Genomic DNA, 81823 nt, shown 5'->3' with positions numbered 1-81823 from the left:
TAGGTCGCCGCCAGTTTTTTTTAATCCGCCTCGGCGGGACACAGTCCTCAATCATTTAGTTGATTGGGGATTTTTTTTATGCAAAAGTGAGAGAACCGTAGAATGCTTTACCCTAAAATAATTAAAAATTAACAGTATAAATTGCAAATAAGTTTGCAATCTTTAGCCAAAAAAAGACTTTTGAGCAGTCCTGGCAAAAGTCATTTTTTGTGTTTAATAAGGAATCCAAAAGTTTATCGTCTCGGTGGAGGCGGGGATGTGTCAGTTTTCTTTTCGGAAGGTTTGATTTCGCTTTCAATTTTTTGCGCAAGTTCTGTTCCCCATTCCTGGCCAACCAACATGCTTTCCTGCAAGATCACGGGCATCTTTGTAGTCATTTCTTTTCCGGTGCTGCTCTTGTAAAATGTAGTTAGGTCATCAATTTCCTTCTCGGTAAAATTTTTGGAATATATAGGTACAATTCTTTTGATTAAATCCTTATAGTCGACCAGCGATGTGGCTTTGTCCCAATACGCCGCAGGAATGTCAGGGTATTGTTTCCTGTAATTAGAAATGAATAATTCATAGGAGATTTTCATGTTTTGTGTCGTGCCCATGGTTTCAAGCAACTCAATGACTTTTTGATCTTTGCTGGTTTGTGCATTTACCAAACCTCCAAATGCAAATAAGCTGGCGACAATGATTATTTTCTTCATCTTTTAATTTACTTCAAATTTTCTTTCGTTAATGAGTTCGGCTATAGCCAACATATCGTCACCAATCAATCGGTCATCTTCCAGTTTTGGTACTTTTGAACGGATCAGGCCAAATGCATCCTCTACAAAGCGTGAACACTTTGCCGGCCTCCTAAACTCCAGCCCTTGAGCTGCGAACATAAGCTCGACTGACAAAATATTTACTAAATTGCCTAATACCTGATTGAATTTTCTTCCGGAAATACTTCCCATCGACACATGATCTTCCTGTCCCAAACTAGTGGGTATAGAATCCGCAGAAGCCGGAAAACATAGTGTCTTGTTCTCAGTAACCAGAGCCGCCGATGTATATTGCGGAATCATAAAACCGGAGTTAAGCCCCGTGCTTGCTGTAAGTAACCTCGGGAGGCCAAATTTACCCTCCAAGAGAAGGTAGCTTCGTCTATCTGAGATGTTTCCGAGTTCCGCGCCGGCCAAGGTGCAGTAATCGAGCGGTAAGGCCAGTAATTGCCCGTGAAAGTTTCCACCGGAAATCGATTCTTCTGCGCTCAACACGATCGGGTTATCTGTTACTGAATTCAGTTCTGTAATTGCGAGTGCTTTTAAATGTTCGTATGCATTCCGGCTGGCGCCATGAACTTGGGGTACACAGCGCATCGAGTACGGATCCTGCACCCGGTTACAGTTCAAGTGCGCCTCCAAATTTTCCGAATTCCCCAAAAACATTCGCATTCTTGCCGCTACTTTTTTGCTGCCGTCAAAAGGCCGGATGTCATGCAACTCCTCTCTGAAAGGACTGGCCGAGCCCTGATATGCTTCCAGACTCATTGCAGCAGCTAAATCTGCCAAATCGAGTAAATATTCGAACTTGTCAAGGCCTAAAATGGCATGCGCCAGTATAAATTGAGTCCCATTGATCAGTCCAAGGCCTTCTTTAGGACCCAATTTCAGCTTTTCGAGTCCATTTTCTGCTAAGACCTCACCGGTTTCTAAAATTTGGTTTTTCCACCAAACCTTACCAAGACCGAGCAGCGGCAGCACAAGATGAGCTAACGGAGCTAGATCGCCCGACGCGCCTACGGAACCTTGTTCAGGTACAACAGGTATAATATCTTTTTCAAGCATCAGGATAAGACGCTCGATTACCTCAAGAGAAACACCGGAAAAACCTTTTGAAAGTGCATGGACTTTTGCTATCATCATGATCGCCGAGAGTTCTTTCGCGATTGGCTTCCCTACGCCTACGGCGTGAGAGATAATCAGGTTGTGCTGAAGCTGCGCGGTTTCCTCTTCCGAAATTTTCACATCACATAGTGGCCCAAACCCTGTATTGATACCATACACGGTGCGGTTTGATTCTACGATCTGCCGAACATTGTTTTGTGACTGTAAAATTTGTGATCTTGCTATATCGTCCAGCTTCGCGCTTGACGGATCTCTAAGAATATCGAAAATATCAGAAATAGTAAACTGGTCTCTGCCGTAAATTTTCATTTAAATACAATTTAGGCTAAAAGTACAGATTTTAATCAGCCTAAAAAAATCGAATTAAAAGCAGATTCGAGCATTATACTCAAGTGTTTTTTTCCTTATTACTGCCAGATCACCGGTATATTTTCGAAAACTACAGGTACGGGATTTGAGAAATTATCGCGCGGATAGATGTAAAGAGCAAGCGAGCGGATTGTCGGTAGATAACTGTTTTGTTTTTTGAAAAGTACGCCACCGCGGTAGGCGGTTTTTGGCAATACTTCATTGGCGACAATTCTTCCGTTCGGAGCAATATACATTTGCGTTGTTAGGTGTTGATTTCCTTTGGGATCTACCATCAGGGCGCGTTCACACTGCAGTGACCTGAGGGTAGGACCAACATTTGTATATAAGAAATTGACTTCCACGGTGCCGTCTTTTTTTGAGCCGATGACTTGGGTAACGTCAAACCGGATATTTTCAAAAGTGACACTTCGGATGGCCTGGTTAACGTTCAGCGCATTTTTATAATACTGAACCTGACGGCTAAGTTCCTTGATTTCGAGTTCATGCTGCCGCAGCTGGTTTGTAGGATCGGCGGACTGTGCACAGAATATTTGTACACACAAAAATGCAGGCAACATCAATTTAGTTCTCATGGTTATAGCTTTTTTAATTTTTAAAGACAAAAATGCAGTCTGTCTATAAAAATCGCTCAAAAATAACGATATCCACGACGCAAAAAACTTGCGAAAACACCCTAACAGATGTCAGAGAATTTGTGATTTTTTGATGATATCCACGTAGCCTAAAACAATTAGTAAGGTTTGCAGTTCTACTGTTTTGCCTATTTTTGTATAATGAATCCGAACCTCGAACTTCAGCTGAAAACTTTGCCCTCAGAACCCGGCGTTTATCGGTATTTTGATAAAAATGATCAGCTGCTTTATGTCGGTAAAGCTAAAAATCTGAAGAAGCGGGTGCTGTCTTACTTTAATAAAAATCTGCCCGGTTACCGAACCAGGATTATGGTTTCAAAGATTTTTCGTCTGGAAACTACGATCGTTCCGAGTGAATATGATGCATTGCTACTTGAAAACAATCTGATCAAGGAACATCAGCCTTTCTATAATGTAATGCTGAAGGATGATAAATCTTATCCCTGGATTTGCATTAAAAATGAGGATTTCCCCCGAATATTCCTTACTAGGACGATGATCAAGGACGGATCAGAATATTTCGGACCCTATGCGCGTGTGCGTCCTGCGAAAGTTTTACTGGATACTATTAAACATATCTATAAACTCAGGACCTGTACGCTGAACCTTGCCCCGGAAAAAATAGCAGAGGGAAAATATAAAGTCTGTCTCGAATTTCACATCAAAAATTGCCAGGGACCGTGCGAAATGCAGGAGTCCAAGGAAGATTACGACCAAAAAATAGATGCGATCAGAGGAATCATCAAAGGTGATTTCCGTAAAGCCAAGGAATATTTGGTGGCTCAGATGATCAATTATGCACAGAATCTTCAGTTTGAAGATGCGCATATCGTGAAGGAAAGGCTTGATTTGCTCGAAAACTACCAGCACAAGCATACGGTTGTGAATCCTTCGATAAATGACGTTGATGTGTTCGGGATGACAAGTGATGAGACAGCTGCGTACGTGAACTATTTTAAGATTCAGAACGGTAATATAATTCAAAGTTTTACGACTGAGATCAAGAAAGTGCTTGAAGAAAGCGATGAAGACATTCTGGAAGAAGCGATGATTGAGATCCGCCAAAAATTCAGTTCAGATTCCAAAGAAATCCTGTTGCCATTTCATCTTGGTCTTGAAATTCCGAATGTGAAACTGATCGTCCCTAAAGTCGGCGACAAAAAACGTATCGTTGAACTTTCGGAAAAAAATGCCAAAGAGTACCGCATAGAAAAACTAAAAGCTGTACAGATCGTAGATCCGGAGCGACACACAAACCGCATCATGGCCGAAATGCAGAAACTCCTGCGAATGCCCGTGGAGCCGCGTCATATTGAAGGTTTTGACAACTCAAATATTCAAGGTACGAATCCCGTTTCAGCTTGTGTAGTGTTTAAAAACGGCAAGCCAAGCAAAGCAGATTACAGGATTTTTCATCCGAAAACTGTGGAAGGCGCCAATGATTTTGCGACGATGGAAGAAGTGATTCACCGCCGCTACCGCCGACTTTTGGACGAAGGTGCGCCATTGCCACAACTTATCTTGATTGATGGTGGAAAAGGCCAGCTTTCATCTGCCGTGAAAAGTTTAAAACTACTCGGACTGTACGGCAAGATCACCATAATCGGTATTGCAAAAAGGCTTGAAGAAATCTATTTTCCGGAAGATCCCATTCCCCTCTACCTCGATAAAAAATCGGAAACGTTAAAGATTTTGCAGCGTGTGAGGGATGAATCTCACCGGTTTGGGGTCAAGCATCACCGAACGCGCAGAAAAAACTCAACAATCAAAACCGAACTGGAAGAAATACCGGGCATTGGTGAAAAAGCGGTTGACTTACTTTTAAGCAAACTCAAATCTGTAAAACGCGTCAAAGAATCCTCACGCGAAACGCTGGAAGAAATACTGGGGAAAAATCGTGGTGGATTGGTTTGGGAATATTTTAATTCAAATCTTTAGAAGGAATCTGTCTGAAAACTTCCCGGCTAAACGAACCGTCAGCAGTTGCTTTTTCAATCACAATATTGCTTTCTTCCGTATATCCCAACGTTTTGCTCCCATCCTGAAGTTGTACACGGAACACTCCTTTTCTAGTCGATTCCCGGAATATCGCATACGGAACAGAGTTTTTCGGATTCGCGAGGATGAACTCAGTTTCGGAAATGATAATCCTGTTTAGTGTTGAACTGCCATTGCTGTAGGTTTGGGCGGAATTTTTTAGTGCGGGAGCACTTTCTTCACTCTTTGCGGTAGTCTTGCCGGAATTTACCTCCTGCACCACACCCACGGGTGCAGCGCTTGTGCCGGAATTTCTTGCAACTGGGTTGTATGCGGGGAAAATATTTGTTGCAGCTGAAAGCGCATCTTGGTAGCCGGCTTCATATTCTTTTATATTTGAACGGCCTTCGAAAGTTCCGACTGATTTTCCCTTACAGTCATTGAAGCTTACCATTAATTTATTTTTAAGTAGGCTGCTGATGTTTTCTACATCTGCCTGAAGTACGCTACAAGGATCCGAAGCAGCGTCCGCAGGCCAGGATTGCCGATGCGTACCTAAAACCGTATAACCTTTTGCCTGAAGTTTTGCACTCAGCAATGAATTCAAGCCAAATTTGTCATTTGCAAAATCTTTTGTGTCTGTAAGTGTGATATAGCGGAAGTCTGAGATTTGTTGCCCGAAAACTACAGCCGAAAGTAAGATCAGTACGGGAAATAATATGCGTTTCATTGTGCGTGTTTTAGAATTTTTTAGTTCCTGAAGTCGCCCATATCCAGTTTCAGGGAGAAGAAATTCGAATAGAAATTAGATCCGCCAATTCCCGAATTGGTGATGGCATAATCCAGCGTCAAACCCTGATATTTGATGCCAATACCGGCGCTGGGCTGAAAAGAAACCTTACGCTTTAGATCTTCAATATCCGTGATGGTCTGAAACCTGTTCACGCCCAAACGCACAAAAATCATATCCTGAAAACGGAGCTCCGCACCTGCGTACGGCGTGATGCTCGCAAAATCGGTTGAAATCATCGCGGCGGTCTTTGCAAAATCAACATTTAGACCCGCTTCAGGTGTGAGTTCGAGGTCGCGGTTGATTTCATAATTGCGGCTGATTCCGAGATTGAGCTTGGGCATAGTGATCTCGAGTTTGTCAGCGGGCGCGGGATTAAACTCTTCACCATTTACTACGGTGGAAAGTTCACCCTGATTTACCGTCCAAAAATTTACAGTAGTGGTTGCATCGCGCAGCATAGCACCATAGTTCCAGCCGTTATCCGCATTATAAAGCACACCGACATCAAAGCCAAAACCGTAGCCACTCGCGAATTTCCCTACATTGCGGTAAACCAGTTTTGCGTTAACACCCACCGCTAAACGGTGGTCGCCGCCCGGCCTGAATGCATAGGAAAGCAATGCTGCGTAATCAGACTGTGAAAAACTGGTGATTTTATCGTAATCTATATTGCCTTCGGAATCGATAAGCTGCGTGGTATTCAGAATATTGTCTACACCAAGCCTTACAATGGAAATGGCAAACACGCCGGCATTGTTATCCAATGGTTTTGCAAAGGCAAGATAATCGTATTTGGCAATCGATTCAAAATATTCCGCATGCATCGCGGCGCCCTGCCAGTCGCGGTCTATATCGATCAGTCCTGCCGGATTCCACATTGGTGAATATACGTCACCCTGATTTGAAATCACTGCGCCACCCATTGCCAGACCGCGTGCTCCGGCTCCGATACTCAGAAATTCGTTCGAATATTTACGAACAATTTGTGACTGCGATAAGCCAGCGCAAAATAGGAGTGAAAGGAGAAGTATTTTTTTCATCAAATGTCGAGCTTTTTAGTACCTGCGGTTCTGCGTGCTTTCCACACACCGTTGGCGATTATGACACCTATCATAATAACCGAAGCAATGTAGAAAACCGGATTCATCTGCTCAGATTCTCCAAAGATAAAGAATGCGAGGATAATTCCGTAAACAGGCTCCAGATTGATGGTGAGAACCAGCGTAAACGGCGAAATATATTTCATCAGGCTCACCGATTCCAGCATCGGGTAGGCTGTAAAAACCCCTGCCAGCAATATAAGTAACGCCAAATCACGGTAACTTATTTCACCCACCTGTGAAATTTGACCTGTAAATATGTAGAATATGCTAAGAATCAAAAAACCGGCAAAAATCTCGTAAAAAATAATGTTTCCGGAACTGGTTTTACCATAAATCTTCCCGTTGAATACCTGAAAGATGGTTCCGAATAACGCCGTGAGAACTCCGAAAAATATTCCCTCCTTATAATGTAATTCTGTCTTGAAAATCAGTGTCATACAGATCACGATCACGATGCCGATTATCACCTCCGAAATGTCTATTTTCCGTTTAAAGATCACAGGTTCCAGAATAGACGTGAACAAAGTGGACAGCGAAAGACAGCTGAGCGCTATGGACACATTAGAAACTTTGATGGAATGGAAGAAAAACAGCCAGTGAAAACCCATGAAACCCCCAATCATGATGAGCTGCAGGAGCAACCGGCGGGGCACGCGTAAACTTTGGCCTTTAAAAACACGGAAAAAAAGGAACAGGAAAAGCGAGGCGAAAAACATTCGGTAGAAAACCAAAACCTGAGCATTGGTCTCAATAAGTTTTCCTAAAATGGCTGTAAAACCCCATAAAAAAACGATCAGATGCAACCTGAACAGTGCAGAATTTTTGTAAGCAGCCTCCATAGAAATTTCAAAGTTGCGCAAATTTACAAATCGCTTTCGTATTTACGGTTTTATTTGATGGGCTGTTACCAAAACAAAAAAACCCCAAAAATCTGTGAGGACTTTTGGGGCTTTCAAATAATAAACTATTAAAAAAATAAACTAGGAACGGAACTTTAAAATAAAATTCATGAAACTATCTAGGATTTCTGTTAATGTAACGCAGGTTCGCTGCAAATATTTTGCCTTAAAAATTATTTTATGTTAAATATTTCATAATAATTTTCTGATACCCAGTGTACTTACAGCGCTCCTTATTTCACGCTTCAAATTTTTACCAAAATATCTATCTTTAGGGCAAATTAAAGAAATGGATTTGGAATTTAATAAGAACGAAGATCAGAATAAACTCAAACTATCGGACCTGAACCGCCTGCTTGCCGACGTGAAGAAAGGTGGCGGCGAAAAACGCCTGCAGAAGCAACGCGATGAAGGAAAACTGACCGCGCGTGAACGGATAGATTATCTGCTCGACAAAAATTCTGAATCCATTGAAATCGGCGCGCTGGCCGGCTATGAAATGTACGAAGAGCACGGCGGCTGCCCCGGAGGTGGAGTGGTTGTCGTGATGGGTTATGTTTCCGGTCGTCAGTGCCTGGTTGTGGCCAATGATGCTTCGGTAAAAGCAGGTGCATGGTTCCCGAGTACTGCCAAGAAAAATCTTCGGGCGCAGGAGATTTCAATAGAAAACCGACTTCCGATTATCTATTTGGTTGATTCTGCCGGCGTTTACCTCCCGATGCAGGACGAAATTTTTCCCGATAAAGAACATTTTGGACGAATTTTCCGTAACAATGCCAAAATGAGTGCGATGGGAATAATCCAGATCTCTGCGGTGATGGGAAGTTGCGTCGCAGGTGGCGCCTATCTTCCGATTATGAGTGATGAAGCAATGATCGTGGACAAGACGGGTTCCATCTTCCTGGCCGGTAGTTATCTTGTAAAAGCCGCGATCGGCGAAAATATCGACAATGAAACCTTGGGTGGTGCGACAACACACTGCGAAATCTCCGGCGTTACGGATTATAAGGCTAAAAATGACAAAGATGCGCTCGACCGCATTAAAACGATAATGAAATCTGTAGGGACTTACGATAAAGCGGGTTTTGACCGTATTGAAAGTTTCCCACCTAAACAAAATATTGCTGATATTTTCGGGCATATGCCGGCTTCCAGAGCGGACCAATATGACACTTATAACATTATTAAATGCCTTGTCGATAATTCTGAATTTGATGAGTATAAGCCCGATTACGGCAAGACAATTATCTGCGCCACGGCTAGAATTGACGGTTGGAGCGTAGGAATTGTGGCGAACCAGCGTAAACTTGTGAAAAGCGGCAAAGGCGAGATGCAGTTTGGCGGCGTGATTTATTCAGATTCCGCAGACAAAGCCACACGCTTTATCGCGAATTGCAACCAGCGCAAGATTCCGCTGTTATTCCTGCAGGATGTAACCGGTTTTATGGTCGGATCCAAATCCGAGCATGGCGGCATCATCAAAGACGGTGCAAAAATGGTTAACGCCGTGGCCAACTCTGTGGTGCCTAAATTTACGGTGGTGACCGGGAATTCTTACGGTGCCGGAAACTATGCAATGTGCGGCAAAGCCTATGATCCGCGGCTGATCGTGGCTTGGCCGTGGAGTGAAATTGCGGTGATGGGCGGCAACCAGGCTGCGAAAGTTTTAGCCCAAATCCAGGAATCTACTTTAAAGAAGCAAGGCAAAGAAATTACGGAAGAAGAGCATCAGGAAATCCTCGATACCATTTCAAAACGTTATAAAAAACAGACGGAACCTACGTATGCAGCTGCCAGACTTTGGACGGACGCTATCATCAATCCGGTGGATACACGTACATGGATCTCTATGGGAATAGAGGCCGCGGATCATGCACCGATAACAGAAAAGTTCAATCTGGGTGTCATCCAGGTTTGATTTAGAGACCTTTTTAAAAATAAAATCCACCGAAAATCAGATTTCCGGTGGATTTTTCATTAAAATAATAAACTATGAGGTCTTTTATGCTTTCACAAACTGAAGTTCACCTGCAATCTTCACTTCATCAGAAACCATCACGCCGCCAGTTTCAAGCGCTGCGTTCCAGTTTAGTCCGAAATCTTTACGGTTAATTTTTCCTTCGAAAGAGAATCCTGCTTTCGTTTGCCCCCACGGATCCACATTAGTTCCGCCAAAATCTACATCCAAAGTGATTGGTTTAGAGACACCATTGATGGTAAGCGTTCCGGATCCGTTATTTGTAAGGGAATCGCTTTCAAAAGTGATCTGCGGGAATTCTTCGGTGTTGAAAAATTCTGCGCTCTTGAGGTGATTGTCACGGTCTGTATTATTTGTGTTGATTGATGCTGTATCAACGGTAGCTTTCACTTTTACGTTTTTGAAAGTGTCGTCTTCCGCATCAAGTTCCACGTTGAAATCTTTGAATTCACCTTTCACGTTAGAGATCATCATGTGTCTTACTTTGAAGGTGATTTCACTGTGTGCCGGGTCTAAGTTCCATTTTGTTGTCATAATATTTTATTTGTTTGGTTAGTATTAAACTTTATGATGCAAATTTAGAAGTATCTTACATCGTACGCATTGATCTACGATAATAAATGCAAATTGTGCTGTTAGAAGAGCTGTATTTTAATATTTAAAGTTATTAAGTCGACCCCGCTCAATTTCAGACCGGTACGGCCACGCGAATTTGTAAAAGTCGTTTGCTTTTTTGAAATTCCGTAAACATATCTTAAATTTACTGCACAGCCCCGCTGTAACAAGTTTGAAAAAGAACCGACTTAACAATAAATTAAAAAATTTGATATGAAGAAAATTACGATAAGCGCTCTTGCTTTTTCGGGAATTGTATTGCTTAATTCTTGCGGCACTGCCAAAACAGCAGATGCTTCGGCTACTGAAAACCAAACGGTAGCTACAGAAACCAAAACCGAAGTTCCGGAAGAAGGTCTGAACCTTGATTATATGGACAAATCGGTTCGTCCACAGGACGATTTTTTCAGCTATGTGAACGGAAACTGGGTGAAAACGGCGGAAATTCCTTCGGACAAAGCCTCTTGGGGAAGTTTTAATGCGCTTCGCGAAGATGTAGATGTAGCTTCGCTTGAAATTCTGAATAAAATTTTGTCTGACCAGTTTGCAGCAGGCTCTGAGGGTCAGAAAATCCAGGCTTTGTACGGAACTTTCATGAACTGGGACAAGCGCAATGCAGACGGAATCAATCCAATCAAAGCTGATCTTGAGAAAATCGACAGGATAAAAACTGTTGCTGACCTTCAAAAATACATGATCGACGCCACAAAAACCGGTGATAATCCGCTTTATGCGTGGAGAGTGGGGCCCGATTTGAAAAACTCCAAGATGAACGCGGTTTATTTCGGTGGACCAAGTTTAGGTCTCGGCCGCGACTATTACCAGAAAGAAAGTGCATCGAACAGTGCCACGCTTGCTGAGTACAAAAACTATCTGGCCCAACTCTACACCGTTTTAGGTTATAAAAACGCTGATCAAACGGCACAGCGCGTCGTAGCTTTTGAAAAGCAACTCGCGCAGAACCTCCTTACGAATGAGCAGAACCGTGACGCGAACCTAAGATACAATCCTAAAAACGTTTCCGAACTGCCGTCATTGGTTAAAAGCATCAACCTTCCAAATTATCTGAAATCGGTAGGCGTTGATACAGACAAAGTGATTGTTAGCGAGATTAAATATCTGCAGAACATGGACAGTTGGATGAATGCACGTACGCTGCCGTTGATCAAAGAATATTTGAAAGCAAGAATGGTTTCAAGCAACGCTACCAACCTGAGCAAGGAACTTGATGATATCAACTTCAACTTTTATTCAAAATACCTTCAGGGCCAGAAAGAGCAACGTTCTATGGATAAGCGTGGACTCGGTGTAGTGAACGGTACTTTGGGTGAAGCATTTGGTAAATTATACGTTGAAAAATATTTCCCGGCCGGGGCAAAAGAGCAGATGGAAACTTATATCAGCTACCTCAAGAAAGGTTTTGAGCATCACATCGCTAACCTCGACTGGATGTCGCCTGAGACCAAAGTGAAAGCACAGGAAAAACTCTCGAAATTCAGCGTGAAGATCGCGTATCCTGACACCTGGAAAGACTATTCGAAACTTCAGCTTACCGCACCTGCGGACGGAGGTACGTATTATACCAACCTTCAGAAAGTGACCGAATGGCAATACGCCAAAAACCTCGATAAAGTAGGCAAACCGGTTGATAAGACAGAGTGGGGAATGTCTCCGCAGACCGTAAACGCATACTACAGCGGTTCCAATAACGAAATCGTGTTCCCTGCAGCCATCCTGCAGCCACCGTTCTTCAATTTCAAAGCAGATCCTGCGGTGAATTTTGGCGGAATAGGTGCAGTAATCGGTCACGAGATCTCTCACGGTTTTGATGATTCAGGTTCGCGTTTTGACGGCGATGGAAACCTCAACAACTGGTGGACGGATGCAGACAGAAAGAATTTCGATGCCAAAGTAGGTCAGCTTGCAGATCAGTACAGCAAGTATGAGCCGGTGAAAGGCAGCTTCATCAATGGTAAATTCACGAGTGGTGAAAACATCGGTGATTTAGGTGGTGTTGCGGTGGCTTACACAGCATTGCAGATGTACCTGAAAGATCACGGAGATCCGGGTCTGATCAGTGGATTCACGCAGGATCAGCGATTTTTCATGAGCTGGGCAACCGTTTGGAGAACCAAATCTACAGAGCAGTATATGGTGAATCAGGTGAAGACAGATCCGCACTCGCCGGGCTACTTCCGCGCGTTCGGGCCGCTGGTAAATCAGGATTCGTTCTACAAAGCGTTCGATGTGAAGCCGGGCGATAAGCTTTACAAAGCACCGGAAGAAAGAATCAAAATCTGGTAAAACAACAAAGTCACTCAAATTTAATTTGGGTGATTTTTTTTGGGGCGTGTCCCGCACATCCGCTTTCGCGGCTGCGCGGGCCGCGCTTTCCGCTGTATCCCCGGCACGCTGGCGCGCGCCGGGAGATGCCGCTGCAATCGCTCACGCGGTGCTGTATCCGTAACAAAGTATTACAACCGAAACCTCGTGGAGCAAAAGCTTGTCAAGGTTATTTTAAGCAAAGAAATAAATGTAAAATCAAAAACGGTAACCTAAATTCAGACCCGCATCCGCAAGAACCGGCAGTAAAGAATCGGGATGCAGAAAATCGGCACCCACATCACCGTAAACGTCAACAGTGAATCTTTCTTTAATCACAAACTTGTACCCAATTCCTGCCAGCAAACCCGCTTCATCGTACATTCCCACGCGGTGCGTCACGCTTGGGTCCGAAGACGGAAAATGTTCGTCACGGTTGTACATGAAAGAAAGTTGCAGAAAGAACTTGCTGAAATCCTGATTTTTCTGCACGTACCAGCGCCCGAAAGTCTTCAGGAAAATCCTGTTTTGCGTGTCGTCCGACAGTTTATACAAACCTGTGCCGGCATGTACTCCCGCAGAAAAATGGTGTGTCAGCCTCCGCTCGTAGCTTATTTCGGGAATTTTAAGAAGATTGGTTTTAAGTTCATTCTTTTGCGCGATAATTGCAGAGGGGAAAAGGAAAATTAAAGACAAAAGGAATTTCATAATTTTTTATTCTGCTTAAATTTAAACCGATTTTAAATGCAAACCGTAAAAACTCCACCAAATATCGAGCGAAACCTCATCATCGAAAATCCGGAAACCCGAAACTTCCTGGCGGATGCTTACTTCACGGAATCAGCTGAAAAAATGCCGCTCGTCATTTTCGCACATGGCTACAAAGGCTACAAAGACTGGGGCGCGTGGGATCTGATGGCCAAAAGATTCGCTGAGGCCGGTTTTTTCTTTGTGAAATTCAATTTTTCGCACAACGGCACTACTTTAGAAAATCCAACAGCGTTTGATGATCTTGAAGCTTTCGGCAACAACAATTTCAGCAAAGAAATGCTCGATTATGATGCCGTTTTAAACCATTTCAGTAAACGTGCAGAGATCAATCCGGAAAGAATCGCGGTTATCGGTCACAGCCGCGGGGGCGGCATTACGCTCATCAAAGCCTGTGAAGATGAACGCATCAAAGCGGTGATTTCACTTGCAGGCGTGAGCCATTTCGGTTACCGTTTTCCCTCGGGCGACCGCATGGAAGAGTGGAAGAATTCGGGCGTGATGTATTCGGAGAATGCCCGCACCAAACAGCAGATGCCGCACTACTATCAGTTTTACGAAGATTACCGCACGAACGAGCAGCGTTTTTCGGTTCAGTATGCTGCGCAACATTTAGATAAGCCTTTGCTGATCGTGCAGGGCAGCAATGATGATGCGGTGAAAGACAAAGAAGCTTTCCTGCTTAGCGAGTGGTGCAAAAATTCGCAGCTTGAAATTTTAGAAGGTGCCAATCATACGTTCGGTGCTTCAGAACCATGGAAAGACAAAGAACTTCCGTCACATCTAAGCCGCGCAACCTCTTTGATGACTGAATTTTTTAAACAAAATCTATGATCCCTGCCGTGGATATGCCCGGATTTAATTTTGATTAAAGTATTTTTGAACTCATTTAAAAAAAACAGACAAAAATGGATTTATTTGCCGCTTTAGAACTGCCCAATTTTGCCGAGCCGCAGATCTGGATCAGTTTACTCACCCTCACATTTCTGGAGATAGTTTTGGGGGTGGATAATATCATCTTCATTTCGATCATCTCAGACAAGCTTCCGAAAGAGAAACAGCGTTTCGCGCGAAATCTGGGCCTCGCATTTGCGATGATTTTCCGTGTAATTCTTTTGCTGATGATCAACTGGATCATTTCGCTCAAAGATCCGGTGCTGACACTCGGTTGGTTCAATGAGCCGGGCACAGATTTGCCGCTCGCGCTGAGCTGGAAAGACATTATTCTCCTGTTAGGAGGAATTTTCCTGATCGGTAAAAGTACTTTCGAAATTCACGACAAAATGCAGCTTCACAGCGACGTTCCAAAATCGAAAAGTACTGCGTCTTCACTGCTGACCCTCGTAATCGTGCAAATCATACTCATCGATATGGTATTCTCACTTGATTCTATTCTCACCGCAGTGGGACTGGTTGACAATGTAATGCTGATGATCATCGCGGTAGTGATTTCGATCGGTATCATGATGGCTTTTGCTGGCCCGATTTCAAAGGTTATCAATAAATATCCGAGTTTGCAGATGCTCGCGCTGTCATTCCTTGTAGTAATCGGGGTGATGCTTGTAGCTGAAGGTATCCACCAGCACGTGAGCAAAAACATCATCTACTCGTGTCTTGCGTTTAGCCTGATCGTAGAATTGCTGAACATCCGCGTGAGGAACAATCAGCAGAAGAAATACCTAAAGCTGAATCCGGATCTTAACAAAGATCTGAGTCTGAAGCAGGATGAAGAGTAAAAAATAAGGAGCGAAATTTATCGCTCCTTATTTTATCGCTTTTTGTTCGATATCCTTTAAGATCTTATTAAGGTTTCTTACCGCGAGAGATCGGGCGGAGTAATTAAAATGCGGACCTTTTTCTTTGTTTCTGTCTGCATTTACCGTGTTGTTTTCACCATAATAGCCTGTGTTGTAGGATTTGCCGTCTATCGAAACTTCCGAACTTGCCTTCTGTGAATATATTTTGTTTAAAGTCTTCAAGTCATAAATCTCCAGCAATGCAAACGCTTCGTTTTTACTGTATTCGAGCGGCTGCGACAGTTCCACAGCAGAAATTTGATCACTTACTTTCACCGTTCGGATGTTGACTAGATAATCGAAATCTGAATTGATTTTTAAATTTTGCAACTGTTCCAAATCCGGAATAAAAGAGATTTTTGAAGGTAAAAGATTGTCTGACTTTGCTTGATCGACGAAGACCGCGTTACCTTTACTTAGTGTTTCAAATGTTCTTAAAACCTTTTTATTCAGTTTTTCCCTTTCCGAAGAATCCAAATCCAAATATAGATTATTGATCAGAAATTTTTTGTTCTGCGTAAAGACAAGCGCACTGCTTAAACCCTGATAATCTCTTTTAACGGGCACGTAGCAACTCTGCAATAAGTTTAGGGTCATCAAGAATAACAGTATTCTTTTCATCGAGCTATTTATTTAAAACCTTCCAGGCTTCATAAATATCATTTCTTATAAGCAATTCCCGCGCTTCCGAATGAACGTTTTCGTCTGCAGTAAAGTTTCCTTCCGGAAGTTTTTCTACGTTCGCCAGCATCCCCAGGTCGTTGCCTGTGAAAACTTTTGAATTGCGGATGTTTTCCGGCAGTTGATCAAAGCCAATTCCTTTGGTCACCAGGGGTTTCGGAACTTCAAAAAGGTTTTCCACATTGTTTCTCGAGTACCAGTTTCCGCCCAACCTTGCGACCAAATCAAGCTTTTTCTGGTCCAGATTTCCATCATCATTCAGATATTCTTCCCGAAGATGAATTTTTATGACCTCGCAAATCACCAGATTTCCGGCGCCGCCTTCGCTTCCAAGTGGTTTTACTTCCAGGACCTTACATTCCAGATTTACCGGACATTCTTCGATAAGTTTGGGCTGAACAAGATCTGCATCTTTCATCGTCAGTCCTGATTTTACAAACTCGTTTACATCCTTCTCATATTCCGTAGATGCCAGCGAAATCTGCTGTACGATGTTGTAATTTACGATTCCAATGACCACTTCCGGAACCTGCAAAACATTTTCTAAAGTGTGTTTGGTCGTATTGTCACGAACTCTTCGCGCCGGAGAGAATATCACAACCGGCGGATTGGAACTGAATAAATTAAAAAAACTGAATGGACTTAAATTTACATTTCCTTTCGGATCGACCGTTGAAGCCAATGCAATGGGCCGTGGCGCAATGGCCGTTTGCAGCAGCGTTTGTAGCTGAAGGTTATTTAAGTCACTGGGAGATATTGTTTTCATATACTTTTATATTCGACCACTAAGTCACGTGGTTTTTCTGCAGTGGATATTAACACATAAGTCACATTAGGACTTTTTAATTACGGATCGGCTTACTATTTAAGCGTATGTACATGCACATGAACTAAATTACGCACTCTAAGTAAAAACTAATGTGGTAAAAAGTAACTTTAAGGACTACTTCGCCGGTAAAATAGTTCCCGTCACTTCGCCAAATCCCACACGAATCCCGTCTTTTTCCGCATAACCACGCATGATAACAGTGTCGTGGTCTTCAATGAATTTTCTTTCCTGACCGTCATTCAGCTTTAATGGATTCTGTCCGCGCCAGGTTAATTCGAGCATGGAGCCGAAAGATTTCGGGTCCTCACCCGAGATTGTTCCCGATGCATACATGTCACCAACTTCCACGTTGCAGCCGTTTACGGTGTGATGGGCGAGTTGCTGGGCCATATTCCAGTACATATATTTGTAATTGCTTTCAGAAATCAGACATTCTGTACCTTTTTCAGGTTGAAGATAAACCTGTAAGTTAATGTCAAAATTTTTGTTGCCGCTGAACTTTAAATAATCTAAAACAGCCGGCTCCTGCACGGGAGATTCGGTTCTGAAAGGTTCCAAGGCTTCCAGCGTTACGACCCACGGCGATACCGAACTGCCAAAATTTTTCCCGAGGAATGGTCCGAGTGGTACATATTCCCAACTTTGGATGTCGCGCGCTGACCAATCGTTGAACAGAACCATCCCGAATATCGTATCTTCAGCTTCTTCGGTGGAAATGCTGTCGCCCATTTCAGTGTTTTTGTTGACGATGAAAGCCATTTCAAGCTCGAAATCGAGTTGCTTTGAAGGTCCGAAAGTTGGCAAGTCCATATCCGGCGCCTTTGTCTGACCTTTTGGACGGATGATTTCTGTGCCCGAAACAACGATAGATGAGGCGCGGCCGTGATAGCCTACCGGAAGGTGTTTCCAGTTGGGTAACAGTGCAGTTGCGGGATCGCGAAACATTTTCCCCACGTTGGTGGCATGTTCGATGCTGCTGTAGAAATCGGTGTAGTTCGGCACATGCACAGGCATCATCATTTTCACTTTATCCAGATCGAAGAAACAGTCTTCCTTGGTTTTTTCGTCATTCGCGAGTTTTGAATCGTCGCTCAGCAGCTCCTGGAGTTTCACGCGTACCGCATTGGTCACGGGTTTGCCGAGCTCGATAAACTCGTTCAGCGTGTAAGCTTCAAAAACATTCTCGTTAATACCTTCTACTTCGTCGAAGTAGCCATAATCGTAAAGCGTAGCCAGATCAACTACGATATCACCAATCCTGGTGCAGCAGGCGATATATTCCTGATCGAAAACCGCAACGCCAAAAGGGATATTATGAATTGAAAAATCGGAGTCGGGAGCGTAATTTACAAATGATTTCATGTGATTTATTTTAAAGAAAAGGCCCAAAGTTTAAATTGATTTTTAGACTTTGAACCTTCATAATTAATATGTTAGAGCTTATTTTTTATTAAGTGCACTTTCTTCGATCCATCTCTCTTTGGTATTGACATCGATGAGATACAGCACTTTTTTCTGTTTTGTAAGCATCAGCGTTTTGGTCACAGGCAAGCCAATTTTCTGTCCTTCGAGTTTATCAGCGCGAAGTGAAATTATGTTGTCTCGGGACCGCACAATATCGCCGGTGAAAACGTTTGAAGAACTTTTGCCGGTCTGTTTATCATCAAAAACTTCCACATACGTTGCTAAATTTCCATTAATGCTGATGAAACTTCTTTCCGTGTGATCGTCAAAATCCTTTATCAACACAAATTTTGAATTGTCAAGATTTACGTTTTTCAGGTTTTTATTGATGCCGCGGCGCTCCTCCAGCTGATCCAGTACCGCGCTGATGGTGCCATACTGCGCTTTCAGTCCTAAACCTGAAAGTACAAATAGCAATATTAAAAGTGTCTTCCTCATTTGTATTGTTTTTAGCGTTTTTATTTAATGCTAAAGGTTTCCTCTGCGTTCCTGTTCTTTCTCCAGTGCTTCAAATAAAGCCTTGAAATTGCCGGCTCCGAAGCTTTGTGCGCCATGTCTTTCGATGATTTCGAAGAAAAGGGTGGGGCGGTCTTCCACGGGTTTTGTGAAAATCTGCAGCAGATATCCTTCCTCATCACAATCAATTAAGATCCCTAAATCGGATAGTTTTTTGAGATCTTCATCGATTGTTCCTACACGTTCGGGAACCATTTCATAATAAGAGTTTGGTGGCGCAGGTAAAAATTCAATGCCTCTTGCCTTCAGTTCAGTTACGGTTTTTATGATGTCCTTTGTAGCTACGGCGATATGCTGCACGCCTTCACCTTCGTAAAAATCAAGATATTCTTCCACCTGAGACTTTCTTTTTCCTTCTGCAGGCTCATTGATCGGGAATTTTGCGAAACCGTTTCCGTTGCTCATTACTTTGCTCATCAAAGCCGAATATTCGGTGTTGATCTGTTTGTCATCAAAACTAAGGATGTTCACGAAGCCCATCACCTTCTCGTACCATTCTACGGTCGGTATCATGCGGTTCCAGTCGACGTTTCCTACGCAGTGGTCCACATAAAGAAGTCCGACATCCGTTGGATTGTATTCGCTCACCCATTTTTGGTAGCCGGGCATGAATTCTCCGCGGTAATTTTTCCTTTCGATGAACATATGCACCGTCTCGCCGTAGGTATAAATACCTGACATGCGAACTTCGCCGTGCTCATCGGTTAAAGTTAAAGGTTCAAGATATGGTTTTCCGCCACGCTTGGTAGTTTCTTCAAAGGCAGAATATGCATCATCTACCCAAAGCGCCAAAACTTTTACGCCATCACCGTGCTTCTTCTGGTGCTCGCAGATTGGAGAAGAAGAATTTAGCCCAGACGTGAAAACTAACCTTATTTTCCCCTGCTGTACCACATAAGAAGCTCTGTCGCGCACGCCCGTTTCAGGACCGGCATATGCTACGGATTGAAAACCGAACGCAGTCTTGTAAAAATGTGCAGCCTGCTTGGCATTGCCTACATAAAACTCGATATAATCTGTTCCGTTGATGGGTAGAAAGTTCTCAGCCTTTGCTATTTTTTCGGCGAATGTAAGTGTTGACATTTTTTCTTTAATTATTAAATATTGATACTGCTAATCTACAATTTTTTTAAAAAATAATTGCTGCGCCCTTTTCGCAGATGGCTTTCGCAGTTTAGCCTGAATGAAAGAGTGTATAATGAAAAAAATCCCGACGTTGAAGTCGGGATTTTGTTGTTTTTAAAGGCATTTAAACCTTTCGAAAGTTGCTTTTTCAAGCATTTCACGGTCATCGGGATGTGAGATTTCGATGAGTGCGTTGGCTCTCTGTCTCAAGCTTTTTCCGTACAGATACGCCGTTCCGAATTCGGTTACAACATAATGGATATGGCCTCTGGTCGTCACTACGCCGGCGCCGGGTTTTAGATAAGGAACGATCCGTGGGACGCCTTTTTTGGTTCTTGAGGAAATCGCGATGATTGGTTTCCCTCCTTCAGCCAAAGCCGCACCCCGCATAAAATCCATCTGTCCGCCGATCCCGCTGAACTGGAATGTCCCGATAGAATCTGCACAAACCTGGCCTGTAAGGTCAATTTCAATGGCAGAATTTATAGCTACCATATTCTTGTTCTTCATGATGTTGATCGGGTAATTCACATGTTCCACATCCATGAAGGCGAAAGAAGGATTATCGTCGATATAATCGTATAATTTTCTGGTGCCGAAGGCAAAACTCGTGATCGTACGGTTGCTGTGCGTACCTTTATATTTATTGGTGATGATGTCATTGGCAACCAGGTCTACGATGCCGTCGCTGATCATTTCGGTATGGATGCCAAGATCTTTGTGGTTGTGAAGACATTTCAACACGGCATCTGGAATTGTGCCGATTCCCATCTGAAGCGTAGCGCGGTCATCAATCAGTTGTGCAACATTGTTGCCGATCAGAAGTTCTTCCTGGCCCACTTTCGCGCCATAATCTACCGTGAGGAGTTCTTCTTCGTGCCACACCATTTTGTGGATCTTGCTGTGGTGAATCATGCCGTCGCCATGTGTTCGGGGCATTCTTGGGTTCACCTGCGCGATGATGATCTTTGCGGTATCTACAGCGCTCCGGGCAACGTCAACGGAAGTTCCGAGTGTGCAGTAGCCGTGCTGGTCTGGTGGTGAAACGGTGATCATCGCGACATCGATCGGTAAGATGCCTTTCTTAAAAAGCAGCGGAATCTCACTTAAAAAAACAGGGACGAAATCTCCCTGTTCTGAGTTCACAGCCGATCTCACCGGAGTAGAGACGAAAAGTGAATTGATATAGAAACTGTCTTTATATTGTGGCTTGGCGATTTCTACCGTTCCCTGCTGGGTGATCGAGACGAATTCTACACCGCTCAGACGGCTGGCCTGGCGGCCGAGTTCGTCAATCAAATGGTTTGGGGTGCAGGCACTGCCGTGGGAAAAAATCCTGTCGCCGCTTTTGATGAGAGATACCGCCTCTTCGGCGCTTACATATTGAACCATAACTAGTATTTACTTTGATTATACTCCAAAAATACTCAATTCCCTTTACACCCCTGATGAGGAATGTCATTTTTGAATAAAATCATTAAAAAAATAAATTTCGCGTTTCAAAAATCTCTTACTTTGCTCTAAATGAAGCTTTAAATCTTTAAAATTCAAAATGATGAACACAACCATTAGAAATTCTACGCTTTACGGTATTCCGGCGATGTTGCTGGTCTTACCTTTAGTGGCGATGCAGTTTACAAAAGAAGTGAACTGGACGGTTTCCGATTTTGTAATCGGCGGAATACTGCTTTTCGGCACTGCCGGAATCATTGATTTTGTGCTTAGAAAGGTGAAGAGCCGCCGAAACCGCATCATACTCAGTGTGAGTGTGCTGCTGGTTCTTATGCTGATCTGGGCAGAACTGGCCGTCGGGCTTTTTGGGACGCCATTCGCCGGCAGTTAGATTTTAATCAAAAGAAAGCTGCTCCGAAGTTTCGGGGCGGCTTGTTTATGTTTAAAATGTTCGCAAACCTATTCCTGTGAACGGTCTTCCAGATGATTGTCCATTGTGTCCAGCCACGAAGTTTTGTACGTAGGATCTTCCACTTTCAGTGCTTCCTCAGTTAATTTCAAAGGTCTGAAAGGATCCACCATCACCGCATATTCTTCCGTAAATTTTTTCCCGATACTGCGTTCCATTGCGCCGGGATGAGGTCCGTGAACAATTCCGCCCGGATGCAGCGTAAAGTCCATTAAATCTATATGGTTTCGGCTCATGAAATCACCTTCGGTGTAAAAAAGCACTTCGTCTGAATCGATATTGGAGTGGTTGTAAGGTGCCGGAATGGCCAGCGGATGGTAATCGTACATTCTCGCCACAAAGGAGCAAACCACGAAATTGTGCGCCTCGAAAGTCTGGTGAATCGGCGGCGGCAGGTGAACGCGTCCCGTGATTGGTTCAAAATTTTTAATATTAAATTTAAACGGGTAAAAATAGCCGTCCCAGCCCACAACGTCGAATGGATGCGTGGCGTAGATGAAATCCCAGATTTGGTTCTCCTTTTTTACTTTGATTAAGAAATCGCCCTTTTGGTCGATAGGTTCCACGAAAGTCGGTGTCTCAATATCGCGCTCACAAAATGGTGAATGTTCCAGTAATTGCCCAAATTCATTCCTGTAACGCTTCGGCGTGTAGATTGGCGAATGACTTTCAACGATCATGAAGACGTTGTTCTCGCTGAAAAGTTCGAGCTGATAAATGGTGCCGCGCGGAATGATGAGGTAATCTCCGACAGAAAACTCGAGGTTTCCGACAAAAGTTTTTAAGATTCCGGTGCCTTCGTGCACGAAAAGCATTTCATCACATTCGGCATTTTTGTAGAAATATTCTGTTGATATGCGTGGTTTTGCGAGACCCATTTTCAGGTCGTTATTGAGCATGAGGATTTTGCGGCTATCCAGAAAATCGTCTTCGGGCGTCACATTCATGCCTTTGAACATTCTTGGCGTTACGTTTTTCGCAACCGCAATCTTTGGTGTTACATCTTTCGGTTCACTGATCGATTTTATCTGTGTCGGCCGATGGATATGATACAGCAAAGATGAGATTCCGTGAAAACCTTCGGTGCCGAAAAGCTGTTCGTAGTAGAATTTGTCGTCTTCAGATTTAAAAACGGTATGTCTTTTCTGCGGAATTTTCCCGGAATGATGGTATCTCATGTTCTGAACTTTTCTTGATAGTAAAATTAATATTTTTTTTCAGCTTTAAAGATTTATGTAAAAGACCGGTGAAACCTTTAGCCAAAAGAAAATTACGCTTTACCGATTCGCCCCAAATGGGTATTGTGGAAACTGTCTGGAAATTTCAATCCGTAACCGAGGATCCTGTCAAAAGCCGAATGCGTAAACAAAATGATTCCTGCAACTTCCAAATTGTGAATATTTAAATATTTGCCCAAAACAAAACATAGAACTCCGGACGCAAAGTGATGGAAGATATTGTAGGAAACAGCGCCAACGCGATTTCCCGCCGCGTAGCCCAGCATTGAAATATCCGGCATGAAAAAAAAGGCAAGAAACCACCACCAGGAAATTCCGGTTTGGTGAAATGCAAAGATGCCGATGAGGAAAAGTGCGGTATATTCGGCTTTCAGAAGTGTTTTCATAGATCGTTTTTGGCGATGTGTCGGGGAAATTGAGTGTATGTTACCTAAATCCCGCGCTGCGGCAGACGCTCCGGCCCTTACCATCTTGGTTAAGGTGATTTTCTGTATCTTTGCCCTCGAAATTTAAAAAGATTAAATATTTAACCGCACTCAATACGGAGTGCCAAAGACGAACAGATTTTATGAATGCTCCACAAGCAATTATTGAAACAATTCAATTAAAGGATGGTAGAGAGATTACCATCGAGACAGGAAAACTGGCCAAGCAGGCCAACGGATCTGTAGTAGTAAGAATGGGCGGAACGATGCTTCTGGCAACCGTTGTAGCCAACAAAGACGCAAGCCCGGGCGTGGATTTCCTTCCACTGACGGTAGATTACAGAGAGAAATTCTATTCAGGAGGTAAAATCCCCGGAAACTTTTTCCGTAGAGAAGCCAGACCATCTGACGAGGAAATTTTAACGATGAGACTGGTAGACCGCGTTTTGCGTCCGCTTTTCCCGGATGATTTCCACGCGGAAGTTCAGGTGATGATTTCCCTGATTTCTTACGATAAAGAGTGTATGCCTGAAGCACTGGCTGGTTTAGCTGCTTCTGCTGCCATCGCAATTACCGACATCCCTTTCAACGGGCCAATGTCTGAGGTTACTGTTGCGAGAATCGACGGGCAACTTGTTGTTAACCCAAGCAGAGAAAATTTAGAAAAAGCTGATCTGAACATTCTTGTAGGTGCTACCAAAGATTCTATCGTAATGGTAGAAGGTGTGATGGACGAGATAACCGAGGAGGAAATGATCGAGGCCATCAAGTTTGCACATGAAGAGATTAAGGTGCAGGTTGAAGCTCAGGAAAGACTTGCTGAAAGAGTAGGCAAATCTTTACCAAAAAGAGAATACAGCCACGAAAACCACGACGAAGAAATTCGTGAGAAGGTGTGGAAAGAGACTTTCGATAAAGTTTATGAGGTGGCCAAAACCCCGTCTGCAAAAGAAGAAAGACATGAAAACTTCAAGGCAGTTCTTGAGGAGTTCTTAGCTCAATATTCAGAGGAAGAACTGGAAACAGTGAAGCCATTCGCAAAAATCTATTTCCACGATGTGGAAAAAGAAGCGATGCGTCAGATGATCCTTAACGAAAAAATCCGTCTGGATGGCCGTACACCGGAAACCATCCGTCCGATCTGGTCAGAGATCGATTATCTGCCGGGTGCTCACGGTTCTGCCGTGTTTACAAGAGGTGAAACTCAGTCTTTAACAGCAGTAACTTTAGGTTCAGTTAAAGATGCCAACATGGTAGATTCAGTTGCGATTAATTACGACGAGAAATTCTTCCTTCACTATAACTTCCCGCCGTTCTCAACGGGTGAGGCAAGACCTTTAAGAGGAACATCAAGAAGAGAAGTTGGTCACGGTAACCTGGCACAGCGCGCACTTTCCAAAATAATTCCTGCAGAAAACCCTTACACGATCCGTATCGTTTCTGATATTCTAGAATCTAACGGTTCATCTTCAATGGCAACGGTTTGCGCCGGTACATTGGCCTTAATGGATGCAGGTGTACAGATAACAAAACCGGTTTCCGGAATTGCGATGGGATTGGTAACTGATCCTGAATCAGGTAAATTTACCGTACTTTCAGATATCCTGGGAGACGAAGATCACCTGGGAGATATGGACTTTAAAGTAACCGGAACGGCAGATGGAATCACGGCTTGCCAGATGGATATCAAGATCCAGGGACTTTCTATGGACATCATGGAAACCGCTTTGAAGCAAGCGAGAGAAGGCCGTCTTCATATCCTTGGCGAAATGCTGAAAACCATTGATGCACCGAGAACTGATGTGAAACCACACGCTCCGAAAATGGAAGTACTTGAGATTCCTAAGGAATTTATCGGTGCGGTTATCGGGCCTGGCGGAAAGATTATCCAGCAGATGCAGAAAGATTTCGATACGGTTATCGCGATTGAGGAAATCGGTGAGATCGGAAGAATTGAAATTTCCGGCGTTAGCAGAGAGAATATCAACGCGACCATTGCAGCCATCAACGAAATCACTTTCGTACCGACTGTAGGCGAAGTTTACAACGGTAGAGTAGTGAAAGTAATGGATTTCGGTGCTTTCGTAGCAATTGCTAAGGGTACTGAAGGTCTTCTTCACATCTCAGAAATCGAATGGGCAAGACTTGACAAAGTTCCTTACAACGAAGGCGACATGGTGGAAGTGAAATTCATGGGTTATGATGACCGTAAGAAAATGAAACTTTCACGCAAAGTACTTCTTGAAAGACCTCCAAGACCGGAACGTAAGGAAGGCGAGGGCGATAACCGCGAAAACCGCGGCCCAAGAAACGACCGCAGAGACGGTGGTGACAGAAGACCGGGTGGGAACAACAGAGGCGGTAACGACAGACCACAGCACAGTGGGCGCCAAACCGAGAAACCAGCGGGCGAAGACACCTTCAAGCCATTGAATGAAAGTGAACATACAGATGATGTGAAGCCGGAAGGATTTTAATTCTGAATGTATATAAGTACGGAACCACCTCGATTTGAGGTGGTTTTTTTGTACCCCGAATTGCATTCGGGGTGACGCATATTCGACTCCTTCGGAGTCGCGGGATGTGTGCAAGCCGTATGCTGTGATGCGCTTACGCTGCGTTACAGGTAGTCCGTACTCCCCCTTTCTCCGCGAACGGGATTCGGGGTGATGCACGTTCGACTCCTTCGGAGTCGCGCGATGTCCTCCCACGCCCACCACGCCGAACTCCGGAGGAGTTCACTTTCCTTAACCCCACACAAGCGAAGCGCCGTGCGGGGATTACGAGCCTCGGGGCCACGCTCCCACGTCACACCACCCACACCGAACTCCGTAGGAGTTCAATTATCAACCCAAAACCATTTGATGTCGTCCTCGATTTCTGCGTCTTTCCATAAACGGTGAATCTCTTCCTGGAAACTTTCGTTTCTGTGATGGGACTGTTGATTTTTGATATAGTTGATCAGCATATCTTTCACCCTGATGGAGTAGGTGAACGCACAATATTTAATGCCCCACCCGCGAAAATCCGGGAAAAGCCCGGATTGTTTCATCCATTTCGAGGAAGCCACTTTAATATCCTTCACAAGATCAGCCAGGGCGACAGACGGATGCAGGTCAAAAAGGATGTGCACGTGTTCTTCCATCCCGTTAATGCGGTAGAGAACACAGTTTTTGTTTTTAAGAATAGCCCAGATGTAGCGGTACAGTTCCGGGGCCTGGCTTAACGGAATTGTTTTACCGCTTGCTTTAGTACGGAAAACGAGGTGATACAGAATTCGGGTGTAAGCCATAGCGAAAATTTCTGCTTATTGTGATGGAACCACCTTGAGGGACGCTATCGATACAGAACAACCTTGACAAGGTTAAAAGCCGTGATCAGCTGGCTGAGTTTCGGAAGGTTCGCCACATTGCGCGCGTACTTTTGATTGTGATGCCATCTTGTTGTGTTTTAGGTTGTTGAGAAGTTAATGTAGAAATTATTTCGGAATGGGTGAGGTTTTTTTGTTGGTTGGGGAAAAAAAGTCCGAAGTGGGGGACTTCGGAGGTTGTGATTTATTAAAGGTTGTTTTCTTTGTAGTGGGCGCAAAGGGGGAGACTTTGGGCAGCGGGGCTCCGAAGACTTTTGCGCACCGGGGTATAGCTTATAAAGTAGCTTATAATTCCAGTTTAGTCTGTTTACCATTATGTCTTATATTATTAATTGAAGTAATAATGTAAGATTTGTTTTCGTAAGCCTTTGCAATTTGATTAAATTCCTGGGTTATTTCTAAATCAACAAGCATCACGTCCCCAAAACCAAAGTAGATGTCATTTCTTTTTACACGTTCAAAAAAATGGTGGTCCTTAATTATCGCAGATATTTTATGACCTAATTTTGTTAGAAATTGCCACTTGTTTTTTTCATCAAAGACAATCTTGAAAATACTTAAAGGCTCATTTTTCTTTATAATGACTCTTTTGCCATCAGCAATTAGTTGCATGATTTCTTCATTCGAATCCAGTCGATTGTCTGACATTTTTCTAAACATGCTATTTGGTATCTCGATTTGTTTTTCATTTAGTTCACTAACAAATTTTAACCCAGTTACATCTTTATCACCGTCTAACGCGTTAAAAGTATTGTTTATAGTTAAATTCACGACGGGATTATTAAATATAATGTCACCCGATTTACTATTAATTACTTTAATTTCACCACTATTATTTTTAATGATGGTTTGATTATCTTTAGTATTTTCGATTTCTGCAGGCTTTTCTCCACGCAAGAATTTTTTGATAGAGAGTAGGTCAGAAATAGCAGAAATAACTGTGCCCGCAAATTCAATGTTGTTTTTTTGTAGTATTGTAAATACGGTATCTCTAACTGTTTGCTCAGCAAAGATTGCAAAAAGAATTTCAAAACTTCCTTCATCGAAAGTTTTTACTTTTAATTGCAATGGCTGTTCAGGTTGAAGTTCCTTATTGATTTCATTAACAATGATGTTGAAATTGCTTATTGTTTCTGCTAAAATTCTAGCATCAATTTCATGGTTTTTACCTTGAAATACTACTTCAAATTCGTTTTTTTTAATTTCAATCATTTTTCGGAAATGTGTTTGTGATTTTGCAGTTGGCACTTGGGAGCGTGAATAGTTGCCAAGGAAAATTTCTAAAGGTCGAAAAAGGCGGTGTTCTAAAAGCCGCGATTTTCTTATAGACAGCGTTTTTAATTTAAAGTATAAATGACTTTTAAGGAGAGGGACGGTATATACGTATCCGTAAAGAAATTATTATCATCAATTGGTAAATTGGTTATATTAGAACCATTAACAATTACACTTTTGCCTTCGAATTGTTTTAAATATTCTCGCGGTTGTCTGAATGAAAGCATTTCGTAAGTTACTGCCATTTGTACGTTTTCACCAAAAGTGTATCCTATGCCAAGACCGCCATCTAACTTCTGGTTAAATAAGCCTGAGCCTCCCAAAGCCGAATTAAAAGTAACTAGATTTATAGTTGCTACTATATTGAGTCCACGTGGAACAAAATACGGATTACCAGTAGGTGTGCCATCAGCGCCTAATTTTCTGTAATAGCTTCCCCCAAACCAACCATTTAAAATTGGAAAGGAAACTGATGTTGACAATAGAAACGAAATGTTTGCGCTTCTCTCTAAAACCAGAGTAGTATCAATAGGTGAAATTCTTGCCTCATAAAGCGTTTTGTGGGCTCTGTTAAAACCCATTGAAATTCCAAATTTGATTCCCTTAGTTTTTATATTCCCCATTTGGTCAGCTTCACTCTTTGTGATTTCCTTTGTACCTTCAATTTGGCTATTGCAATAACTATACATTAATGTCATTGCAGCAAGAAATAATAATTTTTTCATCGTGTTGATTGTTAAATGTTTATACCAACAAATCTAATATTATTTTTGATGTATTTAACAATTTTTTAAATTGCAGTTAATCTGTAAAAAGCTTCATAGAATTTTAGCGTACAGCTGAACTGTACGCTCAAAGAATATAATTTGAATTTTTTAATGCTCTTATACCAGCTTAAAACTTCCCCACAAACCATCGCTTTTAAAGACGTCATCGCCTACATCGACCAACATTACCATTTCACACCCACAAAATTCAGCAACGGAAATACGGTGAATGAAGCGGGTGAAAATAACGGTTCGTGCAAGGTTTTCTCTTTTGCAAAGCTGAAAGGGCTTAACGAAGAGGAAGCGCTGGCGCTGTTCGGGGAGTTCTACCGGACGGATGTGCTGAAAAATCCTGAGGGTAAAGACCACCAGAACATCCGTAACTTTATGCAATCGGGCTGGGGCGGGATCGCTTTTGAAGGTGAGGTGCTGGCAGAGAAGGGCTAAAGTGCCAAGGGTGTTTGGCTTAATTCTTGAAACCTTACCGGAAAATAAATTATTATGAATCCTACACTCTTAAGAAAGGTCCTGATGTGGGTAGCGCCCATCGCTATCGGTTATGTGATGAAAAAATACGAAGCGAAAAGAGCTAAGAAAACTCAGGAAAAAGCACTGGCGCAAAACGCACATGCATAAAGAAATTCCGTCTCACTTAATGGGACGGAATTTCTTTTTAAATATCGAAGCTTGTGGCTTCGCGGTATTCTTTCAGCAGATTCTCAAAGACTTTTTCTACCGGCAGTATTTCGTCAATTAAAGCCGAAACCTGCCCAATCTCGAGTTCGCCTTCCTCCAGATCACCTTCGAACATTCCGCGTTTTGCGCGCGCACGGCCGAGCGTTTGTTTTAGAGCGTCGGCATCACGGCCTGTTTCGTAAAGCTTTTCAAGGTCGTGGAAGAACTTGTTCTTTACCAGTCTTACGGGCGCGAGTTCTTTAAGCGTGAGCTGCGTGTCGCCTTCGTTGAGGGTGATGACTTTGTTTTTCCAGTCGGTATGTGAACTTGCTTCTTCGGTGGCTGCGAAACGCGAACCGATCTGAACGCCGTCGGCACCCAGAATCATCGCGGCTTTCATCTGCGAACCGAGTGCAATTCCACCCGCGGCAATCAGTGGTTTCGAGATATGTTTTTTAACGTTTGGGATCAGGCAGAAAGTCGTGGTTTCGTCGCGGCCGTTGTGCCCGCCGGCTTCAAAACCTTCGGCAACAATTGCGTCAACACCCGCGTCTTCGCATTTCATTGCAAACTTAGTGGAAGAAACCACGTGCGCTACTTTGAGGCCTTCTTTCTGAAGAGTTTCTGTGTAGGTTTTTGGGTTTCCGGCGGAGGTGAAAACAATCTTCACGCCTTCTTCCAGGATTATTTTAATGACTTCATCCAGGTTAGGATAGAGCATCGGAATGTTCACGCCAAATGGTTTATCAGTCGCGGCTTTACACTTGCGGATGTTTTCGCGCAAAATATCGGGATACATGCTGCCGGCACCGATGAGTCCGAGACCGCCATTGTTGGAAACCGCGGAGGCGAGACGCCAGCCTGAATGCCAGATCATGCCGCCCTGAATGATGGGATATTTGATTTCGAAGAGTTGAGTGATGGTATTGGTCATGGGGGTAAAATTAAAGAAAAAAGAGGCAGGATAAAAGGATGAAGTGTAAAGGATGAAGATGATGGATGGAGGATGGAGGATGGAGGAGAGTGTGACAAAAGGTTTGGGTTTGCTTCTCCGCCGCGGCGGATCGCAAGGACGCTTGTTAAAGGGGGATCGCAAGGATGCAAAAAAAATCTCCGCGGGAAGCGGAGATTGTGTTTTAGTTTGAGGCGGTAGTCTTGCGCCAGTCTGTTTTGAAGGTGCAGGTTTTGTACCGGTCGTTGATCGAGATGAAGACGTTTGGCAGTCTTTCTTTCACCCATTGCTCTACCATTTCATTCTTCTTCTTGTTGAGCGCCATCTGCTTGATGCGGTCGTAGTCGGTGTTGATGTCGAGCTGGTGTGCCGCGATGACGTCATCAACCTTGATGATTGAAACCACTTTACGGTCACGTTCTGTATCCTGGAAAACATCGGTGATGTCGCCTTTGTTTAGACCCGCGATCTGATAAGACAGGGTAGGCGGAAGGTTCAGCTTCTCGATACGGTCTGAGCCGTCCTGCGAAGTGACGATGCCCGCGTTGAACTTGGTCTGTTTGTCGTCTGAAAAACGGTAAGCAGCTTCCTTGAAGGTAAGCTTTCCTTCCATTATCAAAGTACGGATGCTGTCGAGTTCTTTGCGTGCAGTGGCGATTTCGTCAGCATTTGGTTCTGCTTTTAGCAGGATATGGCGTGCATCGTACATCCGGCCGCTCTTCTTCACGAGCTGGATGAGGTGATAGCCAAATTCTGATTCTACAGGCTCTGAAAGCTCGCCTTCCTGAAGATTGAGCGCTGCGGCCTCGAACGGTTTTACCATCTTGCCACGTGCGATATTGGTGTAAAGTCCACCGTTGGATGCTGAGCCGGGATCATCAGAATAAATTCTGGCCTGGCTTTCGAAAGATTCGCCACCTTCGATGTCTTTTTTGATTTTATTCAGACGCGCAATGATCTCGTTTTTGTGATCGTCTGTCAGTTTTGGGTACATCGTGATCTGCGAAAGGCTTACTTCATCTTTTACTTCCGGCAGCTGAAATTTGTACATATTGAAGAAATCGGTAACCTCGTTCGGCGTTACATCCGCCTTATCGGTGATGCGCTGAAACTTCATCTGGCCGTAGTAATTATCGGTATCGATTTTCTCAATGGCATTTTTCATTTCATAAGACGTGCGGAACTTGTACGTGGTGAGCATCGTTTTTTCGTCTGGAAACTGGCCAAGGATTTGCGTATACTTTTGGTTTGCCTGCTCCTTGATCGCCTGAGAACGGTTTTCGATAAGCGTATCACGTTTCGCTTCGTAAATAAGGAGTTTGTTGCTGATAATGCTTTCCACGAACTCGCATTTGTCTGCTACCTGTGCGCCCTGCTGTTTTGCGAAGTTTGCCTGGTCTTCAATGTCTGATTCCAGAATAATTTCGTCTCCCACTACCACCGCGATGCCGTCTACCAGGTCGCCGGTTTTCAGCTGTGCACTGATGTTGATGCTGAAAAAGCTGAGGATGAATGTGGTGAGAAGAACGAATTTTATGTGTCTGTTCATTATCTGTTTATTTTTACGATTTGCAAAATTATCAATCTGGCCGACATAACCTGCATGTTTTGTTATAATTATTTCTTAAAGTTCTTTTCAAGGTCGGCTCTGAAAGCGGGTTCTATTACGATTTTGGTTTTTGCCTTTTGCGTGGCGATGATCTCTCGAAGTTTTTCTTCGGTCACGGCATCTTTCAGCATTTCGGCAGATTCTGCTTCCGTCATCTGCATCGGCGGCAAAATATTGTCGATTGCAATCACCAGATCGCGCTCAGCCATTTTAGTCTGATGGATTCCGGTTTTGAAAGGGACTTTGTACTTGGTGAAGACATCAGCATCTTCAGACATTTCGCCTTTCTCAAAATGTACCAAGATCTGCTTTTTGTCATTCAGCTTGCCGTAATATTTCCCGTTCAGCGCGTCCCAGTTCTTTGGCGTTTTAATCTCTTTCGCAATTTCTTTTGTCAGCTTAGGGTCTGCAATGATCGCCACGCGGCCTTCGGCACGGTTGCCCCACATGTAGCGGGATTTGTTTCGGTTGTAGTTCTCGGTAAGCCACTGCGGGTTTTTTGCAATTTCTTCGCTGATGTATTTTGAGAAAATATAATCCGAGTAGAGACCGCGTTTGTAGTCGTCAAGTTCTGCCTTGATGTTTTTCTGCGTGGCGAAATTTTCGCTGTAGTAGCCCAGAAGATGTCCGTGCTGTACACTTTCGAGCGCTTCACCCCAAATGGCAGGAGACATTTTCTCAGCTTCGGATTTTTGGTCGCCAATCAGTGTCTTGATGTCCCCAACGGTGGTCTTTCGGCTCCCGGTAGCGTATAAAACGGTATTGTCTTTGGCCGCAGCAAAGGCCTGGTAGGATTTTTTTGCCTGCTGATATTCTGGGAACTCTTTGTACGAAGGGTCTGCCTTCAGGTAAGCGATCATCGCATCCTGAAGTTTTTCGCCGTAAAGTGTAGCGTTCATGTCTTTGATGAAAAAGTCGCGGTTTTTTTCAGTCAGCGTGTAGGGCTCAACATTATAAATATTAAAAACAAAATATTTGTCGCCAAAAAGTACAGGTTCAGGCGTATAATAGCCAGATTTCTGCCCTTTGAACAAGTTGTAAATCTCCGCAGGAAGCGTAGGTGAACCCATCACCACGCCGCCGCTTTCCTTCTCGTGTTCAGAAGCGCCGTAAAGTTTCGCGACTTCGCGAAAAGATTTACCGGCATTAAGGTCCGTGTAAATCTTGTTTTTTGTGGTTTCGTAATTTTCGTCTTTCGGGATAGAAAGTGTGCCGAAAATCATGTAGCCCAAGCTTGGCCGTGAACTTAAAACTTTAGCGAAAGCCACATAGCCGGGCGTGTCAATCAACTTAGTATAGCTGTTGTTCGGCAGGTTTTTAAGTTCGTCGTAAAGGTTAATGTCAACACTTCCGGGTTTGACAAAGATAGCCGCCGGATTTCCTTTGGTGTACTTCTTCACCGCCTCATCCATCGCTATTTTACCCGATTTTACATCGCTGTAGATATGCTGATAATTGTTTTTATCGCCTTCCGTTTTTTGGATGATGAAAATCTGCACCTCCTTTTCAGTAAGGTTGTCTTTCATATAACCATTCAGCACAGGATCAATCACTTGCTTTGGATAGAAAAACTTTTCACGCAGTTCACCTTCTTTCTCCACCATCTTTTCACGAAAAGCCATCGTGGTGTCGGCCTTCTTTTCCGCGGCGAACTGCTGAAGAAGAATAAAGTCTTCAGTAGAAGCCAGCGTCTTTTCTACGCCGGTGTTTTGCAGACCGTACTGGTATTCTTTCTTGAAGTTGGCCAGCGAAATACTGTCTTTCCCGATAATCATGTACTGGGCCTGCAATGCAAGTCCCACCATTAAAGTAAAACCAAATGAAAATATTTTTTTCATACTATGTTGCGATATTGTGCTTATGATTTGTTTAAAGATTTCAAATGAAACCGGCAGTTAGACTTCCACTTCAAACGAAGTCAATTCTTTGAACTCCTGAATTCTGCCATTCATTTCTTCTTCCGTCACTTCCTGAAGTTTTTCGGTTCCGAATTTTTCTACGGTGAACGACGCCATCGCAGAACCCACGATCAGCGCAGACTTCATCGTTTCGAAACTGAAATCGCCTTTTTTCGCGAGGTAAGACGCAAAACCGCCAGCAAAAGTGTCTCCCGCACCGGTAGGATCGAAAACCTCTTCAAGCAAAAGTGCCGGAATTGCGAAAACTTTACCCGCATGGAAAAGTAGTGCGCCATGTTCACCTTTTTTGATGATCACATATTCCGGACCCATCGCGTGGATTTTTTTAGCTGCTTTGATCAATGAATATTCACCTGAAAGTTGGCGCGCTTCTTCGTCGTTGATGGTGATGACATCGGTTTTTGCGATCATCTGCATCAAAACGTCCCAGGCTGTATCCATCCAGAAATTCATCGTGTCGAGAATCACCAGTTTTGGCTTTTGGTTCATTTTTTCTAAAACTGAAAGCTGAACACCCGGATGAAGGTTTCCAAGCATAAGAATTTCCGCATCCTGCATGGAATCCGGAATCTTAGGGTCAAAATTTTCAAGTACATTCACTTCAGTCGCAAGGGTGTCGCGGGAGTTCAGATCGTTGTGGTATTTGCCGCTCCAGAAGAAGGTTTTACCGTCTTTCACGATTTCTATTCCTTCGATATTTACGCCACGGTTTGTCAGCATATCGAGATCAGATTGCGGAAAATCTCCTCCAACTACCGACACAATACCCGATTTTACATTCAGAATAGAAGCTGCGATGCCTATATAAGTTGCGGCGCCGCCTAAAATTTTGTCAGTTTTCCCGAATGGTGTTTCAATGGCGTCAAAAGCGACGGATCCTACGACTAAAAGTTTCATATATATTTATTATTATTTCGAATTATGGGAACTTATCGGTTACCTCCACTCAAAAGTATCGATAAGGTGTTGAAGGTCTTTTTTGATATAATCTACGGCTGGCGCCAGTGAATCTGGCTTTGGCCTGGAATTGAAATATAAGTTGGCGGTAACATAATGTCGCGTAGAATCGGTCACGAAAAACTGCACGTTGGACGCAGTAGGACCTTTCAGTTCATAAAAATTACCGAAGACCTTTCGTTCCGGATAGCTGAAAGATTTGGTGTCGATCGCGCTTGCTTTTATGGTGTGCTCGTAAACCATTTTCTCGGACTCCTTGATGTGCAGTGCGAAATCATTTTTCACCGGGAAATAGGTGATAAAGACTTTGGCCTTCATTTCCGGGTAAGAAATGTAATACCAACATTCATTTTTGGCATTTTCAATTTTGGCAAAAGCCGAATGCTCAAATGAAAACCCACACGGCGAGCTGTACCGAGTATATTTGGCTGCAGGATATTCTAACCGAAGTTCACCGCTGGGTTTCGGTTTCGCATCCTCTGCGCACGAAATGGTGAAAAGTCCCAGTAAAGTGATAATTAGGTTTTTAAACATCGCGCAAAAGTACGAATTTGGTTTGAGATTTCGGCGGGGAGTTGTGTGGTGTAAAGTCTGAAGCAAAGCAGTTTTAAAAAGCAGAATTTAGGAACCCTCTTTAGGTGTTTATCAATCATTTAATTCCGAGAATCCCTAAATTCTATTTTTAAAAAATCAGTTTGAGGAACAACTGCTTTAGACATTAGACTGCGATTTAATCTTTGGGTTAAATGGTTGTCAGATAATTTTCAAGTGGTTTCGGGAATGATTTTCCGTGTGATCCTTCTAGTGAAATTGCCGTAAAACCGCCTTCCGAAGCAAACTCCAGAAACAGTTTTTCGTCGTCTGGCGAGACCTTATAGATATGAATCGTTAATTTTTTATGCGTAAGCTGATGTGTAACGGTTTTTTGATGGGAAATATTATCCTTAAAGTCGTCTCTTATTTCGTTTGGGAATTCGTACAGTTTCTTCCAGATAAAATCATCGCCGCGCTGGCGAATCAAAAAGTTGCCGGCAAACTCTACAAAATAGTAAGTAAGTTCCAGGTCGCTTACTTTCGTCCGCTTACTTTTTACTGGAAACTTCGTAGTCAGGCCCAAATTATAGGCCAGGCAATCTGTTTGCAACGGACATTCATCACATTTCGGATTTCTTGGCCGGCAAACTTCGGAGCCTAAGTCCATCATCGCTTCGTTAAAGTGTCCCGGTTCGTTCTTCGGCATCATCATCAGCGCCAGTTCGGAAAAGTAATTGAAGGCTTTTGAGGACGAACTATCAAAATCATCAGCAAAAATTCGCGACAATACGCGGTAAAAATTTCCGTCCACCGCTGGTAATACCGCACCAAAACAGATGCTCAAAATGGCTGCCGCCGTGTATTTCCCAATACCGCGCAACTTGAGAATATCTTCATATGCTGACGGAAAGTTGCCGCCGTAGTCATTCATGATCTGCTGCGCAGCTTTGTGTATGTTGATGGCGCGCGAATAGTAGCCGAGACCTTTCCAGTACAGGATGACTTCATCACTTTCAGCGTCAGCCAGTGTCTGCACATCCGGAAAGCGTGTGATGAAATTGTTATAATGATTCAAACCCTGCGAAATGCGTGTTTGCTGGAAGATGATTTCGCAGATCCAGATCTTGTAAGGATCACGCGTATTGCGAAACGGTAAATCTCTGCCGTGCGTTCTGTACCATGCCAAGAGTTTCTCACCAACGTGAAGAAAATCAGCATTTTGTTTTTTACTTGTCAAAAAATGTTGTTATATTTGCACACCAAAAATATAAATAAATAAAGGAAATGACAAAGGCAGAATTGGTGAGCACCATCTCAAATAAATTGGGTACTGAAAAGAATGAAACTCAGAAAGTTGTGGAGGCGTTCATGCAGGAAATCAGAACTTCAATGTACAATGGGGATAATGTTTATTTAAGAGGTTTCGGTTCATTCGTAATTAAGACCAGAGCAGCAAAAACGGGAAGAAATATTTCAAAAAATACGGCAATCGAGATCCCGGCTCACAATATTCCGGCTTTTAAACCTTCAAAAACTTTCGTAGAGAAAGTAAAAACTAAAGTAGCAGTAAAATAATAAACGATAAAATATAAGTTACAAACTAAAAATTTTTAAATTATGCCAAGCGGAAAGAAAAGAAAGAGACACAAGGTTGCTACTCACAAAAGAAAGAAAAGAAGAAGAGCGAACAGACACAAGAAAAAGTAATCAATTCGCGATCTACCATATAACAATATAGTTGGTGTTTTTATTTTTATAAAATTTCACCGACTATATTTTTGTTTAAGCCAAAATTTTCCGCCGTGGAAAAACTGACATGAAAAAGAGCAAAATGCTCTGTTTTTTGTTTTTTAAATACTTTGTAATCCACGGCTATATCAGGCTTTAGCTATAATAAAAATCGTACGGTTTTGAAGTAAATTGGTCCGCCGAAATCCTGGCCGGCACTTTGGAATCTTATTTATTCCTCGGTAATACAATGAAGAAAGAATTAATCATATCGCATGAAGATGAAAAATCAAAAATAGCACTGCTCGAAGACGGGCGGCTGTTTGAACTGCATGAGCAGGAAGATAAAAGCGACTTTGTGGTGGGCGATCTGTTCATCGGCAGAGTGAAAAAACTTGCGCCAAACCTGAATGCGGCTTTCGTAAGCATTGGCTACGAAAAAGACGCGTTCCTACACTATCAGGACCTCGGACCGCAGTTCCTGACGTATAAAAAATTTCTGAAGGACACTGTTTCTAAAAAACAGTCGACTTCATCCCTAAAGAATTTCGATATCCAGCCTGAAATTCACAAAAATGGCCTTATCGATAAAGTTGTCGCCAAAGATGACAGCGTAATTCTCCAGATCACTAAAGAACCGATTTCTACCAAAGGTCCGCGAATTTCTACACAGATTTCGCTTACCGGACGTTTTCTGGTTTTGATTCCGTTCGACAAAAGTGTCTCGATCTCAAAGAAAATAGCGAGCGCGGAAGAACGTGAGCGTCTCAGAACCTTGATTGAAAGCATTAAGCCTGAAGGTTTTGGTGTAATCATCCGCACAGTTGCTGAAGGTAAAAAGGTGGCGGAGTTGCACAATGACATGAACCAGCTGGTTCAGAAATGGGAAACCGCTTTCCGTAATCTTCAGAAAAACAAAGTTCCAAGCCGCGTGTTGAGCGAGGAAGATAAAGCCTCCGCGATCCTTCGTGATAATTTCAATGCAGATTTCGTATCGATCATTTGTGATGATGAGCAGATGGTTCAGGACATGCGTTCATACCTTGAAGTGATCGCGCCGGAACGCAAAAATATCGTGCAGTTCTACGATAAACCCATTCCTTTGATGGAATATTACAACGTAGAAAAGCAGCTTAAACAAAGCTTCGGAAAACACGTAAATATCCCCAGTTCTAAAGGCGCGTACCTCGTTATCGAGCATACAGAAGCACTTCACGTGGTAGATGTAAACTCCGGTAACAATATTTCATCCGGCAACTCTGCGAGCAGAGAACATGCGCTGAATGTCAACAAAATGGCCGCGACAGAAATTGCACGTCAGCTTCGCCTGCGCGATATGGGCGGAATCATCGTCATAGATTTCATCGACATGATCAATGCAGACCACCGCCGCGATCTCTACGAACACCTGAAAAGCGAGATGAGCCGCGACAAGGCACGGCACAAGATCTTGCCGCCAAGCAAATTTGGCCTCATTCAGCTTACGAGACAGCGCACGCGTCCTGAAAACATCATTGAAACCAAAGAGGAGAACCCGAACGCTGCGGGCGAAATCTTAGCGCCAATCGTGGTAGTGGAAAGGATGGAAGAAATGATCCGCAATATCATTCAGAAAGAGAAAGGAAAGATTTTCCTTCATGTGCATCCGTTTGTGGAAGCCTATCTTACCAAAGGGATCATGAGCATCCAGGCAAAATGGTACGTGAAATACAAAAAATGGGTGACCATCATTCCGCGTGACTCATTTAAATATTTGGAATATAAAATCATCAATGCACAAAAGCAGGAGCTGGTGAGCTATTCCAATTAAAGAAATTCTAAAGAAAGAACCCTGAGAAGTGGTTCTTTTTTTTGTTTTAAATTGTTACAAATGGTTGATTGAAACGACACATCAGCGGTTAGAAAAAATTTAATACTTCCATTTATGATGAAAACATTTTACCTTTTTTTCATTGCACTGCTCGTGCCTTTCAGTTTAAATGCGCAGCAAAATTCTCCGAAGCCTACGCCTGCAAATGAATTCTTTACCACCACTGCGGACGGTACGAAATTATTCACAAAAGTTTCCGGAAACGGAGATTATTGCATCTATGTGCACGGTGGTCCGGGCATGTGGAGCCGTTCTTTTGAGGATTTGAAAGGCAAAACGCTCGAAAGCAAGCTAAAGATGGTGTATTACGACCAGCGCGGCAGCGGCAGGTCTGGCGCAGCGTCAAACGGTGATTATTCCGTGGCGAAAATGGTGGATGATATTGAGACCATTCGAAGCAAACTAGGTGCTGAAAAAGTATATTTAATGGCACATTCATTCGGCGGAATCATTGCGGCGAGCTACGCCAAACGTTATCCCGAGCATCTTAAAGGTCTGATTTTGGTCAATTCGACGCTCTATCTTAACAATTCTGTAGAAAGTCAGGTTGCGTATGCAAACTCGCTCACAGGCAGCAAAATTCAAATTCAAGATGGTCAGCATATGCCGGCCCTTGGTGAGGCGATGGGAAAACTTAGCGAAAAAAACCTTCTGTATAAATTACTTACAGACAGTGAAGAAAGTTTCGCGGCATTAAATAAAATCGACGCCGAACGCCCCGAGGAAAACGGTTTCCGGAATAATGTGTGGTCTATTAATGAATATTACGGCGATTTCACGAAGCTTACACCCGATATCAAAATTCCGGTCCTGGTTATTTCGGGCAAAAAAGATTGGGCAGTGGGGCCTGAACATTATAAATTATTTAAATTCCCGAATCAGACGGTTTCAGAAATTGATGGCGGCCATCTGATTTATTTTGAAAAGAATGATGAATTCCGCAAGCAGGTTTTCAAATTTATCAACTCAAAATGAGTCGTGAGTGTGACTCATCATGAAGTTTTAACTTTCCTTTAAAACTTTTTCGGGGCGTCTTTGCCTATATTTGAGGTATGGAAACGTTCGGAAGAGATTTGGTGAAAAGAATTCAAGCTGCCGAGTTGCCGGGCGAAAATGCGCACGCAATTTATTCGCCGCCTTACCGTCCGCTTTATTCTTACGGTGAGATTCTTACTAAAAACCCCAAGTTTGCCGCTGTAAACATACTGCTGTACCTTAAAGATTCGCAATGGTATTTTCCGCTGATTGTGCGTACAGAGAACGAGCGCGACCGGCACAGCGGCCAAATCTCGCTGCCGGGAGGTAAAAAAGAGTCTGACGATGAAGATTTCGCCCATACTGCAAAACGCGAAACCTGCGAAGAAGTGGGCGTTGAGCAGCATTATATCCGGGTCATCCGCGAGATGTCGCCAATCTATATTCCGCCCAGCAATTTTTATGTGAAACCCTACGTGTCTTACACCAAACGGAATCCCGAGTTTTTTCTGCAGCAAAGCGAGGCGACTGAACTCATTGAATTTCCGGTAGATTCGCTGCTGAACATAGCCGGAAAGCCTCAGATGAGGATTCTTCCCGGTTCGCGGGGTGTCGCGGTCCCGGTGATAGAGTTCAACGGGTATCTTATCTGGGGCGCAACCTCAATGATTCTGAGCGAATTCAGCAATCTGATGAAAAATTTGTAAATTCGCACACTGTTTTAAACTGATAATGGCGAAGAAAAATATTTTCACGGACGCGTTTGGAACCTTCTATTTTCTCAAAAGACTGATCATTTTCATCCTGGGACTGGTTTCTTACCGGCGCTTCAACGGCTTCAACAAGCTGAAGATTTCCGGTGCGGAAAATCTGGTGGATCTTCCCGATGCCAACGTGCTTTTCGTGTCTAATCACCAAACCTATTTCGCCGATGTGGCGGCAATGTATCATGCTTTTTGCGCGGTGAATAACGGTTATCTTAATACCATTAAAAATCCGGTTTACCTTTTAAACCCAAAAGTAGATTTTTACTATGTAGCCGCCGAAGAGACCATGAATAAAGGTCTGATGACCAAAATCTTCAAACTCGCCGGTGCGGTCACCGTAAAACGTACCTGGCGTGCAGAAGGTGCGAACGTAAACCGAATGGTGGACCTCACGGAGGTTGAAAACATTATGAAAGCGCTGGATAACGGCTGGGTAATCACTTTTCCGCAGGGAACCACATCCGCATTCGCGCAGGGAAGGAAAGGAACAGCCAAACTCGTAAAGAACCAAAGGCCAATTGTCATCCCAATTAAAATTAACGGTTTCCGCCGTGCATTTGACAAAAAAGGCCTGCGTGTAAAAGTTACAGGCGTAAAGCCTACGATGGAGTTTAAAAAACCGCTTGACATAGATTACGACAATGATGACGCGCAAACCATCCTGAATAAGATAATGGTTGCCATAGAACAAACCGAGGATTTCAACCTTCTTCATGGCTACGATCAGGAGCTAAAAGCCCAAAAATCTGAAGAGACTTTACCTAACTAAAATCAGCTTATGAAAAAATTCATCGCAGTCTTTGTGCTTGTGCTGCTTGCGGCGTGTACTACGCAGAAGAAATATGTAGATTTCGATTACAGCTATTCGCGCAGTGGCGGTCTGCTTCCGGTTTATGAAAATCTTTGGGTTAAGGGAACTTCCGCACATTATATCTACGAACGCCAGGGTAAAAAGGTTAAAAAAGACTTTAAACTCACCCAAAACGACCTGCAGAATATCGAAACTGCGCTTTCCGACAACCGTTTCCGCATGATTGAGGAAGATTACAACAAAGTATATGACCGTGTGGCAACGGCCATCATCGTAAAGAAAGGCGCTAATTCGGGCAGTAAATCTGATGCCTCACTTATCCGCGAGAAAGATCAGGACCGCTGGAATAAGGTGGTGGCAGTATTCGAAAACATCATTAAAACCAATGTAGCGGGCGAATCCCGATAAGATATGAGGGATTCTTCAGGTACAGATAATGCAGATTTTCGGACACGGGCCGTGATTTTATGTTCTGATCCTTCAATTTCAATTCTTGCGCAGCAGATTTTCAGGACTAATGACATCAATGCCGCCTGGGTCTCGAATGACACCAGAAACGGGAGCGACTTTCTCATACTTTCGACCGGCGATATCAACACAGCCGCCGCTTTCAAACCGACAATTGCGATGATAGGTTCCGGTTTTACGGACCAAAATTGGCAATCTCTTCCAGAAAATATCACGCCTGGCGGAATTCTAATTTATCCGCAGGTTTTAGAGAACGGAATTCCCGAGACATCGGTCTTTTTCCGGAAACTGCCTTTTGAAATAGCAGATTATCAGATGAAAAGCAATGAAATAACCATAAACACAGACTTTGGCGAGCTATCACTCGGAAATCTAAAGGAGGATGTTGCGCGTGATCTTCGCGGTTTGCAGCTTTTCTGTTCGCAGTTTGGCATCATGGAAGAAGATTTCTTTGCTACTCTGGCAGAACTTTACTAAAGCTTAAAAAATTTAAATAAAAAAAAGCAATCCGTTTCGGGATTGCTTTATCTTTTTAGTGCGAAAGATTACTTTCTCAAGCCTAATTCAGCGATAATCGCACGGTATCTGTTGATGTCTTTTTTCTTCAGATAATCCAGCAATGCTTTTCTTTTACCTACCAACGCTACAAGAGAACGCTCCGTTGCGTAGTCTTTGTGGTTCGCTTTCAGGTGCTGGGATAGATGGTTGATTCTGTACGTGAAAAGAGCCACTTGCCCTTCCGCGCTTCCGGTGTCGGCATCAGACTTACCGTGTTTTGCGAAGATTTCTTTCTTCTTGTCAGTTGTTAAGTACATTCCAATATTATTTAATGATTATTATGTAACGGGTGCAAAAGTACAACTATTCAGATAAACTCGCAATTGTTATTTAAATAATTATTGCTGAATGTTTTATAAACGTTAAAAAAATCTTAAAAATTTAATTAAAATTAAAGGTATTGGCTGTATTTTTGCAACGCAACAAATGATGAAACATTTCTACCTTTTTTCGTTGTCTTTTGGCGTTCTTGCCCTTTTTACCGCCTGCCAGGTGCAGGCGCAGGATGTCACCCGCGAAAAGTCTGCGAAATTAAAAACCGTACTATATTTTAACCCCACAGTTTATCCGGAAATCGAAGAGGTGAAAGAGCCCACATATGCTGCTTTTTTTGAGGCAGTAGGTGAGCGGGTAACCCGAAACCGGAATTATAAGATGATGCGTGTAGAAACCGCATTTGATTTTGATTCTGTTCAAATCCCCGATCTTGTACAGTATTGCGAGATGAATACGGCGGCGTTTGCGGTAGTTCCTAAAGTGAAGTTCTTCAAGGTCGGCTTTGGTAAATACGTTTTCTCAAATCAGGTAATCGTAAGCTTGAAACTTTATGATTCCACGGGTAAGCTCGTCGCTGAAAGCGATTATGATACGTACAAGAAGAAAGCGCGAATGCTTGGTTCCGCCGAAAACAGCATCAAAATCGGTACAGAAGGCGCATTGAAACTAATCGGGCAGCATCTTCGGAAGCGTAAAAACACTTCAATTTCTTTCTCTGATCATTAATCTCAAGTTCATCCTTGACTGCCATTCTTTATACCTAAGAATTTTGGCTATTTTTGCATGGTCAGAAACCAGAAACTTTGGATACACAAGAACTTATTTTCAACCCTGCCGATATCGCTGAGACCCTCAGTGAACTTCCCGTGAAAGAGCGGGTATTGGCGTTTCTGAAAGTTCCGAAGCAGTACAAAGCTGACGTTTTCTCACACCTTGAGCCTGATTTTCAGGAAGAAACCATCCGTAATATCGGTAGCAAAGATGTTTCCGAAATCCTGAACGCCATGACACCCGATGACCGGACGGCCTTGTTTGAGGATTTTCCGGATGAACTCATTAAATATTCAATCAACCACCTCAATCCCCAGGAAAGAAGGATCGCGCTGAAACTGCTTGGCTATGATGCAGACTCCATTGCGAGGCTGATGACGCCTTATTACATTCAGATCAGGAAAGAATGGACGGTGAAGCGTTGTCTGCAGCAGATAAAGAAAGTAGGGAAGAGGATGGAAACCATGAACCACCTTTATGTAGTGGACGAGAGAAACCAGCTGATAGACGATATCGCAATTGGTTCCCTGCTTCTGGCGGAAGAAGATACCCTGATTTCTGAACTTACCGATAATCATTTTGTGGCGATTACCACCACGACCTCAAAGGAGGACGCAGTGCAGTATTTTGAAAAATATGACCGTACGGCTCTCCCGATTGTTACCGAAGCCGGCGTTTTAGTCGGAATAGTGACAATTGATGATATCTTAGACCAGATCGAGCAGCAAAACACCGAAGACATCCAGAAATTTGGTGGTATGGAGGCTTTGGATGAGCCCTACCGCCAAACTCACTGGTTTGAGATGATCCGAAAGCGTGGGTTTTGGCTGATTTTGCTTTTTTTCTTCCAGCTTCTTACGGCTTCGGCGATGAGCTTTTTTGAGGACGAAATCCAAAAAGCCGTGGTCCTGACGCTTTTTGTTCCCTTAATTATTTCAAGTGGCGGAAATACCGGCTCACAGGCAGCAACACTGATTATCCGTGCGATGGCACTGCAGGAAATCACGGTGAAAGATTGGTGGATTGTCATTAAAAAAGAACTTGTGACCGGACTTTTTCTGGGCGGAGTATTAGGTATCCTTGGATTCCTGCGCATTATGCTTTGGCAATTCATGGGTTGGTTCGATTATGGCGAATATTGGTCGTTCATCGGAGTCAGCGTTGGACTTTCACTGATGATGATCGTGATTTGGGGTACGCTTTCGGGATCCATGGTACCGTTTGTACTTAAAAAATTCAATCTCGACCCGGCCACTTCGTCGGCACCCTTTGTGGCTACACTGGTAGATGTTACCGGACTCGTCATTTACTTCTCTCTGGCCGGTTTGTTACTGAGCGGCAGATTGTTGTAAATTGCTTTCATGAAAATCATCTCGCTTGTTCCGAGCATTACTGAAGCACTCCTTGATCTTGGTTTAAAGAGTCCTGACCTTGTCGGTCGTACAAAATTCTGCATTCATCCGGAAGATAAGGTTTGTGGCGTACCGATTATCGGAGGCACCAAAAATCTGAATATCGGGAAAATAAAGTCGTTGAAACCTGATCTCATCATTGCAAATAAAGAAGAAAATGAGAAGGACCAGATTGAGGAATTAGAAAAGGACTTTAAAGTTTTGATGACGAATATTTCTACGCTCGAAGACAATTATTATTTGCTTAAAACCCTTGGAAATATTCTGAATGAAAGTGAACGTGCGCAACATTTCAATACAAAAATCAACGAAATTTTTGACGGAATCAGTCCGGTTTCCGAAAGAACCTGCGCTTATTTAATTTGGCAAAATCCTTATATGACGGTAGGTAGCGACACTTTTATCCACGAGATTCTGCAGCGGCTTGGATTTAAAAATCTTTTTGCAAACCGAAAACGTTACCCAATTGTGGATGTCGAAGAACTCCAGGAAACCGATTGTATTTTTCTGTCTTCGGAACCGTATCCATTTAAACAAAAACATGCGGATGAACTACAAAAACAGCTTCCGCAATCGCGGATCATTCTGGTTGATGGTGAAGCATTCTCGTGGTATGGGACGCATCTGGCCAAATGTGAAAGTTATTTTCAGGAACTGCTTCAAGAATGTAATTAAAAAAGGCTTCAAAAGAAGCCTTTGATCTTATCCGATTTTTGCCATTTCAGATTTTATTTTGTCCTGTAAACTGTCTGAAGCTTTCACCAGCGGTAATCTTAAATGATTTTTAATGATGCCTTTTTCCGCCAAAACGGTCTTTATACCGGCCGGATTGCCTTCTGCAAAAATCAGTCGGGTGATTTCTACTAATTTATTGTGAATCTCGTACGCTTCTTTTACCTTAACGTCAAAAGCTAGCTGAACCATCGTAGAAAACTCTTTCGGATAGCCTTGCCCAATCACCGAGATCACACCGTTCCCTCCCGCTAAAGTGACCGGTAAAGTGAATTCGTCATCACCGGAAACCAATTCGAAATTCTGTGGTTTTTGTCTTAAAATATCGAAATATTGCAGGATGTTGGGCGCTGCTTCTTTGATCATGATCAGGTTCGGGAATTCTTCTGCCAGCCTTAGTGTAGTTGACGCCTCAATGTTTTGTCCGGTTCTGCCCGGTACATTGTAAATGATGATTTTCTTTCCTGTGCCTGCCAAAACTTTATAATGCTGGTAAAGCCCTTCCTGGCTGGGTTTGTTGTAATATGGCGACACAGAGAGTACAGCCTCAAATGCCGAAAGATCAGCTTCTTCGATCTGTTTTTTTACTTCCATTGTGTTGTTACCTCCGATTCCCAAAACAAGCGGCACACGACCGCTATTTGCTTTGATGATATGAGAGATGACCTGCTCTTTTTCCTCGCCAGAAAGTGTGGCTGCTTCGGCAGTTGTTCCCAAAACTACCAGATAGTTGGTTCCATTTTCAATATTGTAATCTACCAATTTCGTCAGCGAATCGAAATCAACAGTCAAATCTTCGTTAAATGGCGTAACCAGTGCTACACCCACTCCTTTTAATATGCTCATTGTTTTGTAATTAGTTCTTCAAAAATACAAAATTAAACGCGAGAATTTTGAGATATGAGGTAACGTTTGTATTCATATCTTTATATTTGCAAAAACAGATTTGCATCTAATGAAACATAGAATTCTGCTTCTTATTTCTGCTTTTACGCTTCTTGCTGCGTGCCGTGCGCCGCTGAATGTAAGCCAGGTAGAAACCCGAAAAAATATTGCGCTGACCGCAGACCTGCCTGAAAACGAAATTTTCAAGAAGGTGATTGAACCTTACAAGATGGAGGTGGAAGGCAAGATGAATACAAAAATTTCCCACACTTCGGTGGACCTTAATAAACAGGGCGACAACAGTAATCTTGGCAATCTGCTCGCAGATTATACGCTGCAGGGCGCGGATGCCTGGGCGAAAAGTAATGGCATTGCCGGTGGTGTAGACGCGGCCGTCATCAATATCGGGGGTATACGTTCGACAATTGGAGCCGGCGATATCCTTACCCGACACGTCTACGAGGTGATGCCTTTTGAAAATGAAGTGGTGATCGTGAAACTGAAAGGTTCGGACCTGGAAGGACTGTTTGAATATTATTTAAAAACACAAAAAAACAACCCGGTGGCGCAAATCTATATCGAGACTGATAATGGCGCTGTCACCAAAAAACTTATCAACGGCAAAGAAATAGTGGCGTCAAAAGATTATTACATCGCCACATCCGATTATTTGGCGCTCGGCGGTGACAATATGAATTTTTTCGGTAAAGGAGAGATGATTTCCACCGGTATCCGCCTGCGTGAGCTGTTTCTGGAAAAGTTTCAGGCCAACCCGGAAATCGTACCGCCAACTGATATCCGCTTAAATTTTAAAAACAAAAAAGATAGAACTGATGGATAGAAAGAAATTTCTTAAAACAATCGGTGGAGGTTCATTGGCGCTTGCGATGACGCCAAATTTGCTTTTTGGGCAAGGCCTTGATTTGCTTGCAGAAAAATCAGAATATAAATTAACGATTCTTCATACCAATGATCAGCACAGCCGAATTGAACCGTTCGACTCGAGCTACAGTAAAAACCCGAACCAAGGTGGTTTTGCGCGAAGAGCTTCACTTATCCAGAAGATCCGTCAGGAAGAACCGAACGTTCTTCTGCTGGATTCGGGCGATATTTTTCAGGGAACACCCTATTTTAATTTTTTCGGCGGTGAACTTGAATTTAAACTGATGTCCATGATGGGCTATGATGCCGCTACGATGGGTAACCACGACTTTGACAACGGTCTGGAAGGTTTTAAAAATGTGCGTCCTCACGCTAAATTTCCGTTCATCTGTTCAAACTATGATTTTTCGGATACTATTCTTGAGGGCCAGACGGAACCATACCGGATTTTCAATAAAGACGGCATCAGAGTAGGGATTTTCGGATTGGGAATTGAGCTTGCAGGCCTAGTTGGCAAGAAAAGCTATGGCGAAACAGAATATTTGGATCCAATCGAAATGGCGCAGGAATATTCAGAATTGCTTCGGAAGGACAAAAAATGTGATTTGGTAATCTGCCTGTCGCATCTGGGGTTTGATTATGGCGAAAATTCCAAAAAAGTTTCGGATAAGGTTTTAGCCGTAAACACTTCGGATATTGACCTGATTTTAGGCGGTCATACCCACACGTTTTTACCGGAACCACAACGTTTCAGAAACAGTTCGGGTAAAGAAGTGATTGTGAATCAGGTGGGTTGGGCCGGTTTGCTTTTAGGAAGAATTGACTTCCACTTCGATAAAAATAAAGCAATTAAAAATATTTCCTGGCGAAACCAAGTTATAGATGATAAGATTATGGCTTAATTGAGCATTTAAAACTCACTTCAGCTTTTATAAATACCGCAAAACCACTGATGAAAAAAATACTACCGTTTCTGCTGCTGATTGTTTCAATTCAAATTTCGGCGCAGGTCATCTCTTCAAGTCGTTGGACAGACCTCTTTTCATACGGAAATGTCCTCACAGTGCGAGAAGACAACGGAAAACTTATTGCTGCGACAGAAAACGGAATCTTTTTTTACACGCCTTCAAGCGGTGAGATCACGAAGCTTTCTAAAGCTAATGGCTTGCATGAAGTGAAAATTTCAGCGTTCGACTACAACCCGGAGACTAAAATCGGTCTTGTAGGTTACCGCAACGGTTCTTTGGATGTCATCTCTCCGGACGGTATCACCTATGTGGTAGATATTCCGCTGGCGACCGGGTATAATGGCGATAAAAAAATCAATCACATATCCATCACCGGTAATCTTGCGGTGGTTTCTGTGGGTTACGGCGTATCTGTCTTCAGGCTTGACCGCAAAGAATTTGGTGATTCAGCCTTTTTTACAAACAGCAGCGGTGTTTACGAAGCGTCCCGCGAAGCAGTCATCAAAGACAATACGGTGTATGCCGCGACTGCTACTGGCCTGAAATCACACGAGATCAATACCACTTTTGCCATTTATTCGACCTGGACTAATGTTGCAGCCGGAAATATGACACAACTCGCAAATGGCGGTGTGATTGCATTTTCGGATGCCAACAGCGTGAGATATGGTTCAGGAACTTCATTCAGTGCTATTCCGCAAAGTTTTGCAGCGATTCGTGATGTAACCGTAACCGCGGAAAACATCATCGTGACAGACAATGCGGCAATATCAGTTTTTGGGAATAATGGAACCTTCATTAAAACTTATCAGGCCGGCGAGACCCTCAATACAGGCTTTTTCTCACAGGGAAATATTTATGCAGGTACGCAAAGTTCAGGAATTAAAACTGAAAGCGGCGATCTGATAAAACCGGATGGTCCCTACAACAATACTGCATATAAAATCAACCTGCAGAAGGACAAGATTTGGTTATCAACAGGTAACCGTACCAACCGATTCAATGATGCTGCACCGCATCCTCTTAATCTTGGTTTTTATCACTACACCGGCTCGGAATGGGTTTATCCGTCATATTTCAAGACAAGCGGAATGCTTTTCAACGTGATGGATGTGGCCGCAAACCCCGCAGATACCGACGAAGTTTTTTTCACGAACTTCATTCCGTCTGGTAGCCAGGGAGTTTATAAGATGAAATATAATGCTTCTGCTAAAGATTATGAATTTGTAAATGTTTACAAAACAGGTCAGGATGTTTATTTTAACAGGCCTATGGGACTTGTTTTTGATGACAAAAACAATCTATACGGGTCGATTGCTTTCCTAACACTTGAAAATCCGGCTGGATCCGCAGGTTTGATGTCGTATGACCGTGCTGCTGATGCATTCAGATATAAAAGTCTTAAAATAAGCGCGGCCGTGCAAAAACCGATCATATCCGAAGGTTTGATCTGGATTCCGTTACCACGTGTAAATGGCATTACTGCAACAGATTACAAAGGCACCACGTCGGTAAATGACGATGAGGTTTTCGTGGTAGGAGTAAATAATGGTTTACCTTCCAATTCTGAAGGCGTCTTATCCGTAGCGATTGACAAAACGGGTGATGCATGGATTGGTACTGATAATGGCTTGCGCGTACTTTCATCGGCAGCTTCAAACATCAGAAACAGCCCGGCGGTGGAACCTGTGATCATCGAAGAAAACGGCTTGGGTGAAGAATTATTCCGTGACAGTGGCGTGCTGCAAATTGAGGTAGATTCCGGTAATCAAAAATGGGTTTCAATCAATGGTGGTGGGGTTTTTTACCTAAGTTCTACTGGCGAACAGACCATCAAACATTTCACCAAAGAAAATTCTCCATTACCGAATAACAGCGTTACCGATATTAAAGTTGACAATAAAACCGGGAAGGTATATTTCGTAACCCTTGACGGTGTGATGGTTTACCAGGGCGATGTACTGGATGTTACCGAAAATTTTGGCGACGTATTGGTATATCCAAATCCCGTAGTTTATTCGAAATACAAAGGCAACGTTCGCATCCGCGGCTTGGCTGAAAAAACCAACATCAGGATAACCGATGCAGCCGGAAATCTTGTTCACCAGGCGGTTTCTCGCGGAGGTTATTATGAATGGAATCTGAACAACCACCGTGGTGTACGTGTGGCTTCCGGCATCTACTTCGTGTTGATGACCAATGCGGACGGAACTGATACTGCCACAGCGAAAATTGCTGTCGTGAACTGATGCAGAATGTCAACTGCTTTCTCCTCTCTTATGTGAAATTTGGCGATAACGATGCGATCCTGCACTGTTTTTCAGAGGAGTCGGGATACCAGAGTTTTTTCGCGAAAGGATTGTATAGCTCCCGGAACAAAAAGAAAGCATATCTCTTTCCGTTAAACCGACTCAGTATCACCATTCTGGCAAAGAAAACCGGCGGTGGCATGCCGAATGTCAGCAAAATAGAAATGCTCGAACGGGATTACGATTTCAGCGATGTAAAGACAAACACGGTTTTGCTGTTTGTATCAGATTTTCTCAATCAGGTTTTGCGCGACGAAACTCACCGAAATTCAGCATTCTTTGAGATTCAAACGTTTTTAAGGGAGCTCTACAAGGGAAATGCCGGATCTTATCCTGCATTTATATTCAAAATCCTCGCCCAGCAAGGCCTTTCTCCACTTCCCAGTAATGGGCACTTTCTCGATCCGGAAGCCGGTAATTTCAGCATTGAACAATCCCATTCATTCTTTGATGAAGAAATATCGGCGGTTTGGAAGCATTTCACAGAAGCGGAAGATATCTACAGCGTAACTCTCAAAAGATCACTCCGCCGGCAGTTTCTGGATTCTGTGATGCTGTATTATAAGCTGCACTTCGCGGGTTTTACTGTCCCGAACTCATTAGACATCATTCAGCAGATCTACGAATAAAAAAAAGTTCCCGCAGGAACTTTTTTATGTAATATGATATCGAAGTATTATCTTTCTTCAGCAACCGGCGTTGTTTTGTACACCTGGAAGTTGAACACGAAACTTCTGTTACGGTAAGAAAATCCGGTATAGTTATAATGTGGGTCACGTGCGAATGCAGCCCTTGAGGGTACGATAATCACACCCTGCAGGTTATAGCTGCTCTCGTCCGGAATGTTAAACGCCTGGAATTTTTTTAATGCTTCCTGGAATCCTTCGATTTCATAAAAGCTGCGTTGCTTAGCTATCTCGCTAGTAGCATTCTGCAAAACCGATTTTTTCACGTAATAGTATGCTGGATCTACCTCTGGAAGGCCTGATCCCGCAATTGTATTTTTAAATCCGGATGGGGAACTGAAAGCTATCTTGTTGTCCGTATTTGTAGCGACATAAGTGGTAGTATTGCTCATCAACCGGATGATATCATATTGCCCGATCGGTGTTCCGTCTGTGGGTTGAACGCCGGGTCTCATCACATAAATCACGCCTGAAGGCAGTTTTACAGGGTTCAGGTCAGCAAGTTTTACATTCACCGTATCTGTGGCAACGTAAGGCTTTATATTTCCTTTGGCATCCAGGTAGTGTGTATCAAGAAAAGCGGTAGCCGCCTGGTCATCATAAGAGTTTTGGGTCTCGATGCTGACCTCTTCCACCGTTTCCACGCCTTCATCTTTCCGGCAGGAGTTCAGGGCAAGAGTTGCTATGGCGATACCGAGGAATATTTTTTTCATTTTTAAAGAATATCGTTAAATTGCTAAAATTTTAATCCAGCAAAAGTATAAATAAATTATGAGAATCGATAAATTTTTATGGTGTGTAAGGTTCTACAAAACACGCAGTATAGCTGCAGACGAAATAAAAAAGAACCGCGTATCCATTGCAGGTACTACCGTAAAATCTTCCCGCGAAGTGGTACCCGGAAACATCATTAAAGTAAGGAAAAACCAGATCGATTACCAGATTGCAGTACTGAGTATCCCGAAAAGCAGGGTAGGGCCAAAGCTTGTTCCGCTCTACATCGCCGATAAAACCGAAAAGGAACAATATGAAATCCTGAAACTCCGAAACCTGAACCAGGACTATTACCGCAACCGTGGCGAAGGCCGCCCAACCAAGAAAGACCGCCGCAGCATGGATGATTTCATTGAAAACGACACGGAAACGACCGGCGAAGATTCAGATTGGGATATGTTTTTCACCGGAATTGATGACGGGGACGATTAAACCAGCGCCCAAATCTCGTCTGCAACCTGCTCCGGGTCTTTCCCGTCTGTCGTAATGGTGAATTTAGCCTTAGAATAGTACACATTCCGCTCAAAAAGATGTTTTGCGATAAACTCGGGCAGGTCTTCAGGATTGAGGTGCGCAATTAGCGGCCTTTTATCCATTTGCGGGGAAAGGCGCGTAACCAGTGTCCCGACGGACGCGCGCAGGAAGAAACTTTCGGTCAACTGGTTGATGGTTTCCATATTATCATAAAAGCATGGTGTACCTCCTCCCAGACTCAAAATCCCTGCTGAATGTTTGTTCAGAAGCTGATGCAGCGTTTCTCTTTCTTGCTTCCGGAAGTAGATTTCGCCTTTTTTGGCAAAGATTTCAGGGATCGTCATTTTGTTTTTCAAAGAAATTTCTCTGTCGAGGTCAATTATTTTTAATTGTAGTTTTTGGCTCAAAACTTTGGCAACGTGAGATTTACCACTTCCCATGTATCCGACGAGTGTAATTATCATCTTTGAATTTTATACAAATTACTAAAAAAATTTTGAGATTTTAAAAAAACACCTATCTTTGCACCACTTTAAAACACAGCATTCCTGCCGATTATTCGAGCATAATGACTGTATTAGTAAAGTGGCCGACTCGGTAGCTCAGCTGGTAGAGCAATACACTTTTAATGTATGGGTCCTGGGTTCGAATCCCAGCCGGGTCACAACTAAAATTCCGTCTCGCATATCAAAGACGAGACGGAATTTTTTTGCCTGCGTGGTGAAATTGGTAGACACGCCATCTTGAGGGGGTGGTTTCCTACGGATGTGCTGGTTCGAGTCCAGTCGCAGGCACCATTAAAATTTTAAATATTGAATTTTAAATTTTAAATTAATAATTTTTGTTTTTCATGTTTCGGCATGTATAATCTAAATTTTATAGTTTAAAATCCATGATTTCAATGACTCGGTAGCTCAGCTGGTAGAGCAATACACTTTTAATGTATGGGTCCTGGGTTCGAATCCCAGCCGGGTCACTACTTACTCCTCGGAGTAGTTTTTTTCATATTAATATTTTGTGATTTGGTGATCAGAAGTCTTCTCTATCGGGGAGACTTTTGGCGTTTTTAGGGGTCTCAGTCGAGGTGTAAATTGTCAATCAGACGTACATCACCTACGAAAACTACCAAGAATGCCCTGTAGCTTCGGTCTTTGTAGAAAAAATCGGTTTGCTGCAATGTTTCTTCGTCAGCGATCTCAAAATATTCGAGCTGCATGTCTTTTTCCGCATCGAAAATTGCCTTCACGCGTCTGTTGATTTCCGGAACCGTAATAATCCGAAACCAATCATTTACTTTGTTTAAAGTCTCAAATATAAGTTTCGCCGCCGCACGCTGATCGGCTGTTAACCGTTGGTTGCGAGAACTCATCGCCAGACCGTTTTCTTCGCGGTGAATACCTACACCATGAATCGAAATTTGTGGATTGACCTGCGCCGCGAGTTTTTTCACGATCGCGAGCTGCTGATAATCTTTATCTCCAAAATAGGCGTTATCCGGTTTTACTTGCCTGAAAAGTTCTTCCACCACCGTCCCGACGCCATTAAAATGACCCGGACGGAATTTGCCTTCCATCTCATTTTCAAGTCCTCCAAAATCGTAGTTTTTCGTTGCCAATCCCTCCGGATACAGATCAGCGATCTCCGGCAGATAGACCGCATCCACAAAACCTGACTCTCGGAGGAGCTGCAAATCACTTTCCACATCGCGCGGATATTTTTCCAGGTCCTCGGGATTATTAAATTGTGTTGGATTTACAAAAATGGACGAAATCACAAGGTCATTTTCTTTTCTTGCCGCAGCGTAAAGCGAGATATGTCCAGCGTGCAACGCACCCATTGTAGGCGCGAAACCAATCTTCAGACCCATTTCTTTGTTTCGCTCCACGAAAGCTTCAATATCTTTTTTACGTTTGATAATTCGCATGGCCTTATAATTTTTGTAAAAGTAACCATTTCCACAAAAAATGCTTTATTGATAACGGAATTTTTACTCTTCAAAACCTGCATTGCCACAACATTTATTAAAATTTGTTAATTAAAAATTATTCGTTTAAAATTTCGTAATTTTGCGCAACAGAATTTTCTGCCTATATCTTAGAACAACGATTGAATTTATGTCGAATCAAAAAATATTGTACGTTACCACAGAAATGTTTCCGTATCAGGAAGATAGCAACATCGGGACTACGGTAAACAAAATGTCGCTGAAAATGCACCAACAAGGCCACGATGTACGTGTTTTCATGCCTAGATTTGGGCAAATAAGCGAACGTAAATTTCAGTTGCACGAGGTGATCCGCCTTTCCGGCATGAATATCATTATCAATGACCTTGATCAGCCACTCATCATCAAAGTAGCCTCTTTGCCGGGTGAGCGTCTTCAGGTTTATTTCATTGATAATGATGAGTATTTCAAGAGAAAACAGTTTTATCTTGACGACAACAGCGAGCCTTTTTCAGATAACGATGAACGCGCAATCTTCTTTGCACGTGGAGTGATAGAGACCATCAAAAAACTCAACTGGGTGCCGGATGTGATTCATCTGAATGGCTGGATGGCGTCTTTCGTGCCGCTTTATCTGAAGACTTTCTATAAGAACGATGCCTATTTTAAAGATACCAAGATCATTCTATCGGTTTACAACGAAGATGATGCGCCACTGGACGCGTCTGTGGAGCAAAAACTGAAATTTGACAATATTAAGTCACTAAATGCGTTTAGCAATCCTAGTTTCAGACAGTTTGTTATAGAGAGCATGAATCATGTAGACGTAGTAGTGAAAGGCGATGAGTTTCTTCAGGATGGTCTGGAAGAGGCTTTCAACAGCAGTACTGCGCAGAAATTCGACTATTTGGAGGCGGATTCTATCGAGAAATTATACTAAAAAAAATCAACTTTACTTTAATGATAAAAAAATTCACAAAGTTGCTGAATATTGTAGCGTCACTGCTAATAGGAAGCTTAATTTTATGGAATTGCGAACCCGATGCTGATCAGCTCGGGTCTCAGTTTTTTCAGAATGGTGCCACCGGAAACGAAGATTATTTTGACGTGATCGCGTACAATGTATTCAACGGTACACCCGGCGTGCTGAACAGCGATTCTATCCGTACGGATGCTACGAGGCTCCAGAGCGCAACATTAGGCGCGTTCCGTGAGCCCCAGTTTGGGCTTCAAAAATCCAGTTACGTGTCTCAGGTAAGACTTTCGGCGTATAGCCCTGATTTCGGGACAAACCCGGTACTGGATTCCGCAGTGCTTGTAATTAAACCGCTTTATGCTTCAGATTCTGTGCGTACTACTACACAGGAAGATTATATCTATCCAGACGGCGCACTGCCAGCCAAAAAAGTGGTAAACACATATCCGATATTAAAATATGGCCAGACCAAACTAAACGGTAAAACGATCTTTAATATTAAAGTTCAGGAAGTAACGCAGTTTCTATTCGCTAATACAGACGCCGCCTACTCAAATAAAGAGGTGTCTACCGGTTCTGTCATCGGAGGCCGTGCTTTCAATGGTGACATCAGCTCGGTTAAAATTACGCGTGATTCGGATAATTCTGAACTTTTCAACCGGGACGCTAATCTCCGCATCCCATTGGATTCTACATTTTTTCAGAATAAGATCATTAAAGCCAGCGCCGCAGATTTGGCAGATGCTGCTTCTTTTATCCGTTATTTCCGCGGCGTAAAGCTTTCGGTAGATGAGAATGACGGTTATCTTTTCAATTTCGACCCGAACTCTGTTACCATAAACCTGTATTACAAAAAAAATAAGACGGCAACAACTACAGGTGAACGCGAAGCCGCGACATTCGCACTGGATTTAGGTGCTGCAAACGCACATTTCAACCAAATTACTTTTGATCGTACCAATACGCCTTCTGCAGCAATCGTTCAACCACAGAATATGATAGATGGCGAGCCAACTGTCTTCGCACAGGGCATGGGTGGGCCGGGAGTTGGTCTAAAAATCCGCGCCAGTGATATTGCAGTACTTCGTGATATGTTCAACAACGAGAAAATCGGGATTGTATCTGCGAAGCTTCGTTTGTATACAGATGTGAGTGCATGGAATAATAATTTTAAGAAACCGAATTATTTCGTGGTGAAACAGCAGGGATTAGATACCTTCCTGGAGGATATGACGACGCTTGCGTACGCACCGAATTTCAGTCTTGTAAAAGGTTTTGATTTAGACAAAAATCCTGCTCACTATGATATTGCGATAACGCAAACTTTAAAGAATATCATCGAGAAAAATGTAGAGCCGAAAGATCTTATAATTAATGTCGGCACTTATACTACTGATGCGTCAGGAGGATTGGCGGGTCTTGTTCAGCCTGCATTCGCTCAAACTTACAATACCAGAGCTTATACACCGAACCGTGTAGTTTTGGTAGGTACACGTCCGGGAGATGATCGCGGAGCTAAACTTGTCGTTACCTACGGCAAAAAATAAATTTTTCATTCATTCAAAAAAAATTAAGTAATATGTGTGGTATTGTAGGATATACAGGTTTTCAGGACGCCTATGAAGTGGTGATAAACGGTTTGCGCCGATTGGAATACCGTGGCTATGACAGTGCTGGTATTGTGCTCGACGGTAAGGAGGATCATCTTTTTCAGGTTGCAAAAACCAAAGGTAAAGTAGATGATTTGGTAGCTATTTCAGGAAATCTTGTTGGGAAAGCTAACGTAGGTATGGGCCACACCCGCTGGGCCACGCACGGGGTGCCGAGTGACAGAAATTCTCACCCACATCTTTCAAATAACGGAAAGATTGCATTGGTACATAACGGGATCATCGAGAACTATGATACCATCAAAATAATGCTGACGGAAAAAGGTTTTACATTCCAGTCCGAAACTGATACTGAAATCCTGGTAAACCTGATTCAGTATTTCATGGACACCAATCCTGAAACAGATTTTCCTGAGGCTGTGCGTTTTGCTTTGAATGAAGTATATGGCGCATATGCGATCACCGTGATGCATGATGATTATCCGGGACTATTGGTGGTTGCCAGACTTGGTTCACCGCTTGCGATCGGTCTTGGAAACAAGGAATTTTTCATCGCTTCGGATGCGAGTCCATTTGTGGAATTCACCAAGGAGGCTGTGTATCTTGAAGAAGGCCACATGGCTACCATTTCGCTTGAAAATGGTGTTGACATCAGAAATATTCAGGATAACCTGAAGATAGTTCCGGCAGTTCAAGAACTTAAAATGAGCCTTGAGCAGATTGAAAAGGGTGGTTATGAGCATTTTATGCTTAAAGAAATATTTGAGCAGCCGAAATCTATCCACGATACACTGCGCGGACGTCTTTTGGTAGACGAAGGCATTATCAAGATGGCCGGAATCTGGGATCACCTTGAAAGAATCAATCAGGCGCAGAAAATTACAATTATCGCATGTGGGACTTCATGGCATGCGGGACTTATCGGTGAATACCTGATCGAAGAATTTGCAAGGATACCGGTAGAAGTAGAATATGCTTCGGAATTCCGCTACAGAAATCCGATTATTACCGAAAAAGATGTGGTGATCGCCATTTCTCAGTCAGGTGAAACAGCCGATACCATGGCGGCTATAAAAATGGCTAAAGAAAAAGGTGCATTTATATATGGTATCTGTAATGTGGTAGACTCATCCATCGCGAGGGTTACTGACGCGGGATCTTATACCCACGCAGGACCGGAAATTGGTGTGGCTTCTACAAAAGCATTTACGGCACAACTTACCATCCTTTCTCTTATCGCACTGAAGCTTGGTAAACACAACGGACATCTGAGCAGCCAGGAATTCATGAAACTGATTACTGAACTGGATGCACTGCCTAAAAAGATCGAAGAAGTTCTGGAACAAACCCACGAAATCACGAAGGAAATCGCGAAGCAGTTTGTGGATGCGCAAAACTTCCTTTATTTAGGTCGTGGATACAACTTCCCGGCGGCACTTGAAGGTGCTTTGAAGCTTAAAGAAATTTCCTACATCCACGCTGAAGGTTATCCGGCAGCAGAGATGAAGCACGGCCCGATCGCATTGATCGACGAAAACATGCCGATTGTGATCATTGCGCCAAAACAGGGGCATTACGATAAGATCGTAAGTAACGTTCAGGAAATCAAAGCCAGAAAAGGAAAAGTGATCGCGGTGGTGAACCAGGGCGATACGCAGGTTGCGCAAATGGCAGACTATGTGATTGAATTCCCGGAAACGTCGGAATGTTTCTCACCGATCGTGGCGTCCGTACCTTTACAGCTTTTAGCATATTACATCGCGGTATATCGCGGAGCGAATGTTGACCAGCCGCGAAACCTTGCAAAATCAGTAACTGTAGAATAAAAAAATGCTGGCTGTAAAATAATAATTTCAATTTTACGTTCTGCAAAAAAATCTTCGAACTCATTCCGAAAAATTATATATTTACCGCTTAATTTTTAAAAGTAGCATGAAAAGAGTATTTCTCATATTATTATCGGCATCTGTAATCATTTCCTGTTCCAAACGTGGCAATTCCACGGCTGGGAAGCCCGGCCAGAAGGGTGAACTGGTACCAAAAGGAAAGTCTAAGTCCTTTGTGGCGGAGCGTCCTTACGGCATGGTTTCTATCCCGGCGGGTTCTTACGTGATGGGTCTTGCAGATCAGGACTTCACCAATACGCCGGAGAAAGCTACACTAAAGACGGTAACCGTTTCTTCGTTCTTTATGGATGAAACCGAAATTACCAATGCAGAGTATCGCGTATTCATCAATTATGTGAGAGATTCTATCGCACGTACATTGCTGGCTGAAGCTGCCGGAGACGGTGGTTCTGATGGCGATGGAACTTCAATAGGTGATTTTGCTTATCTGTCTAAAAAAGCGGGCGAAGAGAAAACCGCTTATCAGGAGTTTATGGAATCTCAGGGCGGACGAGATGGCTATGATGAATCTAAAAAACTGGACTGGAGCGTGCCACTCAGATGGCAAACTTCTGACTATCCGGATGCACAGTATGCGGAGGTGTTAGAGTCTATGTACATCCCACCCGCAGAGAGAATCAATAACGAAAGAATCATTGACAGTAGAAAACTTATGTATGCCTACAATTGGGAAGACATAGAATCTGCAGTGAAAGATAAATCCAGAGGTGCAAAATATCTGAAGAGAGAAAGTATCGCAGTTTATCCGGATACTACGGTTTGGATCAGAGACTTCAATTATGCTTATAACGAGCCTCTTTATGATGGCTATTTCTGGCACAGCGCTTACAAAAACTATCCTGTAGTGGGCGTTACCTGGGATCAGGCCAGAGCTTACTGTAACTTTAAATCTAAATTAAAGTCAGATTACAACGAATCTCTAAAAAAGAAAAAGCAAAAACCGATGGCCTTCCGTCTTCCTACCGAAGCAGAATGGGAATATGCCGCGAGAGGTGGACGTGAAAACGCTACTTACCCTTGGGGCGGGCCTTATCTTCAGGATGACCGTGGTTGCTACCTGGCCAACTTCAAACCAAAGCGTGGTAATTATATTGAAGACGAGAAAAAGGGTACTTACACTTACACAGCGCCTGTAAAATCGTTTACAAAGAATGGTTTCGGTCTTTATGACATGGCAGGTAACGTAGCAGAATGGACGGAATCTCCATACAATAACGCAACTTACCAGTTTGCATCTACCCTGAACCCACATTTATCAAACCAGGCTTATCGTGAAGTTCGTAAATCTGTACGGGGTGGTTCATGGAAAGATGTAGGTTATTTGCTGATGAATGGTGCGAGGGATTATGAGAGGAAAGATTCTGCACGAAGCTACATCGGTTTCCGAACGGTACAGGACATTCCGGAAGGAACTGCAAAATTTAAGAAAAGAACAAATTAAAAAACAAAAACTATAACGAAATCATTAACTATTAAACTTCCCTCACCATGTTTAAATCTAAAGAAGCTATATACAATTTTATCTATTCATTCGGTGCTGCAATTGTAATCATCGGCGCACTCTTCAAACTTACACACTGGAGCATTGGTCCACTCACAGGTAACGTAACCTTGGCCATCGGACTTATCACAGAGGCGATTATTTTCATCATATTCGCATTCGATGCCCCTAAAACGGAAGAATCTTACGCGTGGGAAAACGTTTATCCTGAGCTACTTGATCGTGAGGCGTCGCCAAACCCAAGACATTCTACTGCAGGTATTCAGTTAGCTGAAGTAAAGGAACTTGAAGTGTCTCTGTCAGATAAGCTGGATAAGATGCTTGAAGATGCAAAACTTGATGTGACACTTTTCGAAAGACTAAGAACAGGTATCGACAAATTTTCGAATTCAGTTGACCAAATCAACCAAACAGTTGATGTTACGGGCTCAACTCAGCGTTACAATGATCAGCTGGTTTTGGCGGCAAGTCACCTTGAGAGCATGAATGCGCTTTATGCATTACAACTAGAGCATGGTCAGTCGCAAGCTGAATACAGCAAAAAATATGTTGAGGATATGCAGAAATCTGCGGCACACTCTGAAAGATTTAACGAAGAGTTGGCTGGCCTTACTTCTAACCTGAACAGTTTGAACCGTGTCTATGGCGGTATGCTTAGCGCAATGAAGTCTTAATTTTCCACCATTTTTTATATTTAAAATTTTAAATTATTTAACAAAATTTACTGAAAATGGCACAAGGAAAACAGACGCCTCGTCAGAAGATGATCAACCTGATGTATCTGGTTTTCATCGCGATGCTTGCGATGACGATCGATCAGGAAATCATCAGATCCTACAATGATACCAATCAGACGCTTACCGATACAAGAATTCTTGTAGAGAAGAAAAACGATGATATTTTCGAGAAAACCCTCGAAGCAAAAGCAGCAAATACGCCGGATACTTATACTAAACCGTTACAGGATTATAAAGGTCTGAAAGAAAGAGCGAATGACCTGGTTGCGTTTATCGAAGGTCTCAAAACCACATTGAAGCAGGAAGCAGAATATGTGGACGGAATTGATGTAGGCGATAACTTCGCCGCCTTGAACAATACAGAGCCTTCCTCTAAAATGTTCTTTAACGGCGCAGATGAAAACAATCCATCAAAATCTTCCGCTGATTTGAAAGCCAAAATGGCATCATTACAATCTTACATTTCTCAGACATTCGGTAGCAATAGCGACATGGCTCACGTAGTCAATCGTGCTAAAACTACTTTAGCAACAGAATTCCCAAAAGGTCAGACTATCAAAAACAAAAACTGGATTCAGTATAAGTTTTACGGTCAACCGCTTATTGCCGCACTTTCAAATCTTGAAGTCATTCAGTCCGAAGCAAGAAATCTTCAGTCTGATGCCTTGATGACGATGCTTCAGGAAAAAGTGGACGCAGATATCAAATTCGATGCTTATCAGGCTATCGTATCTGCACCTACATCAGTTGTACTTGGTGAAAACGTTCAGGCAAAAGTGGCAATCGGAAACTACTCAAGCAACGTTCCGGGCTTGTCAATGCCGGGTCTTACGATGAGCAATGGTCAGGGAGTTGCGAACCTTTCAACAGGTGCACTTGGTCAAAAACAGTTTAGCGGTAATATTTCATTCACCGATGTTAACGGAAAAGTAATTACGCTTCCGTACAGCCACACTTACAACGTAGTTGCAGGTTCCAAGGAAGTTGCATTTGAAAGCGGAGCTTTGCTTTCTGCGGATAAGATGCAGGTATTGTATCGGGGCTTACCAAACCCTATTTCCGGTTCAATCTTAGGAGCAGATAATTCACAAACCAGTTTATCAGCTTCCGGAGCTTCAGTTTCAAAAACAGGAGGTGGAACCTGGGTTGTAACACCTGGAGGTGGAGCTACAAGTACGCTGACGATTTCCGGTAGAGGCCCGAAAGGCGAATCTATCTCTAAAGCATTTACTTTCAGAATTAAAAATGTACCGCCACCGGTAGGTCTTATCCAGGGTAAATCCGTAGTGTCAATGCCGGCAAGTTCTATCCCGAACCAAAAAGTGAGCGCGGATATGCCAGACTTTGATTTCCCTGTAAGCTTCACGGTGAACAGTTTCATGTTCAAAGTACCTGGAAGGGCGGCAATGCAGGTTTCTGGTAATTCGATGAGTTCCGTAGCTGCTTTAACGAAGAATCTACGTTCAGGAGACATCGCATACGTATTTAATATCAACGCAACTGCGACAGGACTTGGAGGCCAGACATTGAAGCAAATTCCGCCTGTTGTAATAAACGTACAGTAGTTTGCGTTGTAGTAATATCTAGTTTTTTATTAAAAGATTAAAATGAAAAAGGTCATTTTCTTATTTCTTTCAGTCGGTTTTCTGCAGGTGCAGGCACAGGTCAAAAGAAATTCTGCCAATACGAACACGCAATCAACTCAGGCTGCACAGGAACCTGCCGCTCCGGTAGTGGATACTTCGTCTGATGAGCAGGAAGCAGGCAGCGCACCAGCGGATGCGCCGGTACGTTCCATGTCTATTCTAAATGCGAAGTCCCCGGAAGCTTTTCGTGAGTATCGCGAATCCGGTATGATCCAGCAGGGAGATTCTATGGTGTCTGTTCGTAACACACCGTTGAAATATGGCTTTATCGAAGATAAAGACATCCTGAAAAGCATGGTGGTATGGGAAATCATTGATATGAATGATAAGATCAACCAACCTTTCTATCATAATGAAGATGGACTGGTTTCTCAAAATAAATCACTCTATCAGCTGTTGTTTGATGCGATCAATGATGGCCGCATCACTGAGGTTTATGATGACGAAATGTTCCAGACACGTCTGAGCCCTGATGCTATTGCTGCGAGAATTAAAAATGAGGTGATGAGTGATGCGGGTATCGACAGACTGAATGAATCCGGAACACTTACAGAAGAGGAAAAGCGTGAATTTACCAATGTGTACGAGACCAAAACGGAAAATGTAAAGGTTTTAAAGATCAAAGGTATGTGGTATATCGACAGAAGAGACAGCCAGATGAAATATCGTCTCCTGGGTATTGCTGCGATGGGTCAGGATCCGTCGACAATGGGTCAGTTCGGTCCGGACGGGCAGCCAATTGCGTCAAAAGATGAGCTAATTGATCTTTTCTGGGTGTATTATCCGGACGCACGTGAAGTTTTGGCCAATTCGGTAGTATTCAACAACAAAAACCTTTCTTCGGATATTACTTTTGATGACATCCTGAATGCGAGACGTTTCTCAACGGTTATTTATAAATCCGATAATGGATTGGGTAACGGTGTGATCAAAGATTATATCCCGCGTGATGCCGATGCTCAGCTTGAAGAAAGCGAGCGAATCAAAGCGCAGATCCTGCAGATGGAAAACGATATGTGGAATTACTAATCCACAACATAATTTGATTAAACCTGAGTATCTTTGCTCAGGTTTTTTTTATTTAATTATGTCACAGGTAGATTATATTATAGTAGGGGGCGGCTATGCCGGATATTTTTTCGCACATCAACTTATTTCCGCGGGTAAGTCCTTTTTGTTGTTTTCAGACGAGAAGCCGGGCGCTTCTGAAGTCTCGGCTGGAATCATCAATCCTGTAGTCCTGAAGAGGTTTACCACTTTCTGGCTTGCTCCGGAGCAAATCTCTTTTCTGGAGAAAACTTTAGTTGAAATCGAAAAGTACACCGGCAGGAACTATTTAATAAAAGAAAACATCCGACGTATTTTTCATGACGAAGCTGAAAGAGTCCTGTGGCTGAAGAAAGCGGAAACACCGGAACTTCAACCATTTTTAGATAAAGAAATAAGTACGGTTGACAATATAGAAAATCCATTTGGCGCAGGTTCCGTAAGAAACTCCGCGCGACTGGATGTAAAGGCTTTTTTTGAAGATTTTAAAATATATTTGGCTGGAAATAAACATTTGCGTCAGGAAATATTTAAACATGAAGAACTTGAGACTAACACCTATCATGATATCAGCTTTAAGAATATCGTCTTCTGCGAAGGAATGGGCGTTCAGCAGAATCCCTATTTCAAAGATATTCCCGTACTTCCAAACAAAGGACATCATCTCAAAGTAAGACTTTCCGATCCTTTAGATCATCAATTTACAATCAAGAAAAAGCACTTCCTGTTTCCACTTTTAGGTGATTTGTATTATTATGGCGGAACTTATGACCGATTTGAAACCGGAAATGGAATAAATGATTCCGCTGTTTCGCAACTTAAAAACGGACTCGCTGAATTCTATACAAATGATTTTGAAGTTGCCGCGGTGAATTACGGCTGGCGACCCACCGTGAAAGACCGGCGACCAATCCTCGGCCGTCATCGGGAAAAGCCAAACTTTTTTGTTTTCAACGGACTTGGCGCGCGCGGAATTCTTAATGGCTGCTATTTCAGCAAAGAACTGTTTGAATTTATTGAAAACGGCAAGCCGCTGATGCCCGAGGTCGATTTGAAAAGATTCCAATAAAAAAATCCTGAAAAAAACTTTCAGGACTTTAGCAGAGAGGAAGGGATTCGAACCCTCGATACAGTTACCCATATACTACCTTTCCAGGGTAGCTCCTTCAACCACTCGGACACCTCTCTAAATTGAAGACTGCAAAAATAGATTTTTTTGCGCACATTGCAAAGTCTTTAAGACTAAATAATGCGTCGCTAATGATGCTCCAGTGACACTTCACCGCACAGACTTTTGTTAAAGTTTTCTGCAAAACTGCCTTCGTAAGAAGGATTTTCGAGCAGATGCATCGCTTTTGTAATCGCGCATTCGGCTGTCATGTCATGGCCGCTGATCGCGCCGACCTTTGTAAAGACATTGGAGTTGGTATATTTTCCGAACGATACCCCACCGGAAACACATTGCGATACCACCACGATTTCTGTTCCACGCTCGCGCAGCAACTGTAATATCTGTTCAGTTTTTGTTGTGTTGAAAATCGTACCCGACCCGAATACCTGCAGGATCAGAACCTTCATACTTGGGATCTCGGCAAAATGTTCGAGATGCATTCCCGGAAAGATCCGCCAGAAAAGCACATCCTGTGAAAGGTGAGTGTCCACGTTAAAATCTGCATCACGAGAGGGCCTAAGTAAAAAATCTTTCTCAATGTTCAGATGCACGCCAGACTGTCCTAAAATAGGGTAGTTCGGACTTTGATATGCGTCAAAGTATTCGGCAGAATATTTCAAAGTTCGGTTTCCGCGCAGCAGTTTATACTCAAAGTAGATCGTAACTTCCTGTATTACCGCTTCGTCATTTTCATACAGACTGGCATAATAGAGACTTGTCAGCAGGTTTTCTTTGGCATCGGTGCGCAGGTCGCCAATCGGAAGTTGGGATCCGGTCAAAATCACGGGTTTGCGCAGGTTTTTAAGCATGAAACTCAGTGCAGAGGCGGTGTAAGACATGGTGTCAGTGCCGTGCAGGATCAGGAAGCCGTCAAAGTTCTCGTAATTCTTTCCGATATAGGTCGCGATTTTTTTCCATTCTTTCGGGCCCATGTCCGATGAATCCAGCGGTTTGCGGAACGGATGTACGGTGATCTCGCATTCAATGAGGTTCATTTCCGGCATCCGGTCAAAAACATGGCTGAAATTGAACGCGCGCAGGCTTCCGGTTTCGTAATCTTTTTCCATACCGATGGTGCCGCCGGTGTAGATCAGAAGAACTTTTCTTTTCATAGATCCAAAAATACGCTATTTACTTAGATTTCCGATGTTCCTTTGGGCGCCTTTATCCGTCTTCCACTCCCGCTTTTTTGCTGCGCTGCGCTGCGCAAAAAGAGCTCCGTTCAAGCCGGGGCGCGGGATATCTTCTAATAAGGAGTGCGGTTTTGTGGATGTAAGTAATTATGCTGTTTAGCACTCTTTTCGGCGCTCGCTTCGCTCGCGCCACCACAAAATTTCATTATTTTTGGTGCATGAATCACGAACACGCCTTCCATTACATCAAACAGTTCCTTACCGACGAGCGGCTTGCCAAAATCGAGCATTACGCGCCCGAAAGTTCAGATTTCGTCTTGCCCGTGATGGAAGATATTTTTCAGTTCCGCAATGCGGCGGCTATTGTACGGTCGGTGGAAGCGTGTGGTTTTCATAAGATCGTGGCAATGGAAAGCGAGAACCAATTCAACCCGAACCTTCGTGTTACGAAAGGCGCGGAAACATGGGTGGAAGTAGAGAAGCTGCCACACAATCTGGAAAGTTTAAAACAAATTAAAAACCGGGGCTATAAAATTCTGGCGGTTTCGCCGGAAAACAATGCGACAATGCTGCCGGATTACGAAATCAAAGAACCTGTAGCTTTGGTTTTCGGGACCGAAAAAGAAGGTGTGACGGAAGAAATACTGGAATTTGCTGATGAAACTTTGGCAATTCCGATGTATGGATTTACACGGAGTTTCAACGTTTCGGTGGCTGCCGCGATTTGTTTTTATGAGTTGAAACAAAAGCTCATAAAATCCGGGCTTGATTATAAATTATCTGAAGAAAAACTTTGGCAGATGAAACTGCGATGGGCAGTAAATTCTATCGCGAGTGGCCCGCAGATTTTAGAGAAATATCAGCGCGAACAGATTACATCATCTTAAAATAGTTCCACGCAGCGACAAAAACGCCGGCCGTTTCGGTTCTGAGTCTTTGATTTCCGAGAGAGACCGCTCTGATTCCGCATTCTGCTAAAAGCTGGATTTCTTTATCTGAAAAATCGCCTTCCGGACCAATTAAAAATGTGATGTTTTTTCCCGGATTTATTTCGTGCAAATCAATTCTTTCCAGATTTTCGTTGCAGTGCGCCACAAATGTCGTTTTGGGATCGAGCGTTTTTATGAAATCTGAGAACCTTACCAAATCATTCACCACCGGAAAATGAAACCTCAGACTTTGTTTTGACGCAGCGATACTTTGCTTTCTGAGTTTATCGATGTTCAGATTTTTTCTTTCTGTTTTTTCAGTTTGAATCAGACTGACTTCTGAAACCGCCATTTCTGTGGCCTTTTCGAGGAAAAACTCAATTCTGTCGATGTTTTTTGTCGGTGCGATCGCAATATGAAGGTAGGTTGAAAATTTCGGCAGGTTTTCCCTGATATCACTCGTGTCTAATGAAATTTTCTTGCCTTCAAAAGCCAAATTTCCTTTTGCAAGATTCCCTTTTCCGTCGGTGACGAAGATTTCCTCGCCATCACGCATACGCAGCACTTTTGAGATGTGGGTTTGCTCCTCATCATTAATCTTTACTTCCGGAAATATTTCGCCATAAAACAGTTTCATATCTGCTAATCTTTTGTTTTGAAACTTTCTTCAATATCGTACCGTGCTGTTGCAGATACCGAAAGGTCAGCGAATTCACCTTTATCGAATTTCAGTTTGGCAACCATCGCAATCATTGCTGCATTATCGGTTGTATATTCGAATTTCGGGATGTAGATGTTCCAACCAAGCTTCTCTGCATTCTGCTGCATAGCTTCCCGAAGGCCTGAATTGGCGGAAACACCGCCAGCGATGGCTACTTCATTGATGTTTAAATCCTTCGCAGCCTTTTCTACTTTAAGCATCAAAATCTCAATAATAGATTTCTGCACGGAAGCACATAGATCAGCCAGATTTTCCGTTATAAACTCCGGGTTTTTCTTCACCTCTTTTTGGATAAAGTACAATACAGATGTTTTTATTCCGCTGAAGGAATAGTTGTAGTTTTCAAGCCGCGGTTTATTGAATTTGAAAGCATCGGCGTTACCGGTTTTTGCAAGTTGGTCAACGATTGGTCCGGCCGGGTAATCGAGTCCGAATATCTTCCCGATCTTATCAAATGCTTCACCTGCCGCGTCGTCGATCGTTTTGCCGATGATTTCCATGTCGAAATAGTCGCGCACCAGCACTATCATCGTATGTCCGCCCGAAACCGTTAAACATAGAAAAGGAAACTCCGGCGATTTCTCATTGGCATCATCGATGAAATGTGCTAAAATATGGGCCTGCAAATGATTGACTTCAATCAACGGCACACCAAGACTCATCGAAAGCGATTTTGCGAAGGAAGTTCCCACAAGCAGCGAACCTAAGAGCCCGGGACCACGTGTGAAACCAACAGCCGAAATATCTTTTTGTTGTATATTTGCTTTGTTCACGGCTTTGTGAACAACGGGGATAATGTTTTGCTGATGCGCGCGCGAGGCCAGCTCCGGAACTACGCCGCCATATTCATTATGGATTGCCTGGCTGGCTGCGATGTTCGACAGAATTTTATTTCCTTTAATGATGGCCGCCGAGGTATCGTCACAAGATGATTCGATGCCTAAAATTATTGATTCGCTCATAAGAATGGCAAATTTAGATAATAATAACGATAACAAAGAGAAGAAATCGGTAGCCGAAAACATCGGCGACTCCGTGCAGAAGGGCGTAGACAACCTGCAGAATACCGTAAAGGATGCTACCCAACTGGCCTCCGATGCGATAAAGCATCCGATAGATACAGCCGGCGAATTCGTAGGGCAGGCCGCAAAGGATGTTACCAGCTACAAGTGGTGGGCAAAACTTCTGCTCGTTATTTTTTGGGTCGCACTTTTCATCATTACTTCCGTTCTTGTACTTATCAGTTTGCCTTCCACTAAAAACTGGGCGGCACAGAAGGTGATCGCCAAACTGAATAAAGACCTTAATTCCCAAATGTCTTTTGAAAGCGTAGATGTCAACTATTTCGGCGACATCCACATTCATAAAGTCGGGATCAAAGACCATAAAAATTTTCAGTTTCTGAAAGCGGAGGAGCTTTATGCAGATTCAGATTGGTTTTCGATTATCAGCAACTCGCGGAATATGCAGTTCCAGTCTTTGTCACTGAAGAAAATGGATCTGAAAGTGATTACATACAAAGGAGACAGCATCTCGAATTTTGTGCGTTTCGTGGATTTGTTTAATACGCCCACGCCCACTACTCCGCGCCGCGAACCTTTCCAGCTGAAATCGCGCGTATATATTACAGATTCTAAGGTTTCAATCATCAACCAAAATACAGGTGGCGAGGCGGGAAAATGGCTCACGGCAGAAAATCTTAACCTTATTGTACCCGAACTGCGGGTAAACGGCTCGAACGTATTTGCACAGATCAACAATCTTCGTTTCACCACGGAGCGCTGGGGAAAAAAGCATTATGTAGATACTTTCGCCGCGGATCTGGCATTGACCAAGCGTTTTCTTTCACTTAAAGACCTTACGCTGAATACGGATAATTCGCTCCTGCAAGGCGATATTAAATTTAATCTGAACAACGGATCGTGGGCAGATTTTGCTGATCGCGTGCGCTGGGATCTTTCATTGAAGCCCGGAAGCCAGATCAGTGGTTATGACATAAGTTATTTCGTTACCAATTGGGATAATTATAAACCAATCAATATCTCAGGTAATATGACGGGCCCGCTAAACCGTTTTTATCTGAATGATTTCCTTGTGAGAAATCAGCGGGTGAATATCCGTACCAATACGATGAAGGTAGCCAACATCCTAAAAGGTAATTTCCAGATTGAGACCAACACACTGGCCACCGATTTCACGTATAAAGACCTGAAAGCGATGATGCCGACCTTCATTTCCACAAAAATGAAAAATTTCGCCGATGATTTTGGCAGGTTAAAATACAACGGTGCCGTGCGTGTAACTCCGAAACAGGTGTACGTGCCTAATGCGAGACTGATCACAGGCATCGGACAGGCGAAAATAAGTAATTTCTACCTCGATGATTTCAGTACAAATGTGCCGAAATATCGCGGCTACGCGGAAGTAAACGATCTGAACACAACAGTTATCACCAAAATGCCGCAGGTCGGACTGATTTCCGGCAAATTTAATCTGCAGGGCCAAAGTTTCGATGTGAATACGATGAAAATCCGCACCCGTTCTCAAATCTCGAAGATTGAGATCATGAACCGCGAGATTAATAATGTTTTTCTTGACGGCGTGCTGGATCACCGTACTTATAAAGGTTTGGTAACGCTGAATGACGATCAGGCCAAAGGTACTGTCAATGGATTTATCGATTTTAAAACGAGTAGGCTGGCCGCGGACGTGAAGGCTGATGTGAAATATTTAAATCTTAATTATTTCACCGGAGGTTCCGGGAATCAGATTGTGAGCGGTTTTGTTGACGGCAAAATCTCGATGACAAATCTGAACGACCTAAATCTGGATGCGGATCTTCGGAACGTGAATTTCGCCAGCGGTAACCAAAACTACGGAATTCCGAACGCAAGCGTGAAAGCGTATGTGCAGAACGGAAACCGCATTGTATCAGTAGATGCGCCGGGTGCCGTGCGCGGGCAAATTTCCGGCCGTTACAATCTTGCAGACCTTACAGGAATGATACAGAACGGTCTCGGAAAGATTTTGGTGGGTCCGCCACCGCGTAAAATCTACCGCGGACAGTATTTCACCATGGATTTTGCGGTGAGCCAGGGTTTGGTGAATTATTTTGAGCCTAATCTTGAAATTCCGCGCGGGACCTCGGTTTATGGTTCTTTTGATGGTACATCAAATAATTTGATTTTAAATGTTGACGCACAGACATTGAAATATGTGATGACCAAAAAGCAGGAAATCACCGAGGCAGACCGCGCTCTGGCTGCTTCCAATCCGGCCTACCGCATTACGGATCGCGACAGAGTTACAAAAGACAGCGCAATGGTCGACAGTCTGATGGTGCGTATCAATACAGCAAATCTTGACGAACAGATATTTGCGAGAATTGGTAGGGTAGAGTACAACACGAATATCTTAAAAGACATCACCCTGAGCGGGCGGAACGAAAATAATCAGGTGCTGCACATCGCGGCTTCATTCAGACATGGGTCCCCCGAAGATGAAGTGAAGCAGACCATGAAGCAGTATGCCGTAAATCTGAACCAATCTACCAATGCCGCCGGTGACTATGTGTTCCGCTTTGAACCTACCGCCGTGAAATTCAATGATGTGGAATGGAACGTGGATACCAGCGCCGCAATGAATCACTCAATAACCTACAGGCGGCAGGCTGGTGATTTCCTTGTGCAGAATCTGCGGCTCTACTCAGACAGCAGCGAACTGTTGCTAAGCAACGCGGTCTTTAAGTCTGCGAAAGATTTTTCGGCCGCGGGCGAAGTGCGGAATCTGGACATCGCGAAAGTATTTGCGCTGATGAACACAGACAACAGCATGGCGATGCAGGGCACAGCGAACGGTACTTTTGACATCAAAATGAACCGTAACAATCTGCAGCCGCTGATCGATCTGAATATTACCGATATCATGATGAATGGTAATGACATGGGCAATGTGGTGATTTCGGCGAAACAAAGTACTGTTCCTAATGTTTTCGATGTCGAGGCACGTGTCGTATCAGCGGGAATCATTGGAAATAATTCACTTTTCCTTTCGGGAACCATTAATAATAATACTTCGTCGCCAACGATGGATGTTACGGCCAACCTCAATGATTTTGACCTCGCTTTCGCACAGGAATTCGTGAAAGGTGTGTTCGGCAATCTGCGCGGAAAAGCCTCGGGTGACCTGAAGATTTCGGGTGCATTGGCTAACCTTGATTACAGTGGTGACATCGCGGTGAAGGATTTTGGTTTAAAACTGAATTTCACAGGCGTAGATTATTCGCTGGACGATACGGTGATTTCGCTTTCCCGCGGACTTGCCATCCTCAATGACATCGGTGTGAAAGACGGCCGCGGCAACTCAAGTGGCTCGATTTCCGGGGCGATTCAGTTTCAAACGCTTTCATCGATGGGTGTCAACCTTGTGATGCGTGCGGATAATCTAATGCTTCTAAACACAACTCAAAAAGATAACGACCTCTTTTGGGGCCGTGTGTATGGTTCGGGAACACTCTATGTTGACGGGCCGGTTTCAGCGCTGAACATCTCCACACCTGAGATGACTGCTCTGAACAACAGCGTATTTACATTTAATTCTAATTCCACTTCAAATGTGGAGGAATTTAAGATGCTACGCTTCCTAAAACGTGATGATTCCGGGATCGTAACTGCCGAGGAGAGACCGCGTTCGAGCGCAAACATAAACGTTGATTTCACCATTTCATTAGACCGCGGCACAACCGTGAATGTGCTTGTAGGCGATGATATCGGTGATATTACCGTTCGTGGTGTAGCGGAAAAATTAAGATTCAGAATGGCTCGTACGGGAACCATCGCGATGAACGGCGATTATTTTGTGGACAGCGGGACTTTTGTGTCAAAAGCCATCCTCAACCGTACCTTCCAAATTACCAAAAACAGCAGCATACGCTGGGACGGTGATGCTATGTCGCCCGAGCTGGATATAAATGCAACCTACCTCCGCACGGTGAGCAACGCCGGCGCATATCTGAATATGGGAAGCCTGCAGCCGATCAATGTTCTTCTTTCTACGAAGATCACACAGACCCTGAACAATCCTAAGATTGAACTTGGCGTATCTGCACAGGACGTTTCGAGCAGTCTGCGTGAAACTTTAGCCGAGAAAATGAGCAATGAGGATGAAAAAATCATTCAGTTTGGATCGGTGTTGGTGATGAACAGTTTCAATGTGGGGAATTCGGCTTTCGATATCAATCTGGGAAATACGCTGGAGACATCCGGCTACAATATGCTTTTCAAGCAACTTGGATCCGTTCTTAACCAAATCAGCAATGAGTTTCAGGTGGATTTGAATTATTTGAAAGGTGACACCAATTCAAACAGTGGCGACCGGGCCAATGCGAGTGTAAGTTTCGCACTTTCACCGCGCGTCACGGTGAAAACCGGCCTGGGAATACCGATCACAAAAAGCGAAAATACCAATGTAGATTATCTTTCGGGCGAGGGTATTATAGAATATGACTGGTCTAAGAAAAATGACGGAACGCGTTTGCTTAGGGCTTATTCAAAACCTACCAATATCGGGCTGAACGGTGCGGGAGCTGCAAATGCGGGTGCTAATCAAAGCTATGGAGTTGGGGTTGTGTACAGTAAAAGTTTCAATACAATCTTTAAAAGGAAACAGAAAAGTAAAAAAGCCGTGCAGGAAACTGGCGATACTAAAAACGATTCCTCTATAAAAGATACGTTAAAATAGGGATATCCTAGCTAATACATAATAAAGCGTTAAAAGTTGTTAAAAAGAAATGAAATTTTTTAGTATTAATATTTATTTGTAAATTTGCAAAATTATTAATCGAAAATTATCAATCTTACAATATTTAACAATGAACTATCAGTTAGACGAAATAGATAAAAAAATCCTGGATTTTTTAGTTGAAAATACCCGTATGCCTTTCACAGAAATCGCTAAGCAAATGGAGGTTTCAGCGGGTACAATTCACGTGCGTGTAAAAAAGATGGAAGATGCCGGAATTATTTTAGGCTCTTCGCTTAATATCGATTACGCAAAACTTGATTATCATTTTACCGCATTTATCGGCATTCTGCTTACAAAAAGTAACCGAACACAGGAAGTTTTAAAGGAACTTACTACCATTCCGAACGTAATCGAGGCCAGCGTGATCTCCGGAAAGTATAACATTTTCTGTAAAGTCCGTGCGAAAAATACCGAAGATGCAAAGCGAATTATCTATCAGATCGATGATATCCAGGACGTGATGCGTACAGAAAGTATGATCTCGATGCAGGAATACATGTCTGATAAAAACCGTCTGATCGACGCTGTTTCTATCTAAATTACATTGACAATCTTATTACATGCGAAACTTTTGATGCCTATCAAAAGTTTCGTTATTTTTACACTATGAATGACGAATTTGCGGACGAAAGCCCAAAAAAGGACATAGGTTTCCTGCTTTCACTCGCAGCACTGCTGCTTTTCAGCCTGATGGGTGCAGGTATTGATTTTGATGAGTATCTACAGAAAGCCGAACTTGGGATTCCTGATTTTTATTTTGTACTGATCTTTTTAACCGATCTTCTCATGATCGTCGGGCTTGCGCTCATTTTCATGTATCGTAAGATAGGCGCCTATCTTTTCCCGGCTGTCGTTGTACTGCATTTTCTGCTGCACAACTATTATCTCAGCACATTTCTGTACACGGATGTGACCAATCTCTTCCTGTACATAACGGTTGGATTACTGGCCTTCATCCCGAAATGGAAATTTTTCAAATAAAATCATGTTTTCTAAAGCCTGCGAATACGCCATAAAAGCTGCCATCTATATCGCGCAGCAAAGCCAGCAGCAACGTACCGTGAATGTGAAGGATGTATCGCTTTCGATCGATGCACCTGTAGCTTTCACAGCCAAGATTTTGCAGGTTCTGTGTCGTGGCGGTATTTTACAGTCAGTGCGCGGAAAGCAGGGGGGATTTTTCTTCGACACTGAAAAGCAGGCGAGACATCGGATCTTTGATGTGGTACGGCTAATCGATGGTGACGGTCTTTTTACTAAGTGTGGCCTCGGTTTACATCACTGTTCAGGTGAAAATCCCTGTCCGGTTCATGATGATTTCAAAGTTGTGCGCGAGAAACTCTTTGAAATGACGCAGAAGCACACTTTTAAGGATCTGGCTGCACAAACCGAAAACGGCCTGGCCTGGCTACGTAATTAACCCTAAAAATTCATGTCAAAAATCACTTCTTTAATCCTCTAAAATATAATAGGATAAATTTGTCCGAATTAAAAAGTATGTGTAAATTTGCTCTATAATTATTAAACCACATACAATGCTGACCCAAGAAAAAACCATAGGCGATTACGTTGCAGAAAATTTCAGAACTGCGCAGATCTTTAAAAAATACCATATCGACTTTTGTTGTAAAGGTGGCCGCACGATCGAAGAGGCCTGCGAAAACAAAAAAGTAGAACCGGAAACGCTCTACCGCGAACTTGAAGAAATTTCCACCCAAAAATCTGAAGATATCGACTTTACGTCCTGGCCGCTGGACCTGCTTGCAGATTACGTTGAGAAAACACATCACCGCTATGTGGAGGAAAAGACGGCGATGCTGATTCCGTACCTCAACAAGCTTTGCAAAGTGCATGGTGACAGACATCCGGAGTTGTTTGAGATCAACAGACTTTTCCTCGAAAGCGCGCAGGATTTAGGAGCCCACATGAAAAAAGAGGAACTTATCCTGTTCCCGTTCATCCGTAAAATGGTGGCAGCAAAACGCAGCGGAGAAGTACTAGTTCAACCGCATTTCGGAACTGTAGAGAATCCCGTTGCGATGATGAAAGACGAACACGAGGCTGAAGGAGACCGTTTCGAAAAGATTTCTGAACTTACGAACGGATACCAATTCCCGGTGGACGCTTGCGGTACATATCAGGTAACCTTCCGTATGCTTGAAGATTTTGAGAACGATCTTCATAAACATATTCACCTTGAAAACAACATTCTGTTCCCGAAAGCGATTGAGCTTGAAAAGACATTCTAAGTTATTTTTTTAATTGTTTAATTTGACGAAACCGTTTCAGCATTACAGTTGGAACGGTTTTTTAGTTGGTAGAAACATCGTCGCTGCCGTATGTTAATTTACCGTCATGCACTTTTGCCGGTGAAGTATAAGGGTGCTCAGTGGCTTTACCTTCAGACATAATGTGTAAAACTTTCCAGCCCTGCGCTTTCAGATAATCTGAAACCAGCGAACGGTGACAGCGCCACCAAACCGCTTCGGAACACATCATCGCTGTTGGTTTATCGTCGGCCAGTAATTTTAGGCTTTCGGCCCCGCTTTCAAAAGTTTCCGTCTCCATATAGTCTGCATACGCCTGAAACGATTTGTTGCGCCACGCCGTGTTTTTGGAGGTTTTCAATTGTTTTCGCCGTCCGCCGAGATCTTCCAGATAAACATATTCGACGTCGTTTTCGTTTAAATTTTTCCGGAGTTGTTCCTGATCAAAGTGAGGTAACTTCCGCGAGCCCGGCATTTTGCGGATGTCGGCTAGTACTTTGATGCCGAAAGAATTAAGCAAGGCTAAGAACTCCTCAAATGATCTCGTGGAATGTCCGATAGTATAAACGGTATTTTTGTCCATATACCTTAAGATTGATTGCAGTAAAGCTAGCACTAAAATTTTTGGCGCGATCAGGCACAAAAAAAGCACGCCAAAAAAGACGTGCTTTATTTTCAAAAATAAATGGAATTATCTTGCCATAATTTTTTTCACTGCGTTTTTCACCGCTTCAGCGTCAATATTGTACTTTTTCATCAGTTCCGCAGGCGTAGCAGATTCACCGAAAGTATCATTTACCGCCACGAATTCCTGAATTGTAGGTCTTTTACGGGCGAGCATTCCGGCAACAGACTCGCCTAAACCGCCTAAATAATTGTGTTCTTCAGCGGTTACGATCTTACCGGTTTTTTTCACTGATTTCAGTATGATTTCTTCGTCCAGTGGTTTGATTGTGTGAATGTTGATCACTTCGCATGATATGCCTTCTTTCTCAAGTTCGTCAGCTGCTACCAAAGATTCCCAAACCAAATGCCCGGTAGCGACGATGGTCACGTCTGTTCCTTCCTGCAGCATAATTCCCTTACCGATTTCAAACGGCATATCTTCCGGAATGAAAACCGGAACCACCGGACGGCCGAATCTCAGATAAACCGGGCCCTCAAAATCGGCGATTGCTAAAGTTGCAGCTTTGGTCTGGTTATAGTCGCAAGTGTTAATAACCGTCATTCCCGGAAGCATCTTCATCATCCCGATATCTTCCAAAACCTGGTGCGTCGCGCCGTCTTCACCTAATGTAAGGCCTGCATGCGAAGCACAGATCTTCACGTTTTTGTTTGAATAGGCGATTGACTGACGAATCTGGTCATAAACTCTGGATGTAGAAAAGTTGGCGAACGTCCCCGTGAACGGAATTTTTCCGTTGATGGTAAGTCCGGCCGCGATGCCCATCATGTTTGCTTCTGCAATACCGACCTGGATGAATCTTTCGGGTGCTTTCTCGATGAATTTTTCCATTTTAAGCGAGCCGATGAGGTCTGCGCAAAGGGCAACGACGTTTGGGTTTTTATCAGCCAGTTCAGCTAAACCGGCGCCAAATCCGCTTCGTGTATCTTTTTTTTCTGTGTATGTATATTTCATTTGATTCTTGGTTGTTTTCCGGATTTTCTCCGGATGTTTGATGTAGGAGAGGTCTTCTGAATGATAATCTTTCTACAGCCCGACCTGAGCGGAGCTCTTTTTATCTGATGGCGAAGCCGGCAGGTAAAAAAGCGGGAGCGGAGGGCGGAAATGTCTGCCCAAAAAAAATTAGTAATCCGCCGGTGCTTCCAGGTAAAGTTGCTTGATACCCAGTGCAAGTTGCTCATCGTTCGGCGCTTTCCCGTGCCAAGCGTGTGAGCCCATCATATAATCAATTCCAAAGCCCATTTCCGTATTGAGGATGATCACGACAGGTTTTCCGTTGCCGGTCTCAGATTTTGCTTTTTCCAGGATTGCTATTACGGCCTCCATATCGTTGCCGTTTTTCTCGTTCAAAACCTTCCAGCCGAAAGCTTCGAGTTTTGCATGTAAATCTCCTAAACTTAAAACATCATCTACATCTCCGTCAATCTGGCGGTTGTTGTAATCGATCGTGGAGATCAGATTATCAACTTTGTTATGAGCAGCGAACATCAGGGCTTCCCAAATCTGGCCTTCCTGCAGTTCTCCGTCGCCATGAAGCGTATAGACAAGCGACTTGTCGCCATCCATTTTCTTTGCGAGCGCCGCACCTACAGCTACCGAAAGTCCCTGCCCCAGCGATCCGGAAGCAACGCGCACACCCGGCAGACCTTCATGGGTAGTAGGGTGACCCTGAAGTCTTGTGTTGAGTTTTCGGAAAGTCTTAAGTTCCTCTACCGGAAAAAACCCGAAACGTGCGAGAGTGGAATAGAAAACCGGTGAAATATGCCCGTTTGAAAGGAAAAAAAGATCTTCATCTTTTCCTTCCATAGTGAACGGAAGCTTATAATTCATCACTTTTCCGTAGAGGGCGGTAAAGTATTCGGTACAGCCCAAACTTCCACCGGGATGACCGGAATTCACTGCGTGTACCATTCGAATAATGTCCCTTCTAATCTGTGTTGCAAGAGATTTCAGCTCTTCAATACTTTTGCTCATTATGTATGATTTGTTTGGAGGCGAATTTACGAATTTTAGTGCGTTTAAGCGGCAGTTTTAGACTGATAAATTCCAGTTCCGCGGGATATTTTGAATCTACCGGGCGGCGCGTGAAAACTCCGTCAAAAATCATTAAATTTGCGCACATTCAAACTTAGCCATTATCCAATTGCTTACTATGACTTCACAACAGATCCGCCAGCAGTTTTTAGATTTTTTCAAGGCAAAAAATCATCTTATCGTGCCATCTGCCCCTATCGTGCTCAAAGATGATCCCACGCTGATGTTCTCGAACAGCGGGATGACGCAGTTTAAAGATTATTTTTTGGGTTATAAGGAACCAAAAGCACCACGGATCGCTGATACGCAAAAATGTCTGCGTGTTTCCGGTAAGCATAATGATCTGGATGATGTAGGTCGTGATACGTATCACCACACGATGTTTGAAATGCTGGGCAACTGGTCTTTTGGCGATTATTTCAAGAAAGATGCAATTGATTTTGCCTGGGAGCTTCTTACGGAAGTTTATAAAATTCCGAAAGAGGATCTTTATGTGACTATTTTTGAAGGCGATGCCTCAGAAGATCTTGCGCGCGACCAGGATGCGTATGATTTCTGGAAAAAACATGTAGACGAAAGCCGTATCATCAACGGCAATAAAAAAGATAATTTCTGGGAAATGGGTGAGAGCGGACCATGCGGACCGTGCTCAGAAATTCACGTGGACCTTCGTACTGAAGAGGAAAAAAAGTCGGTTTCAGCGCTCGAACTCGTGAATAATGATCACCCACAGGTAGTGGAAATCTGGAATTTGGTTTTCATGGAATTTAACCGGAAAGCAGACGGGACACTCGAAAAACTTCCGGCACAGCACGTGGATACCGGAATGGGTTTCGAACGTCTGTGTATGGCACTTCAGCGAAAGACTTCCAATTATGACACCGATGTTTTCACGCCGCTGATTGAAAAGGTAGAGCAACTTTCAGGACTTAGATATACCGGAATTCTGGCTGACGAAAAAGATATCGCGATCCGTGTGGTTGTAGATCATATCCGTGCGGTGGCATTTGCCATTGCCGATGGACAGCTGCCTTCGAACGGCGGCGCGGGCTATGTGATCCGCCGGATACTGCGTCGCGCAATCTCTTATTCCTACCGTTTTTTAGGAATGAAAGAAGCGTTTTTATTCGAGTTGGTGGCTGTGCTTAGTAACGAGATGGGCGGTTTCTTCCCGGAACTCAGCCGTCAGCAGAAACTCGTGACTGAGGTAATAAAAGAGGAAGAAATCTCGTTTTTGAAAACGATTGAATTGGGCCTGAAAAGGATTGATTTAGTCATTAATGATACCCTTTCGAAAAGTGAAAAGTCGCTTCCGGGCGCGGCGGTTTTTGAACTTTACGATACTTACGGTTTTCCTGCAGACCTTTCAAGGATCATCGCGGAAGAAAAAGGTTTGACCGTGGACGAAGCAGGCTTTAATGAAGAAATGGCGAAGCAGAAAGAACGCTCGAAAAAATCGTCGGCGCAGAAAGTTTACGATTGGGTAATACTGGAGGAAAAAGAGCAACAGTTCGTAGGTTATGACCAAACGGAAACCGAAACCTACATCACGCGATACCGAAAAATTGAAAATAAAGACGGTGAATATTACCAAATTGTATTGTCTAAAAGTCCGTTTTATCCGGAAGGTGGCGGCCAGGTAGGCGATAAAGGTCTGTTGGTTCCAAGTTATGCTGAAGGATTTAACATTGCGAAACCTGAACTTTATTTCAGTGCAGATTTAAACGTTTCAGAAGATTTAATAGAAATCCTTGAAACCAAAAAAGAAAATAACCTGATTATTTCACTGATAAAAGATTTGCCTAAAGATGCCGGCGCTGTTTTTTATGCGAAAGTAAATACGGGCGAGCGTCGCAATACCCAGGCAAACCACTCAGTGACGCATCTTCTTCACGAAGCGCTGAGAGAAGTTTTAGGAACGCATGTAGAGCAAAAAGGTTCGTTTGTAGGACCGGAATATCTGCGTTTCGACTTTTCGCACTTTGCCAAACTTAGCGAGGATGAATTGAAACTGGTAGAGCAGAAGGTGAATCAAAAAATAAAGGAAAATATTGCGCTGGAGGAATACCGCGATATTCCGGTTGCGGAAGCAATGGCGAAAGGTGCAATGGCCCTTTTCGGCGAGAAATATGGTGACACCGTTCGTATGATACAATTTGGAAGTTCAAAAGAACTTTGCGGCGGTACACACGTGAAATCTACCGGCGAGATTGGGCATTTCAAAATTGTTTCCGAATCTTCTACAGCCGCGGGAATCCGTCGTATCGAAGCGATTTCCGGAGATAAATCTGCGGAATATTTCCAGAATCTTGAGCTGCAGCTCAGCGAAATCTCACAACTTCTGAAATCTAAAGACCTTGTAAAATCGGTTGAGAAATTAATTTCGGAGAATTCGGCATTAAAAGCAGAAATCGAATCACTCAAAAAAGAAAAGGCGCAGGGCGAAACGGCCACCTGGAAAAACGACTTTATAGAAAAAGGTGACCATAAACGTTTGGTGAAGAAAGCCTCACTGGAAGCCGGAAGTGTAAAAGACATCGTGTTTCAGCTTAAAAAAGAGGTGCCGAGTTCAATCATTATCATTATTTCAGACGCCGGAGATAAACCGATGATCACGGTGGGTGTTTCTTCAGACCTTGAAAGTACATACCATGCCGGAAATATTGTAAAAGAACTGGCCAAAGAGATACAGGGCGGCGGCGGCGGTAATCCGGGGTTTGCCACAGCCGGAGGTAAAAACCTGGCGGGCATTGATGCCGCTTACCAGAAAGCTTTGGAAATTTAAAGAAATCAATACTTACAGTAATAAAAAAATCCCGGACAGACATGCTGTTCGGGATTTCCGTGTTAATATGAATTGGTGATCGAAATTATTCTCTGTTTCCGCCGCCTCTTGCAACCAAGGCGATGATTACGATAAGAACCAGCGCACCGATTACCCAAACCAGTGGGTTGCTCATCCACGCTGCGCCGC

Annotated in this window: 76 protein-coding genes and 4 tRNA genes (1 of these 80 only partly in view); 42 read left to right on the top strand and 38 right to left on the bottom strand. The window is 43.3% G+C overall.

What is annotated here, in order from left to right:
* Nucleotides 1-233: 233 nt before the first annotated feature.
* From H9628_RS11280 to H9628_RS11270, 3 genes are all read right to left on the bottom strand, one after another.
* Nucleotides 234-695: a DUF2059 domain-containing protein gene (locus tag H9628_RS11280; RefSeq protein WP_251834241.1), complete on the bottom strand. Its 462-nt coding sequence runs from the start codon at nt 693-695 to the stop codon at nt 234-236.
* 3 nt (nt 696-698) lie between these two features.
* Nucleotides 699-2189: a histidine ammonia-lyase gene (gene hutH / locus H9628_RS11275; RefSeq protein ID WP_251834240.1), complete on the bottom strand. Its 1491-nt coding sequence runs from the start codon at nt 2187-2189 to the stop codon at nt 699-701.
* Between the two features lie 98 nt (nt 2190-2287).
* Entirely contained in the window at nt 2288-2824 is a 537-nt protein-coding gene (locus tag H9628_RS11270; protein WP_251834239.1) for a hypothetical protein, read from the bottom strand.
* Between the two features lie 201 nt (nt 2825-3025).
* Here H9628_RS11270 and uvrC point away from each other — a divergent pair, with 201 nt between their 5' ends.
* Nucleotides 3026-4822 carry an excinuclease ABC subunit UvrC gene (uvrC, locus tag H9628_RS11265; RefSeq protein WP_251834238.1) on the top strand — a complete coding sequence of 599 codons (1797 nt, stop codon included), beginning with the start codon at nt 3026-3028 and terminating at the stop codon, nt 4820-4822.
* On the opposite strand, the gene H9628_RS11260 is transcribed toward uvrC, so the two are convergent.
* Genes H9628_RS11260 through H9628_RS11250 form a run of 3 tightly spaced genes read right to left on the bottom strand, consistent with a single transcriptional unit; the run spans nt 4806 to nt 7596 of the window.
* Complete coding sequence (locus H9628_RS11260) at nt 4806-5591, bottom strand: hypothetical protein (RefSeq protein ID WP_251834237.1); 786 nt, start codon at nt 5589-5591, stop codon at nt 4806-4808. The genes uvrC and H9628_RS11260 overlap by 17 nt on opposite strands.
* 20 nt (nt 5592-5611) lie before the next feature.
* Complete coding sequence (locus H9628_RS11255; RefSeq protein ID WP_251834236.1) at nt 5612-6694, bottom strand: putative type IX sorting system protein PorV2; 1083 nt, start codon at nt 6692-6694, stop codon at nt 5612-5614.
* Complete coding sequence (locus H9628_RS11250; RefSeq protein ID WP_251834246.1) at nt 6694-7596, bottom strand: DMT family transporter; 903 nt, start codon at nt 7594-7596, stop codon at nt 6694-6696. The genes H9628_RS11255 and H9628_RS11250 overlap by 1 nt, the downstream gene beginning before the upstream one ends.
* 349 nt (nt 7597-7945) lie before the next feature.
* On the opposite strand from H9628_RS11250, the gene H9628_RS11245 reads away from it, so the two are divergent.
* The gene (locus H9628_RS11245; protein ID WP_251834235.1) at nt 7946-9574 is read left to right on the top strand and encodes an acyl-CoA carboxylase subunit beta; all 1629 of its coding nucleotides are present in this window, start codon (nt 7946-7948) and stop codon (nt 9572-9574) included.
* Nucleotides 9575-9658: 84 nt separating this feature from the next.
* On the opposite strand, the gene H9628_RS11240 is transcribed toward H9628_RS11245, so the two are convergent.
* On the bottom strand, nt 9659-10168 hold the full coding sequence (locus H9628_RS11240) for a YceI family protein (RefSeq protein ID WP_251834234.1): 510 nt from the start codon (nt 10166-10168) through the stop codon (nt 9659-9661).
* Between the two features lie 294 nt (nt 10169-10462).
* Here H9628_RS11240 and H9628_RS11235 point away from each other — a divergent pair, with 294 nt between their 5' ends.
* Nucleotides 10463-12553, top strand: a complete 2091-nt coding sequence (locus H9628_RS11235; protein WP_251834233.1) for a M13 family metallopeptidase — start codon at nt 10463-10465, stop codon at nt 12551-12553.
* Between the two features lie 237 nt (nt 12554-12790).
* Here the strand turns inward: H9628_RS11235 and H9628_RS11230 are convergent, their stop codons facing one another.
* A complete protein-coding gene (locus H9628_RS11230; RefSeq protein ID WP_251834232.1) occupies nt 12791-13279 on the bottom strand; it encodes a DUF3575 domain-containing protein in 489 nt (162 codons plus the stop codon).
* 36 nt (nt 13280-13315) lie between these two features.
* On the opposite strand from H9628_RS11230, the gene H9628_RS11225 reads away from it, so the two are divergent.
* Both H9628_RS11225 and H9628_RS11220 read left to right on the top strand, forming a co-directional pair.
* Nucleotides 13316-14173: an alpha/beta hydrolase family protein gene (locus tag H9628_RS11225; RefSeq protein ID WP_251834231.1), complete on the top strand. Its 858-nt coding sequence runs from the start codon at nt 13316-13318 to the stop codon at nt 14171-14173.
* Between the two features lie 74 nt (nt 14174-14247).
* On the top strand, nt 14248-15075 hold the full coding sequence (locus tag H9628_RS11220) for a TerC family protein (RefSeq protein WP_251834230.1): 828 nt from the start codon (nt 14248-14250) through the stop codon (nt 15073-15075).
* A 27-nt stretch (nt 15076-15102) separates the two neighbouring features.
* On the opposite strand, the gene H9628_RS11215 is transcribed toward H9628_RS11220, so the two are convergent.
* From H9628_RS11215 to H9628_RS11190, 6 genes are all read right to left on the bottom strand, one after another.
* Nucleotides 15103-15756 (bottom strand): hypothetical protein, encoded by a 654-nt coding sequence (locus H9628_RS11215; RefSeq protein ID WP_251834229.1) that lies wholly within the window; start codon nt 15754-15756, stop codon nt 15103-15105.
* A 4-nt stretch (nt 15757-15760) separates the two neighbouring features.
* Nucleotides 15761-16582: a flavin reductase family protein gene (locus H9628_RS11210; protein WP_251834228.1), complete on the bottom strand. Its 822-nt coding sequence runs from the start codon at nt 16580-16582 to the stop codon at nt 15761-15763.
* Nucleotides 16583-16759: 177 nt separating this feature from the next.
* Nucleotides 16760-18007, bottom strand: a complete 1248-nt coding sequence (gene fahA, locus H9628_RS11205) for a fumarylacetoacetase (protein ID WP_251834227.1) — start codon at nt 18005-18007, stop codon at nt 16760-16762.
* Between the two features lie 78 nt (nt 18008-18085).
* Nucleotides 18086-18547: a hypothetical protein gene (locus tag H9628_RS11200; protein ID WP_251834226.1), complete on the bottom strand. Its 462-nt coding sequence runs from the start codon at nt 18545-18547 to the stop codon at nt 18086-18088.
* A 30-nt stretch (nt 18548-18577) separates the two neighbouring features.
* Nucleotides 18578-19708 carry a 4-hydroxyphenylpyruvate dioxygenase gene (hppD, locus tag H9628_RS11195; protein WP_251834225.1) on the bottom strand — a complete coding sequence of 377 codons (1131 nt, stop codon included), beginning with the start codon at nt 19706-19708 and terminating at the stop codon, nt 18578-18580.
* A 156-nt stretch (nt 19709-19864) separates the two neighbouring features.
* Complete coding sequence (locus H9628_RS11190; protein WP_251834224.1) at nt 19865-21142, bottom strand: acetyl-CoA hydrolase/transferase family protein; 1278 nt, start codon at nt 21140-21142, stop codon at nt 19865-19867.
* A gap of 163 nt (nt 21143-21305) precedes the next feature.
* On the opposite strand from H9628_RS11190, the gene H9628_RS11185 reads away from it, so the two are divergent.
* Entirely contained in the window at nt 21306-21593 is a 288-nt protein-coding gene (locus H9628_RS11185) for a hypothetical protein (RefSeq protein WP_251834223.1), read from the top strand.
* 68 nt (nt 21594-21661) lie between these two features.
* Here the strand turns inward: H9628_RS11185 and H9628_RS11180 are convergent, their stop codons facing one another.
* Complete coding sequence (locus H9628_RS11180; RefSeq protein ID WP_251834222.1) at nt 21662-22849, bottom strand: homogentisate 1,2-dioxygenase; 1188 nt, start codon at nt 22847-22849, stop codon at nt 21662-21664.
* A gap of 92 nt (nt 22850-22941) precedes the next feature.
* Nucleotides 22942-23295, bottom strand: coding sequence for a DUF4260 domain-containing protein (locus tag H9628_RS11175; protein ID WP_251834221.1), 354 nt, complete (start codon nt 23293-23295; stop codon nt 22942-22944).
* A 182-nt stretch (nt 23296-23477) separates the two neighbouring features.
* On the opposite strand from H9628_RS11175, the gene H9628_RS11170 reads away from it, so the two are divergent.
* Nucleotides 23478-25811 (top strand): polyribonucleotide nucleotidyltransferase, encoded by a 2334-nt coding sequence (locus H9628_RS11170; RefSeq protein ID WP_251834220.1) that lies wholly within the window; start codon nt 23478-23480, stop codon nt 25809-25811.
* 362 nt (nt 25812-26173) lie between these two features.
* Here H9628_RS11170 and H9628_RS11165 read toward each other — a convergent pair whose 3' ends face one another.
* From H9628_RS11165 to H9628_RS11155, 3 genes are all read right to left on the bottom strand, one after another.
* Complete coding sequence (locus H9628_RS11165) at nt 26174-26626, bottom strand: transposase (RefSeq protein ID WP_251834219.1); 453 nt, start codon at nt 26624-26626, stop codon at nt 26174-26176.
* Nucleotides 26627-26989: 363 nt separating this feature from the next.
* On the bottom strand, nt 26990-27916 hold the full coding sequence (locus tag H9628_RS11160; RefSeq protein ID WP_251834218.1) for a hypothetical protein: 927 nt from the start codon (nt 27914-27916) through the stop codon (nt 26990-26992).
* 125 nt (nt 27917-28041) lie between these two features.
* The gene (locus H9628_RS11155) at nt 28042-28704 is read right to left on the bottom strand and encodes a hypothetical protein (RefSeq protein ID WP_251834217.1); all 663 of its coding nucleotides are present in this window, start codon (nt 28702-28704) and stop codon (nt 28042-28044) included.
* A 153-nt stretch (nt 28705-28857) separates the two neighbouring features.
* Here H9628_RS11155 and H9628_RS11150 point away from each other — a divergent pair, with 153 nt between their 5' ends.
* Complete coding sequence (locus tag H9628_RS11150; protein ID WP_251834216.1) at nt 28858-29193, top strand: HopJ type III effector protein; 336 nt, start codon at nt 28858-28860, stop codon at nt 29191-29193.
* A gap of 54 nt (nt 29194-29247) precedes the next feature.
* The gene (locus H9628_RS11935; RefSeq protein WP_262891810.1) at nt 29248-29382 is read left to right on the top strand and encodes a hypothetical protein; all 135 of its coding nucleotides are present in this window, start codon (nt 29248-29250) and stop codon (nt 29380-29382) included.
* A gap of 37 nt (nt 29383-29419) precedes the next feature.
* On the opposite strand, the gene H9628_RS11145 is transcribed toward H9628_RS11935, so the two are convergent.
* The 6 genes from H9628_RS11145 to mutY all read right to left on the bottom strand — a co-directional run bounded on the left by H9628_RS11145 (nt 29420) and on the right by mutY (nt 36629).
* Complete coding sequence (locus tag H9628_RS11145) at nt 29420-30355, bottom strand: NAD(P)H-dependent flavin oxidoreductase (protein ID WP_251834215.1); 936 nt, start codon at nt 30353-30355, stop codon at nt 29420-29422.
* A 202-nt stretch (nt 30356-30557) separates the two neighbouring features.
* Entirely contained in the window at nt 30558-31922 is a 1365-nt protein-coding gene (locus H9628_RS11140; protein WP_251834214.1) for a peptidylprolyl isomerase, read from the bottom strand.
* A 68-nt stretch (nt 31923-31990) separates the two neighbouring features.
* Nucleotides 31991-33820 (bottom strand): peptidylprolyl isomerase, encoded by a 1830-nt coding sequence (locus tag H9628_RS11135; RefSeq protein ID WP_251834213.1) that lies wholly within the window; start codon nt 33818-33820, stop codon nt 31991-31993.
* Between the two features lie 57 nt (nt 33821-33877).
* A complete protein-coding gene (locus H9628_RS11130) occupies nt 33878-34798 on the bottom strand; it encodes a PfkB family carbohydrate kinase (protein ID WP_251834212.1) in 921 nt (306 codons plus the stop codon).
* Between the two features lie 39 nt (nt 34799-34837).
* Nucleotides 34838-35392 carry a gliding motility lipoprotein GldD gene (gldD, locus tag H9628_RS11125; RefSeq protein ID WP_251834211.1) on the bottom strand — a complete coding sequence of 185 codons (555 nt, stop codon included), beginning with the start codon at nt 35390-35392 and terminating at the stop codon, nt 34838-34840.
* Between the two features lie 208 nt (nt 35393-35600).
* Nucleotides 35601-36629: an A/G-specific adenine glycosylase gene (gene mutY, locus H9628_RS11120; RefSeq protein WP_251834210.1), complete on the bottom strand. Its 1029-nt coding sequence runs from the start codon at nt 36627-36629 to the stop codon at nt 35601-35603.
* Between the two features lie 47 nt (nt 36630-36676).
* On the opposite strand from mutY, the gene H9628_RS11115 reads away from it, so the two are divergent.
* From H9628_RS11115 to H9628_RS11085, 7 genes are all read left to right on the top strand, one after another.
* Complete coding sequence (locus tag H9628_RS11115) at nt 36677-36967, top strand: HU family DNA-binding protein (RefSeq protein ID WP_012782072.1); 291 nt, start codon at nt 36677-36679, stop codon at nt 36965-36967.
* A gap of 403 nt (nt 36968-37370) precedes the next feature.
* Nucleotides 37371-38930 (top strand): Rne/Rng family ribonuclease, encoded by a 1560-nt coding sequence (locus H9628_RS11110; protein ID WP_251834209.1) that lies wholly within the window; start codon nt 37371-37373, stop codon nt 38928-38930.
* 114 nt (nt 38931-39044) lie between these two features.
* Nucleotides 39045-39965 carry an alpha/beta fold hydrolase gene (locus H9628_RS11105; RefSeq protein ID WP_251834208.1) on the top strand — a complete coding sequence of 307 codons (921 nt, stop codon included), beginning with the start codon at nt 39045-39047 and terminating at the stop codon, nt 39963-39965.
* Nucleotides 39966-40042: 77 nt separating this feature from the next.
* On the top strand, nt 40043-40672 hold the full coding sequence (locus H9628_RS11100; RefSeq protein WP_251834207.1) for an NUDIX hydrolase: 630 nt from the start codon (nt 40043-40045) through the stop codon (nt 40670-40672).
* Nucleotides 40673-40697: 25 nt separating this feature from the next.
* A complete protein-coding gene (locus H9628_RS11095) occupies nt 40698-41501 on the top strand; it encodes a lysophospholipid acyltransferase family protein (protein WP_251834206.1) in 804 nt (267 codons plus the stop codon).
* A gap of 9 nt (nt 41502-41510) precedes the next feature.
* Nucleotides 41511-41951, top strand: coding sequence for a hypothetical protein (locus H9628_RS11090; protein WP_251834205.1), 441 nt, complete (start codon nt 41511-41513; stop codon nt 41949-41951).
* A gap of 3 nt (nt 41952-41954) precedes the next feature.
* The gene (locus H9628_RS11085) at nt 41955-42488 is read left to right on the top strand and encodes a hypothetical protein (RefSeq protein ID WP_251834204.1); all 534 of its coding nucleotides are present in this window, start codon (nt 41955-41957) and stop codon (nt 42486-42488) included.
* 68 nt (nt 42489-42556) lie between these two features.
* Here the strand turns inward: H9628_RS11085 and rpsO are convergent, their stop codons facing one another.
* Entirely contained in the window at nt 42557-42826 is a 270-nt protein-coding gene (gene rpsO / locus H9628_RS11080) for a 30S ribosomal protein S15 (RefSeq protein ID WP_251834203.1), read from the bottom strand.
* Between the two features lie 169 nt (nt 42827-42995).
* Between rpsO and H9628_RS11075 the strand changes: the two genes are divergently transcribed.
* The 3 genes from H9628_RS11075 to H9628_RS11065 all read left to right on the top strand — a co-directional run bounded on the left by H9628_RS11075 (nt 42996) and on the right by H9628_RS11065 (nt 45703).
* Nucleotides 42996-43571 carry a pyruvate decarboxylase gene (locus H9628_RS11075; RefSeq protein WP_251834202.1) on the top strand — a complete coding sequence of 192 codons (576 nt, stop codon included), beginning with the start codon at nt 42996-42998 and terminating at the stop codon, nt 43569-43571.
* Between the two features lie 77 nt (nt 43572-43648).
* Entirely contained in the window at nt 43649-44968 is a 1320-nt protein-coding gene (gene mgtE, locus H9628_RS11070) for a magnesium transporter (protein WP_251834201.1), read from the top strand.
* Between the two features lie 9 nt (nt 44969-44977).
* Nucleotides 44978-45703: an ABC transporter substrate-binding protein gene (locus tag H9628_RS11065; RefSeq protein WP_251834200.1), complete on the top strand. Its 726-nt coding sequence runs from the start codon at nt 44978-44980 to the stop codon at nt 45701-45703.
* A 27-nt stretch (nt 45704-45730) separates the two neighbouring features.
* Here the strand turns inward: H9628_RS11065 and dapA are convergent, their stop codons facing one another.
* On the bottom strand, nt 45731-46606 hold the full coding sequence (gene dapA, locus H9628_RS11060; RefSeq protein WP_251834199.1) for a 4-hydroxy-tetrahydrodipicolinate synthase: 876 nt from the start codon (nt 46604-46606) through the stop codon (nt 45731-45733).
* A gap of 109 nt (nt 46607-46715) precedes the next feature.
* Between dapA and H9628_RS11055 the strand changes: the two genes are divergently transcribed.
* The 4 genes from H9628_RS11055 to recO are packed head-to-tail and all read left to right on the top strand — an operon-like array spanning nt 46716 to nt 51433.
* On the top strand, nt 46716-47486 hold the full coding sequence (locus H9628_RS11055; RefSeq protein ID WP_251834198.1) for a 5'-nucleotidase C-terminal domain-containing protein: 771 nt from the start codon (nt 46716-46718) through the stop codon (nt 47484-47486).
* Nucleotides 47479-48429, top strand: a complete 951-nt coding sequence (locus tag H9628_RS11050) for a bifunctional metallophosphatase/5'-nucleotidase (RefSeq protein ID WP_251834197.1) — start codon at nt 47479-47481, stop codon at nt 48427-48429. The genes H9628_RS11055 and H9628_RS11050 overlap by 8 nt, the downstream gene beginning before the upstream one ends.
* Before the next feature lie 50 nt (nt 48430-48479).
* Nucleotides 48480-50744, top strand: a complete 2265-nt coding sequence (gene porZ, locus H9628_RS11045) for a type IX secretion system anionic LPS delivery protein PorZ (RefSeq protein ID WP_251834196.1) — start codon at nt 48480-48482, stop codon at nt 50742-50744.
* Nucleotides 50744-51433 (top strand): DNA repair protein RecO, encoded by a 690-nt coding sequence (recO, locus tag H9628_RS11040; protein WP_251834195.1) that lies wholly within the window; start codon nt 50744-50746, stop codon nt 51431-51433. The genes porZ and recO overlap by 1 nt, the downstream gene beginning before the upstream one ends.
* A gap of 47 nt (nt 51434-51480) precedes the next feature.
* On the opposite strand, the gene H9628_RS11035 is transcribed toward recO, so the two are convergent.
* Entirely contained in the window at nt 51481-52203 is a 723-nt protein-coding gene (locus H9628_RS11035) for a hypothetical protein (RefSeq protein ID WP_251834194.1), read from the bottom strand.
* A 58-nt stretch (nt 52204-52261) separates the two neighbouring features.
* Here H9628_RS11035 and H9628_RS11030 point away from each other — a divergent pair, with 58 nt between their 5' ends.
* Complete coding sequence (locus H9628_RS11030) at nt 52262-52696, top strand: RNA-binding S4 domain-containing protein (RefSeq protein ID WP_251834193.1); 435 nt, start codon at nt 52262-52264, stop codon at nt 52694-52696.
* Here H9628_RS11030 and H9628_RS11025 read toward each other — a convergent pair.
* Nucleotides 52693-53202, bottom strand: a complete 510-nt coding sequence (locus H9628_RS11025; protein ID WP_251834192.1) for a shikimate kinase — start codon at nt 53200-53202, stop codon at nt 52693-52695. The two genes, H9628_RS11030 and H9628_RS11025, sit on opposite strands and share 4 nt — an antisense overlap.
* A gap of 127 nt (nt 53203-53329) precedes the next feature.
* Between H9628_RS11025 and H9628_RS11020 the strand changes: the two genes are divergently transcribed.
* The 3 genes from H9628_RS11020 (at nt 53330) to H9628_RS11010 (ending at nt 53714) form a co-directional block, all read left to right on the top strand.
* A tRNA-Lys gene (locus H9628_RS11020) sits at nt 53330-53402 on the top strand.
* Between the two features lie 47 nt (nt 53403-53449).
* Nucleotides 53450-53535 (top strand) — tRNA-Leu (locus H9628_RS11015).
* A 106-nt stretch (nt 53536-53641) separates the two neighbouring features.
* Nucleotides 53642-53714, top strand: a tRNA-Lys gene (locus H9628_RS11010).
* A gap of 99 nt (nt 53715-53813) precedes the next feature.
* Here the strand turns inward: H9628_RS11010 and panC are convergent.
* Entirely contained in the window at nt 53814-54662 is an 849-nt protein-coding gene (panC, locus tag H9628_RS11005) for a pantoate--beta-alanine ligase (RefSeq protein ID WP_251834191.1), read from the bottom strand.
* 190 nt (nt 54663-54852) lie between these two features.
* Here panC and H9628_RS11000 point away from each other — a divergent pair, with 190 nt between their 5' ends.
* The 8 genes from H9628_RS11000 (at nt 54853) to H9628_RS10965 (ending at nt 65176) form a co-directional block, all read left to right on the top strand.
* Complete coding sequence (locus tag H9628_RS11000) at nt 54853-55623, top strand: glycogen/starch synthase (RefSeq protein WP_251834190.1); 771 nt, start codon at nt 54853-54855, stop codon at nt 55621-55623.
* A gap of 20 nt (nt 55624-55643) precedes the next feature.
* The gene (locus tag H9628_RS10995; protein ID WP_251834189.1) at nt 55644-57206 is read left to right on the top strand and encodes a DUF4270 family protein; all 1563 of its coding nucleotides are present in this window, start codon (nt 55644-55646) and stop codon (nt 57204-57206) included.
* Nucleotides 57207-57238: 32 nt separating this feature from the next.
* Entirely contained in the window at nt 57239-59095 is a 1857-nt protein-coding gene (gene glmS / locus H9628_RS10990; protein WP_251834188.1) for a glutamine--fructose-6-phosphate transaminase (isomerizing), read from the top strand.
* A gap of 106 nt (nt 59096-59201) precedes the next feature.
* A complete protein-coding gene (gene porK / locus H9628_RS10985) occupies nt 59202-60617 on the top strand; it encodes a T9SS ring complex lipoprotein PorK/GldK (RefSeq protein WP_251834187.1) in 1416 nt (471 codons plus the stop codon).
* 47 nt (nt 60618-60664) lie between these two features.
* A complete protein-coding gene (gene porL, locus H9628_RS10980; protein WP_251834186.1) occupies nt 60665-61351 on the top strand; it encodes a type IX secretion system motor protein PorL/GldL in 687 nt (228 codons plus the stop codon).
* Between the two features lie 56 nt (nt 61352-61407).
* Entirely contained in the window at nt 61408-62979 is a 1572-nt protein-coding gene (gene porM / locus H9628_RS10975; RefSeq protein WP_251834185.1) for a type IX secretion system motor protein PorM/GldM, read from the top strand.
* A gap of 231 nt (nt 62980-63210) precedes the next feature.
* Nucleotides 63211-64089 carry a type IX secretion system ring subunit PorN/GldN gene (porN, locus tag H9628_RS10970; RefSeq protein ID WP_251834245.1) on the top strand — a complete coding sequence of 293 codons (879 nt, stop codon included), beginning with the start codon at nt 63211-63213 and terminating at the stop codon, nt 64087-64089.
* A 58-nt stretch (nt 64090-64147) separates the two neighbouring features.
* On the top strand, nt 64148-65176 hold the full coding sequence (locus tag H9628_RS10965; protein ID WP_251834184.1) for an NAD(P)/FAD-dependent oxidoreductase: 1029 nt from the start codon (nt 64148-64150) through the stop codon (nt 65174-65176).
* Nucleotides 65177-65208: 32 nt separating this feature from the next.
* Here H9628_RS10965 and H9628_RS10960 read toward each other — a convergent pair.
* Together H9628_RS10960 and H9628_RS10955 are read right to left on the bottom strand one after the other, a co-directional pair.
* Nucleotides 65209-65295 (bottom strand) — tRNA-Ser (locus tag H9628_RS10960).
* A gap of 69 nt (nt 65296-65364) precedes the next feature.
* Nucleotides 65365-66390, bottom strand: a complete 1026-nt coding sequence (locus tag H9628_RS10955) for an asparaginase (protein ID WP_251834183.1) — start codon at nt 66388-66390, stop codon at nt 65365-65367.
* A gap of 239 nt (nt 66391-66629) precedes the next feature.
* Between H9628_RS10955 and H9628_RS10950 the strand changes: the two genes are divergently transcribed.
* Nucleotides 66630-67298, top strand: a complete 669-nt coding sequence (locus H9628_RS10950) for a TrmH family RNA methyltransferase (protein ID WP_251834182.1) — start codon at nt 66630-66632, stop codon at nt 67296-67298.
* Here the strand turns inward: H9628_RS10950 and H9628_RS10945 are convergent.
* Nucleotides 67285-67977: an RsmE family RNA methyltransferase gene (locus tag H9628_RS10945; protein ID WP_251834181.1), complete on the bottom strand. Its 693-nt coding sequence runs from the start codon at nt 67975-67977 to the stop codon at nt 67285-67287. The genes H9628_RS10950 and H9628_RS10945 overlap by 14 nt on opposite strands.
* Nucleotides 67978-67982: 5 nt before the next feature.
* Nucleotides 67983-69023 (bottom strand): tRNA (adenosine(37)-N6)-threonylcarbamoyltransferase complex transferase subunit TsaD, encoded by a 1041-nt coding sequence (gene tsaD, locus H9628_RS10940; protein WP_251834180.1) that lies wholly within the window; start codon nt 69021-69023, stop codon nt 67983-67985.
* A 4-nt stretch (nt 69024-69027) separates the two neighbouring features.
* Between tsaD and H9628_RS10935 the strand changes: the two genes are divergently transcribed.
* The 5 genes from H9628_RS10935 to ric all read left to right on the top strand — a co-directional run bounded on the left by H9628_RS10935 (nt 69028) and on the right by ric (nt 76112).
* The gene (locus H9628_RS10935; RefSeq protein WP_251834179.1) at nt 69028-73800 is read left to right on the top strand and encodes a translocation/assembly module TamB domain-containing protein; all 4773 of its coding nucleotides are present in this window, start codon (nt 69028-69030) and stop codon (nt 73798-73800) included.
* Between the two features lie 130 nt (nt 73801-73930).
* The gene (locus H9628_RS10930) at nt 73931-74401 is read left to right on the top strand and encodes an Lrp/AsnC family transcriptional regulator (protein WP_012782105.1); all 471 of its coding nucleotides are present in this window, start codon (nt 73931-73933) and stop codon (nt 74399-74401) included.
* Between the two features lie 68 nt (nt 74402-74469).
* Entirely contained in the window at nt 74470-74844 is a 375-nt protein-coding gene (locus tag H9628_RS10925) for a hypothetical protein (RefSeq protein ID WP_251834178.1), read from the top strand.
* 4 nt (nt 74845-74848) lie between these two features.
* The gene (locus tag H9628_RS10920) at nt 74849-75283 is read left to right on the top strand and encodes an RrF2 family transcriptional regulator (protein WP_251834177.1); all 435 of its coding nucleotides are present in this window, start codon (nt 74849-74851) and stop codon (nt 75281-75283) included.
* A gap of 115 nt (nt 75284-75398) precedes the next feature.
* Nucleotides 75399-76112, top strand: a complete 714-nt coding sequence (gene ric, locus H9628_RS10915) for an iron-sulfur cluster repair di-iron protein (protein ID WP_251834176.1) — start codon at nt 75399-75401, stop codon at nt 76110-76112.
* A gap of 61 nt (nt 76113-76173) precedes the next feature.
* Here ric and H9628_RS10910 read toward each other — a convergent pair whose 3' ends face one another.
* The 3 genes from H9628_RS10910 to H9628_RS10900 form a co-directional block, all read right to left on the bottom strand.
* On the bottom strand, nt 76174-76713 hold the full coding sequence (locus tag H9628_RS10910; protein ID WP_251834175.1) for a DUF488 domain-containing protein: 540 nt from the start codon (nt 76711-76713) through the stop codon (nt 76174-76176).
* 108 nt (nt 76714-76821) lie between these two features.
* On the bottom strand, nt 76822-77769 hold the full coding sequence (locus H9628_RS10905; protein WP_251834174.1) for a transketolase family protein: 948 nt from the start codon (nt 77767-77769) through the stop codon (nt 76822-76824).
* 168 nt (nt 77770-77937) lie between these two features.
* Entirely contained in the window at nt 77938-78789 is an 852-nt protein-coding gene (locus H9628_RS10900; RefSeq protein ID WP_251834173.1) for a transketolase, read from the bottom strand.
* 178 nt (nt 78790-78967) lie between these two features.
* Here H9628_RS10900 and alaS point away from each other — a divergent pair, with 178 nt between their 5' ends.
* On the top strand, nt 78968-81634 hold the full coding sequence (gene alaS, locus H9628_RS10895; RefSeq protein WP_251834172.1) for an alanine--tRNA ligase: 2667 nt from the start codon (nt 78968-78970) through the stop codon (nt 81632-81634).
* Between the two features lie 85 nt (nt 81635-81719).
* Here alaS and H9628_RS10890 read toward each other — a convergent pair whose 3' ends face one another.
* Nucleotides 81720-81823, bottom strand: the 3' portion of a protein-coding gene (locus H9628_RS10890) for a hypothetical protein (RefSeq protein WP_251834171.1). 130 nt of this gene lie beyond the right edge of the window; only the last 104 of its 234 coding nucleotides appear in the window; the start codon falls outside the window, past its right edge — the gene reads right to left on this strand; the stop codon is at nt 81720-81722.

Source organism: Kaistella pullorum (assembly GCF_014837035.1).
GTDB classification, from domain to species: Bacteria; Bacteroidota; Bacteroidia; order Flavobacteriales; family Weeksellaceae; genus Kaistella; species Kaistella rhinocerotis.
Note: the sequence above shows the minus strand (reverse complement) of the source record. Positions and strands in the feature narration are given on the sequence as shown.

Coding starts and splice junctions, on each gene's coding strand:
- H9628_RS11280 (WP_251834241.1), bottom strand. CDS start 695: ATGAAGAAAATAATCATTGTCGCCAGCTTATTTGCATTTGGAGGTTTG.
- hutH (WP_251834240.1), bottom strand. CDS start 2,189: ATGAAAATTTACGGCAGAGACCAGTTTACTATTTCTGATATTTTCGAT.
- H9628_RS11270 (WP_251834239.1), bottom strand. CDS start 2,824: ATGAGAACTAAATTGATGTTGCCTGCATTTTTGTGTGTACAAATATTC.
- uvrC (WP_251834238.1), top strand. CDS start 3,026: ATGAATCCGAACCTCGAACTTCAGCTGAAAACTTTGCCCTCAGAACCC.
- H9628_RS11260 (WP_251834237.1), bottom strand. CDS start 5,591: ATGAAACGCATATTATTTCCCGTACTGATCTTACTTTCGGCTGTAGTT.
- H9628_RS11255 (WP_251834236.1), bottom strand. CDS start 6,694: ATGAAAAAAATACTTCTCCTTTCACTCCTATTTTGCGCTGGCTTATCG.
- H9628_RS11250 (WP_251834246.1), bottom strand. CDS start 7,596: ATGGAGGCTGCTTACAAAAATTCTGCACTGTTCAGGTTGCATCTGATC.
- H9628_RS11245 (WP_251834235.1), top strand. CDS start 7,946: ATGGATTTGGAATTTAATAAGAACGAAGATCAGAATAAACTCAAACTA.
- H9628_RS11240 (WP_251834234.1), bottom strand. CDS start 10,168: ATGACAACAAAATGGAACTTAGACCCGGCACACAGTGAAATCACCTTC.
- H9628_RS11235 (WP_251834233.1), top strand. CDS start 10,463: ATGAAGAAAATTACGATAAGCGCTCTTGCTTTTTCGGGAATTGTATTG.
- H9628_RS11230 (WP_251834232.1), bottom strand. CDS start 13,279: ATGAAATTCCTTTTGTCTTTAATTTTCCTTTTCCCCTCTGCAATTATC.
- H9628_RS11225 (WP_251834231.1), top strand. CDS start 13,316: ATGCAAACCGTAAAAACTCCACCAAATATCGAGCGAAACCTCATCATC.
- H9628_RS11220 (WP_251834230.1), top strand. CDS start 14,248: ATGGATTTATTTGCCGCTTTAGAACTGCCCAATTTTGCCGAGCCGCAG.
- H9628_RS11215 (WP_251834229.1), bottom strand. CDS start 15,756: ATGAAAAGAATACTGTTATTCTTGATGACCCTAAACTTATTGCAGAGT.
- H9628_RS11210 (WP_251834228.1), bottom strand. CDS start 16,582: ATGAAAACAATATCTCCCAGTGACTTAAATAACCTTCAGCTACAAACG.
- fahA (WP_251834227.1), bottom strand. CDS start 18,007: ATGAAATCATTTGTAAATTACGCTCCCGACTCCGATTTTTCAATTCAT.
- H9628_RS11200 (WP_251834226.1), bottom strand. CDS start 18,547: ATGAGGAAGACACTTTTAATATTGCTATTTGTACTTTCAGGTTTAGGA.
- hppD (WP_251834225.1), bottom strand. CDS start 19,708: ATGTCAACACTTACATTCGCCGAAAAAATAGCAAAGGCTGAGAACTTT.
- H9628_RS11190 (WP_251834224.1), bottom strand. CDS start 21,142: ATGGTTCAATATGTAAGCGCCGAAGAGGCGGTATCTCTCATCAAAAGC.
- H9628_RS11185 (WP_251834223.1), top strand. CDS start 21,306: ATGAACACAACCATTAGAAATTCTACGCTTTACGGTATTCCGGCGATG.
- H9628_RS11180 (WP_251834222.1), bottom strand. CDS start 22,849: ATGAGATACCATCATTCCGGGAAAATTCCGCAGAAAAGACATACCGTT.
- H9628_RS11175 (WP_251834221.1), bottom strand. CDS start 23,295: ATGAAAACACTTCTGAAAGCCGAATATACCGCACTTTTCCTCATCGGC.
- H9628_RS11170 (WP_251834220.1), top strand. CDS start 23,478: ATGAATGCTCCACAAGCAATTATTGAAACAATTCAATTAAAGGATGGT.
- H9628_RS11165 (WP_251834219.1), bottom strand. CDS start 26,626: ATGGCTTACACCCGAATTCTGTATCACCTCGTTTTCCGTACTAAAGCA.
- H9628_RS11160 (WP_251834218.1), bottom strand. CDS start 27,916: ATGATTGAAATTAAAAAAAACGAATTTGAAGTAGTATTTCAAGGTAAA.
- H9628_RS11155 (WP_251834217.1), bottom strand. CDS start 28,704: ATGAAAAAATTATTATTTCTTGCTGCAATGACATTAATGTATAGTTAT.
- H9628_RS11150 (WP_251834216.1), top strand. CDS start 28,858: ATGCTCTTATACCAGCTTAAAACTTCCCCACAAACCATCGCTTTTAAA.
- H9628_RS11935 (WP_262891810.1), top strand. CDS start 29,248: ATGAATCCTACACTCTTAAGAAAGGTCCTGATGTGGGTAGCGCCCATC.
- H9628_RS11145 (WP_251834215.1), bottom strand. CDS start 30,355: ATGACCAATACCATCACTCAACTCTTCGAAATCAAATATCCCATCATT.
- H9628_RS11140 (WP_251834214.1), bottom strand. CDS start 31,922: ATGAACAGACACATAAAATTCGTTCTTCTCACCACATTCATCCTCAGC.
- H9628_RS11135 (WP_251834213.1), bottom strand. CDS start 33,820: ATGAAAAAAATATTTTCATTTGGTTTTACTTTAATGGTGGGACTTGCA.
- H9628_RS11130 (WP_251834212.1), bottom strand. CDS start 34,798: ATGAAACTTTTAGTCGTAGGATCCGTCGCTTTTGACGCCATTGAAACA.
- gldD (WP_251834211.1), bottom strand. CDS start 35,392: ATGTTTAAAAACCTAATTATCACTTTACTGGGACTTTTCACCATTTCG.
- H9628_RS11115 (WP_012782072.1), top strand. CDS start 36,677: ATGACAAAGGCAGAATTGGTGAGCACCATCTCAAATAAATTGGGTACT.
- H9628_RS11110 (WP_251834209.1), top strand. CDS start 37,371: ATGAAGAAAGAATTAATCATATCGCATGAAGATGAAAAATCAAAAATA.
- H9628_RS11105 (WP_251834208.1), top strand. CDS start 39,045: ATGATGAAAACATTTTACCTTTTTTTCATTGCACTGCTCGTGCCTTTC.
- H9628_RS11100 (WP_251834207.1), top strand. CDS start 40,043: ATGGAAACGTTCGGAAGAGATTTGGTGAAAAGAATTCAAGCTGCCGAG.
- H9628_RS11095 (WP_251834206.1), top strand. CDS start 40,698: ATGGCGAAGAAAAATATTTTCACGGACGCGTTTGGAACCTTCTATTTT.
- H9628_RS11090 (WP_251834205.1), top strand. CDS start 41,511: ATGAAAAAATTCATCGCAGTCTTTGTGCTTGTGCTGCTTGCGGCGTGT.
- H9628_RS11085 (WP_251834204.1), top strand. CDS start 41,955: ATGAGGGATTCTTCAGGTACAGATAATGCAGATTTTCGGACACGGGCC.
- rpsO (WP_251834203.1), bottom strand. CDS start 42,826: ATGTACTTAACAACTGACAAGAAGAAAGAAATCTTCGCAAAACACGGT.
- H9628_RS11075 (WP_251834202.1), top strand. CDS start 42,996: ATGATGAAACATTTCTACCTTTTTTCGTTGTCTTTTGGCGTTCTTGCC.
- H9628_RS11065 (WP_251834200.1), top strand. CDS start 44,978: ATGAAAATCATCTCGCTTGTTCCGAGCATTACTGAAGCACTCCTTGAT.
- dapA (WP_251834199.1), bottom strand. CDS start 46,606: ATGAGCATATTAAAAGGAGTGGGTGTAGCACTGGTTACGCCATTTAAC.
- H9628_RS11055 (WP_251834198.1), top strand. CDS start 46,716: ATGAAACATAGAATTCTGCTTCTTATTTCTGCTTTTACGCTTCTTGCT.
- H9628_RS11050 (WP_251834197.1), top strand. CDS start 47,479: ATGGATAGAAAGAAATTTCTTAAAACAATCGGTGGAGGTTCATTGGCG.
- porZ (WP_251834196.1), top strand. CDS start 48,480: ATGAAAAAAATACTACCGTTTCTGCTGCTGATTGTTTCAATTCAAATT.
- recO (WP_251834195.1), top strand. CDS start 50,744: ATGCAGAATGTCAACTGCTTTCTCCTCTCTTATGTGAAATTTGGCGAT.
- H9628_RS11035 (WP_251834194.1), bottom strand. CDS start 52,203: ATGAAAAAAATATTCCTCGGTATCGCCATAGCAACTCTTGCCCTGAAC.
- H9628_RS11030 (WP_251834193.1), top strand. CDS start 52,262: ATGAGAATCGATAAATTTTTATGGTGTGTAAGGTTCTACAAAACACGC.
- H9628_RS11025 (WP_251834192.1), bottom strand. CDS start 53,202: ATGATAATTACACTCGTCGGATACATGGGAAGTGGTAAATCTCACGTT.
- panC (WP_251834191.1), bottom strand. CDS start 54,662: ATGCGAATTATCAAACGTAAAAAAGATATTGAAGCTTTCGTGGAGCGA.
- H9628_RS11000 (WP_251834190.1), top strand. CDS start 54,853: ATGTCGAATCAAAAAATATTGTACGTTACCACAGAAATGTTTCCGTAT.
- H9628_RS10995 (WP_251834189.1), top strand. CDS start 55,644: ATGATAAAAAAATTCACAAAGTTGCTGAATATTGTAGCGTCACTGCTA.
- glmS (WP_251834188.1), top strand. CDS start 57,239: ATGTGTGGTATTGTAGGATATACAGGTTTTCAGGACGCCTATGAAGTG.
- porK (WP_251834187.1), top strand. CDS start 59,202: ATGAAAAGAGTATTTCTCATATTATTATCGGCATCTGTAATCATTTCC.
- porL (WP_251834186.1), top strand. CDS start 60,665: ATGTTTAAATCTAAAGAAGCTATATACAATTTTATCTATTCATTCGGT.
- porM (WP_251834185.1), top strand. CDS start 61,408: ATGGCACAAGGAAAACAGACGCCTCGTCAGAAGATGATCAACCTGATG.
- porN (WP_251834245.1), top strand. CDS start 63,211: ATGTCTATTCTAAATGCGAAGTCCCCGGAAGCTTTTCGTGAGTATCGC.
- H9628_RS10965 (WP_251834184.1), top strand. CDS start 64,148: ATGTCACAGGTAGATTATATTATAGTAGGGGGCGGCTATGCCGGATAT.
- H9628_RS10955 (WP_251834183.1), bottom strand. CDS start 66,390: ATGAAAAGAAAAGTTCTTCTGATCTACACCGGCGGCACCATCGGTATG.
- H9628_RS10950 (WP_251834182.1), top strand. CDS start 66,630: ATGAATCACGAACACGCCTTCCATTACATCAAACAGTTCCTTACCGAC.
- H9628_RS10945 (WP_251834181.1), bottom strand. CDS start 67,977: ATGAAACTGTTTTATGGCGAAATATTTCCGGAAGTAAAGATTAATGAT.
- tsaD (WP_251834180.1), bottom strand. CDS start 69,023: ATGAGCGAATCAATAATTTTAGGCATCGAATCATCTTGTGACGATACC.
- H9628_RS10935 (WP_251834179.1), top strand. CDS start 69,028: ATGGCAAATTTAGATAATAATAACGATAACAAAGAGAAGAAATCGGTA.
- H9628_RS10930 (WP_012782105.1), top strand. CDS start 73,931: ATGAACTATCAGTTAGACGAAATAGATAAAAAAATCCTGGATTTTTTA.
- H9628_RS10925 (WP_251834178.1), top strand. CDS start 74,470: ATGAATGACGAATTTGCGGACGAAAGCCCAAAAAAGGACATAGGTTTC.
- H9628_RS10920 (WP_251834177.1), top strand. CDS start 74,849: ATGTTTTCTAAAGCCTGCGAATACGCCATAAAAGCTGCCATCTATATC.
- ric (WP_251834176.1), top strand. CDS start 75,399: ATGCTGACCCAAGAAAAAACCATAGGCGATTACGTTGCAGAAAATTTC.
- H9628_RS10910 (WP_251834175.1), bottom strand. CDS start 76,713: ATGGACAAAAATACCGTTTATACTATCGGACATTCCACGAGATCATTT.
- H9628_RS10905 (WP_251834174.1), bottom strand. CDS start 77,769: ATGAAATATACATACACAGAAAAAAAAGATACACGAAGCGGATTTGGC.
- H9628_RS10900 (WP_251834173.1), bottom strand. CDS start 78,789: ATGAGCAAAAGTATTGAAGAGCTGAAATCTCTTGCAACACAGATTAGA.
- alaS (WP_251834172.1), top strand. CDS start 78,968: ATGACTTCACAACAGATCCGCCAGCAGTTTTTAGATTTTTTCAAGGCA.